Genomic DNA, 94,214 nt, shown 5'->3' with positions numbered 1-94,214 from the left:
GTTCGAGGGGTTGTCTGTCGACCGCGTCGCCGAGGCCGACGATGATGATCTGGACCGGGCGGTCCTGGGTGCGCAGACCCTGGAGCTGGCGGAGCCGACGAGGTCCTCCGGCGTACCGACCTGGACCAGCGCCCCGTCGCGCATCACCGCGATGCGGTCGCCCAGCGACAGCGCCTCGGCGAGGTCGTGGGTGATGAACACCAGCGTCTTGCCGACCTCGGCGTGCAGCCGGCGCACCTCCGCCTGCATGTCGCGGCGGATCAACGGGTCGAGGGCGCTGAACGGCTCGTCGAACAGCAGCACCGCCGGATCGCCGGCCAGCGCCCGGGCCAGACCGACGCGCTGCTGCATGCCGCCGGAGAGCTGATCGGGGTAGTCGTGCTCGTGACCTTCGAGGCCGACCAGGTCGAGCATCCGCCGGGCCCGCGCGTGCCGCTCGGCCCGGTGCACGCCCTGGATCTCCAGCCCGTAGGCGACGTTGTCGACGACCTGCCGGTGCGGCAGCAGACCGAAGTGCTGGAAGACCATGGCCACGCCGTGCCGGCGTAGCTCCCGCAGCTGGCGGGGGCTCATCGCGCGGACCGGCTCACCGTCGATGCGCACCTCGCCGGCGGTCGGCTCGATCAGCCGGGTCAGGCACCGCACGAGGGTGGACTTGCCGCTGCCGGACAGGCCCATCACCACGAACACCTCGCCGGGGCGGACGTCGAAGCTGACGTCGCGGACCGCGGCCACGCATCCGGTACGGGCACGCAACTCGGCGCGGGACAGGTCGGCGAGCGGGGTGCCGACGATGCGGCCGGCGCGGGGTCCGAACACCTTCCAGAGCTGCTCGACGGCGATGGTGGGCGGTGGCGGGGCGCTCGTGGCCGGCATGGGCATCCTCGAGGTCGCGGTCGTCGGTGGGCGGTGGCGGGGTCACCCGGCCGGCAGGGACGCGGCCACCAGATCGGCGGCCCGCTCGCCGACCAGCAGCACGGCGACCATGGGGTTGACGGAGGTCATGGTGGGGAACACGGACGCGTCCGCGATCCGTACGTTGGCGAAGCCGCGCAGCCGCAACTCGGGGTCGACCACGGCGAGCGCGTCGGTGGTGGCGCCCATCCGGCAGGTGCCGGCCGGGTGGTAGACGGTGTGATGCACCGCCCGGCCGTACGCGGACAGCTCCGCATCGGTGCGCACGTCCGGCCCCGGCGCGATCTCGCGGGCGATCCACGACCGGAACGGTTCGGTGGCGGCCACCTCGCGGGCGATCTTCAGGCCGTCCACGATCGTCTTCTCGTCGTAGCCGTCCGGGTCGGTGAAGTAGCCGAAGTCCAGGGCCGGCTTGGTGCGCGGATCCGCGTCGGCCAGCCACAGCCGGCCGACGCTGTGCGGGCGCGGGACGTTGGGGGTCATGCCGAAGCCGTGCTCGGGCACGTCGTAGCCGAGCCGGGCGGTGTGCAGCGTGAACGGGATCTGGTACAGGTGGAACATCAGGTCCGGGCGGTCAGCCGCCGGGTCGCGGCGCACGAACAGCCCGGCGTCGGAGTCCATGGCCGACTGCGGCGGGACCGGCCGGCTCGCCTCCCACAGGATCAGCGACTCCGGGTGGTCCAGCAGGTGCTCGCCGACGCCGGGCAGGTCCTGGGCCACCTCGATCCCGAGCTTGCGCAGGTCCGCCGCGGGGCCGATGCCGGAGAGCAGCAGCAGCCGTGGGGTGTCGATGGCGCCGGCGCTGAGCACGTATTCCGCGGTGGCCCGCAGGGTCAGGTCCTCGCCGCCGGCGGTGCGCACGCGCACGCCCGTCACCCGGTCGCCGTCGGTGTCCAGGTGGTGGGCCCACGTCTCGGTGAGCACGGTCAGGTTGGGCCGGTCGAGGTACGGGTGCAGATACGCCACCGAGGCCGACGAGCGGATGCCGGTGCCGGGGTGGTAGCCGACCGGGAAGAACCCGGTGCCCTCGGCGAACGGCGCGGCGTTGAAGTCCTCGTGCACCGGCACCCCGAGCGCGGTGTGGCAGGCGGCGACGAAGTCGGCGGTGAGCGGGTTGCGATCGGTCTCGGCGACCGGTTCGATGTGCACGGCGAGCCGGTGCCAGTACGGCAGCATCCGCTCGTACGACCAGCCGTTCGCGCCGGCCGCCTCCCAGCCGGCGAAGTCCCCGGGCGGCGGCAGAAAACTGATCATCGTGTTGTGCGAGGAGCAGCCGCCGAGCACCCTGGCGCGGGAATGCCGGATGTGGGAGTTGCCACGCGGCTGGGGCACGGTCGGGTAGTCGTAGTCCAGCTCGGATTCGAGCAGGTTGAGCCAGTTGCGCAGCTTCAGGACGCGCTCGTCGCCCACGTCGGACGGTCCGCCCTCCACCAGGCAGACCCGCACCGCGGGATCGGCGGACAACCGGGAGGCCACCACCGAGCCGGCCGTGCCACCGCCGACGATGACCACGTCGTATTCGTGTGTTGCGGAGCTGTTCAGCGTCATGCTTCCTCTGACTCGCCGGATCGGACGGCCGGGCACACGGCTTCCGGCGTCGCCGGCGTGACCGCTCCGCGACGCTCGCCATAGGTTGGCGCGGTGCACCACAGTGGTCAATGCCGGCGGCAGAGTTTTACCAGAGCGCAATGCGCAACGGCGACCGGCGCGGGTCAGCCGGAATGGCCGAGACCGCGGCCGATCTCCGCGGCCGCGGCCTTGAGCTGCGCGGCCAGCTCGGCGAACGCCGAGACCGGCAGCCGGTAGGAGGGACCGGAGACGCTGATCGCCGCCACCACCCGCCCGCCCGCGCCGCGGATCGGTGCGGCCACCGCGTGCAGACCGATCTCGAGCTCCTCGGCGGTCGAGGCCCACCCCGCCCGCTCCGCCTCGGCCAGCTGCCGCCGCAGCACGACCGGATCGGTGATCGTGTACGGCGTGTACGCGTCGAGCGGCCGAGCCAGAGCTGCCCGGCGCGCGTCGGCGCCGGCGTACGCGAGCAGCACCTTGCCGCTGGACGTGGCGTGCGACGGGGTCTGCCGCCCGACCCAGTTGTAGCTGCTCACGGCGGCCCGCCCGAGCGCCTGGCTGATGTTGACGCTGCGGTCGCCGTCGAGCACGGCGACGTTGACGGTCTCACCGAGCTCCTCGGCGACCCGGGCACAGACCGGTCCGGCCGCCTCCGGCAGATCGATGCGGGCGGCGGCGGCTCCGGCCAGCCGGACCATGCCCAGCCCGAGCCGGTACTTGCCGCGGCCGGAGACCTGCTCGACGAGCCCGCGCGATTCCAGCGCGCCGACCAGCCGCGACGCGGTCGACTTGTGGACGCCGAGCTCGACGGCGATCTCCGTCACGCCGGCGTCGCCGCGGCGCGCCAGGATCTCCAGCACGGTGACCGCCCGGTCCACCGACTGCACGAGGGCGGGCGATCGCTCCGTCCGCCCGTTGCTCATAGCGCAACTGTAGTGGACCTCCGCCTGCACGCCTGTCGGCGCTGCCCGGCCCCGTCCACCTCGCCTTCGTGATGGTTCCCGTCCGGTCGTGCTGACCGCCGACTTCGGCGAGAGCGGAGCGGAGGGACAGGGGCGGTCACCCCGCGCGGCTGATCTGCTCGAGCTCCCGTACGCCATCCGCTATGCGGCGCGCCTGTGTGGCTGATTCGGAGACGTTGCCCGACACCGTGGCCACCGTGGCGGACTGCTCCTCGATCGCCGCGGCGAGGGTCTGGTTCTGGGCGCCCAGCTCCCCCATGCTGGCCGTGATCTCGGCTACCCGGGTGACGGCGGCGTCGACCTGGGCCTGGACCTCGTCCAGGGTCCGGGTGATGGCATCGGCGTTCTCGCCGGACTGACGTGCGAGGTCCTTCACTTCCCCGGCCACCACGGCGAAGCCCTTGCCGAGGTCGCCGGCTCTCGCGGCCTCGATGGTGGCGTTGAGCGCGAGGAGGTTGGTCTGCGCCGCGATGCCCTGAATGACGTCGCTGGCAGCCATGATCTGCTTGCTCGACCCCGCCAGGGCCGCCATGACGTCGCTGGCCTGCTGGGCCCGGTCGGCCACGATCCCGGCGATGCGATCGGAGGCGTGGGCGGTCTCGGACAACTCGCGCAGTGCCCGGGACATCTCGCTGACCGCCTGTGCCGCCGCCCCGGCCTGGTCGCTCACCGTCGCGGCCGCGCCGGCCAGGCTGGTGGCCTCGGTCGAGACCTTGTCCTGCAGGGCCGTGCGCTCGGCGAGCTCGGCCGCCGCCGAGGCCGCTCGGACCCGTTCCGACTCCTCCCGTTCGCGCTGCTGGGCCAGCATGGCGGCGGCCGCGTCGGCCTGGGCCTGGACTCCACGGGCCTGTGCGGCGTCCAGCTGGCGACGCAGCCAGTGCATGGCGCCCCCGATGGCCGTCACCACGATCACCGCCACCACCGTCTGCCGTACCACCGTGGCGGGGCCGGTGTGCAGGGCCAGGGGAAGGGCGACGGTGGGTATGGCGCCGACGGCCAGGCCGACCAGATCGACGAGGTCGAGGGCGACGCCGCCCCACATGAGGGCCATCGCGACCGACATGGTCGTCACCGGGACGGCGTCGGGACAACCGAGGCCGACGGCGCAGAGCATGACCAGCGCGATGTACGGCATGGCCCGGGCCAGCCCGCGCGGCACCCGCGACCAGTCCAGCGCGAACCCGATCCCCGCGATGACCGTCGCCGCCGAGCCACCGACGATCACCCACCCGTGGCCCTCGGAGCGGGTGGTCAGGCCGTAGAGGACCATGCTCACCCCGGACGCGCCGTACAGAGGCCCCACCAGCCGCCCGGAGATCGAGACGTCGTCCGACGGCCGGCGCCGTGCGGGCTGGTCGCCCAGGACCGTGGCGTCCGTGCCCCCCGTGGTGTCGCTCATGCAGATCCTCGCCCCTCATGCAGCCGTCGCAGTAGAACAAGTATCGGCTCGACGGCCGCCGACATGAGGGGGCGTTGCGGGAACTGGGTCATCACTGCCGGAGCGGCGCGGGCATGATCCTTCGAAATCGCCCACGGGTCCGCAATGAGCCGGGACGCGGCGCGGGTGATCGAGGAGCGGCTCCGCCCGGCGCCGCTCGCCTCAGCGGTCGATCGGGATGCTGCGGGCGAGCTGCCCGGACAGCCAGTCCAGCGCCGGGCTCTCCATTCGCCGCCACAGCGCGTGACTGTGCCCACCGCTCGGCAGTTCGACCGCCGTCACGCGCAGCGGCGGCCGGGCCAGGCGTACGACGGCACGTGAGCCGTCGCGTGATTCCCGGTCGTCGGCGGCCCACGCCACGTAGAACGACAGGGGCGGCTGGGGCAGGTGCTGCAGACGCCAGGCGACGTTGTTGGTCGTGTTCTCGCTCCCGTCACCGACCGCGATGCCGGGGCCCGCATCCCCGGACAGCGAGGCTGCCGCCGCGTACCGGTGGGGGTGGCGCAGGGCGAGGTTCATGGCGCAGAAGCCACCGGCCGAGTAGCCGATGAGGCCCCAGCCGGCGCTGTCGGTCCGTACCCGGTAGTGGTCGGCGGCGTAGGCCGCGACGTCCTCGGTGAGGAACGTCTCGGTCTGCGGGCCGTCGGCCAGGTTGGTGCATTCGGTGTCCAGCAGCCTCTTCGGAGTCTGGTACGGCAGCAGCACCACGGCCGGCGCCATCCGGCCCGCGATGATCTCCTCGTCGAGGTGCTGGACGACCTTGAGCCGGCGTACCCACGTGCTCGGCGATCCCGGGTAGCCGTGCAGCATCTCGATGACCGGGAACCGCCGACCCGCCCCCTCCGGCGTGTCGTACGCGGCCGGCAGATAGACGCCCATCGTCAGCGTCAGCCCGCTGGCCCGGCCCGGCACCGTGACGGTCAGCAGCCGGCCGCCCCCGGGGCGGGTACGCAGCCCGGACGACAGCGCCACCTCCCGCGAGGGCCCGCCGACCAGCGCGGACCACGTCGGGTACGCCACCGTCAGACGGTTCAGCTGCAGCGCGCACGTGACACTCAGCAGCAGGACGACGAGGAAGGTGAGCAGGGTCCTGCCGACGGCGCGGGCCCGATCCCACAGGCAGGCGGCGATCAGGGTGGCGGAGACGGCCAGAACGGCGCCGAGCACGACGGTGGCCGTGGCGTCGATGCTCATGGCTGCAGGGGTGCCGCCAGCGGCGGCGGGAGCGTGCCGGCGGCGGCCGCGAGCGTTGCCGGCCACCCGGTGCCGGTGGTGGTCACCGGCGCACCGATCCGATCAGCCAGGCCCCGGTGGGATCGGTCGGTCACCACGGCGAAGCCGTGGTCGCTGATGCGGACGCTGCGGCGCACCTCGGTGAGCACAGCCTGGACATCGGCCGGTGAGGTCGCGGCGGCCGGGGTGATGGCAACGCAAACCACGTCCGGGGTACGCGTCGCCGCGGCGCGTACGGCCTGCTCGTCCGCGGCCGTGTGCAGCACGAGCAGCAGCGGGAAGGCGACGCCGGTCCGAGCGGTGTAGTCCGGTGGCACCGACACCTCGGGCGCCTGGGCGAGGTGCCACCGCCCGGCGGCGGAACCGAAGTCGGGCAGCTCCTGGCCGGCCATGCGCGGACTTGCGGCGATCGGCTGCTTCGCGTCGGAGCCGGTCAGCGCCTGCCACGAGGGATAGAAGCTCTGATAGCGGTTGACCACGAGCCCGATCGTGAGGACCACCAGAACCTCGGCGCAGACGCAGGCCACGGTGCGGATCAGCGGCCGCCACCGCCCACCCCGCGACCACATCCGTACGGTCGACACCAGGGCGGCGACAGCCGCGGCGCCGCACAGCAGAATGAGCGGGAAGCCGGTCAGTCGCACTGCGGCGACTCCTCGCTCGGGTGGCGCGCGGAGGGCAGGAACGCCTCGGCGCTGAGTGCGGCCACCGCGATGCGGGGCAGGTCGCGCGCCGACGGGAAGCACAGGAACCGGGGCTGCCACTGGGGTTGATACTTGGCGTTGGCCCGGTACAACGACTCGATCTGCCACCAGCCCGACAGGGCACGCAGGATCCGTGCCCAGAGCCGGATCACCGGACCGGCGCCGAGTTGCTCGGCCCGGGCCAGCACCGAGCGCAGCATCGCGAAGTTGAGCGAGATGCGCTCGATCCCCGACGCGGCAGCGGCCTCCACAGCGCTGGTGATCATCAGTTCGGTGACGCCGTTCTCGGCGCTGCGGTCGCCGCGCATCAGGTCCAGTGACAGCCCCGACGTACCCCAGGGCACGAACTGCAGGAGCCCGCGGACCCGGCCCTCGGCGTCGCGGCAGAGCACGACGAGGCAGTCGCCGTCGCCTGTCTCACCGAAACGGGACAGCGCCATCGAGTAGCCACGCTCCACCGAGCTGTGCCGGAACGCCTTGGCACACGTACGGGCCTCGTCCAGCACAGCCTCGTCGAGGTCGCGCAGCCGGGCCACCTCGACGGTGTAGCCGGCGCGGCGCGTACGGGCGACCGCCTGCCGGACCGTCCGCATCGGACGGCCCTGCAGCGAGAAGCCGGGCACATCCAGCACGGCTTCGTCCCCCAGCTCGATGACATCGAGACCGAGCCGGCGGTACGCCGTTCCGCCGGCCGTACTGCAGGCCAGCACCGCCGGGGTCCAGCCGTGCGCGTCGCAGTCGGACAGCCACGCCGCTATGGCTTCGGGCCAGGCGCTGGGGTTGCCCAGCGGATCGCCGGAGGCCAGGCTGACGCCGTTGACGACCCGGTATGCCACCGCCGCCCGCCGGGACGGCGCCCAGATGAACGACTTGTCGCGCCGCAACGCGAAGTATCCGAGCGAGTCCGTCTCGCCGTGGCAGGACAGCAGGTCGCGAACCCGGGCCTCCTCGCCGTCGGCCCAGCCGGCGCGCCGGGTGCCGGGCCGCAGCAGCAGCACGGCACCGGCGCCGAATCCGAGCAGCCCGAATGCCCCGGTGGTGAGGTCGACCGCGGTTGCCGTGGCCGCGTGATCGAAGCGCAGCGGCCCGGTGACGCCGACCATGCCGAGCGCCACGTGCTGAGCCCACTGCAGCGGGCCGGCCGCCCCGGCGATCTGACCGGCCCGCAGCGCGACCTCCACGAAGCCGAGCAGGAAACCCGTACCGATGAAGCCCGCGCACACGCCGAGCGCGCGCCACCGGCTGCCCACGTCTCCGCGCGCCCGGAATCGGTGCCGTTCCACGGTCAGGACCAGCAACAGCACGGCCGCGACCACCGCGGGAGCCGGGGACACCTTGGCCAGGTGCAGCCCGACGCTCAGCCCGCAGAGCAGGGTGGCCAGCTGCCACGCCCGCCGCTTGCCGCGGCGCAGGCCGGCGCCCAGATACACCAGCAGGACACCCACCACGGCCGTCGCCGTGCGGGCCGTCACCATCCCGGCGGTCGGCATCAGGTGCGCCATCGGCGCCATCCGATGATGCCAGGACGGTACGACCGCGCACACGGCGTCGATCGCGCCCACGACTTGCACGCACCGCGCCACGACTGCACGCGACGGCGGCGGCCGCCACGGCGCCACAGCGGTGGCCCGCGATCGAGCCGCCTCCGGCCGCTCGGCGACGGCGGTGACTCCCCCGGGTCTGCCGGACATGGACATCCTCCTCGTCTGGTGGCGCACATCTTGCCCACGCTGCGGGCCGGCCGGCTTCGGCCCGTGGTCGGGACCTCGGCGACTGCCCTACGACTTTTGACGGAGGAGGTGCCCCTATCGGTTTTCCGGATGCCCCGTGCCTATTTCATGACGGCCGATCCGGCGACCGGGAACGTCACGCCGGTGAGGGCCTCGGAGACGGACCACAGTCGCTGCTGGACGGCCACCTCGTACGACGCGGGGCTGGAGGTGACCAGCCGGGGGTGACCCTTGACCTCGAGGCGGCCGCCAGGACCGTAGTACTGGCCGCCGAGTGCCGCGGGGTCGGTGGCGGCGCGCAGGGTGGGCAGCGCGCCCATCGCCGCCGTCTGGGTGGTCCGGGCGAGCCAGGTGAGCGGAAGCCGGAGCGCCGCGGGGGTGTAGCGCACGAGTTCGGTGCTGGAGACGCCGGGGTGCGCGGCCATCGCGGCGGTGGTGCCGTGCGCGGCGAGCCGGCGCTGCAGCTCGTACGTGAACATCAGGTTGGCCAGCTTGGACTGACCGTACGCGGCGACCCGGTTGTACGACCGCTCCCACTGCAGGTCGTCGAAGTGGATCGCGGCCCGGATGCGGTGGCCGGCGCTGCTGACCGTCACCACGCGGGAGCCGGGCACCGGCAGCATCCGGTCCAGCAGCAGCCCGGTGAGCGCGAAGTGGCCGAGGTGGTTGGTGCCGAACTGCATCTCGAAGCCGTCCCGGGTGGTCTGCTTCGGGGTGTACATCACGCCGGCGTTGTTGATCAGCAGGTCGATCCGGTCGAACCGGTCCCGCAGCTCCGCCGACGCCGCCCCGATCGCATCGAGCGAGGTCAGGTCCAGCGCCTGGACGGTCACGTCACCGGTCATGCGCGCCGCGGCCTGCCGCCCCTTCTCGACGTTGCGCACCGCGAGCACCACGGACGCCCCGCGCTCGGCGAGCGCCTTGGCGGTCTCGTACCCCAGTCCGGTGTTGGCGCCGGTAACCACGGCCACTCGCCCGCGCTGGTCCGGGATGTTCGCCGTCGTCCACTTCTCGCTCATGCCAGGCTCCCCACTAACGTACCGAAGGTATCTTGTCCCGGACGACGTTAAGATACTTTCGGTACGTTGTCAACGTACCGCTGGTATCTAAGCTAGGCTGACGATCGTGACTTTCCAGCGGGCGCGAACCGAGGAGCAACGGGAGATCCGCCGGCGGGCGATCCTCGACATGGCGTCGGCGATGCTCGACGAGATGCCCGTGGCCGCGGTGACCCTGAACGAGCTCAGCCGCCGGGTGGGCCTGGCGAAGCCGAACGTGCTGCGCTACTTCGAGTCCCGTGAGGCGGTGCTGCTGGAGCTGCTGGACCGCTTCCTGCAGGAGTGGCTGGTGGAGCTGGCCGGCGAGCTGGCCGCCGGCGTCGACGACGACCTACCCATGGCCGGGCGGGCGACGGCGGTGGCCGAGATCCTCAGCCGCTCCCTCGCCCGCCGGGCGGTGCTGTGCGACCTCTTCGGCGCCCAGGGCAGCGTCCTGGAGCACAACGTCTCCGTGGAGGTCGTGACGCGCTACAAGCGCGCCTCACTGGAGCGCCTGACGACCATGACCGCCCTGCTCGAGAAGCACCTGCCGGAGCTGGGCGAGAACGCCTTGCTGTTCAGCCTGCAGACCATGGTCATGGCCGGCGCGCTGTCGGCGTACAGCACACCCCCGCCCAGCCTGCAGGCGGCCTACGAGGCCGAGCCCGGTCTGGCCGGTTTCCACATGGAACTGAAGGACTCGCTGAAGCTGGCCCTGACCGCCACTCTCCTGGGCGTGCTCCCCCGCCGCTGACCTCACGGGGCCGGCGGCGCCGGCGGCTGCAGGATCCGGTGCAGTTCGGTCAGCAGCGTCTCCTTGCCGAACGGTTTGCGGATCAGCGGGGCGTCCGCGGGAAGCTCGCAGCCGCCCGGCGCCGGCCCGTTGGTGTAGCCGGACATGAACAGCACCGCCAGGCCGGGACGGTCCCGGCGCAGCTCGGCCGCGAGCTGGGTGCCGGACATGCCGGGCATGATGACGTCGGTCAACAGCACGTCGACCTGCAGGCCGTCGTCCAGGCACATCTTGAGCGCCTGCTTCGGGCTGCCGGTCTCGCGGACGTCGTAGCCGGCCTTGCCGAGGATGCGGCAGACGATGTCGCGGACGGCGTCCTCGTCCTCCACCACCAGCACGGTTCGTCCGTGGCCGGCCGGCGACTCGGGGATCGCTGCCGGCTCGGCGGGCACGACGGCGTCGTTGGAGCTGGCGGGCAGACAGACCCAGAGGGTGGTGCCCTGCCCGGGCTGCGATTCCAGCCGGATGGTGCCGCCGGCCTCGGTGACGATGCCGTACGCGGTCGCGAGCCCCAGCCCCGTGCCCTGCCCGCGGCCCTTGGTGGTGAAGAACGGTTCGAAGGCACGCGAGGCGACCTCCGGCGGCATACCCTGCCCGGTGTCGATGACGCCGAGACACACCGGCTCGGCCGCCTCCGGGCAGAGCTCCCCGCAGGTGCCGGTGACGATGGTGAGCCGGCCACCGTCCGGCATGGCGGCGCGGGCGTTGACCACGGCGTTCATGAGAACCTGCTCGAGCTTGCTGCGGTCCATGGTGATCCGGGGCAGGTCCGGGTGCAGCAACGTGGTGACGTCGACGTCCTCGCCCAGGGTGCGGCTGAAGAGTTTGTGCATCTCCATGACCACCGCGTTGAGGTCGAGGTCCTCCGGCTGCGACGGTTCGAGCCGGCTGAAGACCAGCAGCTGGCGGGTCAGCGCGCTGCCCCGCGCGGCGGCCTGCTGGATGCCCTCCAGATCGGTACGCCGCTGGTCGTCCTCGGGGAAGTCCTCGGCGAGCATGGTGGCGTAGCCGGAGATCACCGCGAGCAGATTGTTGAAGTCGTGCGCGATGCCGCCGGCGAGCTGACCGAGGGAGTCCAGGCGTTCCGCCTGGCGCAGCTGCCGCTCGAGGTCGGCCCGCTTCTGCTCCGCGAGGACCCGCTCGGTGACATCGCGCAGGATGCCCTCGACCGCGGTCACCCGGCCGGTGTCATCGGTCAGGGCCACCGCCCGCTGCTCGGTCCAGACCGTGACGTCCGCCGCCGGGTGCCAGCGCACGGTCAGCGTGCCCGGCCGCGGCGAGCGCCACGACTCCTCCAGCGTCGGGCGGTCCTGCGCGTCGAGGAGGCTGAACACCAGCTCCGGGTCGGCGTAGAAGTCATCGGGAGGCCGGCCGATCAGCGCCTCCGCGGCGGGGCTGAGGTACTCCATCATCGGCTCGGGCAGGAGCCGGTAGCGGAAGATGATGTCCTGAGCGTGTTCGGCGATCAGCCGGAAGCGTTCCTCGCTGTGGCGCAGTGCCGCCTCCGCGCGGCGCCGCTGGCGCCGTTCGGTGGCCTCGCGCAATTCCCGCTGGACGGCCGGCGCGAGGCGGGCGAGACGGTCCTTGAGGACGAAGTCCTGCGCGCCGGCGCGCATCAGGCTCGCCGCCGTCTCCTCGCCGATCTCGCCGGAGACCAGGATGAACGGGATGTCCGGGTCGCAGGCCCGGACCTGTTCCAACGCCTCCTCGGCGCGCAGCGACGGCATGGTGTAGTCGGAGATGACGACGTCCGGGACGCGCTCCGCGAGTGCCGCACGCACCCCGGCCGGTGTGTCCGCCCGGCTGTGAGCGATCCTCAGTCCCGCCCGGGTGAGATGGCGGATGATCAGGAACGCGTCGTCGTCGCTGTCGTCGATGATCAGCAGATGCACCGGACCCATTCGGCGGTCACGATCCTCGCTTGAGCGGCACCGGCTCGTTGACGAGCAGCCAGTACATGCCCAGCAGGTTGGCGGCGTTGAGGAATTCGCCGAACACGACCGGCTTGCGCACATAGCTGTTGGCGCCCAGCCGGTAGCTCTCGACGATGTCCCGCTCCTCGTTCGAGGTGGTCAGGACCACCACCGGCAGCATGGCCGTACGGTCGTCCTCGCGGATGCGGCGCAGCACCTCCAGGCCGTTGATCTTCGGCAGGTTCACGTCGAGCAGGACCAGCGCGGGGCGCAGCAGCGGCGTACCGTCCTCGGGCAGCAGCTTGTGCAGAGCCTCCTCGCCGTCGCCGGCCACGATGATCTCGTTCTTGATGTGGTTCTTCTCGAACGCGCGCAGCGTGAACATGACGTCGTCGGGATTGTCCTCCACGAGCAGGATGGGACCGGTGCTCATCGGGTCTCCCAGGATGCGGGGCCGGGAACGAGGCTGAACCGGAACGTGGCACCGTGGCCCGGCCGGCTGTCGGCCGAGATGTGTCCCCCGTGCCGGATGATGATGCGTTGCACGATGGCGAGGCCGATGCCGGTGCCCTCGTACTCGCTGGCGGAGTGCAGCCGCTGGAACGGATCGAACAGTTTGTGCGCGTACCGCATGTCGAAGCCCGCCCCGTTGTCGGCCACGACGAACACGTCGACACCCTCGTGCGTCTCGACGGCCAGACGGATGGCGGCGTCGCGCCGGTCGGCGGTGAACTTCCAGGCGTTGCCGAGCAGGTTCTGCAGCACCAGCCGGACGAGGTGCGGGTCCGCCTGTGCGACCAACCCGCCGGCGATGTCGACGTCGACGCGGCGGTCCGGGTCGCGCTGCCTGAGCTCGGCGATGATCTCGCCGGCCAGCGCGCTGATGTCGGTGGGCCGCCGGCTCAGCTCCGTACGGGTGGCCCGGGACAGGTCGAGCAGATCGTCGATCATCTGGGCCATCCGGGCGGCGTTGGCCTGGATCCGTCCCAGGTACTGCTGACCCTGCTCGTCCAGGACCTCGGCGTAGTCCTCCAGCAGGACCTGACTGAAGCCCTCCAGCGAGCGCAGGGGCGCCCGGAGGTCGTGCGACACCGAGTACGCGAAGGCGTCCAGCTCGCGGGTGGACGCCTCCAGCTCGGCGGTGCGCTCGCGCACCCGCTGCTCGAGCTCCGCGTTGAGCCGGCGGACCTGTTCCTCGGCTCGCTTGCGCTCGGTGATGTCGGTGGAGATGCCGCACACGGCGTACGGGCGGCCGTCGCCGTCGACGAGCGGGAACTTGACGGTGATGTAGGTGCGCTCGCCGTCCTCGCCGGGGGTCCGCTCCTCCATCTGCACGGGTACGCCGACGGCAAACGCCTTCAGGTCGTTGGCCCGGAAGGCGTCGGCGATGTCGACGGGGAAGAGGTCATGGTCGGTCAGCCCCATGATCTCCTCGCGCCGGACGTTGAACAGTCGTTCGTACTCGCGGTTGATCAGCAGGTACCGCCCGTCGACGTCGCGCATGTAGATGACGGCCGAGGTGTGGTCCAGCAGCGCCATCAGCTGTTCCTGCCCGACCTGGCCGGTCTCGGGCCGGGCGGGATCACCCGCGGACGTGACGACGGCCTCCGTGCCCACCACCGGCCCCCTCGCTGCATCACGACCGGCGATTCCGCCGACCCGCCCGCTTCCGGCTCTGCACAGGAAAGGCCCCGAGGTCAGGAGACCGGCAGCACCTCGACCGGTGCAGCCCTTCCCGTACGCGACCGTACACCGCCCGCTATGGTGGTGTTTGCCGTTTCCGCGCTCACGCCCCGCCGCAGGGGCGCCAGCACGTGCTCGCGCCGGGCCCGCGTCAGCCGCTCCAGGAACGTCTCGGTCATTCCGGTGGTGCCCGAACGGTTCGACACGAGCAGCCGGTCCCCGACCCCCTCCGCGTCGCGCCGCTGCTGCGGCTTGAACAGGAACTTCTTGCTGACCATCAGGTGCGCTCCGGCGGCGCGGGCGTGCGCGGCCAGCAGCGCGTACCAGTCGGCGAGCACGGGCTGCCGGCTGAGCAGTCTGCGCACCTCGGCCGGACCGGCATCCGGCAACGCGGCCAGGTCCACGCCCAGCGACGCCGCCATCTGCTGCGGCAGCGTGGGCCGCGCCATCAACGCCTCCAGCGCCGCACGCTCGTCCGACAGTAGCCCCGGAAACAGCCGGCGCACGTGCCGGTCGTAGTCGTCGATGGCGACGCCGAGCAGGAAGTCCCGCTTGAGCGCCTCGGGGTCCAGGGCGCCGCTGGGCGGGATGTCACCCGGTGTCCAGTGCACGGCGAACTGGCGGAACACGTCCATGAAGTGCTCCGCCGGCATGCTCTGCTCGGGCGGCAGCGCCGCGAAGTCGAGGAACAGCTGCCGCAGCGCCTGCAGCAGGACCGCGGCGGTCCGCACCCGTGACACGGCGTCCTCGGAGTCGAATCGGGTTCCCGGGGCGGTCAGCGGTTCGAGCAGGTCGTTGACCGCCAGCTCGATCGCCTCACCCTTCTTGACCAGGGCGAAGAAGCGTTCCTCGCCGCCGGTGCCGGTGTAGGTGCGGATCCGGCCGTCGTTGAACTCCCCGGGCAGCACCGCCAGGAGGTCCTCGCCGAGGCGGACCTCGATCGTTCCGACGTTCCACCGGACCAGCGAGGCATAGCTGTCGCGGTGGTCGTGGCCGGTGCCCGTACGGTCGGCCATCGCCGCGAAGTAGGCCCGGAAGGGGATCTCGTCCCCGCCGGCCACCAGGCCCTCGAACGCCACTCCCGGGGTCTGTTTGCCGCCCGGCGTGCGCTCCTGGTAGTGCCGTCCCACGGAGGCGCCGATGAAACCGAGGTGCACGAGCATCCGCCGCGCCTCGGCCGGCGTGAACCGGTCCGGCGCGGGCAGCCCCGGCATGACCTCGTCCCGCAACGCCTCCCGCAGCGCGTCCACCGGCAGCTCGTCCCGAAGGATCGCCGTATTCAGCCGCGGCAGTTCCTCACCCACCCACGCGCCCATCTGCTGCAGAACCATGCTCGCTACCTCTCAGACCGACACCTCGCCGGTCGGCGCAGTCGATCCTCATCTGAAGGGTTTCGCCCTTTCCGGTGCTGAGGAATTTCCCGTTCACCGGGCCGGTCACACAACGGATGAGTACCCAAGAAAGGTATTTTCAGCCCGAATACGGCACAGATGTCAGAGCGAGGCTGCCCGCTCCGCCGATCCAGCTCGTCCCGGGGACGGTGGACCCACCGGCGCGACGGCACGGCGACGACCGGCGATGCCCGGCAGATACCGGGCGAGCAGCGGCCCGGTCACGGCCAGCACCAGCACGTACGCGACGACCGGGCCGGCCAGCGCGGGCTCGGTCGCCGCGACGACGCTGACGACGACGACGGAGAACTCGCCGCGGGCGATCAGCGCTGCTCCGGCGCGCAGCCGGCCGCGTGTGTGGGAGCCGTCGCGGCCGGCGGCATACCAGCCGGTGAGGATATTCGTCACGATGCCGGCCGCCGCGAGCGCCGCCGCCGCCGGCAGTGCATCAAGGAGCACCGATGGCCGGACCGCGAGGCCGATGGACAGGAAGAACGAAGCCGCGAACAGATCCCGCAACGGCGCGAGCACGGCGCGGGCCCGGGTCGCGCCCTCCCCGGTCAACGTCAGGCCGATCAGCAAGGCGCCGATGGCCGCCGACACGTTGAGCATCTCCGCCAGCGCCGCGACCATCAGCGTGGCCCCCAGCACGCGGAGCATGAGCTGTTCCGGCTCGGGATGGGCGAGCCACCGGTTGACGTGCCGCCCCCACCGCCGGGACCCCGCGAAGGCCGCAGCGACCGCGGTCACCGCCACGGCTATGCCGATCAGCGCCTGCCACCAGGTGCCACCGGAGGCGAGCACGGCCAGCAGCGGCAGGTAGACCGCCATGGCGAAATCCTCGATGACCAGAACGGACAACACCGCCGGCGTCTCCCTATTGCCCAGTTGCCGCAGGTCGATGAGCAGCCGCGACACGATGCCCGACGACGACACCCAGGTCGCGCCGGCCAGGGCCAGCACCCCCACCCCGTCCAGCTCGAGCAGCAGGCCGGCCACGGCTCCGGGAGCGGCATTGAGCACCAGGTCGGCGACGGCGCTGGGCACGTGACGCCGCGCGCTCACCATGAGCTCCCCGGTCGAGAACTCCAGGCCCAGGGTGAGCAGGAGAAGCACCACGCCGATGGACGCGACGGTCTGCACGAACCCGCTTGCGGCCGGAACGGCGGCGACGCCGCCGTCGCCCAGCGCGAGGCCGGCGAGGAGGTAGAGCGGAATCGCGGGAACGCTCAGCCGGCTGGCGACGGAACCCAGCATGCTCAAGGCGACCAGGACGATCCCCAGCTCGAGCAACAAAGCCAGAGACGCGTGCATGGCCGGTTCAGGTTTCGACTATCCGGCGCACCCCGGCGATACCGGCCTCCGTGCCGACCACCACCAGGACGTCACCCGCCTCGATGACGTCCCCGGGTCCGGGCGAGACGAGCACGGCATCACCTCGGACGATCGCCACGATGGAAGCCCCGGTCCGGGTGCGGGCCCGGGTCTCACCGAGCCGGCGCCCGGCGTACCGGCACCCCGCCGGGATCTGGACCTGCCCGGCGTCGAGCCCGGGGACGGCCCGGCTGAGGTCGGCGAACCGCTCGGCGATGCGCGGGGCACCGAAAATCTCCGCGACCGCTTCCGCCTCCGCGGTGGTCAGGCGGAACAACGGCTCGCACTCGTCAGGGTCGCTCGCGTCGTAGCGGACGACCTCCACATAGCCGTCCCGGCGAGCGACGAAGCCGAGATGATCTCCGTCATGGCTGGTGAACTCGTACCGCAACCCGACACCGGGGAGCATCACCTCGCTCATGTGCAACGCGCTTCGTTCCTCGGCTCCGTCGGGCAGCGCCATCATCGGCCTTCTCTCTGACGCGGCGGGTGCCACCGCAACCGCCGAGCCGGACAAGACGCCCGGTGCGCCGCCTGGTCTCGGCAGCACCAGCGTCACCCGCCGAGCCGCCGTCGTGCCACCGCCTCTGCGCCCACCCGGGCAGGCCCTTCGTCCCGGGGAACCAGCAACCCGTCCAGGACGAGGATCCCCTTGTCGTACGCGGCAGGCGCGGTGGTCGATTCCGGCACAAGGTCGGCCGGGTGAAGTCCTGTGGCGGCGACCCGGGCGTCCTGAGCCGGCCGGCCCCTCCCGGCAAGCCGCCGTACCCGGTCCCGGCCGCAACCTGCACCGATAGGGCGTTCGCCTCTGTCCGAGCGGTCCTCCGCGAGATGAGCTGGATGTGGCGTGGGTCCGGCCGCATCCGCCGGGAAGACTCGCGCCCTCGTACAGGACAGTCGACGTCTTCTTTCCGGAGGTGGGCCCGATGGCGGCAGGCAGGCAGGATCGCGAGCGTCGTTCGTTCCGGCGCTGGTTCCACGACACTTTCGACGATCTCGGGTTCCGCGCGCTGATCGGGCCGGCGCAGACCCGTGGCGCCATACAGGGTTGCGACCAGCCGGCGCGCGAGCAATGGAAGCATGACCTGGAGAACCGCCGGCGTTACAGCCGTGAGCAGCGCGAACGCAGGCGGACGGGCCACCAGGAGCAGCAGTCACGATGAACGGCGGCACCCGATGAGCAGCCTGAACAGCATGGAGTGGGATCAGCGGTACTCGGCCAAGGACCTCGTCTGGGGCGCCGGGCCCAACCACTTCGTGGTGCGGGAATTCACCGGCATGCCGCCCGGCCGGGCCCTCGACCTCGCCGCCGGCGAGGGACGCAACGCCTTGTGGCTGGCCGAACAGGGCTGGCAGGTGCTCGCCCTGGACTTCTCCCGGGTCGCCGTCGAGCGGGGCCGCCGGCTCGCGGCCGAGCGGGGCGTCGACGTGAACTGGGTGGTAGCCGACGTGCTGTCGGCCCACCTGCCCGACGGCGGCTTCGACGGCGTGCTGGTGGCGTACCTGCACCTGCCCGCACCACGCCGGGCGGCGGTGCTGGCCAGGGCGGCGGCCGCCTTGGCGCCCGGTGGCACGCTGCTGGTCGTAGGCCATGATCGCAGCAATCTCGGCGACGGCGTCGGCGGCCCGCAGGACCCGGATGTCCTGTACACGCCGGACGAGATCGTGGCCGCGCTGCCCGGACTGACCATCCGGCGTGCCGAGACCGCGCTGCGGCCGGTGGACGGCAGTGCGGTGCCCGCACGCGACACCGTCGTGGTCGCCACCCGGTCCTGAGCTTCCTGCACGCCTGCTGCACACCAACCTGGTCGCGGCGTCTCAGCAGCACATGACCGCCTTCACCGGGTGGGCGACCCGGCCCCGGACGGGGCGGTTCGGCGCTCAGCCGCCGAGCTGGTCCAGGGCGGCGCGCAGCCGGGTGGCGGCGTCGTCGGCGACCGCCTTGAGCTCGGGCCGGCCGGTGACCTGGACCATGGTCTGCGGGTCCAGCGCCTGCACGAGCGTGGCGCCGGTCCCGTCGGCGCGAACGACGACGTTGCAGGGCAGCAGAAGCCCGATCTCCCGGTCGATGTCCAGGGCGCGGTGCGCCAGCGGCGGGTTGCACGCCCCGAGGATCACGTAGTCCTCCATGGCCGCGCCGAGCTTCGCCTGCAGCGTCGCCTGAATGTCGATCTCCGTGAGTACGCCGAAACCCTGATCCTTGAGCGCGGCGCGGACCCGGTCCACGACGGCGGCGGAGAACGGCTGCGGCAGACGGGCGGTGTACGCGTACGACATGGAGAGGCCTCCTCGGCTCGGTTGGTAGAGCACCCGCAGGTGCTCACGGTCGCGCTGCAGCGCCAGGCGGCGGTGCAGCACGTGGTTGTGCAGGGATTGGCTCCGGTGGGCGGCGATCGCCCGGCGCTGGCGGGTGCGGGACACGGTGAGCCGCACGTCGATCTCGTCCGGCCGGCGTCCGGCGAAGGCGGCGCCGAACTCGTCGTTGAGCCGCTCGGCGATGTCCTGCGGCAGAGCCCAGGCCAGCACGGCACGGCCGGTGGCGCGGGCTGCCGCGAGCGCGGCCCGGGTGGCCTGCTGATGGTCGGGGTGAGCGGTGACCCCGCCGGTGTCGAACACGAGCAGGTGGCTGGGGCGCTGTGCGGCGATCAGCCGGCGCACATGCCCGGCCAGATCATCCAGCGGGTGCCGGTCGAGTCGGCCGTCGGGGTAGTCGAGCAGTTCCACGGGCTCGACGCCGAGGACGGCCGCCGCCGAGCGCAGCTCCGTGTCGCGCAGCGTGGCCAGATCACCGGCGCGGCCGTGCAGCGTCGACGCCTCACCGTGGGTGAAGCACAGAAGCGAGACAGGAACCCCGCGGGCGACGAGACCGTCCAGCACAGCGCCCAGCGCGAACGACTCGTCGTCCGGATGCGCGACCACAGCGAGGACACGCTCCACGTCGCCGGTCAGCTCGAAGCCCTGGCCGGACCGGCGGTCGGCCGGATTCGTCGGACCACTTCCCACCCGCCCCACGATACCCCTCCGGGTATCGCCGAGAACCCCGACGGCGGCTACTGGGGGCGAACGGCCCGGCAGCCCGGGCCCGGCGTCCCTGCCGGAAATACCCCTGCCGGTATCTGATGGAAGGCGTTCTGCCCACCGAGGAATGACCGAGGTTGCGGAGATGACACCGTCAGGAGGACGTCCGGAGACCGGGACCGGCGCGGCGTTGATCGAGCGGATCCGGGCGGGGATCATCGGCGAGGGGCAGATCCTCGACGGCCCGTACGGGCCACGCCGGATCACCTACGCGGACTACGTCGCCTCCGGCCGGTCGCTGGACTTCATCGAGGACGCCATCCGGGACGACGTGCTGCCCCGGTACGCCAACACCCACACCGAATCCTCCGGCACCGGCCTGGCAACCGGCCACCTCCGCGAGGACGCTCGGCGCATCATCCACGACGCCGTCGGCGGCACCGACGACCATGTGGTGATCTTCTGCGGCTCGGGCGCCACCGCCGCGATCAACAAACTGATCGGCATCCTGGAGCTGCGGCTGCCCGACGGCCCCGCCCGCCGGTTCAACCTGGAGGACCGGATCCCGGCCGAGCAGCGGCCGGTGGTGTTCGTCGGCCCGTACGAACACCACTCCAACGAACTGCCGTGGCGGGAGACCTACGCCGACGTCGTCGAGATCGGCGCCGATCCGGACGGCCACCTCGACCTGGCCGACCTCGCCGCCCACCTCGAGCGGTACGCCGAGCGGCCGCTGCGCATCGGCAGCTTCTCGGCCGCCTCCAACGTCACCGGCATCCTGACCGACACCGACCCGATCGCGGCGCTGCTGCACAGGCACGGGGCGCTGTCGTTCTGGGACTACGCCGCCGCGGCACCGTACGTACGCATCCGCATGGCCGAGTCCGCGCCGGGCGCCCGGGACGGCAAAGACGCGGTGTTCCTGTCGCCGCACAAGTTCGTCGGCGGCCCGCAGACACCCGGCGTCCTGGTCGTCCGGCGCGACCTGGTCCGCAACCGCGTACCCACCGTCCCCGGCGGCGGCACGGTCGCGTTCGTCGACCCGATCGGGCACCGCTACCTCGACGACCCGGTCGCCCGGGAGGAGGGAGGCACGCCCGCCATCGTCGAGTCCATCCGCGCCGGCCTCGTCGTCGCCCTCCAGCAGGCCGTCGGCACCGACGTCATCCAGCACCGGGAGGAACGGCTGTGGCGGCGGGCGCTGCACCGCTGGGCGGCCGACCCGCACATCGAGGTGCTCGGCGACCGGCGCGCACGCCGGCTGTCGATCGTGTCGCTGCGGCTGCGCCACGGCGAGAAGTACCTGCACCACAACTATGTGGTCGCGCTGCTCAACGACCTGTTCGGCATCCAGGCCCGCGGCGGCTGCTCCTGCGCCGGCCCGTACGGCCACCGGCTCCTCGGCATCGGCCCGCAGCAGTCCCAGGCCCTCCGCGACGAGATCGGCCACGGGTGCGAAGGCATCAAACCCGGCTGGGTCCGGATCAACTTCAACTACTTCATCTCCGACACCGTCGCCGACTTCCTCATCGACGCCGTGGACCTCATCGCCACCGGCGGGCACCGGCTGCTCGCCGACTACCGCTTCGACCCGCGCACCGGCCTCTGGCGGCATCGTCACCCCGCGGCCGTCCCACCGGTACGCCTGATCGACCTGCTCCGCACCGACGACACCGACGTCGGCCCTGCCCGGCAGACCCGTGCCGGGGAAGAGGTCCTCGGCGCGTATCTGCATGACGCCGCCGAGGTGATCAGCGACCACCCCGACGACGTCGACGACGGCCCCACCGGGCTCCCGCCGGACTTCGAGACACTGCGCTGGTTCCACCTGCCGCCGAGCTGCCTCGCCGAGGCCGAGCCTGCCGCCCCGGCATGAACCGGGGAACGCGCCCCGCCGCAGCGCCCACCGTGAGATCCGCCGGTGGCATGCTGGTCGCATGGCCGTACGGGACGAGTCCGCCCGCGACGCCGCCGGGCTGCGTCCGGCGCCCCGGTGGGTGGCGCCGGTGTTCGCCACGCTCGGAGCGGCGACCGTGCCGTGGACGGTGTACCTGGCGGTGTCGCTCCCCGAGCGGGCCAGCGCCCAGCATTACCGGGTCGCGTGGGTGGGTTTCGATCTGCTGCTGGTCGCCCTGCTGCTGGCGACGGCCCTGCTGGCGTGGCGGGGCTCGAGGCTGGTCGGGTTCCTGGCGGTGTCCACCGCGACCGTGCTGATCGTCGACGCCTGGTTCGACGTGACCACGTCCCGGCCCGCCGACGTGCCGTCGGCCGTCCTGTCCGCCGTTCTGCTCGAGGTTCCCCTCGCCGTCGTCTGCGGCTGGATCGCCCTGCACGTCGACCAGGTCGTCGAACGCCGCCTGCAGCTGCTCGCCCGGCGGGCCGCTCGCACGCAGGCGGCGACGATTGCCGGCGCCGCCACCGCCGACCGGCACGCCCCGCCGGGCGGGCGCCGGTCCCGTGCGCTACGGACGGATCACCGCCGCGAATAGCACCTGATGGTAGGTCCCCCCAGACGGTGGCTTCGACGAGACGGCCCACGCGGCGTAGAAGCGGCCGTGGCTGACGGCCGTACCGATGTAGTCGCCGGGGAACGCTCCGCCGGCCTGCGCGGCGTACCGCAGATCGGAGCGTGGGCCCAGTGACAAGCGTGCGGTGAACGACCCGCCCCGGTTGTGGCAGATCCCGGCCCGCTGCCGCACATAGCGGCCGTCGGCCGCGGCGGCGTCGCGGACGCCGTAAGAAACCACAACCGTGCCGGAGTACGCCACGAATACCCCAGTCCCGACCCTTCCACCCGGCCGGCGACGGGGCAGGCCCGCATCGTGTATAAATCGACGAACGTCTTTCCCCATCCCTGGAGGTCGTTTCGTGAATCTGTTTCACAAGGTCGGTGCCATCGCCACCGCGATGACGCTCGCCACCCTCACGCTCGCCGCCCCCGCACAGGCCGCCACCGTCACCTACGGCCAGGACGTCTCGAGCCATCAGGGCAGCGTGAACTGGCAGGCACAATGGAATGCCGGATCGCGGTTCGCGTACATCAAGGCGACGGAAGGCACCTATTACACGAACCCGTCGTTCGCGCAGCAGTACAACGGCTCCTACAACATCGGCATGATCCGCGGCGCTTACCACTTCGCCATTCCGAACGGGGGCAGCGGCGCCGCCCAGGCCGATTACTTCGTCAACCACGGCGGCGGCTGGTCGAAAGACGGCCGCACCCTCCCCGGCGCGCTGGACATCGAATACAACCCGTACGGCGCCACCTGCTACGGCCTGTCGCAGGCCGCCATGCGCTCGTGGATCGCCGATTTCCTGAACCGGTACCAGGCCCGGACCGGGCGCTGGGCGACCATTTACACGACAACCGACTGGTGGCGTACGTGCACCGGTGACTACAGCGGCTTCTGGGCCAATTCGCCGTTGTGGCTGGCGCGCTACAGCAGCACCCCGGGCACCCTCCCGGCCGGCGCGCCGACGTGGTCGTTCTGGCAGTACTCGAGCAGCGGGCCGTTCGCCGGCGACTCGAACCAGTGGAACGGCACGCTGGACCGCCTGCGCGTGCTCGCCTGCAACGGCCCCTGCTGATCGGCCCGTCCGGTCGTCCCGCGGGCGCCTGCCCGTCCTGTCGGCGGGACGACCGGACGGGGTGAGGAAGACGAGCGGCGTCCGTCCCGGCCGGGACCTTCGGCTCTGCCCACCGCTCGGATCCCGTTCGTAGGCTTGGCGGCATCTTCCGCGGAGGTGCGCCATGTCGGTGATCCGCATTGCAGACCTGCAGAACCTCGCCCGGCTGCGCGACCCGCTCGGGGTGCTGTCCGTGTACGTCACCATCGATCCGCACCAGGACAGTCCCGGCCCGCCGCCCCGGCAGGTGCTTCTGCCACACGTGATGGACGCGCTGCGCCGCGGGATCTCCGACACCGCCGGTCACCGCCGTGCGACCCGCCTGCGGCAGCGGCTCGACGCGCTGGAACCATCCGTGAGCCGGCTGCTCGACCCGGCTGCCCACGGCCGGGGCCGCGCCCTGTTCGCCCGGCTGGACCACGGCGACACCCGGACTTTCGCGGTGCAGATGCCGCTCGGGGAGACCGCCCGGCTCTCGGACACCGCCTACCTGTGGCCGCTCGCGGCGGCCTACAGCGCTGAAGCGCCGGCCGGGATCGTCGCGGTGTCCGGCGCCGGCGTACGCGTCCTCGACCACCGGCTGGGCCACGCCGCCGAGATCGCCGCCGCGGCGTACGAACCGGCCGTCGAAACCCGCGAGCTGGTCGGCCCCGGGCAGGCGGGGCCCCGGCAAGGCCCGCGCAGCGCCGCCCAGCGCGACCTGCACGACCGCCGGATGACCGCCCACCTGCAACGATTCCTGACCGACACCGGCGGCCGGCTCAGCGCACTCACCGCCTGGTCCGACTGGGAGCAGGTGCTGGTCACCGGCGACACCGACCTGGTCACGGCGTTCACCGCGGGCCTGCCACCGGCGATGCGCGCCGACCTGCTCATCGCGGCCCACACGATCCCCACGGCCCTGCCACCCGCCCAGGTCGCCGCCTTGGTGACGGCCGAGCTCCGCGCCGCCCGCCGGCGTGCCCACATCCGTCTGGCCGAGCAGGTCCGCGACGCCGCGTTCGCCGGCGAGGCCGCCTGCTACGGGCCGGCCGACACCGCCCGCGCGGCCGCACACGGCCGGGTGCGGCACCTGCTGCTCGACAATTCCAGGCCGCGGGCCGGCGACACTGCCACCGACGACTCCGGCCGGGGTGAACTGCTGGTCGAGCAGACGTACCGCGCCGGCGGCCTTGTCACCTTCGTCGACGCCGAAGCCGCGGAGCCGCTGGCCGGCGCCGAAGGCGTTGCGGCGTTGCTGCAGCCGTAACAGGCTGTCAGCCGCTCCTCATCGGCCGACGGCGACACTGCGCGATACCGCTCGCATCCTGGTTCGGCTCATCCGCGCCCTGCCGCAGCGAGCGACACGCAGCGCCGCCGGTGTCAGCTGCCGGCTGACCGGGCGACGCGGAATCCCACGTCGTCGATGCGCAGGCTCGGGTGACTTCGCCGCCGCACGGACGCCCGGCAACTCCACTGCTCGTCGAACCAGCCGCCGCCGCGCAGCACCCGGTAGCCGCCGTAGACCTCGGCGTCGTAGATGTCCCAGCACCAGTTCCAGACGTTGCCGAGCATGTCGTGCAGGCCCCACGGATTGGGCAGCTTGGCCCCGACCTCGTGCAGGCGTTCGCCGGAGTTGCCGCGATACCAGGCGATGTCCTCGAGCGGGCCGTACCGCGGGCCGGTGGTTCCGGCGCGGCACGCGTACTCCCACTCCGCCTCGGTGGGCAACCGGTAGCCGTCGGCCGCGGCGTCCCAGCGGGCCCGCTCGTCGTCCTCGCTCAGCTCGTACGCGGGGGTGAGGCCGGCGCGTGCGGACAGGGCGTTGCAGAAAGCGGCGGCGTCCCACCAGCACACGCTCTCGACGGGCAGCGGGTCCCCGGTGGTGAGGCTCGGCCGCCGGCCGGTGACCTCGGCGTAGAGCCGCTGGGTCACCGGGTAGGCGCCGATCTCGTACGCCGCGAGGCCGACCTGCCAGCTGCGCTGGGTCCGGCGGTCCGACAGCGTGACCCGCCCGGCGGGAATGCGGACCATCTCGGTGAACGGTACGTCATGCATGGCCGGACGAATCGTACATCTATCCGGGTTGGGCGGCGGCCTCGCTGCGCAGCGTACGCGGGGACATCCCCCGCACCCGCTTGAACGCGGCGCTGAGCGCGAGGAGTGGGGTGCCGGTTCCCGCGGTCACGATCAAGCCCAGCCCGGTCGGCGACCTGCGCCACGCCGCAGCCCACGTCGACTCTCCGCTGAGGACGATCATTTCAAGCTGGAAACGTACGTCGAAAAGCTTCGCTCTCGAGGTTGTCGTCCCCGCCGGGGCGACCGCCACGGTTCATGTGCCCGCCCGCCGGGAGCGACCTTCATCGGCATGAACGGCGCCTACGCCACTTTCACGGTCCCGTCAGCACTGCGGTCACGGGATGAGGACCACCTTGCCGATGTTCTTGCCGTTCTCCAGCAGCGACAACGCCTCGGCCGCGTCGGCGAGCGGCAGGCTTGTGATGCGACGGTTCCACCGCGGTGGGCCCGCCTCGTCCGCGGCCGTGCCGGTGGCCGCCTGCGGGCGACCACCGGCACTGGCCCGTCAGAGCGACTTGTAGGACAGCAGGAAGCCCTCCGGCCAGCTGTGGAACGAGTCGACATAGAAGCGCGGCTCGCCGCTGCAGTCGGCAGTGGTGTAGCCGCCGACACCGCGGGGGAACGCGTTGTTCCAGTCGATCGCCCAGGTCGCACGAGCCGGAATCGGGCGGCACACGTCGTCCGGGGCCGGCTGCCGGCCGACCACCTCGAGCGGGTTGGAGGAGTAGAACACCAGGCCCTGATCGGGGTTCGGGACCGGCCCGCCGGCCAGCGCGGGTGACCCCGGCAGCGCGACGGCCATGGTGGTGGCCAGCGCGGCGGCGAGACCGGCAGCGATTCGCTTGGTGGTGGTCCGCATCATCGTCCTTTCGAGGCGTCGAATGATCCGTATCGATGCCAGCGTCACTCAAATAGGTTGAACTGTCAACTAAGAGTTTGACCCGTCAATCAAGGCGGCGACACACCGTTATATCTTCGCAGCCGATATATTGACCGGATGGAAACACCGTTACGCGAACCAACCTTCTTGATCCTCACGGCGCTGGTCGCGGAGCCGCTGCACGGCTACGGACTGATCACCGAGGTGGCCCGGCTGTCCGACGGCCGCGTATCCCTGCGTCCCGGCACGCTCTACGGTGCCCTCGACCGGTTGCTCGACGCGGGCTTGGTGACCGTCGAGCGGGAGGAAGTGGTGGACAGCCGGCTGCGCCGCTACTACCGGCTCACCGAGCACGGCGGCGACCTGCTCGCCAACGAGACGGAACGGATGCGCCGCAACGTTGAGGCGGCGACCGCCCGATTGACCGCCCGTACCCGTCGGGGCACACCCCGCCTCAATGGAGGGATCGCATGAGCGACCTGGAACGCCGCTACCAGCGATTGATCCGGATCTGGTATCCGGCTGCCTACCGCGACCTGCGCGGAAGCGAAATCGCGGGTACGTATCTTGCGCTGTCCTCGCCGGACCAGCGGTGGCCGTCGACCGCCGACGTGATCGACCTGGCCGGCGGTGGGATACGCCAGCGCCTGCGCGCGTTCGGCGCTACCGGAATCGGAGCGGGTTCGCAGCTCGCCGCGACGCTGGCGTTGGTGACTGCAACGGCTCTCGCCGGCGCCTGGACCATGCTCGAGCTCAATCCGTGGACGACGCCGTGGTTCGGCTTCGACCAGCACGGCTCGTACGTCTCCCTGGGTCTTGGCGTGTGGGCGGCATGGCTGCTCGCCGGGGTGGTGCACGTGGCAGCACCCGGCCGGTGGACACGCCTGACGATCGGTCTCGCCCTCTTCCTCACCGTCGCCGTCGTGCCGCTTGCTGCCGCCGTCGATCGGTTCCGGCCGCCGCTGTTCGTCCTCCTCGCCCAGGCCTGCCTCGGACTCGTTGCGCTCGGCGTTCCCGGGCGGCTGACCCTCTGGCTGCGACTCCTCCCGCTCGCCGGCGCAGCCGCGGCGCTGCCCGCAGCGGCAATGGCGGCCCATGACGGCGGCGACGCCTTCCACGGGCACTACGGCTGGCCCGCCGAGCAGATTCTCCCCGACGCCGGGATAGCGCTCCTCCTGGTGGCGTTGCTCGTCGGCGCGGGGCGGGCGGTGCGCAGCGACTTCCGTGGTGCTTGGGCATTGCTGGTGCTGCTAGGCCCGATCGGCATGCTGTGGCTGCATCCGCTCGCGGAAGAACTCGCCGTCGGCCTGTACGGTGGCGGACCGAACGCGGACTGGACCACCCTGGCCATCGCGGCAGTCATCGTGTCGACGGCTGCCGCGGCAATGATCGTGTCAACCACGTCGATCGCTCGGCGACGGACCGCCTTCCCCCGTGTTCATGCCGCCGCCGAACGTTGCGCGGCGGGCGACTCGCTCCCCAGCAACAGAGCGAAGCGTTAGCAGTCCGGCCGGCGGCGGCATCCGCACGGGTCCTCCCTGTGGGGGGCCCGGGGAGCCGGCCGGCCCCCGCAAGAACTCGACGTGCCGGACGCACCTCCGGTCGGGACCTGCGACCCTGGCATCGGTGCAGAACCAGGCGGAATATGACGGTAACGCCCACCGGCGCAGAGGTGAGACACCTCGGTGGCGGCCCGGAGCGTGCGGCCCGCCGTCCGGCGAGCCACCGCCCCGATGAGGAGCACCGCCATCGGGCAGCCGGCAAGCCCGCCGGTGGGTGATGGCCGCGCCTGGGGGTGAACGGATGGATCGGCAACCGGCCGCGACAGCCGACGTGGAGGTGATCACCTCCGGGCGGATTCCCATCGGCATGGTGGACTATGCCCGTACGAAGGTTCTTCATGCGTGCCGCCACACCCGCGAGCCGATCGCGCACGTACGCGTGAAGTTGTCCGTCTCGGCCGACCCGGGCGTGCCGCGCCCGGCGCGGGCACAGGCCAACCTGGACGTCGACGGGCGCCTCCTGCGTGGCGACGTCGCCGCGCCCACGCTGCGCGAAGCCATCGACCTGCTGCACGACCGGCTCGAGCACCGGCTGACTCGCATGGCGCTGCATTGGGAGGCGCGCCGCGGCGGCACACCGGCGCCCGGCCCGCACGAGTGGCGGCACACCACCGACGGCCCGCACCGGCCGCACTACTTCCCCCGGCCCGCCGAGGAACGCCGGATCATCCGGCACAAGGCGTACGAACTCGCCCGCGCGACACCGGACGAGGCGATTTTCGACATGGAGCAACTCGACTACGACGTGCACCTGTTCACGGACGAGCGCACCGGCCGGGACGCCATCGTCTACCGTGCCGGACCCACCGGCTACCGCCTCACCCGCCTGCGCCCGCTCGAGCAGCCGGAGACCGGCGTCACCGCGCCCCTCACCATCAGCAACCAGCCCGCCCCCCGGCTCACCCCCGCCGAGGCGATAGAGCGGCTGAACCTCACCGGGCAGCCGTTCCTGTTCTACGCCGACGCCGCCGACGGCCGCGGCCGGCTGCTCTACCACCGCTACGACGGCCACTACGGCCTCATCACGCCCGCCGGCTGAGCACCGTCGAGGCACGACTCGGACGGCTGGAGGCTCAGCCGGCGCCACTGCATGAGGCGACCGGCATCCTCACCCACGGCCTGCGGCAGCTGCCGACGGAGGAGCCGGACGCCATGCGCGCCGGTCAGGCCGCACGCCGCGCCTACGAGATGTTGATGAGCGAGCAGTATGGATCCGATGAAGCCACTTGTGCAGCATCCAGCCCGCGTACCGCCGGACTACCCGCGTGAGTACGAGCGCGACTTACAGCTCTCGGACGGGCGCCGGGCATTCATTCGTCCTATCGTTCCCGAGGACAGCGCCCACCTCGCGCAGGCGATCCGGACCGCCGATCCCGACACCCTGTACCGCCGTTTCCTCGGTTCGCCACCGCGCATCACGCCGGCACTGCTGGCGCGCCTCTGCACAGTGGACTACCAGAAGCGGTTCGCCCTGGTCGCCGGCGACCCGCGAACCGGAGACGGCATCGCCATCACCCGGTATGAGCAGAGCGCCGACGGTGTCGCGGAGATCGCCGTCGCGGTGGACCCGGCATGGCGGCGGGCCGGGCTGGCCACCGCGCTGGTGGAGTTGCTGGCCGAAGCCGCTCTCGACCGCGGGATCCAGACCTTCAGCGCCCTTTACCTGGCGGAGAACCGGCCGGTGACGGCCCTGCTGGAGCTGGTGGGCAGCGCCAGCAGGGAAACCATCAGGCAGGGGTTCGCCGAGGCCGCGGTTGCTCTGGACCGCGACGATGTGGCGGCCGCCGTGCAACAACTCGGCGATCTCGGCCAGAACCGGTGAATCAGACGCCACCCCGCGACGACGCCACGGTGAGGCAGCCGTCCGGGCCGAGGCCGATCGACACGTCGAAGTGGCGGCTCGCCCGCTGCAGTGTGCTCTGCAGCCACCGGGTGTCGGCAGTGGAGGCCCGTCGTAGCCGCATCCGGTGGGCCTGCAACGGCGTCATCCGCAGCTGCACGAGCCGGCCGCTGCCCGCATCCACCAGCGCGACATAGAGCAGACGGAGATCGTTGCGGAACTCATCGTGACCGGCGATGCCCTCATAGTCGTCGATCAGGTCGCCGCAGCCGTAGAGCACCAGCCGGCCCCGATAGATCTCGATGGGCCTCGGGTGGTGGCTCGAATGCCCGTGCACGACGTCGACGCCGCCGTCGACCAGGGCGTGGGCGAGGGCGATCTGATCCGCTGCTATCTCGTAACCCCAGTTCGAACCCCAGTGGATCGAGGCGACAACGACATCGCCCGGCCGCTTCACCCGGCCGACCTCGTCAAGGGTCTCGGTGAGCGGCGGGTCCAGGTTGACGCCCGGCCGCGCCGCGGAGGCGGCCCAGCCCGCGGGGATGCCACTCGACGCGGTCCCGATGGACAGAACCACCACGCGGCGCCCGCCACCGAGCGGGACGATCGCCGGGCGGCGCGCCGCGGCGAGGTCGGACCCCGCCCCGGCGGTCGGCAACCCGGCCTCCGCCAGGACTTCCAGCGTCTGCGCCAGACCTGCCCGGCCGAAATCCAGGACATGGTTGTTCGCCAGTACGCAGACGTCCGGCCGCGCCACCGTCAGGCAGCCGATGTTGGCTGGGTGCATCCGGTAGTGCACGCCCTTGCCCGGTGCGAAGTCGTCGCTGGTGGTGATGCTGGTCTCGAGATTGATAATCCGCACCTCGGGCGCGGCTCGATCGAGCAACGCCAACGCGTCCCCCCACGGCCACGACACATCCACCGGCCGCCGGATCCGGCCGTTGACCGCCTCCGCGAGCCCGACGTAGGTACGGGCGTCACGCACCAGCGACTCGCGCAGCGCCGGAGCACCGGGACACGGCAGAATCTGATCGATGCCGCGTCCGAGCATGACGTCCCCGCAGAGGAACAGGGACGTCGAACCGCCGTACGCGGCTGCACATGCCACAGGGAGACGGTCACCGTCACGACGCTTCGCCGGAAGGGCCGAAAGCCCTGGGTCTCATCTCACCCACTCGGGGTGACGGGCATGCGGCGTCGACGAGCGCTCGGGCCGCCGCCTTCGCGGCGGCGGGGATGGCTGGGTCCGCGTCGAGCACGCCGCCTGCCAAGCCGCCGTCGAGCAGGGTCGTGAGCTGGCGTCCGAGCAGCTGGGCGTCGGCCGCACCGGCGCGCCGGGCGAGATCGGTCACCCAGGCGCGGACGACCGCCTTGTGTTCGACGGTACGGCGATGCACGGCGCTGCCGGGTTCGGATTCGGCGGCGGTGTTGATGAACGCGCAGCCGTGGTAGCCCTCGCGCCGGCAGGCCGAGCCGAGCGCGTCGAACATGCCGACCAGTTGCTCCCGAGGATCGTCCCCGGCGGCGCGGGCAGCCGCGCGCAGGCTCCCGAACCAGGTGTGGTCCACCTCGTCCAGGTAGGCGAGGACGAGGTCGTCCTTGCGCGGGAAGTACTTGTAGAGCGTCGTCTTGGCGACCCCGGACTCGGCGACGACGGTGTCGATGCCGGCGCCGCGAGGGCCGCGTTCGTAGAACAGCCGGAAGGCCGTTTCCAGAATCTTGTCGCGCGCGGTGGGCCGGCGATCGGACGGGCTCATGACGGTCCTCCTCTGCTTCCGGTCAAGGATACAGACCTGTAGGCACCTCAGCCGAGGTGACCGTCACATGTTCGCCGCTGTGCAGCTGTTGCTGGGTGTACGGACCTGTACGTACCCTCGGTGCAGATGCCCGATCTCCGGGCGCAACCGAGACACCCGCCAAGGAGCACCATCGTGAAGATCGCAGTGCTGGGAACCGGCATGGTCGGACAGGCTCTGGCCGCAAGACTCGCCGAACTGGGCCACGACGTCACCGTCGGCACCCGCGACGTCGAGGTCACGCTGGCCAAGAAAGACCCCGACACCATGGGCAACCCGCCGTACGCCACCTGGGCGCACGCCCATCCGCAGGTCCACCTGGCGACCTACGCGGAGGCCGCCGCCGACGCCCAACTGCTCGTCAACGCCACCTCCGGCAATGTGTCCCTCGCCGCGTTGCAGGCGGCCGGCACGGAGAACCTGGCCGGCAAGATCCTGATCGACATCGCGAACCCGCTCGACTTCTCCGCCGGATTCCCGCCGAGCCTGTTCGTCAAGGACACCGACTCGCTCGGCGAGCAGATCCAGGCCGCGTTCCCGCGGCTGAAAGTCGTCAAGGCGCTCAACACGCTGACCGCCGCGCTCATGGTCAACCCGCGCAACCTGGCCGACGGCGACCACACCGTCTTCGTGTCCGGCAACGACGCCGACGCGAAGAAGACCGTCATCGGCCTGCTGGAGTCGTTCGGCCACACCGACGTCATCGACCTCGGTGACATCACCACGGCGCGGGGAAGCGAGATGCTGCTACCTATCTGGCTGCGTCTCATGGGGGTGCTGAACACCCCGACCTTCAACATCAAGGTCGTGCGCTGACGGCGCGGGCGAGACCGCCCGGCGTCGCTGATCGGGACGCGCCTGAGGCCCGGCGGGGTGACCCGCCGGGCCGCGGCCGGCGCTCCCGCGGCGCGACTTCCGCCACTGGCCCGCAACCAGCACGATCCCCAAAGGTGCGGGAGCAGAGAGCCGAATGGCAAAACGTCCGGAGTGGTCCCAGCCGCCGAGGTGAAAGAGGACCACCCCGACGACGTCCACTACGGATCCGCCGGCCTCCCGCCGGGCTTCGAAGCCCTGCGCTGGTTCCACCTTCCACCGAGCTGCGTGACCCCGGTGCGACCTGTCGCCCCGGCGCAGAGACGCTCGACGGTGACCGTGGTTCCATCAACCCACGGCGCGGCACGCCGACTGGCTGGAGGACATCAACTTCCTGGCGTACGGGCTCGCGCGCAGCGGCCGCCACGCCGACGCCGCACCGGTCTTCTCGGCGATCGGCAAGTACCTCACCGTCGTGCCGTGGAGTTAGTGGGGAGGGATCCGCGGGGACGTGGCGTTCGTCCAGGCCCGCCATCGCGCCCGCCGAACCGCCTGATCAACCTTGAGCCTTTCCTCGTCCATGAGCTCCGATCCTGCGGGACACCTCCACCGTCTGGGAACGCGTGAGCGATAATGGCTCCATGATCAGCGAGTTGACCTTGTTCGCCGACTACCACCAGATCCATCTGTTCGATGAAGGGTCGAGCACGGATCTCGGGGATGCCTGGACCGGAGGCGCGGTGGATGATCAGCTTGCGGCAGCTGACGATGCCATGGCAGTGGGGACGGCGGCGAACATGGACGTCTCGGTCACCGTCGACGTCAGGGATCAACCACCAGCCGACGACGTCACCGGCTTCGACCATGTCGTCGAGGGCAGCTTGCGGGCGAGCTCCGGCCGCGTGGTCGTCATGGGATGCACCGATTTCGAGCCCGATGCAGCCCGCTTCTCCGTAGCACCGGGCTGGGTGCGCATAAGGGTGGCCAAGTCCAACTTGGCAGCGGCCTACGACGCCGACAACGAATCCGACGACGACCCCGCGACCATGGAGCGACTCACGATACAGATATGGCCGGCGGCGCACGCGCCTGTGGCCGTACTGAAGCGATGGACGCGGCAGGGATCCTGACGGGCGGCGGAATCCAGCGGCATCGCGCGCCACGACCAACGATTCCTCCACGCCAGACATAGCGCCCCCCTGCGCACACGCCCCGACACGGACTACTCGAGCTGGATGCGGATCTGTGCACCGTCCGGAAGATCCTTGATACGTGTATAAACCTCGGCCCGGAATTCGGCGAGCTCGACGTCGGGCTTGGCGCGCAGCGCCTCGGTGTTGTATTCGCCACCCAGCACGAAGGGCAGCGCAGGGGCTAGCCGGTAGCCCGGCGCGAGGGCGCCGTGCCGGACTTGCCACTCATGGGCGAGCTGATATCCGGTGAGCATGTCGGAATCGTCAAGGATAGCGCCCGCCCATTCTTCCGCGGTGCCGCCCACGAATTCAAGTTCCGCCGTTTCCGGGTCGAACGAATGGAATCCCGAATCACTCACCGCGAATGGGAATCCGAAAACATCCTCCGCGAAGAAAAGAAGGTTATCGGGTAGGTCAGGATAAGCGTTTCGCCACGTCAGCTCATGGTTCCACCATGCGACGTTTCCCGCTCCGCTGCCGGACTGCCGAACCAGCAGCGCTGACTCGAAAGCGTAGAACCCGTTCTTGGCCTGCAACAGCGGCAGTAGCGAGGCATGAAGCCGACGGTCGGCCCGAAGGTCCCCGCCGAGCGGCGGGGAACCTATGCCCACGAGGCGACGTATTGCATCCACAGTCATCAGTCAACCACCGTTATCTTCACGCGGGTTCCGTCGGGATAGCCTCGGAGCAGGTTACCGATGCGTGCGCCCGCTCCGCCGTTGTCGCCAGGATCGATCGCTCGCACGCTTGCACCTTTCCCGCCCTCCTCGAACATCGCCGGCGGATACTCGTCGAGCTGCTTACCGGCAACCTTGGGGTGGCCTCGCAGAGACTCTCTGCGGTTCGCCTTGGCTCCCGGCCGGTTGATCGTAACGATGTCCGGGTGACCCGCGGCCTGGGCATCCTCAATATGCTGCGCCGACTGCGGGTGAGTCGCCCTGCTGATCGGCACCTCACAGGCGTGTGCCGCATTATTGTGTACCAGTACCGGCGAATCGCCGACGAACACGTAGTACGTGGGGACGGCGTCGACAGTGAGGTCGTGCATGACCCTGGCGCCTGGGTATGTCGTGGTTGCCTTGACCTGGATCGTCGATCCGTCGGTCGTCAGCAGCTTCTCGTCCAGCCGCAGATCCGCAGCCTCGATCCAGTCATGCCGATCGACGCTCCAGAAGGGGTGGTTGGCCGTCGCCTGGAGCGACACCCGCTCATCGCCCTTGCCCACGGCCACGTCGGTGAAGACACCGTCCAGGTTGATGTGGGTGGCCACGACCTTTTGCGGTTTGCTCTTGCCGGACACCGGGTCGGTGGCGAGGACTTTCTCTCCCGGCTTCAGCTTCTGGATCGGCTTCTTGCTGCCGTCGGCCATCAGCACCAGCGTGCCGGGGGCGAAACTGTGGCACCCCTTCGCTATTTTGAAGAAGTCCTTCACGCCGTCGATCAGGTCACCGAGCAGACCCTTGCTGCGCGACACCAGGTTGGCGAGCCGTTTCCACTTCCAGGGTGCGCCGTAGCGGGCGGCCAGTTTGCCGATGGCGCCGCCCACCACGGATGACAAAACGTTGACCGCGGTGTTGATGCACCCGCCCATGTCGCCCTTGGTGAAGCAGTCCAGGGCGTCCGTGATGCCCAGCTCGTCGGCGAGAATCTTGCCGAGGGCCTTCGCCGCGTTGAGGATCTTCGCCTTGGCTCGCGCGATGCGGGCCTGCCGCTCCTTCTCCGCCGCCGCCGCGGCCGCTGCCGCCCGGGCCTGCGGCGAGGCCTTCGGGTTGTTGAACTCGTTGACGCCCGGCACGGTCGGGTCGTACGCGCCCGAGGCGCCGCCGCGGCCGTCGTTGTGGCCGGCCACCTCGTGGTACTTGCCGGTCGAGTCGACGTAGTCCGCCCCCGGGCCGCAGACGTCGTCCGAGCAGAACTTCAGGCCGTCGGGGTCCGAGAAGGAGATCGGGTTGTTGTTGGCGTACGCGTACCCGTTCATCTGCTGCGGGTCGTTGACGTCGATGACCGGGTCGATGGAGATGAACCGGCCGGTGACGGTGTCGTACTCGCGGGCGCCGATGTTGACCAGCCCGGTGGTGGAGTCCTGGTTGCCCCCGACGAAGCCCTTCTCCGTCGGCCAGGCTCCCTGCACCGGTTGCGGACCGCGGGCCTCACCGTACGGGGTGGTGCGCCGGTGTGTGATCGTTCCGGCGGCGTCAACGGTGGCGGTGCCCGTGCCGTGGTGGTCGTTGACGACGTAGTGCAGGCCGTCCTTCTTGCGAACCAGGGAGGAGCCGCCGGGAAGCCCGTAGTAGCGCGTCGCCTCCGTGGCCCGGGTCTTGTGGTCCAGCCGGATCTCCATGCCCGGCAGGTAGAGCGTCGTCTGGTCCGGTTCCTTGCGCAGCATGCGGGAGCCGTCGACGTCGTACAGGAAGGTGGTCTTCTTGCCGGCCGCGTCGGTGACCGACTCGAGGTTGCCCTCGGCGTCCCAGGCCAGCGTCTGCCCCTCGCCCGCCTTGCCGCGGCTGATGGTGTTGCCGGCGGCGTCGTAGTCGTACTCGTGGAGCTGCTCGCCCGACGACGTCTTCTCCGTCATCGTGTCCAGCGTGTGCGGCTGGGCAGCGCCGGGGGCGGGGTAGCTGTAGCTGCGCTCGATCAGGGAGGTGCCGTCGGTCGCGTACTGCTTCTCGGTCTTGCGGTTGCCGACCGCGTCGAAGGTGTACTCGTGGTGGTACGGGGCCACGCCGCCCACGCCGGTGGCCGACGGGCCGCCCGCGCACGGGTTGTCCGCGGTGCTCGCCGACGTCCACGCCTTCTCCATGCGGCGCAGATAGTCGTACGTGAAGCACTGCACGTCGCGGGTCCCCGACGGGTTGTCTGCGATGCGCAGGATGTTGCCGGAGTCGTCGTAGGTGTACCGAGCGTCCACGTCGACGACCGGCGCCATCTCCCGGTCGAGGCGCTGGCGGGCGAGGCGCTTGGAGCCCTCCTCGTACTCGTACGTCGACCAGACCTTCTTGCCGCCGACCAGGGTCTCGGTCTGGCGCACCTCGCCGGTGCTGTCGTAGTCCACGTCGGTCAGGTACGCCTGGTCGCCCGTGGTGCCGATCAGCCGCTCGAGCGGGTCGTACTTGTAGACGACCGTCTCGTAGCCGAGGCCGCCGCCCTCGGACATGTCGAGCGACTGGACCGTGCCGTCGGGGTTGTACTCGGCGCCGAAGGTGTAGGTCCCCGCGAGCTCGGCGCCGGCGTGGTCCGGCACCTGGTAGGTGGTGAGGTGCGGCCGGTAGAACTCGTCGTAGACCGTGGAGTACGTGGCGTACTCGGCGCCGTCGATCCAGCGCGATGCCGAGGTGACGTAGCCCAGCATCTCCTGGTCGTAGGTCCAGCTGCTCAGCAGCTCGCCGGTCAGGGCCGCGCCCTTGTAGACGCCGGTCCGGCGGCCGATCTCGTCATAGGTCGTGCTGATGGTGGTGTGCAGGCTGGTGGTGGTGCTGGTGAGCCGATCCAGGTTGTCGTAGGTCATCGTCGACGTGCCGGAGTCCGGGTCGATCGACTTGATCTTGCGGCCGAGCTGGTCGTACTCGTTCTTCCAGATGTTGCCGGCCGGATCCTTGACCGTGTAGAGCTGCCCGTTGGGGGTGTAGGTGTACTCGGTCTTGTCGTAGGCGCCGGACGGGCCTGCGCCCTTGTACTGCAGCAGCTGGGTGACCTGGCCGAGCGCGTTGGTGATGGTCGTGGTGGGCGTGCCGCCGGTGGGTGGGTCGACGGAGATCCGGTCGCCGCCGTACGTGGTGGTGGTGCGCCACTTCTCGGTGCCGGCGACCGCGAAGATCTCGGCCTTGACCCGGTCGGCACCGTCGTAGACGTAGAGCTTCTGGCCGTCGACGTCGCCGTTGACCGCGGGGTAGATCTCGTCGCCGGGTGCACCCTCCACGGTGTAGGTGGCGTACGTCTTGGCCATCTTGCCGGTGGCCGTGTAGAAGGTGTCGGCGATGTTGCGGTTGCCGTCGGGGCCCTCGGACTGGATCTGCCGCGGCCGCAGGTGCCCGTCGTACAGCGTGTACTGCACGCTGTACGAGCCGTCGTTCTGCCGCCGCTCCGTCTTGGTCGCGACCGGCTTTTCGGTGCGCATCAGGTAGGCGTACTTGATGCTCGGATCCACCCGCGGCAGGCCCGACCGGTCGGGCAACCACACCTTGGTGAGCCGGCCCAGCGCGTCGTACTCGAGCTCGCTCAGAAGATTGTTCGGGTCGACCTGGCTGACCGGGCTGCCCCAGGCGGGTGCGTACTTGGTGGTGGTGACGAACCCGAGCGGGTTGGTCTCCTTGACCTGGGTGGTGAGCCCGTTGGTCTCGGTGTAGACGTTCGTGGTGACATGGCCTTCCGCGTCCATCGCGGTCAGCGGCCGGCCGTACGCGTCGAAGGTGCCCTCGGACGCCCGGATGTACGTCGCCGTGGTGCCGTCGTGGCTCGCCAGCCGCTCCGATCGGGTCGGGTTGCCCAGCGTGGGCGCCACCCCGAAGGCCTTGCCGTCGAAGAGCGTGCGCTCGTCGGAGATGACCTGCGTCTTGCGGTCGGGGGTGACCGAGCACTTCACCGACACCGACTCGACCCGCGACACGAGACCGTAGAGGTAGAGGCCGGGGTTGTCGGCGTACGTGGTGCGGGTGCAGGACTCGTCGCCGCTGACGTCGACGTCGCCCTCGCTCTCGCTGCGGATGACGCGGCCGAAGGTGGTCTCGTACGCCGAGGTCTGCGCGGTCTCCCGCCATCCGCCGGAGGCGAGGGCGACCAGGCTGCGGGAGCGGGCCGTGTTGACGAACCAGGCCTTCTTGGTGCCCCAGCTGTGCGTCTCGGTCGCGGTGTTGTGCCGCCACGGCGTGGCGATCTTCTTGCTGACGATCTCGGAACCGGCGTAGACGATGCTCTCCAGCTCGTGGCCGGCCACCTCGTCGAGGTCGGTGTGGGTGCCGCCGGTCGAGTCCGTGACGGTCACCGTCCGGGTGCCGCCGTCGGGATCCTTGTCGCCGTGCATGCCGCGCAGGTAGCGGTACTCGGTCTTGGTGGTCTGGGTCTGGCCGTCGCCGGCCGTGACGACGACCTTGCCGTATCCCCGCCAGTCGCTCCAGGTGTCGTCCTTCGGGTCGCCGATGCCGTCCGGCTCGGCGTGCCGCCACGCTGCCCCGTCGAGGTATTGATACTTGGTGACCATGTCCGGTGCGCCGCCCGTACGGTCGGTCTCGACGACCAGCTCGACGACGTACTTGTGGAACCAGTCGGTGATCGGGTCGCCGGAGCCGAGCGGCGCCCACTTGACCGGGTAGCAGCGCCGGGTGCTGCGGCCGGGGGTGGGCAGGTTGCCCTGGTTGCAGTCTGGCTCGGCGTAGTTCACGTCGATCTGGCCGCCGGTGTCGGTGTACACGGTGGCGAGGCGGAAGCGGACCAGCGGGGCGATGAAGTCGCCGTCACGATCGATGCGGTTAGGCAGTTGCAGGCCGCCGAGCGTCACCGCGGGCTGCTGGATGCTGCCGCCGACGAGGCCGCGGTGGGTGATCTTGTGGAGCCAGAGGGTACGCGAGCCGTCACCGTTGTCGGTGAACAGGTGCTCCAGCTTCCACTCGTCCACAGGCGTCCAGGCGCCGGCGCCGCGGATCTCGGTGATGACGGCGTTCAGCCGCGCGCGGGTCCAGAACGTCGGCATGATCTGGTCGGCCTTGCACTTGACGTTCGCGGCGCAGTTGCGGTCGAACGGCACATCCGGCCAACGGGACGCGGTCGCGGACGTCAGATCCTCGGGATCGCAGTCCGCGCTGTCGGCCGGCAGGCACCGCTCCTTGACGTCGAAGCGGACCCGGGCCGGGGCGTTGGTGGTGTAGACCGCGTTGTGCCGCTGTCCGTAGTCGATGCGCTTGAGCCAGCCGCCGCGTACGTACGGGACGCCGTTGACGTCGGTCTTCTTGCCGCGGGCGTAGTAGTTGATCTCCTGGTGGTAGTAGTAGGAACTGACGTTGCCGTAGCGGTCCTTGACGTAGTCGAGGTTCCAGCGCCAGCCCTGGTCGCAGTAGGCGGACGTGAACGTGGCGTTGTAGCAGGGCTCCCCGGAGTCATCACCGTAGATCGGCACGGTCCAGGCCGACTTGGTCTCCTCCTTGTTGGAGCTCCAGCCGGGCAGGCGGTTGAGCCCGAAGTAGTACTCGGTGCCGTTCGGCGTGGTGACCTTCCAGTACTCGCCGTCGTTGTCGCCGTTGGCCTTGGTGGTGTCGGTCACCCGCTCCACCTTCGACCCGTCGTCGTCGGCGAGCTTCCAGGTGCTGCCGGACTTGACCAGCTCGGTGGACTTGCCGTTGAGCATGACGGTGGCGTTGTCGTACGCCCAGCACTGGTCGGCGTACTGGTCGTGCCCGTCGTCCGAGCAGGCCTTGTACCGGCGCTCGATGTACCCGGGCTCGTAGCCGAAGCCCTCGCCGATCCAGGAGCCCTGGTTGTTGGTGGTGGCGGTGCGGCCGTCCACGGACTGCGACGAGTAGCCGAGGGTGATGCCCGGCGCTCCCCCACCCGGCACCGGCGGTGTGCGCAGCGGGTACGACCAGGAGAAGCCGCCGGTGGACGGGGCCACCGACCACTTCGACGAGGGCGAGAGCTGCGTCGCGCCGTAGCTGCCCTGCGACGAGGAGTCCCCCGCCGCCAGGGCGAACAGGCTCCCGGTCTCGGCCGGCGCCGAGATGGTCCGGGCGGCGGTGTCGTTCGTGCCGGGAACCGGCGTACCGGCGCACTCCGGCTTCGCCGGGGTGGTCAGGGCGCACTCAGGCAGCTTGACCAGCCGCAGGCGGGCGCCGAAGTCGCCGCCGTACGCGTTGGCGATGCCGCTGTAGCCGACCCCGAGCCGGACGGTGCCGCGGACGGTCGCGCCGTCGGCGCGGCTCAGGCGCAGCACTGGACCGTCGACCTTCGCCTGCTCGCTGGCGCGGCGCTCGAGGACCTGCACCTTCACCTTGCCGGGCGTGCCTGCCGCGGAGCCACGGGCGCCCGAGGCCGCCGCCGCGGACGAGACGGCGGAGACCGTCACGGGAAGGCCGCCGGCCTTCGCGGAGGCACCCTTCGCGGCGGACCGGGCGGCACCGGTCTTCCCGGACGGGACCGTGAGCTCGACTGTGCCGGCCGCCGGCCAGGTCACCGGCGCGGAGGAGACCGCGGCGGCCACGGCCGGATCGGGCTTGCGCGACTTGACCGGCAGCGGCTTGCGCTGCGGCAGCGGCTTGCCCGAGCTGGTGCCGGGCCGAGGCTTCCCGGCGGCCTGGGTCGGGGCGACGACCGTGGCCTGCAGGAAGCCGGCGCCGAGGACACCGGCCATCACCCACGACAGCGGCCTGACGACCCGGCGTTCGTACGCGCCGGCTCGGGTGAAGAAGCGGGAGAACATGGCCCCTCCGGGGTCGGGAGTTCGGGGCGGGGCCGCCGCACGCGTCGGCGGCCCCGTACAGGTCCGGCGGATCAGAGAGACAGCTGCTCGCGAGTCTGGATACTGATCTTCTGGATGAGGTCCGGGTCGGCGGCGCCGTTGTAGACGCGGACGTCGTCGATGGCGCCGGAGAGGTGCTCGCCGTAGGCGTCGTCGAGGAACGCCCGCCCGAGCTGCACGCCGCCGGTCGCGACGAACGGCGTCGCCAGCTCGATCGAATCGACCCACTGACCGTTGACGTACAGCGACATCTCCCGCAGGTAGCCGTTGTGGACGAGGGTCAGGTGGTCGCCCTTGCCGATGAGGCGCGGCCGCGCCTCGCCCCCGCGGGTCTGCCAGGCCGCATCCACCTTGTCGGTGTCGGTCGTGGCCAGCTCCCAGTACCCGTCCTCGTTGCAGCGCACGACGACCGGGCTGCTGTGCGCGCCCTTCTGTGAGAAGACGGTCATCGGCTTGCCGGCGCAGCTGCTGGTGAGCTTGACCCGGGCGCTGATCGAGAAGCTGTTGGCCAGGTCCGGGTTGACCGGCGCGGTCGCGTAGCTGGTGGCCTTGCCGGTGAGGGCGAGGTGACCGCCGCCGAGCAGGGACAGCGCCGGGTGCCGGTAGATCGTGGCGTCCGGGCCGAGCGTGAGACCCGTCCCGCCGCGCTCCTCCGGGCTGACCTTGCTCGTCTCGGCGTTCAGCCGCCAGTACGCCAGCCGGGTGGGTGCGACCTTCTTCAGGCCGTCGACCTCCTCGGCGAGGATCAGCCGGTCGAAGACGGAGACGTCGGCCATGGCGCCCTGCCAGGGATCGACGTATCCACCCTTCTCCGCTCGCCGGCCCAGCTGCAACGCGCCCCGGGAGCGGGTCAGGGAACGGCGCTGGGCGACCACCGGCGCGGCGGAGCCGACCTGCAAGGACATCTGCCGGCTGGCGGCGTTGTACGAGGCCGCGACGTACGTCCAGCCCGTGGTGGCCGCGGCGCCGGTCACCTTCCACGTGCCGAGCGAGTTCACGTCGGTCATGGGCAGCTCGAAGATCCAGGCGCCGTTCTCGAGGCCCAGGGAGAAGCCTGCCTCACCGGAGCCGTCCTGGCTGACCGCCGTCTGGACGCGTGCCGGGTCGTCGGTCTTGAACCAGCCGCTGACGGTGAAGCTCGCCGAGGTGTCGGGCAGCACGCGCTTGGCGGTGGCCAGATAGCCGTCCGCCGTACCGTCGAAGCGGGCCGCGGTGTCCGAGGTGCCGCCGGGGCCCTCCACGCCGAAGGTCACGCCGCTGCCGGCCACGGCGTCGTTCTCACCGGTCCGGTCCTCGGCGCCGGTCTCCCCGGCGACCTCGGACAGCGACCACTGCGCCGCCGGGGGCCGTTTGCCGACCCGGAACGTGCAGGACGCGATGGTGCTGCGGCGGCCGGCCCGGTCGACCGCCTCCACGTTGATCGTCCGCGGTCCCTCCTTGTCGGGGTACCAGTTCTTGAGCGTCACCGGACCACCGGCCGTGGCGGGCTTCAGCACGTTGCCCGGCTGAGGGTTGGTGTTGAAGCCGTACCGGTACTCCACGACGTCGGTCGCGGCGGAGTCGAAGGTGAAGTCGCCGGGGACGCCGATCGAGCCGTGCCAGTCGTCGTCCTCGACACACATCGGCGCGGTACCCGTACCGTTGTCCGCCGCGTCCGAGGGCAGGTAGGTGGCGGAGTCGATGTCGGGTGCGGTGGGGTTGGACTTGTCGAACAGGAATTGGCAGACGTTGCGGGAGCCCTCGGAGCTCCAGGGGCCCCAGCTGGTGCCGTCGCTGGCGTGGACCTCCCACGAGATGACGACGTTCTGCGGCAGCAGGTTCTCCGGAATGGTGTAGGAGAACTGCGACCCGCTGGCCTTGAGTGGGGTGGTGTAGTTCTTGGTGACCAGGGAACCGCCGGGCGGCGTCCACGACACCTTGAACTCGGCCTTGATCTGCTCGGTGTGCTTCGAGGAGTGGTCGGGGTCGCGCAGAACGGCGATGAGACGCGGCGGGGTGTCCACGTACGGTGCCGCGCTGCCGTAGGCGCACTGGCCGCCGGGGGACGTGGTGAGCTCGTTCTGGTTGGCGATCAGCGGCGCACGGTTGTAGCGCACCGAGAGCAGGCCGTTGTCACAGAAGCGCTTGCTGTGCGTCGAGTCGCCCTCGTTGGTCGCTTTGAGGCCGAGGATGATCGAGCTGAGCTTCTCCGAGACGACCCGGTCGAGCGCCTTCTTGACGTTCCAGGCGGCGTTCTGGTTCGTCGAGGTGCAGCTGCCCTGCGTGCTGGTCGGCGACCTCGTGTCCAGGAACGTGTTGTTGCTCCAGTCGGACCCGCCCGGCTGGTTGCTCCAGTTCGTGCCCGAATTGATCTTCGAATCGGGCGGCATCATGTACAGCGACGCGGCGCGCGCGGTGGAGTTGTACGCGTGCTGCATCGTCACGCGGAACTCGGCGCTGAGGATCGTCTTGCCGGTGTACGGCGTGGCCATCTGGTAGAACAGCCGCTTGACCTTGGACTTGTTGCACGACTCCGGGCACAGGCCGATGCGCTCGTGACGCTTGCCGTCGAACTTCCAGTACTCCTCGCTGGGGTAGCCGCTGTCCACCATGGCCCAGCCGCTGTTGGTGCTGCTCTGCCACACCGGGTCGATGTAGAGCGGGAACGTCGTGTCGGGGCCGGTGAGCAGCGACCTGTCGGGCGTCAGGGTGAGGGTGCCCTGCGAGTAGTCGAGGCCGACCGGTGCCACCTCGGAACTGTCACCCGGCCCGCGGGCGTCCGCGGGCACACTCTGCTCCGCGGTCGCGGCCATCCTGTTGCGAGTGGTGAGGGCGTTCGGCCCGGCGGCTCCCGATCCGCTGTCCCACATCGTCGGCGCATCGGCTTCCAGGACCGGGTTGCCGGTCGCCGGGTCGAGCGCGACGACCCCGCCGTCCGCGGTCTCCTGGATGCTCAGACCGTCGCCGGTCACGCCGAGCCGCAGGTTCGTCAGCTCGGGAAGCTCCGCCGCCTCCGGCGTCTTGAGCACCAGGACGTGCGAGAAGCCCTCGACGGTCACGTTCGCGACCAGGTCGACGTCCGGGAGGACGTTCTCGTACGTCGCATGGTCGCCGTCGACGACGGGCGCGGGCAGCTCACCGTACGGCCAGCTGAGCGTCATGCTCGCCCGATCGCGGGCGACCACCATCAGCGGACTGCCGGGGCCGGTGGACAACCGCATCTCGAGCACCGCGGCGGTGGGGCCCAGGGACCCGTCCTCGCGCGTCGTCAAGGTGGCGTCCGCCGGCACCCAGGCGTCGCCGCGCGTCACCCGGACCGGCTGGGCGTAGTCGTTGGCGATCAGGGTGCCGTCCGGCTGGGCGAACACGTCGCGGTACTCACTGCGCTGCGCCAGCACCTCGACCGGCTGCTGCAGCTTCCCGGCGGCGACCAGCGCCTCGGCCTCGGTGTCGCGGACCGGATCGGTCTCGACGGCGGCCGCCGGGACGGCCGGGGGCACCGGGTCGGGCCGGTGCACGAGCACTGTTGTGGTCATCAGACCTGCCAGGCCGAGCATCAGCCCCAGCGTGGACAGCCGGGCACGCCTCGGCGTACGACGCATCACCGTACGGTCCTCCCCCGTTGCACTGTTCCTCGTCATCGCTCGCCTCAGCCGATCGCCGCGCCGAAGGCGGCCGCGCCGGCGGGAATGCCGCCCTCGCCGGGCTGCCACGTCCTCGCCGGGGCGATGTCGCCGGCCGCCAGGCTCGTCCAGGAGAAGCCGTGGACCCCGGCCGCGCCGTACGGCGTGCCGACCCAGAGCTGTTTCGCCCCGGCGGTCAGCGAGGTGCCGACGAGTTCCTGGGCCTGCGGCGCACCGGACAGGCTCTTCGAGTTGCGCTCGATCAGCAGTGGGGCGGTGATCGGGTCCACCAGCGCCGGGTACACCCGGACCTGGCCGGCGTCGGGGATGTCGCCCCAGTCCCTGCCGGGAGCGCCGGCGGCAAGGAACATCGTCGTGTTGCCGCCCTCGGTGGCGGGCGCCGTGTTCACCACGGCGACGTCCTCGCCGAGGTAGTTGCCGTCTGCCGGGGTCCCGCTGATCGGAGTCAGCTCGGTGAAGGTGGCCGCCGCGGTCACGTGGAAGCGCTGCACCATGCCGCTGTCGACCGCGGACGTGTCCTCGCCGGGCACCCCGACGACCACCAACGAGTCGGCCTGCCCGGCCGGGGCTCCGGCCGGGCGGTACGGGGCGACGGCGATCGCCTTGCCGAAGGTGTCGCCGGCCTCGGCGATGTCGGCCACGTTCTCCGCGTCCTGGAACAGGTTCGCCGACAACTTCGGCAAGCCGTTCACCATCTCGTAGCTGCTGAACACGCTGACTTCCCCGGCGAACTCGGCGGTGCCGATGGCCTCACCGGGTGACCCCACGGCGAAGTGGTTGGCCGAGGCCGCCACCGCGTAGCCGTTCTGGTCGTCGCTCTCCGAGACACCCGGGATGGGCGTACCCGACTGCAGCAGCAGGTTGAGCGAGCCGCGGAAGTAGTGCACGACGCCCGCGTCGACGGCGGAGCCCAGGTCCTCACCGGGCGCCCCGACCACCAGGTACGACTGGCCGGTGGGCGTACGCGCGCCGGACACCGAGTAGCCGAAGTAGTCGTACGGCTCGCCGGCCTCCGGGGTGGAACCGGCGTCCTGGTGGAAGGTCACTGAGGCCGGTCCCCGGGCCAGCCCCGCGGGCGAGCCGAGGAGCAGATGCGCCATGCCCGCGTCGACGATGCTGCCCATGTCCTCGTACGGCACACCCACCGCGAGGTCGGTACAGCCGTCGTTGTTGGCGTCGTACGCCGAGATCGAGAAGCCGAACCGGTCACCGGCCTCCACGGCGGCGCTGAGCTGGGCGTTGCCCTCCGTGATCGTCTGCGTCCCGGCCGTGCCGCCGTACCCGATGTGGATCCGTCCCGCGGCCGGCCTGCCCTCGACGGTGGCCTCGGGGTCCGCGATGGCGATGTCCTCGACGCCGTCGCCGTTGAAGTCGGAGGCGGCTCCGCCGGCGCAGCCCGCGACCGGCGGCGCGGTGTCGTAGACCGTCAGCTCGCAGAACGAGGTCGGCACGTCGCTGCCGGCGGTGCCGTCCGAGGCCTTCACCCGCCATCGATACGAGGTGCCCTCGGTGAACGCCCCGGCCGGGACCGTCACCTGCGCGGTGGCACCCGAGGCGATCGAGGACACGGACGCCGACCCGGCCGGGCTGGTGCCGGTGAGCGTCCACCATTCGAAGGTGACCGTCATCGCGGTGCCGTCGGCGTCGGAGACGGTGGCCCGCAGCTGCGGCGTCAGCGTGTTGACGAGCGGCCGGGTACTCCCGGTGGCGCAGGTGGTCGCCGGCACCGTGGCCCGGGCGGTGACGGTCGGCCAGGCGTTGTAGGTGACCGACGCCTTGGGGTCCTCGGCGGCGCTGCCGCCCTCGCGGGAGCGGAACTGCTTGAACCCGGCCGCCACCGTCTCGTCGGTGGCACGTACGCCCATGCCCGCCCGCGTCTTGTTCGCGGTCGCCGCCCGCTGGAAGAAACTCTTGCCGTCGACGGTCGCCCATGCGTCGGCGCAGTCGGTCGAACCGTGCGTGGCGGTCGACGTGGCCTCGCGCTGGTCCCAGGTCGGCTGGCTGGTGAACCGGGTGGAATAGGTCGCCGTCCCGGTGGTCCAGATCTCCCACGGGGTCGCCGTGCACGTGTGCGACCAGAAGTTGAAGAAGGACACCGTCGCCGCGGTGATCTGCTTCCCGGCCAGTGCGGTGGTGTCCCACGTCAGGAACGAGCGGGTGAGGGTCGGCGGGGTGGTGGCCAGCAGGCCGATCTGCAGGTCGGGCTCGCCGTTCTGGTCGCTGTTCACAGTTTCCCGCACGTACGTGTCGAACGTGGTCGTCGCGGGGTTCAGGGTGGGGTCGATGGTCACGGGGAACGTGGTGGCCGGGTTCCGCAGCCATGCCGGGTCCGGAGTCAGGGTCAGCTTCCGGTCCGCCAGAGAGGTGCGCACCGGTTTGCGGACCGCCGGGCTGCCGGCCGGAGTCTTCGTCGCGTCCCACATGAGCGGTGCCGGGATCCGGAAGGATTCCCCGCCTCCCTCGCCCGACAGCACGACCGAGCCGGTGGCGTCCCGCTTCGCCGTCGCGGCGCCGGGGCCCTCGAACCCGAACTCGACCTTCGCGACCTGGGCGACCGCTGCCCGGTCCTTGACGATCAGGAGTTGCCGGAAACCACGGCGGGTCGACTCGACGACGAGGTCCACGCCCGGCCGGGCGTTCACATAGGTGGCCCGGGTGCCGTCGACCACCGGGGTGGGCAGGGCACCGTCCCAGCGCATCGCCACCCGGTCCGCACCGGCGCCGACCACGGCGAGGTCGTGCTCACCGGCGCCCTGGGGCCCGGAGATCCGGAGGTCACCGGGGTGGGCGACGGCGACGACGGAGCCGTCGGCGGCCTGCCGGAGCCTCTGGTCGGCCTTCACCCAGGTGCCGTCGCGGCGGAAGCGCTGCATTCCCGCGGCGATGTCCGCCCGCAGCTTTCCGCCGGGGAGGGCATACACCTCGGTGGTCTCCGACGTGAGCCGATCGATCCGGACGGGCTTGCCCGTCTCACGCGCTGTGCGCAGCGCCACCGCCTCGTCGCTCGCGCCCAGCGGACCGGCGGCGATGGTGTCCTCGCGCTCGTCTCTGTCGCCCGGAATCCCCAGCAGTGCGACCGTGACCACCGCCGCGACACCTGCCGCGAGGCACGTTCGTACCGTGGCTGTCATACGACGCGCCACCGGACCCTCCCCCGTGTATGGATCTGTGCGGCGCAAACTTTAAGGACTCCTTTGATCGCCCCACAACCCCGACTACAAGTCGCTTCCACGAATCGGCATTGGTCGGTACTTAATGGACCTTCAGGCTCTACAGCGTGCAATCGATACGGGTAGAGGTACGGATGCCGTCGCGCCGCTCGAGGCACCTCTCGCGGTCGCCTGCGGCGGGATCGCACTGTCAACCACGGCGGCGGCCGGGGGCGTACGCAGGCCCATGCGGTCGTGGATCGGCGACTTCCAGAACCGGAACAACGCGAACCGGCCACTAGGTACATCGATAAACTTCACTTCATGAAGGGTCTTCGCGCCGTCGTTGTCAGCACCGCAGTCCTTGTCGGCCTGGTGGCCGCCCCGCAACCGGCCCTTGCCGCCGACCCGTCATACCGGACGCTCGGGGCGGCGAACAACCCGGACTGGATGAGCTCGCTGGCGGACTCGACCGGCCTGTCCGCACTGTCGATTCCCGGCACCCACGACACCATGTCGATCCACGGCGGCTCACTCACGCAGACGCAGGAGGACTTCGGCGACAGCGGGGGCACGCTCGCACGTCAACTGGAGGCGGGCATCCGGATGGTCGACATCCGGGCGCGGGTGAACGCCGGCAACACGTTCACCATTCACCACGGCGCGACCTATCAGAACGCCAACTTCGACGACGTGCTCGGCCGACTGAGCGCCTTCCTGGCCGCACATCCGCGCGAGACCGTCGTGATGCGACTCAAGCAGGAGTGCACCGGAGAGCTCGGATCCTGCACCGACGCATCCGGCCAGCAGAGCTTCGCCGACATCTTCGACGCGTACGTGAGAAGGAATACGACCTTGTTCTGGACGCCGTCGGTGAACCGCGCGTCAGGGGCGGCGCTGCCCACGCTCGGCGCCGTACGCGGCCGGGTCGTCCTCGCCGTCATGAACGGCCCGAACGGCGGCGTGATCGACCACTACGGGCTGGCCCAGTTCGCCGGCTGGCACGACGGTTCATCCACCTACGTGCAGGACGAGTACAACGTCCCGAACGTGGGCGCCATCGCCACGAAGCGCGACCAGGTGCGCCGCTTCCTCGACGCCACGAGCGCCGGCGACCCGGCCGCCCTCTACGTCAACTTCGCCAGCGGCTCGAGCATCTTCGCGCAGCCGCAGCAGGTCGCCGGCGGGGCGTGGGGCGTGCAGGGCGTCAACCCGTTCCTGCTCGGCTACCTCAACGAGGGTTCCGAGGTGCACACACCGGTCACCCGCACCGGCGCCCTGATGCTCGACTTCCCGGGAAGCGGCCTGATCAGCAAGGTCATCTCTGTGAACCCGGGAGGTCCGGGCAGCGGCGGTTGAGCACGGCTCGGCCGCCGCGTGCCGGGCCACTACACGGCGAGGCGGAACGCCTCGATGTGCCGCTGGTGGGCGGGCACCCGCAGGGCCCGCAGGCTGCTCAGGACCGCGTCCGCCATGGGCGCCGGGCCGCACATGTACACGTCCCGCTCGGCGATGTCGGGTACCAGGCCGCGCAGGCCGGCCGCACTGAAGGGCTGGTTCTCCCGGCTGGTCCGGCCGGTCAGCAGGTGCAACCGGGCGCCGCGCCGGTGTGCGAGGTCACGCAGTTCGCCCAGCAGCACCGCCTCCCCCGGCGTCCGCGCCCGGTAGAGCACCACGATGTCTCCGGTCAGGTCCGGATCCTCCAACAGCGCACGGATCGGGGTGATGCCGATACCGCCGGCGATCAGGAGGGCGTCGCGCCGCGTCCGGCGAACGGTGGTCAGCGCGCCGTACGGCCCCTCCGCGTAGACGCGGGTGCCGACCGGTAGCTGCCGCAGCCCGGCGCTGGTGGTGCCGATCGCCTTCGCGGTCAGCCGCAGGGTGCGCCCGTCCGGCGCCGCGGACAGCGACCACGGGTTCACCTGCCACCAGGTGTTGTGGCCGGGAAAACGCCACCAGAAGAACTGGCCCGGCCGGGTGCGCAGCCGTTGCAGTCCATGACCGCCGACGTAGACGGAGACCGCCTGGTCCGTTTCAGGCACCACCGCGACGACCCGCAACTGGTGGCGGGCGTTGCGCACCAGCGGCACGACGAGCCGGTTGGTCAGCAGGGCGATGATCGCGCACGCCCAGAGCCCCCACCAGTAGAACCGGGTGAGGGTGCCGGCGTTGAAGGACGACCCTTCGTAGACCTGGTGAATCACCACCAGCAGGAGCATGACGTACACCACGAGGTGCACGGCATGCCACGCCTCGTAGGACAGACGGCGGCGGGCCGCCCGTACGGAGGTGACCGCCATGACACCGACCAGGCCGGCGGCGATCATGCCGAGCAGCACCGGTGTCTGTGCGGCCAGATCGGCGACCACGGCGAAGACGGAGGTCCGGCCGAGCTCGGCGAAGCCGAGCAGGACGAACGTCGGGTGCAGCAGCACCAGCCAGAAGACGGCGAACCCGGTCCAGCGGTGCCAGTTGGTGAGCTTGTCCATGCCGATCCGCCGCTCGAGGTACGGCAGCCGCGCGATCAGCAGGACCTGTAGCGCCATCACGAAGCCGAGATGCAGCCCGAGGAAGCGGCCGATCGATCCCAGGGTGTTGCGGGCGGGCGCCGCGGGGTGGGCGAACATCGTTTCGACGATGACGAGATTGACCAGCAGGAATGTCCAGACCAGCAGATACGCCGTCCGGGTGGAGCCGAAACGGCTCACGCGCGGCACCGTCGCGGTGTCCATTGTGTACCTTCCTGATATGAGGGTCGCCACGGCTGAGATCAGCGAGCCGGAGCGGTCACCGAGACGCCGAGCGCGGGCAGTCGCACGGCGCCGTTGACGTCGGCGTTCCATCGCCAGTGGGCGCCCGGCAGATCCCCGAGCACCACGGCCACCTGGCCGCTTCCCGGAGCGCAGACCGCGAACAGATACTCCGCCTCCTCAGCCGAGGGCGGATCGGCCACGACGATCACGGCGGTCACGGCGCAACGCCGGGACGCGAGCCGCACCATGCCGTCGTCCGTCCCGGCGGCCGCCGTGGACGGCCGCAGGTCGGCGATCGACGGCAGGCGGGTCGCATTCGCCGGAACGCCGACGGGCTCTCCGCCGAGCCCGCGAACGGACAGCACGGGAAGGTCGGGGCGGAATCGCGCGACGTCGGTGAGCAGCGTCCGCACGACGTCGGCAGCTACGCCGAGGGAACCGCCGATGGCGAGGACGCCGTCGAGCCAGGTCAGATCCACGAACAGCGAACCGGTGGCGTCCCCGCCCACCCGCACCAGGCAGGGCGGAATCCGTCCGGCGGGGGTCCGGCCGAAGGGCGCCTCGGCCGGGCGGGTCCACACTCCCTCGGACTCCGCCCGCCACGGTGCACGGGGTTCCTCGCCGGCGGTCACCCAGGCGGTGATCTCGCGGTCACCGAGCCGCAGGGCGTACGCCTCGACGCGGTCGGCGGCCAGCTCGCCGGCCGCCTGCCAGGCGGTCCGGGGGCCGCTCTGATCGCCGGCGAACCGGTGCACGAGCTCGGCACGCTCTCGCAGCCGCTGTTTGATCTCCCGGTGCAGCCGGCGGTTCTCGGCGCGTACGCGGCGGCGCTCGCGCACCCATCGGGTGATCCGGCGGCGGGCGAACACCAGAACCGTGAGCAGCGCCAGGATGACCGCGCCGGCCACCGCGAGCAGCAGCTTCCAGGTGAAGTACGGCGTGGAGCCGCCGTCCGCACCCGATCTGACCCGGCCCAGGCGCACGTCGTCACCGGTGGCGTCGCCCGGCAGCAGCAGGATCCACCCGGGCCGCAGCGGGCCGGAGCCGGTCAGCGCAGCGCCGTCGCTCTGGGGGCGGCCGAGATTCAGCCGGCGGATCTCCTCGGCCCGCGCCGGATCGCCCAGGGTGCGCTGGGCGATCTGGGCCAGCGTGTCCGCGCGCCCTCCGTTCTGCTCGGGGGATCGCACCACGGTGACCTTGACGATGTCGTCCGGCGCCGCGACGGCGGTGGACGGTGCGCAGACGACCGCCGCGAGGAGCGCGGCGACGAGCAGGACGATGCGGCGGATCATCGGGCCGCCGTCCATCCCTGCGCGGCGGCGCTGGCGACGACCGTGCCGGTGCTCTTGTCGGCGGCGTTGCGGTACAGCGGTGAACCGTCCAAGGTGACCTGTTTGGTCCCGTCCTTGCGGCGCAGCCACCAGACGCGCTCCTCGTCGATGCCGGAGACCTTCACCCTGCCGCCGTTCTTGGCCACCACCGGCTGCCACAGCGTCGCGCAGACCTCGTCGCATCGGCTGGCCGGCGGGTCGGTGCTGTCGCCGGCGTTGCGGTAGAGGGTCGCACCGTCGTCGTCGACGACGACCGGGCCGTCGGGGGTCCGCCCGGCGGCCACCGTCGCGGTGCGGTCGGGTTCCGCGGGCTTGACGACCTCGGTGCCGATCAGCTTGTTGTTCGCCGAGCCGTCCGGCTTGACGGCGAACCACGCACCGTCGACGCCCTGACCGTTGAAATCGCCGGGGACGGTGTCGCCGGCGAACCGGTACGCGGGCCGGCCGCCGAGGGTGACCTGGACACCGCCGTCCGGCCGCCGGACCGCGCCGACCTCGGCACCCTCGAGTCCGTCGACGAAGACCCGTCCGCCGGCCTGGATCAGCACCGGTGGCCAGCGGACGGCGCAGTCACCGGTGCAGTTGGTGGACGGCGGGTCCGCGGTGTCCTTGGTGAAGCTGTACAGCGTGAATCCGCGGACCTCGGTGACGGTCTCGCCGATGGCCGTCTTGTTGGCCGAGAGCTGCACCCATTTCGCCGCCGCCGGCGCGGCGGTGGGCCCGGCAGACGCCGGGGTGGAGCCGGCGGCGTTGCCGGCACGCCCGTCCCCGGTGAGTCCGAGGCTGCTGGCCGGGGCGTCCACCAGCTGGATCTGGCCGTCGGCGGCGGGCGCACCGGACCCGCCGGACGTGTCGCCGGCGCAGGCGGCCGCCGCGAGCGTCGTCGCGGCGGCGAGGGACAGAGCCAAGGCGCGGGCCGGGGTCCGGGCCACGATGACACCTCCAGGTCGGGAGAGGATCGGCAGGTACGGTCTGCACGGCCGACCGCCCGATCAGGTTCGGCGTCTGTGAGCTACATCACCGCGCTCGAACCGGAGACCGACCTGGTTCGTGGAGCCCGCATGGCCCGATCTATCGCGATTCCCGGCGACGACCTTCAGCAGGCGGCGGACTCGATGCGCCGCATCCTCCAGCACCTCACCGTGAAACCCAGCAAGGCCGACTTCACCCGGGCGGTCGGCGCCCCGGTCCGCGACGCGGCGAATCATTTCGACGACAGGTGGGACGCCGGCCGCAAACAACTGCGCCGGGAATGCGAGGACATCGTCGAGGCGATCGACATGATCCTGAGCGCGTTCGTCTCGGTCGACGACCGGTCGGGTGCCAACCTCGACGGTGGCCGATGACCGCCCCCGGCTCGTTCACCCTGCGCGTACCCGACAGCTGGCTCGACTACGACCTGGCCCGGCAGGACTTCGCCCGGCAGCAGGAAGAGATCCGGGCCGAGACGACCACCCCCGAGCAACGGCGTGCCGCGGACGACGCCCTGCGTCAGGCCCGGCGGCTGCTGCGTACCGCCCGCCGACGAGGCGCGGTCTCCGCGGCCGGCATGATCGCCCGCGACGGCGAGGGCCTGCTGATGGCGTTCGTGGCGGTGTTCGGCGTGACCGTGCCGGACGGTGTGGACCTGTCCGTCAACGAGTTGGCACAGCAGTTGTCCCGGCCGGCCGGGACCGGCGGGTACGGCGACCGGTCCGTCACCTCGGTGACCCTGCCCGAGATCGGCGCGGTGGCCCGGATCACCGGCACCGAGGTGGTCGAGCTGACCGGCGACACCTCCGCGGTGATGGTCGCCATGCACACCGTCATCCCGTTCCCCGGGCAGCCCGGGTCGTACCTCGTGGTGACCGGGATGAGCCCGAACCTGCCGCTGGCCGACGCCCTCTACGACGTGTTCGACGCGATCACCGGGACGTTCCGGTTCACCGGCGGCGACGTCACGCCGGCCGGGTAGCCCTCCGCCTGATCCGCCCGAGCCCCGGGCGGTGCCGTACCGCACCACCCGGGCTCATGACGTTCAGTCCGCCGCCGGGACCTGCACGGCGGTCAGCACGCCGTCGCCCAGGTGCAGATGGCCGCGCCCCGGCTGGGCGGCCTGCCCGACGAGCCCCCGGGGGATCCGCACCCCGATCAGCTCCCCGTCGGTGATGCTCTGCGGCGCGATCAGCAGCCCCGCGCGGTTGCGCTTGAGCTGGGTCAGCCAGCCGGCGAGGCCGAGGCTGAGCGCCTCCGCGTTGCCCGCCACCGCCAGACCCCACCCGTTGCCGGCCGCACCTCTCGCCAGGGTGTTGAGATCGCCGTCGATGTCCGACTGCGCCAGGAGTTCGGCGTCGTCGACGACCACCGCGCCGGTGTCCTCGCGCACGTTCTGCAGCATGGTACGGAAGTCCGCCGCCGTCACGCCGGCGTCCTGCACGACCGCGCAGACACCCGGCTGACCGGCCAGGTCCCGCAGCGGTGAACGCCGGGGCGCCACCACCAGGAGCCCCGTACCGCGCTCCAGCAAGGACCTGGCCACCGCGAGCAGCGCGGTACTGCGTCCCGAGCGAGGCGGCCCACCGACGGCGAACGTCGGGATGTCGACGAAGTCCGGACCCAGCGGGAGCACCTCGTCACCGCCGACACCGACCAGCGCTGTCAACGGCCGCGCGCCCGGCGGGACGAGCCGGCGAGCCTCGGCATACGTGATGAGATCCGGCAACGCGGCGAACCGGCGCGGACGGGCCCGCTCCGGCACCCCGGCATCGCGATCGGTGATCCGCCGCGCCCCTTCGGCGAGCGCGGCCGCCTGTCCCTGTCCTGACGTGTCGGGACCCAGCACAGCGATCTGCACCTCGGCGTTGTCGGCGAGACGGACAGCCCGCCCCGGACCCTGCTCCGGCGGCACGCTACGGGGGTTCAGTCCCAGCATCGAGTAGTCGGTGCGATCGTTGAGACGCAAGACCAGCTTCTCCTCGGTGGCTCCGGCGAACCGGCTCGCCCCCAGCACCTTGTCGCCGGCCGGCAGGACGTGGATGCCGGCGCCCGCGCCGTCACGCAGCAGCCGGACCAGCCGCTCCAGATAGCTGCCGTTGTCGTACGTGGCGAAGTCGCGCTCGAACACCTCGAACCGGTCGATGAGCAACACGAGGTGCGGCAGCCGCCGATCGGCCGGGGCGTTCCGGCGCTGCTCGGCGAGATCCGCCACCCCCTGCTCACCCCACATCGACTGCCGCCGGGTCAGCTCGGCGATGAACCAGGTCAGCATCCGGTCCAGCCGTTCGAGCTGGAGCCGGTCCACCGCGGCGCCGCAATGTGGCAGGCCGGCCAGCGGCAGCAACGCGCCGTTGCCGCAGTCGATGGCGTACAGGTGGACGTCGGCGCAGGAGTGCCGCGCCGCCAGGGCTGCCGCGACAGTCCGCAAGGCCTGCGAACGGCCGCTGCGGCTCGACCCGATGAAGAACACGTGACCGGTACGGTCCAGGTCGAGCAGCAGCGCCTCGCGGCTCTGCGCAGCAGGCAGATCGACGATGCCGTACGCGACCGGGCCCAGATCCCCCGGCACGGTGGGCGCCGGTGGCTGCGGCAGGTCCGCCCATTGCGTGACGTCCGCCAGGGGCGGCAGCCAAGGGCTGGGCTGGGACGGCACCCCCAGCCGGTCGGCCGCCGCGGCGATCGCCCGGACCAGCTCCTTGAGGTCGGTCGCGGCGGGGCCGTCCGAGGCCGCGCCGGACGCCGTACGGACCGGGACCGGTTCGCCCAGACGCGTCCAGTCCACCGGGGTGACCTCGACGCGAAGGACCTCGGCCCGGTCGCCGTCGACGGGGCGGCTCCCGCCGATCCGGCCCGCCTGGAACGGCAGCAACGCGGTGAACCCGAGGCGCGCGAAAGCCCGGCCGGGCGTGCCCGGTGACAGTTCGCCCGCGTCCGGCGCGTCGATGATGTCCCGGCTCTCCGCCTGGTCCGTGGTGCGCAACGCGATACGCAGGTTGGTGTTCGCCCGGATGTCGGGGGTGACGGCGCCGGACGGCCGCTGGGTCGCCAGCACCAGGTGGATGCCGAGCGATCGTCCCCGTTGCGCGATGTTGACCAGACCGGTGACGAAGTCCGGGAGCTCGCGCACCATCGAGGCGAACTCGTCGATCACCAGCACCAGCCGGGGCATCGCCGGCATGCTCGCGTCCCGGGCGCGGCGTTCCTGGTATCGCACGATGTCGGAGGCGCCGGCGTGGGCCAGCGCGTGCTCGCGGCGCCGCAGCTCGGCGCCGAGCGAGGTCAGCGCCCGCTCCACCAGGTGCGTGTCCAGGTCGGTCACCATGCCGACGGTATGCGGCAGATCGGCACACTCCGCGAACGCGCTGCCGCCCTTGTAGTCGACCAGCACGAACGTCATCTCGTCGGGCCGGTTCGCCACCGCCAGCGTGGCCACCAGCGTCTGCAGCAGCTCCGACTTGCCCGCGCCGGTCGTTCCCGCAATCAGCGCATGCGGCCCGTCCCGCACCAGGTCGATCGCGAACGCGCCGTCCAGTCCGACCCCGAGCACGGCCTTCGTGCTGCGCGGCCGGCCCGACCAGCCCGCCTCGACACCCTCCGCAGACGGCGGTTCCAGGCCCAGCACGTCCAGCAGGCGCGCCGACTGCGGCAGGACCGCCTCGTCACCCTCGCCGGTGACGCCCAGCGGCGCCAGCCCCCGGGCGACCCGCTCGTACCAGCCGGGGTCGGGCTCGTCGGCGCGGATGCCGGTGATCTGCCCGGTCCGGGCGGTGCGCACCGACGCGCCCCCGGAACCCGAGACCACCACGGCGCGGCACTCCTCCGGCAGCAGCCGCTCCTCCGCCTCCAGACAGAGGACGTGCACGCCGACCGCCGGGCCCTCGCGCAGCACCGTGACCGCCCCGGGCAACGACCGCAGGCGGCGCGCCCCGTCGAAGACAACCAGCACGTCGGGTTCGCCGGCCGCCGCGCGGTCGCCACCGGACCGGGAGGCGATCAGCCGATTCAACTCGGCGATCCTTCGCGACACCGACTCCGCGTTGGTGCCGATCAGGGCGTACGCGTCCGCGCCGTCGGCCCGTACGTGCGGCAACCAGCGCAACCACGACCACCGGCGCTCACCCGAGGAGCCGGTGAGCACCCGGATGCGCAGATCGTCGGGGCTGTGCAGGGCCGCCGCCTGGGCCACCAGCCACGGCGCGAGACGATCGAGGCGCTCCCCGGCCACCCCCACCACGCCGCTGTCGCGTACGTCCACGGTGACGGGGACCTGACCGAGGTCGGGCACCACGGTCCGCCGGTGTTCCTCCCGGGCGGGATCCTCCACCCGCACGGCCGACGGCATCGAGCTGGTGCCGACCCGAAGCGCCAGGAAGTCGTCGTCGCCGTGGCGGCGCTCCCACAGGCGCTCTCCCGGAAGGGTGGCGATACGCCCGATGAGCGCCGGATCCGGGTACGCGTAACGCCGGGCCCGCTGCTCCTCGAGAACCGCCTCGTCGATCTCCTGCCGCACCCGCAGCGACTTCTCGTCGTACGCCTGCAGTTGCTCGTCGAAGCTCTGCCGCTTGCGCCGCTTGGTGCCGAACTGGGTGAACAGGGCGGCCGCGGGCGAGACCAGGGCCAGGAACACGAACCGCCAGTTACCGGTGCTGAGGATGCCGACAAGGGCCCCGACGGCCGGCGCCAGCAGCAGGGAGGCCAGTGGGAACGAGTTCTTCTCCGGCTTGGCCGGTTCGGTAGGCAGCCGGAACTGCCCGCCCGGGATCTGCGGGAAGAACCGTGGTGGGCGGTTGAACTCCCAGGTGAAGCCGTCGGACCCCCGGGTCAGCGGCGCACGTACCGGAACGCCGACGGCCAGTTCGAGCAGGTTCGCGCCGATCGACAGTTGCCGCCCCGCGGGCCAGTCCGCCGGGCCCTCCAGGACGGCTCCATCCATCTCCACCGGGGACAGTGCGGTGACCTCGACCGTACGGTCGACGCTCACCAGCAGCCGCGCCGCCACCGCGGGAACGTCCCCCGTCAGGCGTACCCGGCAGCCTGGTGCACCGCCCACGTCGTACTCCCCGGGCGGCAGCAGCACGATGCCGCCCGCGCCGGGTCCGCCGACCAGGCGCACCTCGACGGCGCCGGCCTGCCCGGCCGGCGGACGTGCCGGCCGGTTCAGGCCGAGCTCCGCGCCAGCACCCAGCCGCGCATCGGACAGCGACATCCGCGGGTCGAGCGGGGTGGCGCCATGGAACAGCGTGCCGGGGCGCCGCCCCAGAGCGGCAGCCACCTCCGTGGTGAACGCGCTCACCGAGGTGCCCGGTTCCGCATCCACGACCAGCAGGTCGGCCGGCGACGAGGCGTCGGCCATCACGCTGACGTTCAGACGCACGGGAATTCTCCTTTCTGCACAGGGATCACGCCCGGCACCTGCGGGTGCCGGGCGTGACCGAGGGTGGGCCTGCGGCCGGTCAGCCGAGCCGGGCGCCGAGGTCCTGGTCGGTGGAGGAGAAGGCCTCACCGACGGATCGCACGTAGTTACCGATCCCCTGCAACCCCTGGTTCACCTGATCGAAGCCCCGGGCGAACTCGTCGAAGAACGGCTGGAACTTCTGCTGCGCGGCCGGGGTCCGGTAGCCCTGGGCCAGCAGGTTCTGTACCTTGCCCCGGACCTCGACCAGCTTGTCCTGAAGCTGGGAGAAGTCGTTGAGCAGGGCGGCCGAGGTCTGCGCCGTCTCGTCGCTGTTGACCGCGAAATCGGGCATCGTGGTTCTCCTTCGTCGTGCGGGTGGACACCGGCAGGCAGCCGGCGCTGTCGTGCGGGCTATCTGCGGAACTTCTGCGGGAAGCCTGTCGATCTCCGGGCGGCCGCCTCGCCGGCGCCGAGCACGGCACCGGCCTCGAGGGCGGCGCCGGCGAACTCGCCGGCCGGGTCCTGCTCACCCTCGACCGCGGCCGAGGCGGCCTGCGCGGACCCGCCGGCGAGCGCCTCCTGGGCCGCGTCCGCGGCGCGGTTGCGGAGGTCGTCCGCGGCGGACGGCGTCTCGGGCTGGACGTCGACCTCGACCTTCTCGATGCCGGGTCCGTCGTCGGCGCCCGCGATCGGGCTTGTCGCGGCAGGCGCGTCGCTCGCGGTGTCTGCGGTGGGACCACCGGCACGGGACCGGCTCTCACCGACGACCGCTTCGTGCTCCGCGGGCGCCCTGGACTCCACGTCGACCGAGACGTCCGACCCCGAGACGGTCTTGCGGAAGCCGTCGATGCCCCCGTCGACCACGGCGCCGGCAGCGGCGCCGGCGAAGATGGAGGCGGCGTTGAAGCCGTCGGCGTTCTTGTTCCCGGCCTTGTTCAAGCCGACCGTGACGACCTCTTCCGCGACGCCCCGGGCGAACTCCTTCGTGGTGGTCCTCGCGAAGCCGGCGGCGGTGTTCTGCACCTTGGCGAACCCCGTGATCAGTCGGCTGCTGCCGGCCACCTCGCCGAACAGCTTGCCGGAGCCCTGCACGGTCACGGTGATCTTGGAGGTGACCCGGCCGGCGAGCTTGACGGTGGAGCCGAACAAGACACCGGCCGGAACCAGCGACACCAGACCCACGAGCAGAGTGCCGAGTTCGAAGGTGCCGTGCGCGGCCTGGACGATCGCCGTGACGACGAGCGACACAGCCGCCAGCACGATGCCGACGACGGGGAGGATGACCCCGACCACCGCGATGAAGATGTCGACGAGCAACCGTGCGATCGGGTTGTTCCGGAAGAAGTCTCCGATGCGCTGGAAGAAATTGCGCCTCGGCGGCGGCTTGATGGCCTGCGCCGCCGCCTCGTCGAGGTCGCGGTTACAGCGGTCCGACGCGGCCGCCCGCAGCCGCCTGGCGTCCTCGGCGAGCCGCCGGGCGGCCGCCAGGCCGGCCTGGGCGTCGGCGACATCGTCGGCGAGCTTGCGCGCGGAGGCCACCTCCTCGGGTCCGGCGGTCGGACTCGGACGTGGCACCGCTGTCCGCGCGATCGACCCGACGTCAGCGGCCTGATCCATCGCGGTGTCGATCCGGGTCTGCTGGTCGCGCAGGACCCGGGCGTACGTGCGGTACGCCTGCGCAGCGGTGTCGAACGAGGTGACCGTACGCTGCAGCTTGCCGGGCAGGCTGTCGAGCATGTCGCGCAGCTTGGTCATGGAGTCACCCCGCGCGGAGGACAGCGAGCCGCCACGGCCGAGGACGCGCAGTGCCGTCTGGGCGTCGTCCCGGATCTCCTCGTAGTCGCGGGCCAGGTCGTCGATCAAGTCCGGGTCGCCCGGGGTGGGATCGCCGCTCATGCCGAGAATCTGGAATCCGGACGTGTGCCGCCTGGTCACATGGGTCCTTTCGAACAAGATGAACGAGGTTCAGGCCGCGGCGGCGAATTCGGCACGCAGCTTCCGGACCGCATAGTGAGCCCGGGACTTCACCGTTCCCGGCGGGATACCGATCGACTTCGCGGCCTCGGTCACCGTGCTGCCCCGGTAGTAGAGCTCGAAGAGCACGTGCCGGTGCTCAGCCGTGAGGCGACGGAGCGCGGGGAGCAGCATGGCGCTGGTGGCCAGCGTTTCGGCGTGGTCCGGGACGGGGCGTTGAAGGCTGTCCCACATCTCGTCCGCGACAGGGTGGGCGCGCCGGGCGCGCATCTGGTCGACCGCGACGTTGTGCGCGACCGTGAGCAGCCAGCTGCGGACCGAGCCGTCCCGGTCGGTGAGCGAGTGAAGGTGACGCCAGGCGCGCAGCAGAGTCTCCTGGACGACGTCGTCGGCCGTGCTGCGGTTACCGGTCAGCCGGCGGGCATAGGCCCGAACCGGTTCACCGTGACGCGCGACCAGCTCCGAGTAGGCATGGTGTTCGCGCTTCGTCCGTGCGCCGGCTTGCACGGCGGTGCGATGGCCCGTACTCACTCGCGGCGGCCCTTTCCTCGATCGGGTCCGCCAGCCGGACCCGATCTCAAGGGTGGCGAGGCCGGGCCGCCGAGACTTCGGGAAGATCTGAGGAACGCCTGAGGAAGCGCGAAGCCGCGCTGTGCAGGCCCCGACAGGGCTTCGCGCCTCGGAGGCGCGCACGGTTTCCTCAGAAGTCCCGCACGGTCCGGCCAAGGATGACGGCCCTCGTTCGCCGAGGCTCGACGAGATCCGGGCACACCGGCCCCGACCGGAACGAGACCGAAGGAAACGGCAGGGACCCATGAACACCCTCAATGGCAGCGCCGCGCATCCGACCGTGACCATCGGACCCGGCGGCCATGCGGCTCGCCGGCCGGCCACCGGCCAGCCCCTGACCTTCTGCGAGGCGTTCCAGCGGACAGCTTCCATCGATCCGGACGCGGTCGCCCGACGGACGGTCGGCGGCGCCGAGACCGTGACCTGGCGCGCCTACGCCGATCAGGTACGCACGACGGCCGCGGGCTTGTCCGCGCTGGGCGTACGCCGAGGGGACACCGTGGCCCTGATGATGGCCAACCGGCTTGAGTTCTACCCGATCGAGGTCGCCGCCCAGCACCTCGGCGCCACCTCGTTCTCGGTGTACAACAGCTCCTCCCCCGAACAGCTGCGCCACGTGCTCACCAACGCCGCGGCCACAGTCGTCGTGTGTGAACAGCAGTACGCCGACCGCATCCGGCGCTGCGGCGCACCCGTCGAGCACCTCGTCTGCGTCGACGGCGACGGCACGGACGCCATCACGCTTGCCGAGCTGACCGGCCTGGGTGCTCCCGACTTCGACTTCGAGAAGGCCTGGCGGGCCGTGCAGCCCGACGATGTGCTGACCCTGATCTACACCTCGGGGACGACCGGCGAACCCAAGGGCGTCGAGATGACCCACGCGAACCTGCTGTTCGAGACGTCCGCCCTCAATGACCAGTTACCGGTCGAGTTCGGCGATCCGGCCACGTCGTTCCTGCCGTCGGCCCACATCGCGGACCGGGTGGCGGCGCTCTACCTGCACGAGACGAGAGGCTCGCAGATCACCGTCGTACCCGACGCCCGCCAGATCGCCGCGGCCCTGGCGGACTGCCGGCCCGTCGTCTGGGCCTCCGTGCCGCGCGTCTGGGAGAAGCTCCGGTCGGCCGCGCTGGCGAGCGTCGCCACCGAATCCGACGCAGCCCGGCGGCAGGGGTTGGAATGGGCGCTCGGCGTCGCGGCGCGCAAGGCCGACGCCGCACTGTCCGGATTCCCGCTGCCGGCCGGCATGGCCGACGCGTACGCCAAGGCCGACGAGCTGGTGCTGTCGGCGCTGCGGGCGAAGCTGGGGCTCGACCGCCTGCGGTGGGCGGTGTCCGGTGCGGCGCCGATCCCCCCGGAGGTCCTCGCGTTCTTCACCGGGCTGGGGGTGCCGAGCGCCGAGGTCTGGGGCATGTCGGAGCTGAGCTGCGTCGCGAGCCTCGCGTCGCCGTCCGAGCACCGGCTCGGTACCGTGGGCAGGCTGATGCGCGGCATGCAGGGCCGGCTCGCAGCCGACGGGGAACTGTTGGTGCGCGGACCGCTGGTGATGAAGGGCTACCGTGGTGAGCCCGCGAAGACCGCTGAGGCGATCGACGAGGACGGCTGGCTGCACACCGGCGACGTCATGACCGCCGACGGCGACGGCTACCTGACCGTCGTCGACCGCAAGAAGGAACTCATCATCAACGCGGCCGGCAAGAACATGTCGCCGGCGCACATCGAGAACGTCATGAAGGCGGCCTGCCCGCTGATCGGCGGAATCGCCACCATCGGCGACCGGCGGCCGTACAACACCGCCCTGGCCGTGCTGGATGCCGAGACGGCGTCGGCCTACGCCGCCCGGCACGGCATCCCCGGCGCCTCCGTCGCGGAGCTCGCCGCCGACGCCGGCGTCATCGCCGAGATCCGGAGCGGCTTCGCCGAGGGCAACGCCCGGCTGTCCCGCGCCGAGCAGATCAAACGATTCACGATCCTGCCGACACTCTGGGAACCGGGTGGCGACGAACTGACGCTCACCTCGAAGCTGCGGCGCAACCCGGTGGCCCGCAAGTACGCGACGGAGATCGAGAACCTGTACGCGGAGTCCCTCGGCGCCGGCGTGCAGGAGCCGGCAGCGCGGCACTCCGCTCACGTGTGAGCAAGCCGGTCCAGCAGGTGCCCGGCGTGCCGCTTCACCAGGGCCGAATGCGCCTGGTCTGCGGTCACCGCCGCATCCGTGGCAAGAGCGCGCGCCCGGCCCGGCTCGGTCTGGGCGAGCACCTCGGCGTGGGCGAGCTGGGTACGGGCGACGAACAGCGGCGCCCGGAGTCGGCGGTTCACGGCGAGAGCCAGTTCGAAGGCAGCGGTCGCCTCGTCGAGGCGGCCCTGGGTGGCGAAGGCACGACCGAGCCCGTACGCAACCGAGCCCTCCGTCGTCGCACCGGTGCTGGCGACCAGACCCCGCCATCTGTCGAGGGTCGGCACGAGCCGGGCGGCGTGCTCGGATAGGGCGAGCGCGTGACAGACCTCGGCCCACAGCATCAGCGTCGTCGACCAGAACTGGGGCGCGCCACCGGGTGCGACGTCGAGGGAATCGGCGAGGGCCCGGGCGTCGGCCTCGCGGCCGAGCTCGCACCAGGCATAGGCGAGGCCGGCCCGGAAGACCTGCAGCCCGGGATTCTCCTCGAGGACCCGGCCGAGGGACTCGGCCACCTCGGCGAGGCGGTCCTGAGCGCGGCGGATCTGGAAGACCTGACCGGCGTAGCCGAGAAATGCCTCCGGCTGCCCCGAGGCCATGCCGAGCTCGAACGCGGCATGGGCGGCCGCCTCGGCGCCGTCCAGGTCACCGTCGAGGAAGAAGTGCATCGACCGCGTCTGCGCGTTGGTCCAGCGGGCATAGGGTTCCGGGCTCAGCTCGGCGAACGAGTCCCGGATGCGTTTCTCCCGGTCCATGGCGTCGCGGTCGCCGCGTTCGAGGGCGATCTCGTGGTGCGACATCGACAGCATGCCCCGCAACCGGGCGTCACCCGTGCGTTCGGCGGCCGCGATGCCCTCGTGCAGCAACTGCTCACGGCGTTCGAGCGCGTCCGGCGTCCGCAGCGCGCTCTCGGCCAACCGGGCGACGTGGGCGGTGATCCGGTCGTCACCGGCCTGCTGGGCGAGCAGCTGCGCCCGAGAGGCCGCCTCCTCGATCTGCTCTTTGGGCCCGCCGTCGAGCTCGATGGCCAGAATCGCCTGCAGGAGAGCGCCGTCGGCTCCGGCGGGGCGGACCGCTATGGCCTGCCGGAGGATGTGGACCCGTTCGCGGTCGATCGCGCCGAACCGGCTGACCTCGCCGCGGTTGTTGTTGAGCGCTGCCCGGACCAGGAGGTCGTCGTGGTGGAGGTCGACGGCGAGACGACCGGCTTCCAGCAGGGTTTCGCGGTGTGCGGGTTCGCCGGTCTGGCGCTGGGCGGTCCCGAGGCCGACGAGAACCTCGCACCGCTGTGTCGTGGGGCCGGCGGGGAGCAGGGCGAGGGCCTGGCGGTACCACGTGACCGCGTCATCGGGTGCCAGGTGGGTCAGCGCGTAGTCGCCGGCCCGCTGGGCGTATGCGGCTGCCTTGACCCGGTTGTACGGCGTCAGGGCGTGGATCCAGTGGTGCGCTATCTCGCCGGCGCGTTCACCCCCGTTGTCGCCGCGTCCTTCGAGCGCTATCGCGATCGCCTGGTGGCCGAAGGCCCGCACGGTGGGGCTCAGCTCCGCGTACAGGGTGTGGGCGACGATGGCGTGGTTGAACGCGAACCGCCCCGCCGTGTCGGTGAGCAGCGCGTTGTCCACGGCCGGGGCGAGGTGGCCGAACGTCCGCAGGGGGTCTTCGCCGAGCAGTTCGGACAGCAGGTCGAGCTCGAAGTCCCGGCCGATCACGGACGCGGTGTCGAGGGCTCGGCGGGTCTGCGGACCGAGCCGCTGGACGCGGCGGCGCACGACCTCCCGAACGCTGACCGGCAGCCCCTGGGACCGCAGCTGTACGGGAGCCCTCCAGCGGCCGTCGTCGCGCCGGCTGATGGCTCCGGTTTCGGTGAGGTGGCGCAGGATCTCGGTGACGAAGAACGGGTTGCCTTCCGTCTCGGCCCGCAGCAGGTCCCGCAGTTCGAGCCCGGCATGGTCCATCTGCTGGCCGGCGACCACCTCCAGCAGGCCGAGCATCTCGCTGTCGTCGAGACCGCGCAGCGCCAGGCGGACGGCGCCCGGTTCGCGATGGACCGCCCCCAACAGGGCGCCCAGCGGGTGGGCGGCGTCGATGTCGGTGTCCCGGAAGGTCGCGATCACCAGCATCGGCGTCGTCAGCGCCCGCTCGAGGACATGGCGCAGCAGAGCGAGCGTCTGCACGTCGGCCCAATGCAGGTCGTCGAGCACGACGAGCGCCGGGCGGCCGGACCGGGACACGGCCTCGAACACGGTGACGACCGCGCTGTAGAGGGCGAACCGCGCGGAATCCGATTCCAGGTCCACCGCACCCGCACCACCCAGCAGCGCAGCGAGCACCTCGTGCTGGCCGGCCACGACCTCGGGGGCCTCGTCGATGAGGCTCTGCAGGACCTCCCGCCAGGGCTGGTACGGGATCGACAGCTCCTCGTCACAACGTCCATACAGCACCGTCGCCTCGTGCCGCGCCGCCGCCGCGAACACCGAGCACAGCGTCGTCTTGCCGATTCCGGCTTCTCCGCTGAGCAGCACCACCCGGCGCTGTCCCGCGGCGGCTGCCTCCTTCCACAGGTCCGCGAGCACGGTGCGCTCCCGCTCCCGGCCCGCGAACGCCAGGCCCGAGGAGACCGCCAGCCGAGGAGGCAGCGCACCGCCCTGCGCCGGCTGCGGAGCGGCTGCGGCCGCCGTCTGCGCCACCGTCCCGATGAACTGGTAGCCGCGTCGGTGGACGGTGCGGATCAGCGACTGTTCCCTGCCGGTGTCACCGATGGCGGTGCGCGCCGCCCGCAGCACCGTGGTGACCGCCGCCTCGGTCACGAAGCGGTCGCCCCACACCGAGTCGAGGAGCTCCTCCTTGGAGACCACCCGGTCGCGATGCGTGATCAGGTAGTGCAGGACGTCGAACACGCGGGGTTCCACCGGGATCCGCTCTCCCGCGGAACGCAGTTCGTAGCGAGCCGGGTCGAGCTCGAAACCATGAAAACGGTACGAGTCCCCGGCCACGGCTCGGATGATACTCACCGGATGCCGCGGATACGGAGCATCAGCAGGCCCGCCACCACCGCGCACACGGCACCGAACACGAACAGCGACGGATAGCCACCGAACCATGTGATCAGCGCGGCAGCGACCACTCCGGCGAGCACCTGGGGCAGCCCGGTGGCCACCTGCAGAATGCCGAGGTCGCGGCCCGCACTGCCGGCGTCGGGCAGGACCAGGGACATGACCGCCAGGTCAATGGCGAAGTAGGTGCCGATCGAGGCGCCCAGACACGCCGAAAAGATCAGCATGCCGGTCCACGTGGGCACCGCGAGCGGGATCACCATCGACGCCGCGACGCCCAGAGCGCTCACACCGACGAACAGCTTGCGACGATCGGCCTTGTCGGCGATCCATCCGGCGAGACCGGCCACCACCACCCACACCCCGACGCTCAGCGTCAGCATCGTGCTCACCGCCGCCGCGACGTCGCCGCCGGGCACATTCCCCGCGCCGATGTAGTCCTGCACCGCGTAGAAGAGGTAGCCGCTGACCACGTAGTAGGACGCGAAGAGCATGAACCGGCTGGCGAAGGCCAGCTGGAAGTCACGGGTGCCGAACGCGGCGAAGAAGGCCTGCACCGACGTCCTCCAGCTCCGCCTCTCCCGCACCCCGGCAGGCAGATCGCGCGCCGAACCCTCCCGGGCGCCGAGCAGGAGCACAACGGTGGTCACCAGCAAGACCGCGGCGAGGACGGCGTACGCCGTCGACCGCTCCGTCCGGCCGGCCACCTGCACGCCGAGGACCACACCGACCGGGGTGCCCAGCCCGATCACCGCCGACGCCAGGCCACGGCGGTCACGGGGAACGCGATCGGGCAGGATCGCCGTCAGCGCGCCGGAGTAGAAGTTCGTCGCGAGCCACAGCAGAACCATGGTCACGATCAGCGCCGGCAGGCTGTCGGCTGCCCCCATCAGGATGCTCGCGACCGCCGACACAGCCGCGGCCCCGGCGATCCACGGCGTCCGCCGCCCGTAGCGGGAACGGCCGCGGTCGGAGATCGCGCCACCGGCGGGAATCGCGATCATCGTCGCGACGGCGGCGAGGGTGGTGAGCAGGGCGAGGTTGCCGACCTTCGACGCCGGGTCCGCCGCCTCGACCTGGGCCGGCAGGATGATCGTCGAGATGCCGTTGAACAGCGCGTACATCGCGGTCACGGCGGGGAAGAGCAACGCGAGCAGCCGGCCCACGGGCGTCCCCGGCGTCGGTTCACCGTCGACGGGGACGTCCTGGCGAGCGGGGTGGGCGTCTGTCACGAGGTCTCCGGGCCGGATCGATCAGAGCGTTCCGATGAATCGCTGGCCGCGATGCTACAGAGGGTGCAAAGGCCGAGACGGCGGGCGTACCGCCGCTCAGGCGGGAGCCGGACAGGCCAGCGGCTCCGGCATGCGGCCGTCCGGGACGGGGCCCTCCGCGGCCGGGTCGTCCGGGACGGCAACGTGGCGGCGGATCAGGCGCAGGCGTACCAGGATCTGCCAGGTGCGGCCGGTGTCCGCCGTGCCGAGGATCCACGCGTGGCTGCGGGCCTCGGTGAGGGTCGCCGGTTGCGCGAAGAGCTTCAGGAGCAGCCGGGTGGCGGCCGGGAGCAGGAAGATCCGGCCGTCGTCGCGACGGAACGTGAGCCGGCCGGACGGGAAGTCCTGGCGCGGGACGCCGTACAGGTCGCAGTAGCGGCTGAGCACCGCCGGGTCCGGCGTGGCGATGAACTCGCCGTTGACGACGAACGCGCCGTCCTCGTCGTCGTGCAGGTCCCGGTCGCGGTCCAGGTTGTCGCGTACCGCGGTGCCGAAGCGGTCGTGGTAGAAGAACGTGTGCGGGGTGTCCACCGCGCCCAGCCAGGGCCGGTCGTAGTGGCCGCGGTTGAGCCGTTTCTTGGCCTCGCCGACCTCCTCGTGCGCGGCCTCGGTGATCGGTTCGTCGTAGAGCAGGAACGGCGCGACGTCGCCGCCGGGCGGCCGGCGCAGGTTGCTGATGCCGAAGCGGTCGGGTTGCTTCGCCACGATCGCGCCCGGGGTGAGCACGAAGTCGCCCAGCCCACCGAAGGTCCAGAGGTCGCGGTTGTCGAGCAGGAAGTCGATGCTGTCGAGCGCCTCCTCCCGGGTCTCGGTCGGAAAGCCGGTGAAACCCATCATCTGTACGCCGATGCCCGCGTTCGTCATCGCCGTGATGGTCTGCTTCACCTGCGCCGGCCGGGTGCCCTTGTCGATGAGGTCGAGCACCCGCTGGTTGGCCGACTCGAAGCCGACCGAGATGGCGGTGCACCCGCTGCGCTTGAGCAGCGCACAGCGCTCGTCCGACCAGTATTTCTCCAGCCGGATCTCGGCTCCCCAGCGCAGGTCGATGCCGCGCTCGACGACCTGCTCGGCGAAGCGCAGGATCGTCGCGGGGGCGAGCACGTCCACCGAGAAATAGATGAACGTGGCGAACGTCGACAGCTCGGTGACATCGCGGATCATCGTGTCGACGGTGTCCTGCCGCCACGGGCTGGTCGGCCCGTCGGTGTTGAGGCCGTAGTCGCAGAACGTGCACTTGTTCCAGTAACAGCCACGGCTGGGTGAGTAGTAGACGAACCGTTCCGGGCTGAGGTACAGATCCCAGGGCAGCCCACTGAAGTCGGGCGTCGGCACGGTGGCCAGCTTCTCGTAGTGCAGCAGGGGCAGCGGGCGCATCGCACCGTACTTGGGGTGCAGCCGGATGTTGGGGTGGCCGACCGGCACGCGCCCCGCGTCGATCGCCTCGAGCAGTTCGACGTATGCGGTCTCGCCCTCCCCCACCACGATCGCGTCGAGGTCGTCGAAGACCTGGAAGACCATGCGCCGCTCGGCGGCGACCTTCCAGACGTCCGAGACCTCGGTGCCGCCCGCGACGAGGAAGACGTCGGGCATTCGGGTACGCACGAGATGCGCCAGCCACAACGCGAACGGCAACTGCCACTGGTACGTGATGTTGATGCCGATGACGTCGTACCCGCCGCGGGCCAGGCGCGGCAGCAGGACGGTCTCGTAGTAGGACTGGTACGGCCGGTTGAGCCGTTCGAGCAGGGCGAGGTCGGTGAGCGCACGCACGGAGCCGACCGCGAGCGGCGGCGGCGCCTCGAGGTGGAAGCCGTCGCGGAACTGGCCGGGGAAGCCCGTGGTGGCGAGGCAGTTCATCCAGGCGACGATGCTGTCGACCGCTTGCTGGTACTGACCGTAGTCGTAGAAGCGCTCGGGATCCTGGAGGGTGGCGACGGCGGCGCGGGTCCGTTGCGGGTCGGGCGTGCCGACGCGCAGCAGGTGAGCGGAGACGACGTCCTTGTCGAGCCGGTAAGCACCGTGGCCGAGGTGGTCGCGCGGCGCCGCGAGCTCCTGGTCGAGCCACGCCAGTCCCGCCTCGGAGAAGGAGTGGTGGAACGCCTCGATGTTGACGTCGATGAGGTCGGCGGCCGGGTGGCCCTGCGCCCGCGCGTACGAGTCGATGTAGGACAGGCTGTGGTAGCCGGAGGTGGGATCGGTGATCGGCGGGTAGAGCAGGGCTGCCTTGGTCATCGAGACTCCGTTCTCGCGGGGCGGGCGGGCAGGGCCGGGAACCGGGGCGCACCGAACATCCGCAGGCCCGCCACGTACGGCTCGGCGACGACCCGGAACTCCTCGAGGCTGCGCAGCCCGCGGTCCCACACCGCCGGTTCGAGGTCGGCCGGCGGCACGCCCCAGAGCCGGGCGTACGTGGCGTCGATGCGCTCGTCGGAGAACCGGCGCCGGGTCTGCGGCACGTGCGGGTCGGGGCGCGGCAGGCCGGCGTTGACGAGTTCGGCGTCGGCGACGAAGGCGCCGGCCACGTGCAGCGTGTCCGCCGTGTCGAGCGCGGTCGGCAGCAGGTGACGCGCGACAGCCTGGTCGCCGACCGTGCCGAAGCTGCGGGACAGCACCCGCAGCAGACGTTCGTCGGCGTCGAGTCCGGGCTCGGGCGACCAGGCGGCGCCGAGCGGGCCGTGCTCGCGGGCCGCCGCGAGGGCGAGCCGCTCCACCTCCGGGTCGTCCGGCGCGCACCCGGCGAGCGCCGCCAGGGTGTCGCGCCGGTGCAGGGCGGGGTAGTCCGGGTGGGTCAGCATCAGGACCGTGATCAGGTCGTGCTCGCTGACCGTTCCCCGGCGCCGGTTGCGGACCTGCCACGTCACGTAGAAGCTCGAGTCCACGTGAACGGCCGGGTCGTCGGACGGGCCGGGCGGGGTGAGCGCGGCGGCGCCGGACAGCAGGAGCCGGGCGTCGGCGTCCTTGGCGTTCCGGGGATTCTCGGCGAGCCACGCGAGCAGGTGCGGGTGGTCGCGCAGGACGCGGTAGCCGCGCCGGGCGAACGGCAGAGCGCGGACCCTGGCCAGCAGGTTCCGCTCCGAGGCCTGGTCGATGACCCCGGCCGCGCAGGCGTCGCGCAGCGCGAGGCGGATGTTCACCAACGGCTCACTCAGGGCGCGGTATCCCTCCTCGGCGGGGCCGTAGGCCATGGCGACCTCGTCGTCGCCGTCGATGACGCCCTCGGCGTAGAGCCGGTAGACCTCCCCGACGCCGCGCATCCCGAACCGCCACAGCTCGGCCGCCCGCAGCGCTCCCATGCTGCTGCTGCCGGCCACGGTGACGCCGCGCCCGAGCAGGGCGAGGATCTCGCGGTGGCGCACCGGGGCGGCCTGCATGAAGAGCCCGTCGACGAGGAACACGCGGTCACCGCCGGCGATGGGCAGACCCAGCAGGTCCCCGTGCGCGACGGGCGGGCGGACCACCGCACCGGGCAGCAGGTCCTCGACAGTGGAGCGGTTCAGCGTCGGCCCCACGAACACGTAGTCGGTCATCGGCCCGGCCTCGTCACCTTCGAGTCGTGGAACATGCGCAGGCGGGGGGCGTACACCTTGCAGACGGGCAGGCCGAGCTCGGCGTGCGTGAGGTCGACGGCGAACGGCTCGATCCCGGTACGCCGCAGCACCCGGGTGGCGTAGTCGGTGATGACGTCGCCGATGCTGTCGGGCAGGTCCGGGGCCGCGCGGAGGGGTCGCATCTCGCGTTCGACGGGTACGGGTGGCCGGGCGAGCGGGTCGGCCTGCTCGTACACCTGAGGGTGGATGTCGTCGCGGGCACCCGAGACGGCTGCCATCCGCGATTGCACGGCCTCGGCGAGCGCACGGCCGACGGCGATCTCCGGTTCGACGTGGCAGCCGAAACCGCCGAAGATCAGTGGCAGGGTGGGCGACCAGACCGTGGCGCCGTAGCAGGCGACCCCGAGGTCGTTGGTGACGTCGCAGACCTCGGTCCAGCAGCCGGCCTCGCGCAGGGCGCCGACGATGGCGACGGTGCTGCCGAGGGTGGCCTGCGCCGGGTCGACGTAGCGCCGGTCGGCCGGCGGGGTCTCGGTGTGTTCGGTGATGCACTCCCGCTCGATGAGTTCCTGCAGCCCGTGCAAAGTGGCTTCGGCGAGGGTGTTGCCGGCGGCGAGGCCGTTGCTGGTGGGCCGGAAAAGCACCCGGGCCCAGTCGCGGCGGGCGTGGAAGTCGAGGCGGACGGTGGCCAGCGGTACGGGCACGGTCCGGCCGGTCAGCAGGCCGCGGCCGGCGACCCAGTCGAGCCTCGTGTGGTCGGTCAACGGGGAGCGCAGGGCGAGTTGCAGGTCGCGTACGGAGTAGGGCAGGTCGAGGTCGGCGGCGGCGCACCGGGCGATGACCGGCAGAACCGGGTTCTCCGCGTGCCAGGCCTCCGCGCCCTCCATGACCGCGCTGACCCGCGACGGAGCCGGGGTGAGCCCGATACCGAGGCTCACCGTGAGCGTGCGGCTGACCGGGCGGTACGCGGCGTGGCAGGCGAGGCCGATGTCGTCGAGGCCGGTGAGGTCCGCGACCCGGGTGATGCCGACGGCCGGCAGCAGCGGCCGGATCCGCTCCCACGTCTGTTCGGCGGTGGTGCTGCGATAGGTGTTGATGCCGCGGACCACGGTCATGGCGCCGGCCCCTTTCTGCGGTGGTGCCCGGCGGGCCGCCGCCGCGGCGGCCCGCCGAGGGTGTTCAGGCCGTCTCGGCGAACAGGCAGAGCGAGATGTTGGTGTTGGTGTTGTTGTCCGCCTGGGCGGCGGCGAGGTCCAGCTCGGCCTCGCTCAGCTCCGCCGTGTCGATCAACGGCGTGGCCGGCACGACCAGCACGTGGGTGGTGGCGCTCTCGTTCCAGCTGCTCATGACGTCCGCCCGGGTGGGCAGATGCTCGAGCTCGCTACGGTCGAGGACGACGACGTCACCGGGGGCGACGGGCAGTCCCGCGGCGGTCGCGTAGCCGGTCGGGTCGGCGAGCAGGCGGCGCTGCTCGTCGTCGTCGCGCCAGACCGTGACCAGCAGGTCGACGTATTTGCGGGTGAACTCGGTGTGTTCGATGTCGGTCATCGGGCTCTCTTTCCACAATGGCGGTCGGTGCTGCTGGTCAGGACGCTACGAGGATTGACGTGCGTCGTACCGGAATGGCAGAAGGATCGGCCGTCATCGGCTTTCGCCGCCTGCCGGATGACACCGTCGGATGCAATCGACGGGCCGCGTCAGGTGCAGCAGCAGGGACAGCAGCAGGCCGTGCCGGGTTCCAGGCCGGCGACGACGTTCTCGAGTTCGCGCTCGTCGATCTCGGCCTCGCCCTCGGCCTCCAGGTTCGGCACGAACAGCACGAGCTCACCGAGGTCCGAGGCGTGCCGCCAGGCCTCCACCTGCGTTTCCAGGTCGGGTTCGGCCGCACCGGCGTCCCGGCGCACGCGGACGGGAACGCCCTCGGGCACGGTGATGCCGTACTCGGCGAGCAGTCGCCGGGGGTCGCGTTCGAGCAGGGCCTCGCGCGCCGGGTCGGACCAGACCTCGACCACGAGCCGCCCGTACGCGGCGATGAACACCGCTCGGTCTCCGGGATTCATGGCTTCCTCCTCAGGGGACTCGGAAAGCCACATCGTGCCCCGGAGAAAGGCGCCGGGAGCCGGGTTCTATCGAGCTGCGCAGACCACGGCCGGCGGATCGGGCGGATCGGTGCAATCGACCTCGCCATAGAAGGCGGTCACTGTAGCGAGTCCGAGCCCGCTTTCGCCATAGCCGACCCTGCCAGACTTTTCCTGGACGATTCGACGGATGCTGCCACCCCACGCCCGTAACTACGCTGAGCATGCATTCGAACACGGAAGGGGAAGGGTGTATGGCGGCTGAGAGTCCGGGCTACACGGTGGACGAGCTGGCCGCGAAGGTCGGCATGTCGCCTCGCAACATCCGCGCCCACCAGACCCGCTCGCTGCTCGGCGCACCGATCCGCCGGGGCCGCACCGCGTACTACGACGAGAGCCACGTCCGGCGGCTCGAGGCCATCAAGTCCCTGCAGCGGCAGGGCTACAACCTGGTGGCCATCGAGGCGATCCTCGGCGTGCGCAGCCCCGAGCCCGCCGGCGAGGCGCTGGAGCAGATGCTGCAGCGCCTCGGCCGCGACCACCCCGGCCTCGTGCACGCCCTGGCCGGGCACGGCGTGCTGGTGCGCGGGGAGGACGGCAGCGTCGAGATGGTCCGGGCCCGGCTGATGCGCTCCGTGCAGGGCCTGCACCAAGCCGGCGTCCACGCCGTGCCGTCGTTGCAGGTGCTGTCGGAGGTGCTGGACCGGCTGCGGCTGATCGCCGAGGAGCTCGTGCGCTCCACCGGTCAGCGCATCGTCAACGCCACCCCCGCCCTGCGGGTCGGGGCACTGTCCACCTGGGACGACCTCGACGTGAAGTCCAACGCCCTGACCAACGGCATGATCGGGCTGCTCACCGAGGCGTTCCGGGTGGCGCTGGAGAACTTCGGCCCGATCGCGATGCCGGAGCTGATCGCCGACTCCGCCGCCGACGGCCAGATCCGGCTCACCGGCAGCGCCACCATCGACATCGGATGACCGGATCGCACCGGCAGCCGGCGGGGCCCGCGATCGCGCCCGGGTTCATCGGATCAGCCGTTCGGCGGCGTCGGCGCCGGCCGGCGTGACCTGACCGCCGTCCGGCGTGTGCTCCGGGGCCACGAGCAGCTGCCGGCGGGCGAGGCGATGGAACAGGCCGTCGCGCTCGGCCATGAGCTCCGCATAGGTGCCCTCCTGCACCACCGTCCCGGCGTCCATCACCACGATGCGGTCGGCGTTCATCACCGTCGAGAGGCGATGCGCGATGACGATGCGGGACGCGGCCAGCGCCCGGGTGCTCCTGGTGACGATCTCCTGCGTACGGTTGTCCAGCGCACTCGTGGCCTCGTCGAAGAACAGCATCCGGGGGCGGTCCACCAGCGCCCGTGCGATCAGCACGCGCTGGCGCTGGCCGACGGACAACGTGCCGCCACCGAACGGCACGTTGGTGCCCATGCCCATCGGGAAGCCGGCGATGTCGCCGTCCAGTCCGGCCATCCGGGCCGCCTCCCAGAGCCGTTCCAGCGGGTAGGTGCCCGCGCCGGCGATGTTCTCGCGCACGCTGCCGGCGAAGAGCATGCCGTCCTGCAGCACCACCCCGCACTGGCGCCGGACCGCCTGCAGGTCGAGTTCCGCGAGATCCTGCCCGTCGTAGAGCACCGCGCCCGAGGTGGGCCGGTCGAAGCCCAGCAGGAGCCGCAGCATGGTGGACTTACCGCAGCCGCTCGGGCCGACCACGGCGACGAACTCCCCCGGGCGCACCCGCAGCGAGACGCCGGTGAGCACCGGCGGTTCGTCCGGCTGGTAGGCGAACGTCACGTCGTTGAGGTGGATCTCGCCGCGCAGCTCGCCCGGGTCGACCCGGTCGGGCAGCCGTTCCGGGTCGGCGCCGAGCACCGGTGCGAGCACCTCCAGACGGGGCAGGGCGGCGAGCATCTCGACGCTTCCGGCGACGAGGACCAGCACGGCGCCGAGCAGCAGCGTGTAGGCGACATTGACGGAATAGAACCGCTCCGCAGGGATCTGCCCGGCAAGTGGGCCTGCGAGCATCGCGAACAAAGCGAGCTGTCCGGCGAGTGGCAACACAGTGGCCACAGCGACCAGAACGCTCTGCACATCGCGTACCCGGTGCAGGTCCGAGCGGGCCGCCGCCTGGCTGCGCATCCACCGGCTGAAGGCCCTGTCCTCGGCGCGGGCGAGCTTGATCTTCGCGATGCCCGCGAGCAGCTGATTGGTCAGGGCGGCCGCCTGGTGCTCGGCGGGCAGCGCCCGGCGCTGGCGCCGCACGACCAGGCTGCCGAACACGCCCACGAGCAGCACCGCGATCGCGACCACGGCCAGGCAGGCCAGGCCGAGCGGGACGCTGACCCAGAAGATGAAGGTCAACTCGGCGAGCAGGGTCAGCGACGCCGTGACCGCTTGGGCGAGCAGGCCGGAGAGCGCTTGGCGGATGAACGAGATGCCCAGCACCGCGTTCGCGAGTTCCCCGCTGCTGGTCGAGCGGAAGAACCGGACCGGCAGCCGCATCAGCCGGTCCCAGAGCACCAGCTGGGTGCCGATCTCGGCGCGGCCTTCGAGCCGCAGCAGCCGCAGGCCCTGGGCGACCCCCACCAGACCGGCGACCAGTGCGGTGGCGACCAGCAGGGTGGCCACCACGAGCACGCCCCGGACCTGTCCGGTCGCGCTGACCGACGCCAGCGCCCGGCCGACGCCGATCGGGGTGGCCAGGCCGAGCGCGGCGACGACGAATCCCACGGCGAGCAGGGCCCGCAGGTCGCGGCCACCACCGCCCAGGCCGAGGCGCAGCGCGTCGCGCATGGACGTGCGGCGCGGAAGCGGCGCCTGGACCTGGTCCGCGGACGGCTCGAAGGCCTCCGGGTCGGTGACCGGGACCGCCGTGCGGACCTGGGGATCGACCTCGTGGTAGCGCCCGCCGGTGAACCGCAGGGCGACGGCGGACCGGTCCCGCCAGCCGATGAGCGGGCCGAGGTCATGACGCCACCACTGTTTCGGCAGTTTCACCGGACGCACGTGCAACGCGGAGCTGCGCGCGACCGCCTCGACGGCCTGCCGGTCGTCGTCCGGTGGGCGGCGGCGGTCGGCGGGCTCGACGACGGCGACACCGGGCGCGTCCTCGGTCACGACCTCCAGGATGTCGGCCGCACGCCGGTAGCGGGCGAAGCGGTACTCCTGATCGTCGTCGGGCACGCTCGCACCCCCGCCGACCGCCCGCAGCGCCGTGCGGGCCGCGCCGCGCAGGACGGCCGCATTGACCCGTTTGCGTTCCCCGAGGCCGCTGACGAACCGGACGGCGAGACGTTCGACCCGGTCCTCGACGACCGCGACCAGCCGGCGTACGTGAGCGTCGAGGGCGGTGCGCAGCTCACCGGCGGTGATCAGCTGCCACGTGGAGCTGTCGGCCACCGAGCACTCGCCGTCGGCGACGACCCAGTCCCGGCCGGCGAGCGGGGCGAGCTCACCGTCGGCGATGACGCCCCCGGCGCCGCCGTTGTGGACCAGGCAGCCGCCGGCTGGGCGTACCCATCGGACGTCGGTGTTGCCGGTCAGCACATCCCCCGCGGCCAGCACGGCGGAGTCCCCCGGCTGCAGAGTGGCGGCGCCGCGCGGCGCCTGCCCGTCGCGGACGGCGTCGGCGACGGCCAGCAGCATGGCGTCGACGGCGGCGGCCAGGGCCCGGGCGGCGGCGACGGTGGCCGGATCCGCCGCCGAACACTCGGCGAGCGCGAGCCTCTCCGCGGTCAGATGCCGCACGGCGGTGCCGGGCAGGGGCACGAGGATCAACCGCCACCCACCGGTACGCGCGCCGCCCGGCACGAAGCTACGGCGCGGCAGCCGGGCCACGAAATGCCGCCGGGACGGCACTCCGGTGTCCGTGGCTCGTATCGCGAAGAGGTCGGCGGGCCCGTCGACCAGATAGGCGGGATGCGAGCCGCCGAGCGCCACCACGCGGTCCGGCTCCGGTTCGCCGTGGCCGAAGAGCCGATCCCAGTCGCCGTCCAACACGCCCCGATCCCCCTCACTGGTCACGGACGAGTCCCGCATAGCGGCCGCCGGCCGCCATCAGGTCCTCATGGCTGCCACGCTCGACCTCGCCGCCGCGGTCCAGCACGACGATCAGGTCGGCGTCGCGGATGGTGGACAGCCGATGCGCCACCACGAGGCAGGTCGCCCCGCGCCGGCGCAGGTTGTGGTCGATGAGCCGCTCGGTCTCCGCGTCCAGCGCGCTGGTGGCCTCGTCCAGGATCAGCACGCTCGGCCCCCGGACCAGGGCGCGGGCGATCTCCAGGCGCTGGCGCTGGCCGCCGGAGAAGTTCTTGCCGCCCTCCGCCACCCGCGCCGCCAGACCGCCGGGCCGGCAGGCCACCTCGTCGTACAGGCCGGCGTCGGTCAGCGCCTCGATCACGGCGTCGTCGGCGACCGTGGGGTCCCACAGCGTGACGTTGTCGCGGACCGTACCCTCGAACAGCAGCTGGTCCTGGTCGACCAGGGCGACCGTCGCGGCCCACAGGTCCGGGTCGATCTCCTCGCGCAGCCGGCCGTCGACGGTGATCTGGCCCGACCACGGCCGGTAGAGGCCCGCTACGAGCCGTCCGACGGTGGACTTGCCGCTGCCTGAGCCGCCGACGAGCGCGACCCGGGCGCCGGGCGGCACGTCCAGCTCGAAGCGTTCGATCAGCGGTTTGGCCAACGGGTTGTAGCCGAAGGTCAGCTCGCGGATGCGCAGGTGCCCTTCCAGGGGCGTGAACTCGCGCCGCGGCGGGACCGATGCGGGCGCCGGGTAGTTCTCCACGTCCCGCAGCCTGCTCAGGTCGGCGCTCATGTCCTGTAACTGCGAGCCGAGCGCGGTGAGGCTGCTGACCGGCCGGTTCATCATCGTGACCAGGCCCTGCATCGCCAGCAGGATGCCGACGGACAGGGTGCCGGCTAGCACCCGGTAACTACCCACGCTGAGCATGACGGCCGTGTTCAGCGCCGCGATCACCGCCGGCACGACGGCGAGCGCGGCGGTCGGCACGCCCAGCTTCTGCTGCCCCGCGATGACCGCGGCGGCGCGCGACGCGAAGCGCTGGAAGCCCTTCTGCTCCTCGCCGGCCGCCTTGATCGACTCGATCATCTGGATGGTCGTGTAGACGGTGCCGAACAGTTTGCCCCGGTCGGCGGCCATGCCCGCGACGGCGCTGGTGCGCTGGGCGGAGACGTACCGCAGCACCGCCATGTTGGCCGCGGAGAAGGCGACCGCGCACAGGCCGAGGACCACGTCGTAGCGGCACAGCAGCAGGCCGTACGTCACGAGCAGCAGCAGGTCGACGGCGGTGGTGGCGACTCGGCGGGTGAACAGCGCCGCGACGGTGTCGTTGCTGCGTACCCGGTTGGTCAGATCGGCGGCCTGGCGCTGGTCGAAGAAGGACAGCGGGAGTCTCAGCAGGTGCCGCATGAACCGCGCGGCGCTGCCGAGGGCGACCGCGCCCTCGGCGCGCACGAGCAGCCGTTGCTGCAGCAGGCCGGCCAGCAACGTCAGGACGACGGCGACGGCCATCGCGGCCACGAGCCCGCTCAACGCGCCGTGACCGTTGCCGAGCAGCACCCGGTCGACGAACACCGCCGTCAGCACCGGTGTCGTGAGACCGACCAGCGCGATGACGAGGCCCAGCAGGACGGTCTGCGGCACGATCGAGCCCAGGTTGCGCCACCGTGCCCGGAGAGCCCGGATCACGCTGTACCGGGTTCCGCCGCGCCGGAAGTCCGGGCCGGGCCGCAGGGTGAGGGCCACCCCGGTGTACGAGCCGTCGAAGTCCTCCCAGCTCGTGGAGCGCGGACCGGTGGCCGGGTCGTTGAGATGCACCCGGCGCCCGAAGCCCTCCAGCACCAGGAAATGCGCGAAGCGCCAGAACAGGATGACCGGCAGGTCGGTTCTGGCCAGGGCCCCGACGTCCATCTGGAAGCCCTTGGCCTCCAGGCCGTACGTGCGGGCGGCCTTGAGGACGCTCACCGCGGTCGAGCCGTCGCGGCTGACCCCGCAGGTCTGGCGCAGTTCCTCGAGCGGTACGTGCCGGCCGAAGTGAGCCAGGACGATGCCCAGCGACGCCGCCCCGCACTCCACGGCCTCCATCTGGATCACGGTCGGCGTACGGACGCGCCGGGTGGTGGGGCGCACCCCGGTCGCCGCCCCGGCGCTCATCCGAGCAACCAGGTGATCGGGTGTTCCCGGGCGATCGTGAACACGGCGGTTATCTGGCTCGTGGAGTTGAGTTGGAACGGCGGTGAGGCCTTCGTCCAGCGCAGGCCGCTCGGCGACGCGGGATCGGTGTGCAGCGGGACCACCACCCGCACGACGCTGCCGCCGGCGAGCAGGCCCGGCACGTCGGGGCCGCTGCCGAGGAAGGCCCGCAGTGACTCCGGGGTCTCCGGGAACGCGCCCACCTCGGTGACCTCGCCGACCATCGTGCCGAAGACGGTCGACGGGGCGGCGGGCGCGGTGACGGCGACCGTGTTGCCGGGCCGCAGCAGCGGCGCCGAGCTGGCGGGGAAGAAGACGACCGCCTGCAGCGCGTCCCCCGGAGTGTCCAGGCGTTCCATCTCGGCGATCCGGGTGCCCGGCTGCACGAGCCGGCCCTCGCTGACGGCCATGCCGACCACGTACGCGTCCCACGGGGCACCGACCGTCTCGACGGTGCCGTTCGCGCGCCGGGCGCTGTAGACCGGTGTGCCCTTGGTGATTCGGACGTTCGCCGACGTCCACACCTTGACGATCTGGCCGCTGAACGTGGCGTCGACGCCGGAGACGCCGTTGGAGTGCACCAGGACCCCGGCCGCGCGGATCGTGCGGTCGACGGTCCCCCACACCGCCCAGGCGCCGGCCGTGCCGACGGCGACGAGCAGCGCGACGGTCAGCAGCCAGCCGGGCACCGTCGCCAGCCGCACCACGTCGTCGAGTTCCTCGGGTGCCTCGAGCCGGCGCAGCGCCTGCCGGCGGAACATCATGCGGCGGCCCTCGATCCCAGCAGGAAGTCGGCGACGCTCGGCTCGACCAGCGGATCCAGTCCGGACAGTGCGGCGAAGGCGGCGGAGTCACCCGCACCCAGGGCGCAGGGCGCCAGCCCCATCGACGCCGCGACCAGGTACATCAGCTCGGTCAGCAGGCCGGCGTTCTTGAGGATCAGCGCGTAGCCGAGCCCTTCGTACTTCCACATCAGCCGGCGGATCCGGGCGGTCACCACCAGCAGCACCTGCGGCGGCCGCGGGATGGACGCGGCGGCGCTGGCGTAGGCCAGCAACCGGTCGGAGCTGGTCTCGGGGGTAGCGAGCAGTTCGAGCCGGTGCTCCACACTGTCGTAGTGGTAGAGCCCACCGGCCAGCCCGGCGCAGTGGGTGACCATGGCATACAGCTCCAGCTCGCACATGCCCCCGCCGCCCGGGTACGGCCGGCGGCCGACCTCGTGTCCGTCGACCTCCCGTACGTCGGTGGTGTGCTGCACCCGGTACAGGAACTCGGCGAGCTGGTCGAGGCTGATCGGGTGGTCCTGGTCGTGCTCGCGGATCGTGCGGCGCTGCGCCAGGACCGACGCGAACGACGGTGAGGTGGCGGCGATCCGGGCGCTGTCCGGGACCGGGAGCGGCACCACCGGCCGGCCGGGAAACGTGGCGTGCAGCCGCTCCGCCGGGAAGCTCCCGGCGAAGCGGTAGGTGCCGCCGATCGGCAGGGCGTGCCGGCCGGCCCGGGACCGGCCGTGCAGGCTCAGGTCCTCGGCCGACCACAGCGCCTGCGGCGGTTGCGTCGTCTCGGCGCGCTGGTCGGCGACGGCCGCGACCACTCCGGCGCTCAGCAGTTCGTCGAGCAGCCGGCCGGCGACCACCTCGTCGACGCCCGCGGCGGCACCGAACGCCGCGCTGTCGCACCCGTCCTCCCCGACCGCGTCGAGCAGGGCACCCAGCACCCGGCGGTCGGGCACGCCGACGGTGACCGTGGACAACGGTGTCTGGGCCACCATCCGGCCGTCGTCGGCGCGGATGGCCACGAACCTCGACAGCCGGTAGCCGCAGCCCGGCTCGTGCCGGCGATCCGGCTGCGCGCCCCAGCGGCCGAGGCCCGTCGGCAACACCTCCAGCAGCGGCCGGCCGGGCAACCCCAACCGGCGGTCCAGCCAGCAGGTGAGGACGAGCCGGCGCAACAGCACCTGCGCCGCCATGATCTGCGCCTCGCCCTCGATCTCCGAGACGAGCCGGTTGGCGTCGAGGTGGCTCACCCAGGTGTCGGCCAGGCGCAGCAGCAACGCCCGGCGCCCGACGCCCGGTCTGCTCATCGTCAGCTCGAAACGGCTCTGCCGCAGGGTCAGCACGCCGCCGTCGGACGTGGTGAGAACCGCGTCCCGGCGCAGCCGGAGCGCCTCGGACAGGCCGGCCTGCCGGTGTACGGGTACCTGCGCGAGCACCATCGCCGTTCCTTTCAGAAGAACACGCTGAGCGGATTCATCGCCGTCTCGTCGGCGGCCAGACCGGTGCGTCCCAACCGGTGCGGCACGTCCCACAGCCGTCCCGGACCGAGCCGCCGCCAGAAGTGGCGCAGGCCCGGGACGACGACCCGCGCGACCCGCAGCTCCAGGTCGGGCCGGGACTGGTCGAGGACGATGACGTCGAGCCCGGCGCCGGCGGCGCGCCGTACGCAGTCCCGCACGTCTTCCGCGGCGTCACCGGTGGCGGTGCTCGCGTACGTGGCGGCGGTGGTCGGCGCGGCGTCGGACGGGGTCAGCCACGGGTGCTCGGCGATGCGTACGGTGGTGAACCAGGCGAGGGTCTCCGGGTCCTCGACCGCGTAGCGGGTGCGGTCCCCGCTCGAGCGGGCCACCATCGGCAGGAACTGGTTCACCTCGGCCAGCGCGCGACCCACAGCCACCGCCGGATCGGGGTGGGAGCCGAAGCCGACGAGGACGTCCTCGACCGGCCGGTCCGTGCGGGACGAGACCGCGGCGAACGTGGGGATGCCCACATCGGCGGTCAGATCCAGCGCCCACAAGCTGCGGCCGAGCCGGCGCGGATAGAAGTCGCCCAGCGCGTCGATCCACGGGTCCCCGAACGAGGCGAGGTCCACGCCCGGCATCCGCGACCGGTGGTACCACCACAGCGCCACGCTGTCGCGCTCCACGAGCTCGCAAAAGCCCTGGAGGATCGCTTCGGGGAGGGTTTCGCCGGCCGCGCAGCCGTTGGAGTCGGCGCCGCACACGTCCGCCTCGGCCAGGTCGGGGTGGCCGTACCAGCAGTAGGCGGCGGGCAGGTTCCGCGGTTCATCGTGGGTGAGCGACCACGCCGGGGACCACGCGATCTGCTGGTCGGCGGCGAGCCGCTTCGGCACCCGGTGGAAGTGACTACGCGCCGGCTCACGCGCCGCGTACTGCGCGTCGGAGAAGAGCAGAAGGTCCTGCGGGGGTACGGCACCGGGCAGGTCCGGCCAGGCCGCGCGGATCGTCGTACGCTCGCCACGCCAGACGCCGCAGTACCGTTCGACGGCCTCTCCCACCGCTGACATCTTCGCCTGGATCTCGGTGCGGCCCTTGCCGCCGGAGAGCCCGCGCAGGTTCGTCCGCAACATGGCCGGCCCCCGGGGCAGGGCGAAGTTGTGTCCCGCACCGAAGCTGTACGTGAGCCCGTTGTGGTAGTCCTCCATCGGCTCGAGACGGGTCACGACACCGAGGTAGCGGTCGACGTGCCGGGCCAGCCGCCGGTACGTCTGCGCGGCGGCCGCCGAACGGGACCCGCCGTCCGCGGACACCGTCACCGGGGCCGGTTCCAGCACGATGCGGCCGCCCGGCGCGGGAGGCTCGCCGCAGGCGGCACAGTACGGCTGCCGGACCAGATCGTGCCCCTCGCCGGTGAGCGTGCCGGTGTCGAAGGTGACGAGCCGGCCGGTCAGCCGGGACGAACGGCCGGTGGCGGCGAGGACCGGCAACTCGGCGGCGAGCATCCCCGCCGCGATCGCGATCGTCGCCGGAATGCTCGCCCGCGCCGGGTCCGGCCGTGGTCCCGGCAGCAGACTGTCGAGGTAGGACAGTACGGGCTCGTTCTCCGTCCAGCGCTGCCGCAGGCACTGCCAGCAGCCGGTTTCGCCGGGCAGGAAGTGCGGTCCGAGCAGGAGCACGGTGCCGTGTGGACGGACCATCGTCCAGCCCCGGCCGTCGGCGAGCCGGGCCGCGTTGAAGGCGGCGAGCCCGGGATCGGTGGGGCTGCTCACGGCGACGACGATCGGGCCGTCACCCACCTCACCGGTGACCTTCATCCCCAGCTCGAGCAGGTGACTCTCGACCGCCGCGACGCCGGGCGCGCCGGCGTCCACCAGCGACACGGTGAGCTGCCGAGCGGCATCGTCGGGATCGACGCCCCGCGCGTCCCACGCCGCCGCCACGTCGGCCGGCGCGGCGGTGGGGCCGTCGGCCAGCAGGCCCAGGCGGATCAGCCGGCGCAGCGACGCCGCCACCCGCCGCGGCGGATAGCGGTCCGCGAGCGCGCCGACCAGGTCCGCCGTCTCCGTGCGCCCGTCGGCCAGACCCGCGAGCTCGGCCGCGACCGGGTCCTCGACGAGCAGGTGCCGGGTCTCGCCGGCCACGACGAGATAGTCGCCCGCCGGCGCGCTCAACCGGACCGGTAGCTGATCCGCTCGGAATCTCGGACGCCGCATCGACCCATCTCCATCCCCTGGGGCGGACGTTCATTGTCGGAGAGCACCGGACCGAGATCCATCGATGGCACGAAGTGCGGCGATCGTCAGCCCAGGTCGAGGGCGGTCGGTGCGTCGTTCAGCCCGAGCAGCGTCGCCGGCTTGCCCGCCGCAGCCGGCACGAACAACGCGAAAACCTGAACCCGGGAGACGGCGATGCTCGGCGCGGACACCGGCTCGGTACGGCCCAGGCCGAGCAGATCCGGGCTGGGCGGCGCGAGGGTGGCCGGCTTGCCCTTACCACCCACGACGGTGTCGGTCGCCCGCAGCGTGAGGAAGGCGAAGACCCCGGCATCGGTACGGGCCGCGCACTGCGACCAGCCGGCGTCCGTCATCGTGCGCTCCACCCGCATCCCGACTCCGGAAAGCTGCTGCCGGTAGACGTCCCAGCCGGCCGCGAACTGGCGGTCGAGCAGGTCACTGCTCGCCAGCACGGTGACATCGGGCGCGGCGGCGCTGATCGTACGGCTGAAGACCTCGGTCTCCAACTGCTTGCGCCGCGTCTCGTCCAGAGCGGTCCCGGTGGCCACCGCGGCGCCGCCCGCGAGGGTACGAGCCTGCGCCACGGCGCTCTGCCCGACACCGACGTTGTGGCTCACCTTCCACCCGCCACTGTCCTGGCGCACGAACTGCGTGATGTCGGAGAGCGGCAGCTCCGTACCCTGCACCTGCAGCGACGCCACCACCAGGAAACAGGAAGCGTCCCCAGCAGGCAGGGCGAAACCCGCCGCGGTGTGCCGGAAGGCGGGCGGCGTACGCTTGGCGATCCGCGCCCGGTTCGCCGACGCCAGACTGATGTCGAGCGACGGGGGAACCTCCTGAGCCTTCAGCCCGGCCGGATCAGACGCACCGGAAGCAGCGGAATCCGCCTGATCGAAGGCGGACAACACCGCGTCGGCAGCCTCCACCGAGAATCCGGGCCGCGCGGCAGCGGCCGGTGCACCGGCCGGCGGATCGCCGTTCGCACACCCGGCGACCCCCACGCTCAGAGCCACCGCCACACCAGCCGCCACTTTCCTCATTGCCGAAGTATGTGGCGCGGCCGGCCGCGATCGAGACGATGGCCACCGATGCTGCCACCGGCCCGCGCACGCTGACACGACCCGGTGCAACGGTCCCTATTCACTGGCCGGCGGGCGCCAGGTCCAGACGAGGACCTGAACGACAGTGCGAACCAGCGGCAGTAGCGGGCGACGCGAACGTCGATCTCCGGAGTGCGGCTGCTCCGCCTATGCGCTAGAGATCGTCATCGTCGTCCTCGGGCAGCGGGCCGTGCCACCACAGACGGAACAGATAGCTCTCCCGACCCTGATAGGCCGCTAGAAGTTCATCCACGCGTTGGTCTCCCTCGGCGGCCAGCGCGGCCTCGACCTGCCGCTCCAGCTCGGGGGCCTCGTCACGGCCGCGGTGATAGAAAGCCACCCGATATCGCCCCGGGCCATGAGGCGGTCGTATGTCGGAGATCGCCTGGCCTGTCTCGTCACCCACCTGCAACTCACCGGTAGGACAATCCAGGTCCATCAGGAGAGGTCCCGCCCACGTCGCAGGCGATGGACCGGCCTCAGGTTCGCCATCCCAGACGTCGACGTCGACGTGAATCGGGACGAGATTCTGCACGGCTTCGAGGTAGACCCCGTAGCCGGAGCTTGCGGCGATGTTCTGACGTGCCCGCGTGATGGCGTCATCGCCACCGACTCCTGCGTCGCAGTCGATGTCGCGCAGAACGACGATCAGGTGGTCGGGGCGTAGGGCCAGATGATGTTTGGTGACCGGACCTGCCACGGTCACCCTCCGATCGTCGTGGGACTTGTCACAGGCACAGGTTCCCTAGGTTCGCTTCGCGGCCGAAGAGTCAGGACGCACTCGCTTCGTGGTCGGGGTACCCAGCGATCCACGGAGACGCAGCGGGGATGCCAGGAGCGCTCGGCACATGGAGACGAAGACGATCAGCCAGGCCAAGACCGCCACGATGGTCCAGGCCCGGCCGATGCGCTCGACGATGGGCATCTGGACGGCCTTGCCGAGGTGCATGCTGGCCACGGCGTACATGCCGAGCGGGAAGACGATGCTCCACAACGCCGGCAGGTACGCCAGCCGCACCCGCTTGGCACCGTGCCGCCAAACCCCGAAGATCACCAGGAGGGGGATGAGCCAGCTCCCGAACGCCCACAGCACGACAGCCAGGCCCCCGACGACGGGTCGGGTGGCGTTGGCTGCCGGGGAGTTGGGCATGGTGAGGATCTGCGCGGCGGCGAGGACGGTGATCGCGGTGGCGCCCATGGTGACCCAGTACGGTGGGGTGAGGTCGGCAGGCCGGACCTCGAGCAGCAGCAGCCGCGTGAGTACCAGGGTGGCCACCATGAGGTACAGCACTACGCCGACCGACCACATGAGTACGGCGAGCAACGCGGTGAGCCGGGCGTGGCCGTGGGCGGGCTGGTCCAGCACGGCGGCGCTGACGGCCACCGACTGGGTGCCGACGACCCAGACGAACCAGGTGCCGTTGACGCCGGCCAGGACCGGTTGTGGCCGCGGGCCGAGGATCAGCCGGACGGGGATGGTGTAGGTCAGGGCGAGCCACACGGCCGCGCCCACGACAGCCAGCGCGATCGCGACGCCGCGGTGAGCGTCCCGGGCGAGCCGGGCGGCGAGCACGTCGAAGGCGGCGACGATGGTGAAGAACGCGAACGCCCGGTCCGGCGCGGTCAGGTCCGCCAGGACCAGCCGGGGATATCGCGCGATTCGCCACCCCAGCGCGAGACACAGCGCTATGAGGCAGCCGATGGCCACCACCAGGAGCACGACCGACGCACTCGTACGCCCGACGTCCCGCAGCGCGATCGAGCAGATGCCGGTCGCCATGACCAGCGCGAAGTAGCCCGGATAAAGATCACGGACTGTCATCCCACCGCCTCCGTCGCCCGAGGGCCGCCCGCCGGGTGACGGGCAGCCTAGTGCCGGACGTCCTCCGGGAAGCAGGGTCGTCCGGCACTTTCCCGCACCCCTGCGCCACCGATATTGCCGTGTCCATGGGCCCCGAACGCCAAAGATCTGCCACCTTCTACCGCTGTCGGCAGAGCACGCGACCGTTCGGTCTCGACCACGCCGGCGCCGGCGCACCGAGGAGTCACTCGGCGTAACGACGTCTCCGAGCGCGCTCACGATCCCGGCCGGTGGCGGCGTCGTCATCATCCCGTCTGCGCCGGGCCCATCGCCCCGTGCAGGAACAGATCGACCAACTGTTCCGTGGTAGCGGACGTGGCCTGCCGCCTGCCGCTGGAGCGGCCGAAGAACAGGGCGAGGAACGCATCGGCCGCAGCTTCGGCCGGCAACCGCAGTTCGGCTTCGTCGGGTTCGAACAGTTCGAGAACGGCTTGCCGGGTCGCGGCTTGAGCGGCATCACGGCCCGCCGACCGGATCCCGCTCGTGGGTGCGCCCGCATCGACACCATGGGATCCCGGCCTCGGCGAGCTGATGCAAACGCACCGGGCACGCCGTGATGGAGGAACGCATCCTCGGCACGCTGTTGTGCGACCTCGGCGCCGGCCCTCGGTGAGGTCACCGCTGCCCGGCCGGCGGTCCGCAGCGACCTATCCGCAACGTACGTGAACGGCCGAATGGCTCAATCTGCGCCCGCTCGTGTCGATGGCCAGATGGAGGTGCACGTGACGGGGCGGTCGGTAATGAGCGAAACGCAGCTTTCGGGGTCGGTCCGGCGACCCGCACAGGTGACCGGGCTCGAGGTTGAGGCCGAGCTGGGCCGTGGTGCGCACACGACCGTGTTCCAGGTGCGCCGCGGCGACGAACGCCTCGCACTCAAGCGTCCGCGCGGCGATGCCGCCGCCGCGCCCGAGACGCTGGCAGCCTTCTGCCGCGAGGCCGCTCTGCTGGCCTGCGTCGATCATCCCGGCGTGGTCCGCGCGTACGCGGCGGGCCGCTACGAAGGCGCCCCGGCTATGGTCACCGAGTTGCTGGAGGGCCACTCCCTCGCCGATCTGCTCGCCAACCGGGCGCTGACGCAGGAGCGGGTGGTGCAGCTCGCCGCCGAGCTCGCGCACGCGATGGCCGCCGCGCACCGGATCGGCCTGGTGCATCGCGACATCAAGCCGCACAACGTCATGATCCCGCCGCACGGCCCCGCCAAGCTGATCGACTTCGGCCTGGCCATGCTCGGCCGGGACGTGGACGAGCCGGACAAGGCCGTAGGAACGTTCCTGTACAGCGCCCCCGAGCAGTCAGGCATGCTCAAGCGCCCGGTGGACGGCCGCTCGGACCTGTACTCCCTCGGCGTCATGCTCTTCGAGTGCCTGACCGGCCGCCCGCCGTTCGACGCCTCGGACGTCGGCGAGCTGCTGCGGCTGCACACCACCGCGCCCGTGCCGGATCTGCGGGCGCTGCTGCCGGACATCGACCCGGTCCTGGCCGAGGTGGTCACGCGGCTGCTCGCCAAGGACCCGGACGACCGCTACCAGAGCCCGGCCGATCTGCTCGCGGCGCTGCGCGGGTGCGCGGGCGGGCACGCCCAGGCGATCCTCGACGCCCCGCCCGTGGACGCCTGGCCCGTCTTCGGCCGCGACGGCGAGGTCCGGCAGCTGAGCGAACGGTGGCGGCGTGCCGCGGCGGGCTCCGGTGGCGCCGCGGCCGTGCATGGGAAGGCAGGCTCGGGCCGCAGCCGGCTGGCCGCCGAGATCGCCGGCGAGGCCGCCGGCGCGGTGGTGCTGCGCGGCCGGTGCGCCGAGGACGAGGCGTTGCCCCTCGGCGCGCTGCGGGCGGCGCTGGAAGGGCACCTGGACACGATCGCCCGGCTGGGCCCACAGGATCGCGAGGAGGCCCGCGAGCGGATCCGTGCCGCCGCCGGCAGTGCCGGACCGGGCCTGATCGCCGGGCTGTCGCCGCGACTGGCGGCACTGCTCGGCGACTCGGGCGCGGGCGGGAGCGACGGCCGCGACGACCGCCTCTTCGCCGCGGTCGCCGTCTTCCTCAGCGAGCTGGCCCGCAGCGGCGGGGGCATGCTTCTTCTCCTCGACGACGTGCAGTGGCTGGACGCGGCGAGCCGTCGCGTGCTCGCGCTTCTCGGGCCCGACCTGGGCACGCTGCCGCTGCTGGTGCTGGTGACGGAACTCGACGACGCCGGCTCGCCGCTCACCGAGCTGGGCAGCGCTCTGGACACGACCGTACGGTGCGAGCCGCTGGACAGCGACACGACCGGGGCCCTGATCGCCTCCCGGCTGCCCGGCGCCCGGGTCCCCGCCGCGCTGGTGGACCACGTCGCGGCCCGGACGAGCGGCTCGCCGCTGGCGACTGAGGCGTACCTGTTGCAGCTGGTCGACGCCGGCCTGCTGGTGCCGCTGTGGGGTGAGTGGTACCTCGACACCGCCGGCGCCGACGCCCTGCCCGTCGCCGCGGACGCGCGTGCGCTCATCGTGGCCCGCTTGGAAGGGCTGCCCGACGACGTCCGGGAGGTGCTCGTCGCGGCGTCGGTCGCCGGCGGCCGCTTCCGTCACGAGGTGCTGACCGCCGTGTGCGGCCTGCCGGCCGGGACGGTCGCCGCGGCTCTCGGCACAGCGGCGGACCGGCGCATCGTCGAGGCCCGCGACGGTGGCCGGTACGGCTTCGTGCACGCCGCGCTGCGAGAGACGCTGCTCGCCGACGTCGCACCGGAGGTCCTGCACCGGTTGCATGCGGCGGCCGCCACGACGCTCGAGCAGCTGCCCCAGGAGATGCGCGAATCCGACCACGACTACGTGGTCGCCCGCCACTACCGAGATGCCGCCGGGGTCGCCGACCCGGCCGCACGCCGCCGCAGTGCCCTGGCGGCGTGCCGGCGTGCCCTGGCCGACCAGGCACCCGCCGACGCCCTCGAGTACCTGAGCGCCATCGTCGACGCGGCCGACAGCGGTCCGATCGACAGCGAGGTGCTGCATCCGCTGGCCACGGCGTACCTGCGCACCGGCCGCTTCGACGAGGCCCGCCGGACGCTGGATCGGGCGCTGGCCGGGGAGTCCGACCCGCGGTGCCGCGCCGAGCTTCGTACCACGCTCGTCGAACTGCACCACACCACCTGGGCCGACGGTCTGGCCGTAAAGGCGGCCACCGAGGCGCTGCAGGAGCTCGGCCGGCCGTTGCCCGGCAGCAAGCCGGCCCGCCTGCTGTCCACCCTCGCCATCGCGGCAGCCGGTGCGCTGGTCCGGCGCACCCGGATCGGGTACGGCACCGCGCGCGGTCAGCGCCGCGACGAGCTGGCCGCCCTCGCCGCCGTCCTGGACGCCGGCGCCTATGCCGCCGCGATCGGGCTGCGGCTGCGCGAGGCCGCGATCTTCGTGATGCGGGCGCTGTACGCGGTCAACCGCATCGGCCTGTGCCCCGAGTACGTCCGGGTGTACGCGGTGCTCGGCTACGTCACCGCGATGATGCGGCTGCACGGGATCGCCGAGCGCTGCCTGTCCCGGGCCGGCCGCGACGCCGCGACACTGCGAGATCCGGGCCTGACGGCCTACGTCGACTGGGTCCGTGGCTGCGCCCGGCTGTTCGCCGGCATCGACGACGGAAGCGGTTGGGAGAAGACCATCGCCACGCACTCCCGCTGGTTCCAGCCGGCCCAGATGTTGCCGGGCACCGCCACCACGTCGTTGCGGCTGCTCCTGCGCGGCTACACCCGTGAAAGCCAGGCGGAGTACGAACGCGGCCTGCAGCGGCTCGCCGACCCCACGCAGGCGTACGGCACCTCGTTCAGCATGCTCGGCGTCATGATCCCGGCCCAGCTGGGACGCCCCGCCGAAGCCGCGGAGGCGTACGCCGCGCTGCGTGAGGCCCTGCCGCCGGAGACAGCCACCGTGGTGCAGCGGGCCAACGTCGCCACCGCCGCCCTGTGCGCGGCGGTCGAAGAGGGCGAGTTCGGTGCCCGCTTCGACGCGATCGTCACCGAGTTCGAAGGCTTCGGCCTCCCCAAACAGAAGCTGATGGCGCACCTCAAGTGGTTCTACGTCTACCGCGCGCACGGCCGGATGGCGCAGGTGCGGCTGGCCGACGACGAGCAGCGACCGGCGCGGCTGCTGGCAGCGGAGCAGGCGATCCGGGAACTCGGCCGGATCGCGAGCTCCCCGCTGCTGCATCTCGCTCACCGCACCGCGCGAGCCGCGCTACTGCAGCAGCGCGGCATGAGCCAGAAGGCGATCGAACAGGCCGATCGGGTGGAACAGGACGCCCGGGCGGTCGACGCCCCTCTGGTGTCCTTCGAGTTGTCCCGCATCCGCGCCCGCGCCTTGCGCACCCTCGGGCACACCGCCGAGGCGGAGCGGCAGGCTCGGGTCGCCTACATGCTGGCCGGCACATACGGCTGGGAGCACCGCCGCCGCCAGGTGCGGGCCGAGTTCGGCATCGACGAAGCGCAGGCCAGCACGACGCGCACCTACGCCGACCGCAGCACCCACGCCGGCCGCAACCGCCGCCTCGAGGCGCTGCAGCAGGTGAGCGCCGCCGGTGCGACCGTCCTCGACCCGCAGCAGCTCGCCCGCGTGGCACTCGACGAAACGTTGCACATCCTCGGTGCGGAGCGCGCCCTGCTGTTCCTGGTCGACGAGTCCGGCGCAACCGTGCAGTTCGCCGGGCGCGACGCGGCCGGCACCGACCTGGAAGCCGTGAGCGGGTACGGCTCCACGCTCGTGCAGCGGGTGATCGAAACCGGGGAGGCCCTCGTGGTCGCCGGCACCGAGCAGGGTGCCGCCCTCGGTTCGCAGAGCGTCGTCGTGCACGGGCTGCGCAGCATCATGGTCGCGCCCATGCAGTTCAAGGGCCGGGTCCTCGGCGTGGCGTACCTGGACAGCCGGATGGCACGCGGAATCTTCACGGAGGACGACGTCGAGGTGCTGACCGCGATCACCAGCCACGTCGCGGTGTCGCTGGAGACGGCTCGCGCCGCCCAGCTCGGGCTCGCCGTCCAGACGGCCCGCCACCAGCAGCAGCTCGCCGAGACACTGCGGTCCAGCCTGGCCGAGCTGAGTGCCGTCCTGGAACCGCAGGAGGTGCTGCACCGGTTGTTCACGACCCTGCACGCCCAGGTCGGCGCGGTGGCCGGCGGGCTGCTGCTCGCCCACGGTGACGAGCTGGACGTCGTGGCCGTCGCCGGGTCCGCGGACCCGGCGGCGCACGGCCGGCGGCTGTCCGCCACGGCGGATCCGGCACTGGCCGCGGCGTGCGCGGGCGCGACTCCCGTGACGCTGCCCGCCGGCGCCGCGCTGCGCGGTGAACTCCTCGGCGACGCCGAGATCTCGCTCGCCGTGCCGCTGGTCTCCCACGACGGACCGGTCGGGGTGGTGCTGCTGGGTGGCGCCGGGTTCGACGACACCGCCCGCGAGGTGGCCGCCGCGCTGGCCAGCCAGGGCATGAGCGCGTACGGGAACGCCCGGCTGTTCGCCCGAGTCCAGGAGCTGGCGACCACGGACGAGCTGACCGGCGTCAACAACCGCCGCCATTTCTACTCGCTCGCCACGACGCTGCTGAAGATCGCGGCCCGCCACGACCACGACCTCGCCGCGGTGATGCTCGACATCGACAACTTCAAGACGGTCAACGACACCTACGGCCACGGCGTGGGCGACGACGTCATCCGCGAGGTCGCCCAGCGGGTGGCCGAGAGCGTACGCTCCTCCGACGTGCTCGGCCGCTACGGCGGCGAGGAGTTCGCGGTGATCCTGCCCGACCTCGGCGACCAGGGGCCGGACCTGGCCGAGCGCATCCGGCACGCCGTGGCCGCCACCCCGGTGCCCACCCGCGGCGGCCCGCTGCCGGTGACGGTCAGCGTCGGCATCACCCACCTGCACCCGGACGACGACGGCCTGGACCAGGTGCTCGCCCGCGCCGACCTCGCCCTGTACAGGGCCAAGGAAGGCGGCCGAAACCGCGTGGAGCAGGCCTGAGCGACTACCCCGACACCGAGGCCGCAGGGACGCGGGACCTGCCTCACCGTGCTCGCCGTCGTCCTTCGTACGGCCCTGCTCGCCGGCGCCGCTTTGCTCCTTCTGCGCTGACGGGCACAGTCGACTCCGGTTGACGCACCGCGCGAATCCCCCGCCGCCCGCCGTGACGGCTTCCTTCGGCGGCACCGAACACCCGGGAGAAACGGTCGGCGCACCCCTGGTTGGGTCCCGCCGGACCGGGTACCGATCCTGCATGGCAAACCGACACGCCCTGAACGCCGACGAGCGCAACGCGATGTCCGACAGCACATTCGCGTTCCCGCGCGTCCGCAAAGAACCGTTGAACGACGCCCGCCACGTGCGCAACGCGATCGCCCGCTTCGATCAGGTACGCGACGTGTCCGACACCGAGCGCGACGAGGCCTTCCGCCGCATCAAGAAGGCGGCGAAGAAGTACGGCATCGAGCTCGCCGAGAGCCGCTGGCAGGACCTAGGCAAGCCATCGGCCGGCCGCAAATCGTCGGACAAGGAACGCTCCAAGGCCCAGCTGTACGCCGAGGCCAAGAAGAAGGGCATCACCGGCCGCTCCACGATGACCAAGGATCAACTGGCCCGTGCACTGTCGAACTGATTCGGCAGCCCGGCCCCGATCAGCTGCAGAATCCGGCCGAGGTCGTCGACAATCCGGGCCGGCAGCTTCGCGACTTACTGCTGCACATTCGGTTCAGGGATCGGTGCGCCGGCTGCCGCTCACCGGCGAGCACTCGGGCCAGCTGTTCGCGTTGGCCCAGCAGTTGCTGCCGGCGCTGAAGGGCAAGTCGGTCGGCGGTGGCAGCGATGGGAATTTCACCGGCGATGAAGGGAGAGGTGGGCGGCTGGCCACCCGTCCCTGACCGATCAGCCCGACAATGCGTGGGTGGCTTTCTGCAGCGCGGCGACCACGGCCACCACCGACGGGTGCGCCGAGGCGCCACGGCGGTACCTGATTCTGGTGTGCAGGCGAGCCGGAACGGGAATCAGTCGTATGCCGGGCGTCGGCGCGTCCGCCGCGAGCTGAGGCACAATCGCGACGCCATGGCCGGCCGCGACCAGGGCGAGGACAGCGATGACATCGTCGGCCCGATGGCGCATCCGGGGCGTGAAGCCGGCGTCTCGGCACACGCTCGAGGCGACCTCGAGAGACAGCGTGCCGGTGCTCCCCAGGATCCACTCAGCGTCACGGGCGGCGGCAAGGGTGCTGATCGGCCCGTCGGCGGCGACCGCGAGGTACACACTTTCGGTCATCAGCGACACCGACTCTAGCGCCGGGTCGGTCCAGGCGGACGCGATGTCGAAGTCGTACGACAGCCCGATGTCGACCCGGTGGTCGCGCAGTGCGTTCGGCAACGCGACCGGATCCCATTCGCTGACCGACAGTTCCAGCCCGGGATGGTCGCGGCCGAGCCTGAGTAGGGCACCGGGGAGAACTGTCCGCACCGCCGCGGCGTGGGCGCCGATGCGGATTCGGCCTGTCGGCTCGGAGCGCACCGCGGCGAGCGCGGCTGTGGTTTCCTCCATCGCGGTCAGTACCGTCGCCGCATGACGGACGAGTACCTTTCCGGCAGTCGTGAGCGTCACACTGCGGTGGCTGCGTTCTAAGGCGTGTTTCGTAAGTCCCGCTTAGCCGGTACGAGGTCACGGCGTGGCGGTGATTCATAACTGAAGAGGTCTCCGGTAAGAGGGTTCAACG

The 94,214-nt window shown here is 71.5% G+C and carries 70 protein-coding genes; 23 read left to right on the top strand and 47 right to left on the bottom strand.

What is annotated here, in order from left to right; translation table 11 throughout:
• From AB0K03_RS35155 to AB0K03_RS35120, 8 genes are all read right to left on the bottom strand, one after another.
• Nucleotides 1–876 (bottom strand): ATP-binding cassette domain-containing protein (locus AB0K03_RS35155; RefSeq protein WP_364694370.1); only part of this gene is annotated, 876 nt, incomplete at its 3' end.
• Nucleotides 877–918: 42 nt separating this feature from the next.
• Entirely contained in the window at nt 919–2,463 is a 1,545-nt protein-coding gene (locus AB0K03_RS35150; protein WP_364694367.1) for a GMC oxidoreductase, read from the bottom strand.
• 164 nt (nt 2,464–2,627) lie between these two features.
• Entirely contained in the window at nt 2,628–3,407 is a 780-nt protein-coding gene (locus AB0K03_RS35145; protein ID WP_364694364.1) for an IclR family transcriptional regulator, read from the bottom strand.
• A 136-nt stretch (nt 3,408–3,543) separates the two neighbouring features.
• Complete coding sequence (locus AB0K03_RS35140; RefSeq protein ID WP_364694361.1) at nt 3,544–4,845, bottom strand: methyl-accepting chemotaxis protein; 1,302 nt, start codon at nt 4,843–4,845, stop codon at nt 3,544–3,546.
• A 201-nt stretch (nt 4,846–5,046) separates the two neighbouring features.
• A complete protein-coding gene (locus AB0K03_RS35135) occupies nt 5,047–6,078 on the bottom strand; it encodes an alpha/beta hydrolase-fold protein (protein WP_364694358.1) in 1,032 nt (343 codons plus the stop codon).
• Nucleotides 6,075–6,761 carry a hypothetical protein gene (locus AB0K03_RS35130; RefSeq protein ID WP_364694355.1) on the bottom strand — a complete coding sequence of 229 codons (687 nt, stop codon included), beginning with the start codon at nt 6,759–6,761 and terminating at the stop codon, nt 6,075–6,077. Before AB0K03_RS35130 ends, AB0K03_RS35135 begins: the two co-directional genes overlap by 4 nt.
• A complete protein-coding gene (locus tag AB0K03_RS35125; protein ID WP_364694352.1) occupies nt 6,752–8,512 on the bottom strand; it encodes a phosphatidylglycerol lysyltransferase domain-containing protein in 1,761 nt (586 codons plus the stop codon). The genes AB0K03_RS35130 and AB0K03_RS35125 overlap by 10 nt, the downstream gene beginning before the upstream one ends.
• A 140-nt stretch (nt 8,513–8,652) precedes the next feature.
• The gene (locus AB0K03_RS35120) at nt 8,653–9,570 is read right to left on the bottom strand and encodes an SDR family NAD(P)-dependent oxidoreductase (protein WP_364694350.1); all 918 of its coding nucleotides are present in this window, start codon (nt 9,568–9,570) and stop codon (nt 8,653–8,655) included.
• Between the two features lie 106 nt (nt 9,571–9,676).
• On the opposite strand from AB0K03_RS35120, the gene AB0K03_RS35115 reads away from it, so the two are divergent.
• Entirely contained in the window at nt 9,677–10,342 is a 666-nt protein-coding gene (locus tag AB0K03_RS35115; protein WP_364694347.1) for a TetR family transcriptional regulator, read from the top strand.
• 2 nt (nt 10,343–10,344) lie between these two features.
• Here the strand turns inward: AB0K03_RS35115 and AB0K03_RS35110 are convergent, their stop codons facing one another.
• The 6 genes from AB0K03_RS35110 to AB0K03_RS35085 all read right to left on the bottom strand — a co-directional run bounded on the left by AB0K03_RS35110 (nt 10,345) and on the right by AB0K03_RS35085 (nt 17,205).
• Nucleotides 10,345–12,282 (bottom strand): response regulator, encoded by a 1,938-nt coding sequence (locus AB0K03_RS35110; RefSeq protein ID WP_364694344.1) that lies wholly within the window; start codon nt 12,280–12,282, stop codon nt 10,345–10,347.
• Nucleotides 12,283–12,289: 7 nt separating this feature from the next.
• The gene (locus AB0K03_RS35105; RefSeq protein WP_364694340.1) at nt 12,290–12,727 is read right to left on the bottom strand and encodes a response regulator; all 438 of its coding nucleotides are present in this window, start codon (nt 12,725–12,727) and stop codon (nt 12,290–12,292) included.
• Nucleotides 12,724–13,914: an ATP-binding protein gene (locus tag AB0K03_RS35100; RefSeq protein ID WP_364694337.1), complete on the bottom strand. Its 1,191-nt coding sequence runs from the start codon at nt 13,912–13,914 to the stop codon at nt 12,724–12,726. The genes AB0K03_RS35105 and AB0K03_RS35100 overlap by 4 nt, the downstream gene beginning before the upstream one ends.
• A 77-nt stretch (nt 13,915–13,991) precedes the next feature.
• Nucleotides 13,992–15,308: a hypothetical protein gene (locus tag AB0K03_RS35095; RefSeq protein WP_364694334.1), complete on the bottom strand. Its 1,317-nt coding sequence runs from the start codon at nt 15,306–15,308 to the stop codon at nt 13,992–13,994.
• A 162-nt stretch (nt 15,309–15,470) separates the two neighbouring features.
• A complete protein-coding gene (locus tag AB0K03_RS35090; RefSeq protein WP_364694331.1) occupies nt 15,471–16,682 on the bottom strand; it encodes a cation:proton antiporter in 1,212 nt (403 codons plus the stop codon).
• Nucleotides 16,683–16,689: 7 nt separating this feature from the next.
• A complete protein-coding gene (locus AB0K03_RS35085) occupies nt 16,690–17,205 on the bottom strand; it encodes a cation:proton antiporter regulatory subunit (protein ID WP_364694328.1) in 516 nt (171 codons plus the stop codon).
• A 463-nt stretch (nt 17,206–17,668) separates the two neighbouring features.
• Between AB0K03_RS35085 and AB0K03_RS35080 the strand changes: the two genes are divergently transcribed.
• Nucleotides 17,669–17,905 (top strand): hypothetical protein, encoded by a 237-nt coding sequence (locus tag AB0K03_RS35080; protein WP_364694326.1) that lies wholly within the window; start codon nt 17,669–17,671, stop codon nt 17,903–17,905.
• Nucleotides 17,906–17,936: 31 nt separating this feature from the next.
• A complete protein-coding gene (locus AB0K03_RS35075; RefSeq protein WP_364694323.1) occupies nt 17,937–18,518 on the top strand; it encodes a class I SAM-dependent methyltransferase in 582 nt (193 codons plus the stop codon).
• A gap of 105 nt (nt 18,519–18,623) precedes the next feature.
• Here the strand turns inward: AB0K03_RS35075 and AB0K03_RS35070 are convergent, their stop codons facing one another.
• Nucleotides 18,624–19,745 (bottom strand): PIG-L family deacetylase, encoded by a 1,122-nt coding sequence (locus AB0K03_RS35070; protein ID WP_364694320.1) that lies wholly within the window; start codon nt 19,743–19,745, stop codon nt 18,624–18,626.
• A gap of 160 nt (nt 19,746–19,905) precedes the next feature.
• On the opposite strand from AB0K03_RS35070, the gene AB0K03_RS35065 reads away from it, so the two are divergent.
• The 4 genes from AB0K03_RS35065 (at nt 19,906) to AB0K03_RS35050 (ending at nt 24,636) form a co-directional block, all read left to right on the top strand.
• The gene (locus AB0K03_RS35065; protein ID WP_364694317.1) at nt 19,906–21,636 is read left to right on the top strand and encodes an aminotransferase class V-fold PLP-dependent enzyme; all 1,731 of its coding nucleotides are present in this window, start codon (nt 19,906–19,908) and stop codon (nt 21,634–21,636) included.
• A 61-nt stretch (nt 21,637–21,697) separates the two neighbouring features.
• Entirely contained in the window at nt 21,698–22,249 is a 552-nt protein-coding gene (locus AB0K03_RS35060; protein WP_364694314.1) for a hypothetical protein, read from the top strand.
• A 418-nt stretch (nt 22,250–22,667) separates the two neighbouring features.
• Nucleotides 22,668–23,348, top strand: a complete 681-nt coding sequence (locus AB0K03_RS35055; RefSeq protein ID WP_364694311.1) for a lysozyme — start codon at nt 22,668–22,670, stop codon at nt 23,346–23,348.
• A gap of 169 nt (nt 23,349–23,517) precedes the next feature.
• On the top strand, nt 23,518–24,636 hold the full coding sequence (locus AB0K03_RS35050) for a VLRF1 family aeRF1-type release factor (RefSeq protein WP_364694308.1): 1,119 nt from the start codon (nt 23,518–23,520) through the stop codon (nt 24,634–24,636).
• Nucleotides 24,637–24,749: 113 nt separating this feature from the next.
• Here AB0K03_RS35050 and AB0K03_RS35045 read toward each other — a convergent pair whose 3' ends face one another.
• Together AB0K03_RS35045 and AB0K03_RS35040 are read right to left on the bottom strand one after the other, a co-directional pair.
• Nucleotides 24,750–25,424 (bottom strand): formylglycine-generating enzyme family protein, encoded by a 675-nt coding sequence (locus AB0K03_RS35045; RefSeq protein ID WP_364694305.1) that lies wholly within the window; start codon nt 25,422–25,424, stop codon nt 24,750–24,752.
• 19 nt (nt 25,425–25,443) lie between these two features.
• Nucleotides 25,444–25,626, bottom strand: a complete 183-nt coding sequence (locus AB0K03_RS35040; protein ID WP_364694378.1) for a hypothetical protein — start codon at nt 25,624–25,626, stop codon at nt 25,444–25,446.
• Here AB0K03_RS35040 and AB0K03_RS35035 point away from each other — a divergent pair.
• Nucleotides 25,556–25,738: an alpha-L-rhamnosidase C-terminal domain-containing protein gene (locus tag AB0K03_RS35035; RefSeq protein ID WP_364694375.1), complete on the top strand. Its 183-nt coding sequence runs from the start codon at nt 25,556–25,558 to the stop codon at nt 25,736–25,738. The two genes, AB0K03_RS35040 and AB0K03_RS35035, sit on opposite strands and share 71 nt — an antisense overlap.
• A gap of 212 nt (nt 25,739–25,950) precedes the next feature.
• Here the strand turns inward: AB0K03_RS35035 and AB0K03_RS35030 are convergent, their stop codons facing one another.
• A complete protein-coding gene (locus tag AB0K03_RS35030) occupies nt 25,951–26,304 on the bottom strand; it encodes a hypothetical protein (RefSeq protein ID WP_364694302.1) in 354 nt (117 codons plus the stop codon).
• A 138-nt stretch (nt 26,305–26,442) separates the two neighbouring features.
• On the opposite strand from AB0K03_RS35030, the gene AB0K03_RS35025 reads away from it, so the two are divergent.
• The 4 genes from AB0K03_RS35025 to AB0K03_RS35010 all read left to right on the top strand — a co-directional run bounded on the left by AB0K03_RS35025 (nt 26,443) and on the right by AB0K03_RS35010 (nt 29,709).
• The gene (locus AB0K03_RS35025; protein WP_364694299.1) at nt 26,443–26,799 is read left to right on the top strand and encodes a helix-turn-helix transcriptional regulator; all 357 of its coding nucleotides are present in this window, start codon (nt 26,443–26,445) and stop codon (nt 26,797–26,799) included.
• Nucleotides 26,796–27,827, top strand: coding sequence for a hypothetical protein (locus tag AB0K03_RS35020; RefSeq protein ID WP_364694296.1), 1,032 nt, complete (start codon nt 26,796–26,798; stop codon nt 27,825–27,827). The genes AB0K03_RS35025 and AB0K03_RS35020 overlap by 4 nt, the downstream gene beginning before the upstream one ends.
• A gap of 301 nt (nt 27,828–28,128) precedes the next feature.
• Nucleotides 28,129–28,926: an HPF/RaiA family ribosome-associated protein gene (locus tag AB0K03_RS35015; RefSeq protein ID WP_364694293.1), complete on the top strand. Its 798-nt coding sequence runs from the start codon at nt 28,129–28,131 to the stop codon at nt 28,924–28,926.
• Between the two features lie 168 nt (nt 28,927–29,094).
• Nucleotides 29,095–29,709, top strand: a complete 615-nt coding sequence (locus AB0K03_RS35010; protein WP_364694290.1) for a GNAT family N-acetyltransferase — start codon at nt 29,095–29,097, stop codon at nt 29,707–29,709.
• Nucleotide 29,710: 1 nt separating this feature from the next.
• On the opposite strand, the gene AB0K03_RS35005 is transcribed toward AB0K03_RS35010, so the two are convergent.
• Complete coding sequence (locus AB0K03_RS35005; RefSeq protein ID WP_364694287.1) at nt 29,711–30,835, bottom strand: CapA family protein; 1,125 nt, start codon at nt 30,833–30,835, stop codon at nt 29,711–29,713.
• A gap of 16 nt (nt 30,836–30,851) precedes the next feature.
• Nucleotides 30,852–31,484 carry a TetR/AcrR family transcriptional regulator gene (locus tag AB0K03_RS35000; RefSeq protein ID WP_364694284.1) on the bottom strand — a complete coding sequence of 211 codons (633 nt, stop codon included), beginning with the start codon at nt 31,482–31,484 and terminating at the stop codon, nt 30,852–30,854.
• Between the two features lie 174 nt (nt 31,485–31,658).
• On the opposite strand from AB0K03_RS35000, the gene AB0K03_RS34995 reads away from it, so the two are divergent.
• Both AB0K03_RS34995 and AB0K03_RS34990 read left to right on the top strand, forming a co-directional pair.
• On the top strand, nt 31,659–32,339 hold the full coding sequence (locus tag AB0K03_RS34995; RefSeq protein ID WP_364694281.1) for an NAD(P)-binding domain-containing protein: 681 nt from the start codon (nt 31,659–31,661) through the stop codon (nt 32,337–32,339).
• 638 nt (nt 32,340–32,977) lie between these two features.
• Nucleotides 32,978–33,466, top strand: a complete 489-nt coding sequence (locus AB0K03_RS34990; RefSeq protein ID WP_364694278.1) for a hypothetical protein — start codon at nt 32,978–32,980, stop codon at nt 33,464–33,466.
• Nucleotides 33,467–33,558: 92 nt separating this feature from the next.
• Here AB0K03_RS34990 and AB0K03_RS34985 read toward each other — a convergent pair whose 3' ends face one another.
• The 4 genes from AB0K03_RS34985 to AB0K03_RS34970 all read right to left on the bottom strand — a co-directional run bounded on the left by AB0K03_RS34985 (nt 33,559) and on the right by AB0K03_RS34970 (nt 47,724).
• Entirely contained in the window at nt 33,559–34,167 is a 609-nt protein-coding gene (locus tag AB0K03_RS34985) for a hypothetical protein (RefSeq protein ID WP_364694275.1), read from the bottom strand.
• The gene (locus AB0K03_RS34980; protein ID WP_364694272.1) at nt 34,167–40,931 is read right to left on the bottom strand and encodes an RHS repeat-associated core domain-containing protein; all 6,765 of its coding nucleotides are present in this window, start codon (nt 40,929–40,931) and stop codon (nt 34,167–34,169) included. The genes AB0K03_RS34985 and AB0K03_RS34980 overlap by 1 nt, the downstream gene beginning before the upstream one ends.
• Nucleotides 40,932–41,002: 71 nt before the next feature.
• The gene (locus AB0K03_RS34975; RefSeq protein ID WP_364694372.1) at nt 41,003–44,506 is read right to left on the bottom strand and encodes a LamG domain-containing protein; all 3,504 of its coding nucleotides are present in this window, start codon (nt 44,504–44,506) and stop codon (nt 41,003–41,005) included.
• A 92-nt stretch (nt 44,507–44,598) separates the two neighbouring features.
• Nucleotides 44,599–47,724 carry a DNRLRE domain-containing protein gene (locus AB0K03_RS34970; RefSeq protein ID WP_364694269.1) on the bottom strand — a complete coding sequence of 1,042 codons (3,126 nt, stop codon included), beginning with the start codon at nt 47,722–47,724 and terminating at the stop codon, nt 44,599–44,601.
• Nucleotides 47,725–48,066: 342 nt separating this feature from the next.
• Here AB0K03_RS34970 and AB0K03_RS34965 point away from each other — a divergent pair, with 342 nt between their 5' ends.
• Nucleotides 48,067–49,101 carry a phosphatidylinositol-specific phospholipase C gene (locus AB0K03_RS34965; protein WP_364694266.1) on the top strand — a complete coding sequence of 345 codons (1,035 nt, stop codon included), beginning with the start codon at nt 48,067–48,069 and terminating at the stop codon, nt 49,099–49,101.
• 29 nt (nt 49,102–49,130) lie between these two features.
• Here AB0K03_RS34965 and AB0K03_RS34960 read toward each other — a convergent pair whose 3' ends face one another.
• The 3 genes from AB0K03_RS34960 to AB0K03_RS34950 form a co-directional block, all read right to left on the bottom strand.
• A complete protein-coding gene (locus AB0K03_RS34960) occupies nt 49,131–50,450 on the bottom strand; it encodes a ferredoxin reductase family protein (RefSeq protein ID WP_364694263.1) in 1,320 nt (439 codons plus the stop codon).
• A 62-nt stretch (nt 50,451–50,512) separates the two neighbouring features.
• A complete protein-coding gene (locus AB0K03_RS34955) occupies nt 50,513–51,787 on the bottom strand; it encodes a hypothetical protein (RefSeq protein WP_364694260.1) in 1,275 nt (424 codons plus the stop codon).
• A complete protein-coding gene (locus AB0K03_RS34950; protein WP_364694257.1) occupies nt 51,784–52,758 on the bottom strand; it encodes a hypothetical protein in 975 nt (324 codons plus the stop codon). Before AB0K03_RS34950 ends, AB0K03_RS34955 begins: the two co-directional genes overlap by 4 nt.
• Before the next feature lie 75 nt (nt 52,759–52,833).
• Between AB0K03_RS34950 and AB0K03_RS34945 the strand changes: the two genes are divergently transcribed.
• Nucleotides 52,834–53,172, top strand: a complete 339-nt coding sequence (locus AB0K03_RS34945; protein WP_364694254.1) for a hypothetical protein — start codon at nt 52,834–52,836, stop codon at nt 53,170–53,172.
• Nucleotides 53,169–53,780, top strand: a complete 612-nt coding sequence (locus AB0K03_RS34940) for a hypothetical protein (protein ID WP_364694251.1) — start codon at nt 53,169–53,171, stop codon at nt 53,778–53,780. Before AB0K03_RS34945 ends, AB0K03_RS34940 begins: the two co-directional genes overlap by 4 nt.
• A gap of 63 nt (nt 53,781–53,843) precedes the next feature.
• Here AB0K03_RS34940 and AB0K03_RS34935 read toward each other — a convergent pair whose 3' ends face one another.
• From AB0K03_RS34935 to AB0K03_RS34920, 4 genes are all read right to left on the bottom strand, one after another.
• On the bottom strand, nt 53,844–58,175 hold the full coding sequence (locus tag AB0K03_RS34935; protein ID WP_364694248.1) for an FtsK/SpoIIIE domain-containing protein: 4,332 nt from the start codon (nt 58,173–58,175) through the stop codon (nt 53,844–53,846).
• Between the two features lie 79 nt (nt 58,176–58,254).
• Nucleotides 58,255–58,548 carry a WXG100 family type VII secretion target gene (locus tag AB0K03_RS34930; RefSeq protein WP_364694245.1) on the bottom strand — a complete coding sequence of 98 codons (294 nt, stop codon included), beginning with the start codon at nt 58,546–58,548 and terminating at the stop codon, nt 58,255–58,257.
• 59 nt (nt 58,549–58,607) lie between these two features.
• Nucleotides 58,608–60,092: a hypothetical protein gene (locus tag AB0K03_RS34925; protein ID WP_364694243.1), complete on the bottom strand. Its 1,485-nt coding sequence runs from the start codon at nt 60,090–60,092 to the stop codon at nt 58,608–58,610.
• 69 nt (nt 60,093–60,161) lie between these two features.
• Complete coding sequence (locus AB0K03_RS34920; RefSeq protein ID WP_364694241.1) at nt 60,162–60,677, bottom strand: sigma-70 family RNA polymerase sigma factor; 516 nt, start codon at nt 60,675–60,677, stop codon at nt 60,162–60,164.
• A gap of 307 nt (nt 60,678–60,984) precedes the next feature.
• Here AB0K03_RS34920 and fadD11 point away from each other — a divergent pair, with 307 nt between their 5' ends.
• Nucleotides 60,985–62,877 (top strand): fatty acid--CoA ligase FadD11, encoded by a 1,893-nt coding sequence (gene fadD11, locus AB0K03_RS34915; RefSeq protein WP_364694238.1) that lies wholly within the window; start codon nt 60,985–60,987, stop codon nt 62,875–62,877.
• Here fadD11 and AB0K03_RS34910 read toward each other — a convergent pair.
• The 7 genes from AB0K03_RS34910 to AB0K03_RS34880 all read right to left on the bottom strand — a co-directional run bounded on the left by AB0K03_RS34910 (nt 62,868) and on the right by AB0K03_RS34880 (nt 72,848).
• A complete protein-coding gene (locus tag AB0K03_RS34910; RefSeq protein WP_364694235.1) occupies nt 62,868–65,909 on the bottom strand; it encodes an AAA family ATPase in 3,042 nt (1,013 codons plus the stop codon). The genes fadD11 and AB0K03_RS34910 overlap by 10 nt on opposite strands.
• A gap of 14 nt (nt 65,910–65,923) precedes the next feature.
• Complete coding sequence (locus tag AB0K03_RS34905) at nt 65,924–67,201, bottom strand: MFS transporter (protein WP_364694233.1); 1,278 nt, start codon at nt 67,199–67,201, stop codon at nt 65,924–65,926.
• Between the two features lie 96 nt (nt 67,202–67,297).
• The gene (locus tag AB0K03_RS34900; RefSeq protein WP_364694230.1) at nt 67,298–69,472 is read right to left on the bottom strand and encodes a radical SAM protein; all 2,175 of its coding nucleotides are present in this window, start codon (nt 69,470–69,472) and stop codon (nt 67,298–67,300) included.
• On the bottom strand, nt 69,469–70,767 hold the full coding sequence (locus tag AB0K03_RS34895) for a TfuA-like protein (RefSeq protein ID WP_364694228.1): 1,299 nt from the start codon (nt 70,765–70,767) through the stop codon (nt 69,469–69,471). The genes AB0K03_RS34900 and AB0K03_RS34895 overlap by 4 nt, the downstream gene beginning before the upstream one ends.
• Nucleotides 70,764–71,903 carry a YcaO-like family protein gene (locus AB0K03_RS34890; RefSeq protein WP_364694225.1) on the bottom strand — a complete coding sequence of 380 codons (1,140 nt, stop codon included), beginning with the start codon at nt 71,901–71,903 and terminating at the stop codon, nt 70,764–70,766. The genes AB0K03_RS34895 and AB0K03_RS34890 overlap by 4 nt, the downstream gene beginning before the upstream one ends.
• A gap of 64 nt (nt 71,904–71,967) precedes the next feature.
• On the bottom strand, nt 71,968–72,336 hold the full coding sequence (locus AB0K03_RS34885; protein WP_364694222.1) for a hypothetical protein: 369 nt from the start codon (nt 72,334–72,336) through the stop codon (nt 71,968–71,970).
• Between the two features lie 149 nt (nt 72,337–72,485).
• Nucleotides 72,486–72,848: a hypothetical protein gene (locus tag AB0K03_RS34880; RefSeq protein ID WP_364694219.1), complete on the bottom strand. Its 363-nt coding sequence runs from the start codon at nt 72,846–72,848 to the stop codon at nt 72,486–72,488.
• A gap of 272 nt (nt 72,849–73,120) precedes the next feature.
• Between AB0K03_RS34880 and AB0K03_RS34875 the strand changes: the two genes are divergently transcribed.
• On the top strand, nt 73,121–73,843 hold the full coding sequence (locus tag AB0K03_RS34875; protein ID WP_364694216.1) for a MerR family transcriptional regulator: 723 nt from the start codon (nt 73,121–73,123) through the stop codon (nt 73,841–73,843).
• 45 nt (nt 73,844–73,888) lie between these two features.
• On the opposite strand, the gene AB0K03_RS34870 is transcribed toward AB0K03_RS34875, so the two are convergent.
• The 8 genes from AB0K03_RS34870 to AB0K03_RS34835 form a co-directional block, all read right to left on the bottom strand.
• Nucleotides 73,889–76,867 (bottom strand): ATP-binding cassette domain-containing protein, encoded by a 2,979-nt coding sequence (locus AB0K03_RS34870; protein WP_364694213.1) that lies wholly within the window; start codon nt 76,865–76,867, stop codon nt 73,889–73,891.
• A 13-nt stretch (nt 76,868–76,880) separates the two neighbouring features.
• Nucleotides 76,881–79,043, bottom strand: a complete 2,163-nt coding sequence (locus AB0K03_RS34865) for an NHLP family bacteriocin export ABC transporter peptidase/permease/ATPase subunit (protein ID WP_364694210.1) — start codon at nt 79,041–79,043, stop codon at nt 76,881–76,883.
• Nucleotides 79,040–79,846, bottom strand: coding sequence for an HlyD family efflux transporter periplasmic adaptor subunit (locus AB0K03_RS34860; RefSeq protein ID WP_364694207.1), 807 nt, complete (start codon nt 79,844–79,846; stop codon nt 79,040–79,042). Before AB0K03_RS34860 ends, AB0K03_RS34865 begins: the two co-directional genes overlap by 4 nt.
• Nucleotides 79,843–81,297, bottom strand: a complete 1,455-nt coding sequence (locus AB0K03_RS34855; RefSeq protein ID WP_364694204.1) for a SagB family peptide dehydrogenase — start codon at nt 81,295–81,297, stop codon at nt 79,843–79,845. Before AB0K03_RS34855 ends, AB0K03_RS34860 begins: the two co-directional genes overlap by 4 nt.
• Nucleotides 81,298–81,308: 11 nt before the next feature.
• Nucleotides 81,309–83,531, bottom strand: coding sequence for a TOMM precursor leader peptide-binding protein (locus AB0K03_RS34850; protein WP_364694201.1), 2,223 nt, complete (start codon nt 83,529–83,531; stop codon nt 81,309–81,311).
• 86 nt (nt 83,532–83,617) lie between these two features.
• A complete protein-coding gene (locus AB0K03_RS34845) occupies nt 83,618–84,592 on the bottom strand; it encodes a hypothetical protein (RefSeq protein WP_364694198.1) in 975 nt (324 codons plus the stop codon).
• 214 nt (nt 84,593–84,806) lie between these two features.
• Nucleotides 84,807–85,358, bottom strand: coding sequence for a hypothetical protein (locus AB0K03_RS34840; protein WP_364694195.1), 552 nt, complete (start codon nt 85,356–85,358; stop codon nt 84,807–84,809).
• Nucleotides 85,359–85,397: 39 nt separating this feature from the next.
• On the bottom strand, nt 85,398–86,474 hold the full coding sequence (locus AB0K03_RS34835; RefSeq protein WP_364694192.1) for a tellurite resistance/C4-dicarboxylate transporter family protein: 1,077 nt from the start codon (nt 86,472–86,474) through the stop codon (nt 85,398–85,400).
• Nucleotides 86,475–86,788: 314 nt separating this feature from the next.
• Here AB0K03_RS34835 and AB0K03_RS34830 point away from each other — a divergent pair, with 314 nt between their 5' ends.
• The 4 genes from AB0K03_RS34830 to AB0K03_RS34815 all read left to right on the top strand — a co-directional run bounded on the left by AB0K03_RS34830 (nt 86,789) and on the right by AB0K03_RS34815 (nt 93,378).
• Entirely contained in the window at nt 86,789–87,070 is a 282-nt protein-coding gene (locus AB0K03_RS34830) for a hypothetical protein (RefSeq protein ID WP_364694189.1), read from the top strand.
• A gap of 228 nt (nt 87,071–87,298) precedes the next feature.
• Nucleotides 87,299–92,485 carry a diguanylate cyclase gene (locus AB0K03_RS34825; RefSeq protein WP_364694187.1) on the top strand — a complete coding sequence of 1,729 codons (5,187 nt, stop codon included), beginning with the start codon at nt 87,299–87,301 and terminating at the stop codon, nt 92,483–92,485.
• 253 nt (nt 92,486–92,738) lie between these two features.
• Nucleotides 92,739–93,116, top strand: coding sequence for a DUF6582 domain-containing protein (locus AB0K03_RS34820; protein WP_364694184.1), 378 nt, complete (start codon nt 92,739–92,741; stop codon nt 93,114–93,116).
• Between the two features lie 103 nt (nt 93,117–93,219).
• Complete coding sequence (locus AB0K03_RS34815) at nt 93,220–93,378, top strand: hypothetical protein (protein WP_364694181.1); 159 nt, start codon at nt 93,220–93,222, stop codon at nt 93,376–93,378.
• Between the two features lie 4 nt (nt 93,379–93,382).
• Here AB0K03_RS34815 and AB0K03_RS34810 read toward each other — a convergent pair whose 3' ends face one another.
• Complete coding sequence (locus AB0K03_RS34810; protein WP_364694178.1) at nt 93,383–94,102, bottom strand: LysR substrate-binding domain-containing protein; 720 nt, start codon at nt 94,100–94,102, stop codon at nt 93,383–93,385.
• Nucleotides 94,103–94,214 lie beyond the last annotated feature (112 nt).

The organism is Actinoplanes sp. NPDC049316 (genome assembly GCF_040677315.1).
In the GTDB taxonomy this organism is placed as follows: Bacteria; Actinomycetota; Actinomycetes; order Mycobacteriales; family Micromonosporaceae; genus Actinoplanes.
The sequence above is the reverse complement of the archived record's forward strand: the minus strand, read 5'-3'. Positions and strand labels throughout refer to the sequence as shown.

Bases quoted from the DNA above. Each gene is read 5' to 3' on its own strand.
- AB0K03_RS35135 (WP_364694358.1), bottom strand. From the start codon at position 6,078: ATGAGCATCGACGCCACGGCCACCGTCGTGCTCGGCGCCGTTCTGGCC.
- fadD11 (WP_364694238.1), top strand. From the start codon at position 60,985: ATGAACACCCTCAATGGCAGCGCCGCGCATCCGACCGTGACCATCGGA.
- AB0K03_RS34895 (WP_364694228.1), bottom strand. From the start codon at position 70,767: ATGACCGACTACGTGTTCGTGGGGCCGACGCTGAACCGCTCCACTGTC.
- AB0K03_RS34930 (WP_364694245.1), bottom strand. From the start codon at position 58,548: ATGCCCGATTTCGCGGTCAACAGCGACGAGACGGCGCAGACCTCGGCC.
- AB0K03_RS35065 (WP_364694317.1), top strand. From the start codon at position 19,906: ATGACACCGTCAGGAGGACGTCCGGAGACCGGGACCGGCGCGGCGTTG.
- AB0K03_RS34975 (WP_364694372.1), bottom strand. From the start codon at position 44,506: ATGCTCGGCCTGGCAGGTCTGATGACCACAACAGTGCTCGTGCACCGG.
- AB0K03_RS34955 (WP_364694260.1), bottom strand. From the start codon at position 51,787: ATGATCCGCCGCATCGTCCTGCTCGTCGCCGCGCTCCTCGCGGCGGTC.
- AB0K03_RS35090 (WP_364694331.1), bottom strand. From the start codon at position 16,682: ATGCACGCGTCTCTGGCTTTGTTGCTCGAGCTGGGGATCGTCCTGGTC.
- AB0K03_RS34900 (WP_364694230.1), bottom strand. From the start codon at position 69,472: ATGACCAAGGCAGCCCTGCTCTACCCGCCGATCACCGATCCCACCTCC.
- AB0K03_RS34990 (WP_364694278.1), top strand. From the start codon at position 32,978: ATGATCAGCGAGTTGACCTTGTTCGCCGACTACCACCAGATCCATCTG.
- AB0K03_RS34985 (WP_364694275.1), bottom strand. From the start codon at position 34,167: ATGACTGTGGATGCAATACGTCGCCTCGTGGGCATAGGTTCCCCGCCG.
- AB0K03_RS34885 (WP_364694222.1), bottom strand. From the start codon at position 72,336: ATGACCGACATCGAACACACCGAGTTCACCCGCAAATACGTCGACCTG.
- AB0K03_RS35140 (WP_364694361.1), bottom strand. From the start codon at position 4,845: ATGAGCGACACCACGGGGGGCACGGACGCCACGGTCCTGGGCGACCAG.
- AB0K03_RS34940 (WP_364694251.1), top strand. From the start codon at position 53,169: ATGACCGCCCCCGGCTCGTTCACCCTGCGCGTACCCGACAGCTGGCTC.
- AB0K03_RS34835 (WP_364694192.1), bottom strand. From the start codon at position 86,474: ATGACAGTCCGTGATCTTTATCCGGGCTACTTCGCGCTGGTCATGGCG.
- AB0K03_RS35020 (WP_364694296.1), top strand. From the start codon at position 26,796: ATGAGCGACCTGGAACGCCGCTACCAGCGATTGATCCGGATCTGGTAT.
- AB0K03_RS35015 (WP_364694293.1), top strand. From the start codon at position 28,129: ATGGATCGGCAACCGGCCGCGACAGCCGACGTGGAGGTGATCACCTCC.
- AB0K03_RS35110 (WP_364694344.1), bottom strand. From the start codon at position 12,282: ATGGGTCCGGTGCATCTGCTGATCATCGACGACAGCGACGACGACGCG.
- AB0K03_RS35025 (WP_364694299.1), top strand. From the start codon at position 26,443: ATGGAAACACCGTTACGCGAACCAACCTTCTTGATCCTCACGGCGCTG.
- AB0K03_RS35030 (WP_364694302.1), bottom strand. From the start codon at position 26,304: ATGCGGACCACCACCAAGCGAATCGCTGCCGGTCTCGCCGCCGCGCTG.
- AB0K03_RS34850 (WP_364694201.1), bottom strand. From the start codon at position 83,531: ATGCGGCGTCCGAGATTCCGAGCGGATCAGCTACCGGTCCGGTTGAGC.
- AB0K03_RS34880 (WP_364694219.1), bottom strand. From the start codon at position 72,848: ATGAATCCCGGAGACCGAGCGGTGTTCATCGCCGCGTACGGGCGGCTC.
- AB0K03_RS35010 (WP_364694290.1), top strand. From the start codon at position 29,095: ATGGATCCGATGAAGCCACTTGTGCAGCATCCAGCCCGCGTACCGCCG.
- AB0K03_RS34865 (WP_364694210.1), bottom strand. From the start codon at position 79,043: ATGAGCGCCGGGGCGGCGACCGGGGTGCGCCCCACCACCCGGCGCGTC.
- AB0K03_RS35150 (WP_364694367.1), bottom strand. From the start codon at position 2,463: ATGACGCTGAACAGCTCCGCAACACACGAATACGACGTGGTCATCGTC.
- AB0K03_RS34925 (WP_364694243.1), bottom strand. From the start codon at position 60,092: ATGAGCGGCGATCCCACCCCGGGCGACCCGGACTTGATCGACGACCTG.
- AB0K03_RS34980 (WP_364694272.1), bottom strand. From the start codon at position 40,931: ATGTTCTCCCGCTTCTTCACCCGAGCCGGCGCGTACGAACGCCGGGTC.
- AB0K03_RS34970 (WP_364694269.1), bottom strand. From the start codon at position 47,724: ATGACAGCCACGGTACGAACGTGCCTCGCGGCAGGTGTCGCGGCGGTG.
- AB0K03_RS35075 (WP_364694323.1), top strand. From the start codon at position 17,937: ATGGAGTGGGATCAGCGGTACTCGGCCAAGGACCTCGTCTGGGGCGCC.
- AB0K03_RS34965 (WP_364694266.1), top strand. From the start codon at position 48,067: ATGAAGGGTCTTCGCGCCGTCGTTGTCAGCACCGCAGTCCTTGTCGGC.
- AB0K03_RS35000 (WP_364694284.1), bottom strand. From the start codon at position 31,484: ATGAGCCCGTCCGATCGCCGGCCCACCGCGCGCGACAAGATTCTGGAA.
- AB0K03_RS35045 (WP_364694305.1), bottom strand. From the start codon at position 25,424: ATGCATGACGTACCGTTCACCGAGATGGTCCGCATTCCCGCCGGGCGG.
- AB0K03_RS35095 (WP_364694334.1), bottom strand. From the start codon at position 15,308: ATGGTTCTGCAGCAGATGGGCGCGTGGGTGGGTGAGGAACTGCCGCGG.
- AB0K03_RS35105 (WP_364694340.1), bottom strand. From the start codon at position 12,727: ATGAGCACCGGTCCCATCCTGCTCGTGGAGGACAATCCCGACGACGTC.
- AB0K03_RS35125 (WP_364694352.1), bottom strand. From the start codon at position 8,512: ATGTCCGGCAGACCCGGGGGAGTCACCGCCGTCGCCGAGCGGCCGGAG.
- AB0K03_RS35145 (WP_364694364.1), bottom strand. From the start codon at position 3,407: ATGAGCAACGGGCGGACGGAGCGATCGCCCGCCCTCGTGCAGTCGGTG.
- AB0K03_RS34860 (WP_364694207.1), bottom strand. From the start codon at position 79,846: ATGATGTTCCGCCGGCAGGCGCTGCGCCGGCTCGAGGCACCCGAGGAA.
- AB0K03_RS35080 (WP_364694326.1), top strand. From the start codon at position 17,669: ATGGCGGCAGGCAGGCAGGATCGCGAGCGTCGTTCGTTCCGGCGCTGG.
- AB0K03_RS34855 (WP_364694204.1), bottom strand. From the start codon at position 81,297: ATGGTGCTCGCGCAGGTACCCGTACACCGGCAGGCCGGCCTGTCCGAG.
- AB0K03_RS35060 (WP_364694314.1), top strand. From the start codon at position 21,698: ATGGCCGTACGGGACGAGTCCGCCCGCGACGCCGCCGGGCTGCGTCCG.
- AB0K03_RS35040 (WP_364694378.1), bottom strand. From the start codon at position 25,626: ATGATCGTCCTCAGCGGAGAGTCGACGTGGGCTGCGGCGTGGCGCAGG.
- AB0K03_RS34890 (WP_364694225.1), bottom strand. From the start codon at position 71,903: ATGACCGTGGTCCGCGGCATCAACACCTATCGCAGCACCACCGCCGAA.
- AB0K03_RS34875 (WP_364694216.1), top strand. From the start codon at position 73,121: ATGGCGGCTGAGAGTCCGGGCTACACGGTGGACGAGCTGGCCGCGAAG.
- AB0K03_RS35120 (WP_364694350.1), bottom strand. From the start codon at position 9,570: ATGAGCGAGAAGTGGACGACGGCGAACATCCCGGACCAGCGCGGGCGA.
- AB0K03_RS34820 (WP_364694184.1), top strand. From the start codon at position 92,739: ATGGCAAACCGACACGCCCTGAACGCCGACGAGCGCAACGCGATGTCC.
- AB0K03_RS35085 (WP_364694328.1), bottom strand. From the start codon at position 17,205: ATGGCGCTGCCCGACGGAGCCGAGGAACGAAGCGCGTTGCACATGAGC.
- AB0K03_RS34845 (WP_364694198.1), bottom strand. From the start codon at position 84,592: ATGAGGAAAGTGGCGGCTGGTGTGGCGGTGGCTCTGAGCGTGGGGGTC.
- AB0K03_RS35055 (WP_364694311.1), top strand. From the start codon at position 22,668: ATGACGCTCGCCACCCTCACGCTCGCCGCCCCCGCACAGGCCGCCACC.